The sequence below is a fragment of the Pseudomonas sp. 9.1(2019) genome, from assembly GCF_009910445.1.
In the GTDB taxonomy this organism is placed as follows: Bacteria; Pseudomonadota; Gammaproteobacteria; order Pseudomonadales; family Pseudomonadaceae; genus Aquipseudomonas; species Aquipseudomonas paraversuta.
Window position 1 is genome coordinate 56,636 of record NZ_VBWF01000002.1, and the last position, 114,959, is coordinate 171,594.

Annotated in this window: 103 protein-coding genes, 2 tRNA genes and 2 pseudogenes (2 of these 107 running past the window's edge); 60 read left to right on the forward strand and 47 right to left on the reverse strand. The window is 60.2% G+C overall.

Annotated elements, in window-relative coordinates; all coding sequences use genetic code 11:
* A protein-coding gene (locus FEZ21_RS01005) for a DUF2333 family protein (RefSeq protein ID WP_003439227.1) crosses the window boundary here: on the reverse strand, positions 1-986 show its 5' portion. Its footprint begins 85 nt before the window's first position; the window shows 986 of its 1,071 coding nt (coding positions 1-986); the start codon lies at positions 984-986; its stop codon lies off the left edge, out of view.
* 367 nt (positions 987-1,353) lie between these two features.
* On the opposite strand from FEZ21_RS01005, the gene FEZ21_RS01010 reads away from it, so the two are divergent.
* The 13 genes from FEZ21_RS01010 (at position 1,354) to FEZ21_RS01070 (ending at position 18,277) form a co-directional block, all read left to right on the forward strand.
* Complete coding sequence (locus tag FEZ21_RS01010) at positions 1,354-3,315, forward strand: methyl-accepting chemotaxis protein (protein WP_160626268.1); 1,962 nt, start codon at positions 1,354-1,356, stop codon at positions 3,313-3,315.
* A 73-nt stretch (positions 3,316-3,388) separates the two neighbouring features.
* Complete coding sequence (locus FEZ21_RS01015; protein ID WP_160626269.1) at positions 3,389-5,167, forward strand: protein-disulfide reductase DsbD; 1,779 nt, start codon at positions 3,389-3,391, stop codon at positions 5,165-5,167.
* A gap of 130 nt (positions 5,168-5,297) precedes the next feature.
* The gene (gene aroQ, locus FEZ21_RS01020; protein ID WP_003439222.1) at positions 5,298-5,753 is read left to right on the forward strand and encodes a type II 3-dehydroquinate dehydratase; all 456 of its coding nucleotides are present in this window, start codon (positions 5,298-5,300) and stop codon (positions 5,751-5,753) included.
* Positions 5,754-5,778: 25 nt separating this feature from the next.
* Positions 5,779-6,237, forward strand: a complete 459-nt coding sequence (gene accB, locus FEZ21_RS01025; protein WP_003439221.1) for an acetyl-CoA carboxylase biotin carboxyl carrier protein — start codon at positions 5,779-5,781, stop codon at positions 6,235-6,237.
* Between the two features lie 17 nt (positions 6,238-6,254).
* Positions 6,255-7,613, forward strand: a complete 1,359-nt coding sequence (accC, locus tag FEZ21_RS01030; RefSeq protein WP_003439219.1) for an acetyl-CoA carboxylase biotin carboxylase subunit — start codon at positions 6,255-6,257, stop codon at positions 7,611-7,613.
* Between the two features lie 251 nt (positions 7,614-7,864).
* Positions 7,865-8,743 carry a 50S ribosomal protein L11 methyltransferase gene (gene prmA / locus FEZ21_RS01035; RefSeq protein WP_003439217.1) on the forward strand — a complete coding sequence of 293 codons (879 nt, stop codon included), beginning with the start codon at positions 7,865-7,867 and terminating at the stop codon, positions 8,741-8,743.
* 92 nt (positions 8,744-8,835) lie between these two features.
* Positions 8,836-10,080 (forward strand): DUF3426 domain-containing protein, encoded by a 1,245-nt coding sequence (locus FEZ21_RS01040; RefSeq protein WP_003439214.1) that lies wholly within the window; start codon positions 8,836-8,838, stop codon positions 10,078-10,080.
* Positions 10,081-10,290: 210 nt separating this feature from the next.
* A complete protein-coding gene (gene dusB, locus FEZ21_RS01045; protein WP_003439212.1) occupies positions 10,291-11,304 on the forward strand; it encodes a tRNA dihydrouridine synthase DusB in 1,014 nt (337 codons plus the stop codon).
* A complete protein-coding gene (gene fis, locus FEZ21_RS01050; protein ID WP_003439210.1) occupies positions 11,301-11,621 on the forward strand; it encodes a DNA-binding transcriptional regulator Fis in 321 nt (106 codons plus the stop codon). Before dusB ends, fis begins: the two co-directional genes overlap by 4 nt.
* A gap of 81 nt (positions 11,622-11,702) precedes the next feature.
* A complete protein-coding gene (purH, locus tag FEZ21_RS01055) occupies positions 11,703-13,310 on the forward strand; it encodes a bifunctional phosphoribosylaminoimidazolecarboxamide formyltransferase/IMP cyclohydrolase (protein ID WP_003439208.1) in 1,608 nt (535 codons plus the stop codon).
* A gap of 121 nt (positions 13,311-13,431) precedes the next feature.
* Positions 13,432-14,730 (forward strand): phosphoribosylamine--glycine ligase, encoded by a 1,299-nt coding sequence (gene purD, locus FEZ21_RS01060; RefSeq protein WP_003439206.1) that lies wholly within the window; start codon positions 13,432-13,434, stop codon positions 14,728-14,730.
* A gap of 98 nt (positions 14,731-14,828) precedes the next feature.
* Positions 14,829-17,606: a hybrid sensor histidine kinase/response regulator gene (locus tag FEZ21_RS01065; protein WP_160626270.1), complete on the forward strand. Its 2,778-nt coding sequence runs from the start codon at positions 14,829-14,831 to the stop codon at positions 17,604-17,606.
* Between the two features lie 74 nt (positions 17,607-17,680).
* Positions 17,681-18,277 (forward strand): MarC family protein, encoded by a 597-nt coding sequence (locus FEZ21_RS01070; RefSeq protein ID WP_003439201.1) that lies wholly within the window; start codon positions 17,681-17,683, stop codon positions 18,275-18,277.
* A gap of 59 nt (positions 18,278-18,336) precedes the next feature.
* On the opposite strand, the gene cobJ is transcribed toward FEZ21_RS01070, so the two are convergent.
* Genes cobJ through cobG form a run of 4 tightly spaced genes read right to left on the reverse strand, consistent with a single transcriptional unit; the run spans position 18,337 to position 22,655 of the window.
* Complete coding sequence (cobJ, locus tag FEZ21_RS01075) at positions 18,337-20,004, reverse strand: precorrin-3B C(17)-methyltransferase (RefSeq protein WP_160626271.1); 1,668 nt, start codon at positions 20,002-20,004, stop codon at positions 18,337-18,339.
* Positions 20,001-20,735, reverse strand: coding sequence for a precorrin-2 C(20)-methyltransferase (locus FEZ21_RS01080; RefSeq protein WP_177412922.1), 735 nt, complete (start codon positions 20,733-20,735; stop codon positions 20,001-20,003). The genes cobJ and FEZ21_RS01080 overlap by 4 nt, the downstream gene beginning before the upstream one ends.
* On the reverse strand, positions 20,732-21,358 hold the full coding sequence (locus tag FEZ21_RS01085; RefSeq protein WP_160626272.1) for a precorrin-8X methylmutase: 627 nt from the start codon (positions 21,356-21,358) through the stop codon (positions 20,732-20,734). The genes FEZ21_RS01080 and FEZ21_RS01085 overlap by 4 nt, the downstream gene beginning before the upstream one ends.
* Positions 21,351-22,655, reverse strand: a complete 1,305-nt coding sequence (gene cobG / locus FEZ21_RS01090) for a precorrin-3B synthase (protein ID WP_306768556.1) — start codon at positions 22,653-22,655, stop codon at positions 21,351-21,353. Before cobG ends, FEZ21_RS01085 begins: the two co-directional genes overlap by 8 nt.
* Before the next feature lie 280 nt (positions 22,656-22,935).
* Between cobG and cbiE the strand changes: the two genes are divergently transcribed.
* From cbiE to FEZ21_RS01210, 24 genes are all read left to right on the forward strand, one after another.
* A complete protein-coding gene (gene cbiE, locus FEZ21_RS01095) occupies positions 22,936-24,147 on the forward strand; it encodes a precorrin-6y C5,15-methyltransferase (decarboxylating) subunit CbiE (protein ID WP_160626274.1) in 1,212 nt (403 codons plus the stop codon).
* Positions 24,140-25,237: a cobalt-precorrin-5B (C(1))-methyltransferase gene (locus FEZ21_RS01100; RefSeq protein WP_127195745.1), complete on the forward strand. Its 1,098-nt coding sequence runs from the start codon at positions 24,140-24,142 to the stop codon at positions 25,235-25,237. The genes cbiE and FEZ21_RS01100 overlap by 8 nt, the downstream gene beginning before the upstream one ends.
* Positions 25,234-25,962 carry a cobalt-precorrin-6A reductase gene (locus tag FEZ21_RS01105; protein ID WP_160626275.1) on the forward strand — a complete coding sequence of 243 codons (729 nt, stop codon included), beginning with the start codon at positions 25,234-25,236 and terminating at the stop codon, positions 25,960-25,962. The genes FEZ21_RS01100 and FEZ21_RS01105 overlap by 4 nt, the downstream gene beginning before the upstream one ends.
* 293 nt (positions 25,963-26,255) lie before the next feature.
* Positions 26,256-26,654: a DUF2946 domain-containing protein gene (locus FEZ21_RS01110; RefSeq protein ID WP_003439179.1), complete on the forward strand. Its 399-nt coding sequence runs from the start codon at positions 26,256-26,258 to the stop codon at positions 26,652-26,654.
* Positions 26,655-26,701: 47 nt separating this feature from the next.
* Positions 26,702-27,196, forward strand: coding sequence for a copper chaperone PCu(A)C (locus FEZ21_RS01115; RefSeq protein ID WP_003439177.1), 495 nt, complete (start codon positions 26,702-26,704; stop codon positions 27,194-27,196).
* A gap of 42 nt (positions 27,197-27,238) precedes the next feature.
* On the forward strand, positions 27,239-27,610 hold the full coding sequence (locus FEZ21_RS01120; protein WP_127195744.1) for a DUF2946 domain-containing protein: 372 nt from the start codon (positions 27,239-27,241) through the stop codon (positions 27,608-27,610).
* Between the two features lie 98 nt (positions 27,611-27,708).
* Entirely contained in the window at positions 27,709-29,787 is a 2,079-nt protein-coding gene (locus FEZ21_RS01125; RefSeq protein ID WP_178092355.1) for a TonB-dependent copper receptor, read from the forward strand.
* A 161-nt stretch (positions 29,788-29,948) separates the two neighbouring features.
* Positions 29,949-31,247 (forward strand): PepSY domain-containing protein, encoded by a 1,299-nt coding sequence (locus FEZ21_RS01130; protein WP_238839863.1) that lies wholly within the window; start codon positions 29,949-29,951, stop codon positions 31,245-31,247.
* 165 nt (positions 31,248-31,412) lie between these two features.
* Positions 31,413-33,530, forward strand: coding sequence for a TonB-dependent siderophore receptor (locus tag FEZ21_RS01135; RefSeq protein ID WP_003439166.1), 2,118 nt, complete (start codon positions 31,413-31,415; stop codon positions 33,528-33,530).
* Between the two features lie 94 nt (positions 33,531-33,624).
* On the forward strand, positions 33,625-34,413 hold the full coding sequence (locus tag FEZ21_RS01140) for an ABC transporter ATP-binding protein (protein ID WP_003439163.1): 789 nt from the start codon (positions 33,625-33,627) through the stop codon (positions 34,411-34,413).
* Positions 34,410-35,360 carry an ABC transporter substrate-binding protein gene (locus FEZ21_RS01145; RefSeq protein ID WP_003439161.1) on the forward strand — a complete coding sequence of 317 codons (951 nt, stop codon included), beginning with the start codon at positions 34,410-34,412 and terminating at the stop codon, positions 35,358-35,360. Before FEZ21_RS01140 ends, FEZ21_RS01145 begins: the two co-directional genes overlap by 4 nt.
* Positions 35,357-36,367, forward strand: coding sequence for an iron ABC transporter permease (locus tag FEZ21_RS01150; protein WP_003439158.1), 1,011 nt, complete (start codon positions 35,357-35,359; stop codon positions 36,365-36,367). The genes FEZ21_RS01145 and FEZ21_RS01150 overlap by 4 nt, the downstream gene beginning before the upstream one ends.
* Before the next feature lie 200 nt (positions 36,368-36,567).
* Positions 36,568-37,833 carry an urea ABC transporter substrate-binding protein gene (gene urtA / locus FEZ21_RS01155; protein WP_003439155.1) on the forward strand — a complete coding sequence of 422 codons (1,266 nt, stop codon included), beginning with the start codon at positions 36,568-36,570 and terminating at the stop codon, positions 37,831-37,833.
* A 75-nt stretch (positions 37,834-37,908) separates the two neighbouring features.
* A complete protein-coding gene (gene urtB / locus FEZ21_RS01160) occupies positions 37,909-39,411 on the forward strand; it encodes an urea ABC transporter permease subunit UrtB (RefSeq protein ID WP_160626278.1) in 1,503 nt (500 codons plus the stop codon).
* Positions 39,411-40,490 carry an urea ABC transporter permease subunit UrtC gene (gene urtC, locus FEZ21_RS01165; RefSeq protein WP_003439149.1) on the forward strand — a complete coding sequence of 360 codons (1,080 nt, stop codon included), beginning with the start codon at positions 39,411-39,413 and terminating at the stop codon, positions 40,488-40,490. The genes urtB and urtC overlap by 1 nt, the downstream gene beginning before the upstream one ends.
* Complete coding sequence (urtD, locus tag FEZ21_RS01170; RefSeq protein ID WP_010656242.1) at positions 40,487-41,347, forward strand: urea ABC transporter ATP-binding protein UrtD; 861 nt, start codon at positions 40,487-40,489, stop codon at positions 41,345-41,347. Before urtC ends, urtD begins: the two co-directional genes overlap by 4 nt.
* Positions 41,348-41,402: 55 nt before the next feature.
* On the forward strand, positions 41,403-42,101 hold the full coding sequence (gene urtE / locus FEZ21_RS01175; RefSeq protein ID WP_010656243.1) for an urea ABC transporter ATP-binding subunit UrtE: 699 nt from the start codon (positions 41,403-41,405) through the stop codon (positions 42,099-42,101).
* A 32-nt stretch (positions 42,102-42,133) separates the two neighbouring features.
* Positions 42,134-42,973: an urease accessory protein UreD gene (locus FEZ21_RS01180; protein WP_003439139.1), complete on the forward strand. Its 840-nt coding sequence runs from the start codon at positions 42,134-42,136 to the stop codon at positions 42,971-42,973.
* A 99-nt stretch (positions 42,974-43,072) separates the two neighbouring features.
* Positions 43,073-43,375 (forward strand): urease subunit gamma, encoded by a 303-nt coding sequence (ureA, locus tag FEZ21_RS01185; protein WP_003439136.1) that lies wholly within the window; start codon positions 43,073-43,075, stop codon positions 43,373-43,375.
* 9 nt (positions 43,376-43,384) lie between these two features.
* Complete coding sequence (locus FEZ21_RS01190) at positions 43,385-43,918, forward strand: GNAT family N-acetyltransferase (RefSeq protein ID WP_003439134.1); 534 nt, start codon at positions 43,385-43,387, stop codon at positions 43,916-43,918.
* Positions 43,915-44,448, forward strand: coding sequence for a GNAT family N-acetyltransferase (locus FEZ21_RS01195; RefSeq protein ID WP_003439132.1), 534 nt, complete (start codon positions 43,915-43,917; stop codon positions 44,446-44,448). Before FEZ21_RS01190 ends, FEZ21_RS01195 begins: the two co-directional genes overlap by 4 nt.
* Positions 44,445-44,753, forward strand: coding sequence for an urease subunit beta (locus FEZ21_RS01200; protein ID WP_003439131.1), 309 nt, complete (start codon positions 44,445-44,447; stop codon positions 44,751-44,753). Before FEZ21_RS01195 ends, FEZ21_RS01200 begins: the two co-directional genes overlap by 4 nt.
* Before the next feature lie 128 nt (positions 44,754-44,881).
* Entirely contained in the window at positions 44,882-46,582 is a 1,701-nt protein-coding gene (gene ureC / locus FEZ21_RS01205) for an urease subunit alpha (RefSeq protein ID WP_003439130.1), read from the forward strand.
* A gap of 123 nt (positions 46,583-46,705) precedes the next feature.
* Complete coding sequence (locus tag FEZ21_RS01210) at positions 46,706-47,839, forward strand: sensor histidine kinase KdpD (protein WP_003439128.1); 1,134 nt, start codon at positions 46,706-46,708, stop codon at positions 47,837-47,839.
* A gap of 121 nt (positions 47,840-47,960) precedes the next feature.
* Here the strand turns inward: FEZ21_RS01210 and FEZ21_RS01215 are convergent, their stop codons facing one another.
* The gene (locus FEZ21_RS01215) at positions 47,961-48,269 is read right to left on the reverse strand and encodes a chaperone modulator CbpM (protein ID WP_003439125.1); all 309 of its coding nucleotides are present in this window, start codon (positions 48,267-48,269) and stop codon (positions 47,961-47,963) included.
* Positions 48,270-48,271: 2 nt separating this feature from the next.
* Positions 48,272-49,183, reverse strand: coding sequence for a curved DNA-binding protein (cbpA, locus tag FEZ21_RS01220; protein ID WP_003439123.1), 912 nt, complete (start codon positions 49,181-49,183; stop codon positions 48,272-48,274).
* Between the two features lie 281 nt (positions 49,184-49,464).
* On the opposite strand from cbpA, the gene FEZ21_RS01225 reads away from it, so the two are divergent.
* Positions 49,465-50,730, forward strand: coding sequence for an Hsp70 family protein (locus tag FEZ21_RS01225; protein WP_003439118.1), 1,266 nt, complete (start codon positions 49,465-49,467; stop codon positions 50,728-50,730).
* Positions 50,731-50,782: 52 nt separating this feature from the next.
* Here the strand turns inward: FEZ21_RS01225 and FEZ21_RS01230 are convergent, their stop codons facing one another.
* The 3 genes from FEZ21_RS01230 to FEZ21_RS01240 form a co-directional block, all read right to left on the reverse strand.
* Positions 50,783-51,793 carry an AI-2E family transporter gene (locus FEZ21_RS01230; protein ID WP_003439115.1) on the reverse strand — a complete coding sequence of 337 codons (1,011 nt, stop codon included), beginning with the start codon at positions 51,791-51,793 and terminating at the stop codon, positions 50,783-50,785.
* 160 nt (positions 51,794-51,953) lie between these two features.
* Positions 51,954-52,244, reverse strand: coding sequence for a PsiF family protein (locus FEZ21_RS01235; RefSeq protein ID WP_003439112.1), 291 nt, complete (start codon positions 52,242-52,244; stop codon positions 51,954-51,956).
* A 64-nt stretch (positions 52,245-52,308) separates the two neighbouring features.
* Positions 52,309-53,097: a helix-turn-helix transcriptional regulator gene (locus tag FEZ21_RS01240; protein WP_003439109.1), complete on the reverse strand. Its 789-nt coding sequence runs from the start codon at positions 53,095-53,097 to the stop codon at positions 52,309-52,311.
* Positions 53,098-53,194: 97 nt separating this feature from the next.
* Between FEZ21_RS01240 and FEZ21_RS01245 the strand changes: the two genes are divergently transcribed.
* Together FEZ21_RS01245 and FEZ21_RS01250 are read left to right on the forward strand one after the other, a co-directional pair.
* Positions 53,195-54,082 carry a DMT family transporter gene (locus FEZ21_RS01245; RefSeq protein WP_003439107.1) on the forward strand — a complete coding sequence of 296 codons (888 nt, stop codon included), beginning with the start codon at positions 53,195-53,197 and terminating at the stop codon, positions 54,080-54,082.
* A gap of 86 nt (positions 54,083-54,168) precedes the next feature.
* Positions 54,169-54,699 (forward strand): bacterioferritin, encoded by a 531-nt coding sequence (locus FEZ21_RS01250; protein ID WP_003439105.1) that lies wholly within the window; start codon positions 54,169-54,171, stop codon positions 54,697-54,699.
* Positions 54,700-54,846: 147 nt separating this feature from the next.
* Here FEZ21_RS01250 and FEZ21_RS01255 read toward each other — a convergent pair whose 3' ends face one another.
* On the reverse strand, positions 54,847-56,913 hold the full coding sequence (locus FEZ21_RS01255; protein WP_160626280.1) for an AsmA family protein: 2,067 nt from the start codon (positions 56,911-56,913) through the stop codon (positions 54,847-54,849).
* Between the two features lie 275 nt (positions 56,914-57,188).
* Between FEZ21_RS01255 and FEZ21_RS01260 the strand changes: the two genes are divergently transcribed.
* The 6 genes from FEZ21_RS01260 to FEZ21_RS01285 all read left to right on the forward strand — a co-directional run bounded on the left by FEZ21_RS01260 (position 57,189) and on the right by FEZ21_RS01285 (position 61,543).
* On the forward strand, positions 57,189-57,554 hold the full coding sequence (locus FEZ21_RS01260; RefSeq protein WP_003439095.1) for a hypothetical protein: 366 nt from the start codon (positions 57,189-57,191) through the stop codon (positions 57,552-57,554).
* A 166-nt stretch (positions 57,555-57,720) separates the two neighbouring features.
* The gene (locus tag FEZ21_RS01265) at positions 57,721-58,353 is read left to right on the forward strand and encodes a TetR family transcriptional regulator (protein WP_003439093.1); all 633 of its coding nucleotides are present in this window, start codon (positions 57,721-57,723) and stop codon (positions 58,351-58,353) included.
* A 160-nt stretch (positions 58,354-58,513) separates the two neighbouring features.
* Entirely contained in the window at positions 58,514-59,014 is a 501-nt protein-coding gene (gene ureE, locus FEZ21_RS01270) for an urease accessory protein UreE (RefSeq protein ID WP_003439091.1), read from the forward strand.
* Positions 59,011-59,685 (forward strand): urease accessory protein UreF, encoded by a 675-nt coding sequence (locus tag FEZ21_RS01275; protein ID WP_003439089.1) that lies wholly within the window; start codon positions 59,011-59,013, stop codon positions 59,683-59,685. The genes ureE and FEZ21_RS01275 overlap by 4 nt, the downstream gene beginning before the upstream one ends.
* 9 nt (positions 59,686-59,694) lie before the next feature.
* Complete coding sequence (ureG, locus tag FEZ21_RS01280; RefSeq protein WP_003439087.1) at positions 59,695-60,306, forward strand: urease accessory protein UreG; 612 nt, start codon at positions 59,695-59,697, stop codon at positions 60,304-60,306.
* Positions 60,307-60,412: 106 nt separating this feature from the next.
* Positions 60,413-61,543 carry an AGE family epimerase/isomerase gene (locus FEZ21_RS01285; RefSeq protein WP_160626282.1) on the forward strand — a complete coding sequence of 377 codons (1,131 nt, stop codon included), beginning with the start codon at positions 60,413-60,415 and terminating at the stop codon, positions 61,541-61,543.
* A 65-nt stretch (positions 61,544-61,608) separates the two neighbouring features.
* On the opposite strand, the gene FEZ21_RS01290 is transcribed toward FEZ21_RS01285, so the two are convergent.
* From FEZ21_RS01290 to FEZ21_RS01330, 9 genes are all read right to left on the reverse strand, one after another.
* Positions 61,609-62,514, reverse strand: a complete 906-nt coding sequence (locus tag FEZ21_RS01290; protein ID WP_003439083.1) for a cation diffusion facilitator family transporter — start codon at positions 62,512-62,514, stop codon at positions 61,609-61,611.
* Positions 62,515-62,584: 70 nt separating this feature from the next.
* On the reverse strand, positions 62,585-63,352 hold the full coding sequence (locus tag FEZ21_RS01295) for an SDR family oxidoreductase (protein ID WP_003439076.1): 768 nt from the start codon (positions 63,350-63,352) through the stop codon (positions 62,585-62,587).
* Between the two features lie 774 nt (positions 63,353-64,126).
* Positions 64,127-64,843: an ABC transporter ATP-binding protein gene (locus tag FEZ21_RS01300; RefSeq protein ID WP_003439073.1), complete on the reverse strand. Its 717-nt coding sequence runs from the start codon at positions 64,841-64,843 to the stop codon at positions 64,127-64,129.
* The gene (locus tag FEZ21_RS01305) at positions 64,840-65,730 is read right to left on the reverse strand and encodes an ABC transporter ATP-binding protein (protein ID WP_003439071.1); all 891 of its coding nucleotides are present in this window, start codon (positions 65,728-65,730) and stop codon (positions 64,840-64,842) included. Before FEZ21_RS01305 ends, FEZ21_RS01300 begins: the two co-directional genes overlap by 4 nt.
* Positions 65,727-67,010 (reverse strand): high-affinity branched-chain amino acid ABC transporter permease LivM, encoded by a 1,284-nt coding sequence (gene livM / locus FEZ21_RS01310; protein ID WP_010656249.1) that lies wholly within the window; start codon positions 67,008-67,010, stop codon positions 65,727-65,729. Before livM ends, FEZ21_RS01305 begins: the two co-directional genes overlap by 4 nt.
* 2 nt (positions 67,011-67,012) lie before the next feature.
* Positions 67,013-67,927 carry a branched-chain amino acid ABC transporter permease gene (locus tag FEZ21_RS01315; RefSeq protein ID WP_003439067.1) on the reverse strand — a complete coding sequence of 305 codons (915 nt, stop codon included), beginning with the start codon at positions 67,925-67,927 and terminating at the stop codon, positions 67,013-67,015.
* Between the two features lie 189 nt (positions 67,928-68,116).
* Complete coding sequence (locus tag FEZ21_RS01320; RefSeq protein WP_003439065.1) at positions 68,117-69,253, reverse strand: branched-chain amino acid ABC transporter substrate-binding protein; 1,137 nt, start codon at positions 69,251-69,253, stop codon at positions 68,117-68,119.
* A 363-nt stretch (positions 69,254-69,616) separates the two neighbouring features.
* Positions 69,617-70,900, reverse strand: a complete 1,284-nt coding sequence (locus tag FEZ21_RS01325; protein ID WP_160626284.1) for an FAD-binding oxidoreductase — start codon at positions 70,898-70,900, stop codon at positions 69,617-69,619.
* 113 nt (positions 70,901-71,013) lie between these two features.
* A complete protein-coding gene (locus tag FEZ21_RS01330; protein WP_010656251.1) occupies positions 71,014-72,504 on the reverse strand; it encodes an aldehyde dehydrogenase family protein in 1,491 nt (496 codons plus the stop codon).
* Positions 72,505-72,669: 165 nt separating this feature from the next.
* Between FEZ21_RS01330 and FEZ21_RS01335 the strand changes: the two genes are divergently transcribed.
* From FEZ21_RS01335 to FEZ21_RS01350, 4 genes are all read left to right on the forward strand, one after another.
* Positions 72,670-73,566: a LysR family transcriptional regulator gene (locus FEZ21_RS01335; RefSeq protein ID WP_003439059.1), complete on the forward strand. Its 897-nt coding sequence runs from the start codon at positions 72,670-72,672 to the stop codon at positions 73,564-73,566.
* A gap of 175 nt (positions 73,567-73,741) precedes the next feature.
* Positions 73,742-74,956 (forward strand): nicotinate phosphoribosyltransferase, encoded by a 1,215-nt coding sequence (pncB, locus tag FEZ21_RS01340; RefSeq protein WP_003439057.1) that lies wholly within the window; start codon positions 73,742-73,744, stop codon positions 74,954-74,956.
* A 3-nt stretch (positions 74,957-74,959) separates the two neighbouring features.
* The gene (gene nadE, locus FEZ21_RS01345; RefSeq protein WP_010656252.1) at positions 74,960-75,787 is read left to right on the forward strand and encodes an ammonia-dependent NAD(+) synthetase; all 828 of its coding nucleotides are present in this window, start codon (positions 74,960-74,962) and stop codon (positions 75,785-75,787) included.
* Positions 75,788-75,949: 162 nt separating this feature from the next.
* Positions 75,950-76,972, forward strand: a complete 1,023-nt coding sequence (locus tag FEZ21_RS01350) for a DUF1338 domain-containing protein (RefSeq protein WP_003439053.1) — start codon at positions 75,950-75,952, stop codon at positions 76,970-76,972.
* A gap of 58 nt (positions 76,973-77,030) precedes the next feature.
* Here FEZ21_RS01350 and azu read toward each other — a convergent pair whose 3' ends face one another.
* A complete protein-coding gene (azu, locus tag FEZ21_RS01355) occupies positions 77,031-77,477 on the reverse strand; it encodes an azurin (protein ID WP_003439051.1) in 447 nt (148 codons plus the stop codon).
* Between the two features lie 367 nt (positions 77,478-77,844).
* Here azu and FEZ21_RS01360 point away from each other — a divergent pair, with 367 nt between their 5' ends.
* The gene (locus FEZ21_RS01360; protein ID WP_003439050.1) at positions 77,845-78,051 is read left to right on the forward strand and encodes a hypothetical protein; all 207 of its coding nucleotides are present in this window, start codon (positions 77,845-77,847) and stop codon (positions 78,049-78,051) included.
* Between the two features lie 268 nt (positions 78,052-78,319).
* Here FEZ21_RS01360 and FEZ21_RS01365 read toward each other — a convergent pair whose 3' ends face one another.
* From FEZ21_RS01365 to rnr, 8 genes are all read right to left on the reverse strand, one after another.
* A complete protein-coding gene (locus FEZ21_RS01365) occupies positions 78,320-80,626 on the reverse strand; it encodes a YgiQ family radical SAM protein (protein WP_003439049.1) in 2,307 nt (768 codons plus the stop codon).
* Between the two features lie 200 nt (positions 80,627-80,826).
* The gene (gene dnaB, locus FEZ21_RS01370) at positions 80,827-82,221 is read right to left on the reverse strand and encodes a replicative DNA helicase (RefSeq protein ID WP_003439048.1); all 1,395 of its coding nucleotides are present in this window, start codon (positions 82,219-82,221) and stop codon (positions 80,827-80,829) included.
* 135 nt (positions 82,222-82,356) lie between these two features.
* The gene (gene rplI / locus FEZ21_RS01375; protein ID WP_003439047.1) at positions 82,357-82,803 is read right to left on the reverse strand and encodes a 50S ribosomal protein L9; all 447 of its coding nucleotides are present in this window, start codon (positions 82,801-82,803) and stop codon (positions 82,357-82,359) included.
* Between the two features lie 19 nt (positions 82,804-82,822).
* On the reverse strand, positions 82,823-83,719 hold the full coding sequence (locus FEZ21_RS01380) for a hypothetical protein (RefSeq protein WP_003439046.1): 897 nt from the start codon (positions 83,717-83,719) through the stop codon (positions 82,823-82,825).
* A gap of 36 nt (positions 83,720-83,755) precedes the next feature.
* Positions 83,756-83,986, reverse strand: a complete 231-nt coding sequence (rpsR, locus tag FEZ21_RS01385) for a 30S ribosomal protein S18 (protein ID WP_003171373.1) — start codon at positions 83,984-83,986, stop codon at positions 83,756-83,758.
* 28 nt (positions 83,987-84,014) lie between these two features.
* The gene (rpsF, locus tag FEZ21_RS01390; protein ID WP_003439045.1) at positions 84,015-84,440 is read right to left on the reverse strand and encodes a 30S ribosomal protein S6; all 426 of its coding nucleotides are present in this window, start codon (positions 84,438-84,440) and stop codon (positions 84,015-84,017) included.
* Between the two features lie 306 nt (positions 84,441-84,746).
* On the reverse strand, positions 84,747-85,514 hold the full coding sequence (rlmB, locus tag FEZ21_RS01395) for a 23S rRNA (guanosine(2251)-2'-O)-methyltransferase RlmB (protein ID WP_003439044.1): 768 nt from the start codon (positions 85,512-85,514) through the stop codon (positions 84,747-84,749).
* Positions 85,511-88,168, reverse strand: a complete 2,658-nt coding sequence (rnr, locus tag FEZ21_RS01400; protein ID WP_003439043.1) for a ribonuclease R — start codon at positions 88,166-88,168, stop codon at positions 85,511-85,513. Before rnr ends, rlmB begins: the two co-directional genes overlap by 4 nt.
* A gap of 227 nt (positions 88,169-88,395) precedes the next feature.
* Here rnr and FEZ21_RS01405 point away from each other — a divergent pair.
* The 4 genes from FEZ21_RS01405 (at position 88,396) to FEZ21_RS01420 (ending at position 91,529) form a co-directional block, all read left to right on the forward strand.
* Positions 88,396-88,482 (forward strand) — tRNA-Leu (locus FEZ21_RS01405).
* 169 nt (positions 88,483-88,651) lie between these two features.
* A tRNA-Leu gene (locus FEZ21_RS01410) sits at positions 88,652-88,738 on the forward strand.
* A gap of 212 nt (positions 88,739-88,950) precedes the next feature.
* Positions 88,951-89,976 (forward strand): iron ABC transporter substrate-binding protein, encoded by a 1,026-nt coding sequence (locus FEZ21_RS01415; protein ID WP_003439042.1) that lies wholly within the window; start codon positions 88,951-88,953, stop codon positions 89,974-89,976.
* Entirely contained in the window at positions 89,976-91,529 is a 1,554-nt protein-coding gene (locus FEZ21_RS01420; protein WP_160626286.1) for an iron ABC transporter permease, read from the forward strand. Before FEZ21_RS01415 ends, FEZ21_RS01420 begins: the two co-directional genes overlap by 1 nt.
* A gap of 40 nt (positions 91,530-91,569) precedes the next feature.
* Here the strand turns inward: FEZ21_RS01420 and FEZ21_RS22830 are convergent.
* The 13 genes and pseudogenes from FEZ21_RS22830 to FEZ21_RS01480 form a co-directional block, all read right to left on the reverse strand.
* A pseudogene (locus tag FEZ21_RS22830) lies at positions 91,570-92,064 on the reverse strand (methyl-accepting chemotaxis protein); the annotation flags it as partial.
* Between the two features lie 411 nt (positions 92,065-92,475).
* Positions 92,476-93,219: pseudogene (locus tag FEZ21_RS22835) on the reverse strand (methyl-accepting chemotaxis protein); the annotation flags it as partial.
* 418 nt (positions 93,220-93,637) lie between these two features.
* The gene (locus FEZ21_RS01430; RefSeq protein WP_003439037.1) at positions 93,638-94,933 is read right to left on the reverse strand and encodes an adenylosuccinate synthase; all 1,296 of its coding nucleotides are present in this window, start codon (positions 94,931-94,933) and stop codon (positions 93,638-93,640) included.
* Between the two features lie 53 nt (positions 94,934-94,986).
* Positions 94,987-96,174 carry an ATP phosphoribosyltransferase regulatory subunit gene (locus FEZ21_RS01435; protein ID WP_003439034.1) on the reverse strand — a complete coding sequence of 396 codons (1,188 nt, stop codon included), beginning with the start codon at positions 96,172-96,174 and terminating at the stop codon, positions 94,987-94,989.
* A gap of 331 nt (positions 96,175-96,505) precedes the next feature.
* Entirely contained in the window at positions 96,506-97,384 is an 879-nt protein-coding gene (hflC, locus tag FEZ21_RS01440) for a protease modulator HflC (protein WP_003439032.1), read from the reverse strand.
* Positions 97,384-98,559, reverse strand: coding sequence for an FtsH protease activity modulator HflK (gene hflK, locus FEZ21_RS01445; RefSeq protein ID WP_003439030.1), 1,176 nt, complete (start codon positions 98,557-98,559; stop codon positions 97,384-97,386). The genes hflC and hflK overlap by 1 nt, the downstream gene beginning before the upstream one ends.
* A gap of 96 nt (positions 98,560-98,655) precedes the next feature.
* Positions 98,656-99,957: a ribosome rescue GTPase HflX gene (gene hflX / locus FEZ21_RS01450; protein ID WP_003439028.1), complete on the reverse strand. Its 1,302-nt coding sequence runs from the start codon at positions 99,955-99,957 to the stop codon at positions 98,656-98,658.
* 12 nt (positions 99,958-99,969) lie between these two features.
* Entirely contained in the window at positions 99,970-100,230 is a 261-nt protein-coding gene (hfq, locus tag FEZ21_RS01455) for an RNA chaperone Hfq (protein WP_003439025.1), read from the reverse strand.
* A gap of 90 nt (positions 100,231-100,320) precedes the next feature.
* Complete coding sequence (gene miaA, locus FEZ21_RS01460; RefSeq protein WP_003439024.1) at positions 100,321-101,301, reverse strand: tRNA (adenosine(37)-N6)-dimethylallyltransferase MiaA; 981 nt, start codon at positions 101,299-101,301, stop codon at positions 100,321-100,323.
* On the reverse strand, positions 101,301-103,214 hold the full coding sequence (gene mutL, locus FEZ21_RS01465) for a DNA mismatch repair endonuclease MutL (RefSeq protein WP_029612523.1): 1,914 nt from the start codon (positions 103,212-103,214) through the stop codon (positions 101,301-101,303). Before mutL ends, miaA begins: the two co-directional genes overlap by 1 nt.
* On the reverse strand, positions 103,211-104,635 hold the full coding sequence (locus FEZ21_RS01470; RefSeq protein ID WP_198285235.1) for an N-acetylmuramoyl-L-alanine amidase: 1,425 nt from the start codon (positions 104,633-104,635) through the stop codon (positions 103,211-103,213). The genes mutL and FEZ21_RS01470 overlap by 4 nt, the downstream gene beginning before the upstream one ends.
* Positions 104,636-104,637: 2 nt before the next feature.
* Positions 104,638-105,108 (reverse strand): tRNA (adenosine(37)-N6)-threonylcarbamoyltransferase complex ATPase subunit type 1 TsaE, encoded by a 471-nt coding sequence (tsaE, locus tag FEZ21_RS01475; RefSeq protein ID WP_003439021.1) that lies wholly within the window; start codon positions 105,106-105,108, stop codon positions 104,638-104,640.
* A complete protein-coding gene (locus FEZ21_RS01480) occupies positions 105,096-105,956 on the reverse strand; it encodes an NAD(P)H-hydrate dehydratase (RefSeq protein ID WP_003439020.1) in 861 nt (286 codons plus the stop codon). The genes tsaE and FEZ21_RS01480 overlap by 13 nt, the downstream gene beginning before the upstream one ends.
* Before the next feature lie 62 nt (positions 105,957-106,018).
* On the opposite strand from FEZ21_RS01480, the gene queG reads away from it, so the two are divergent.
* Positions 106,019-107,086: a tRNA epoxyqueuosine(34) reductase QueG gene (gene queG / locus FEZ21_RS01485; RefSeq protein WP_003439019.1), complete on the forward strand. Its 1,068-nt coding sequence runs from the start codon at positions 106,019-106,021 to the stop codon at positions 107,084-107,086.
* A 23-nt stretch (positions 107,087-107,109) separates the two neighbouring features.
* Here queG and FEZ21_RS01490 read toward each other — a convergent pair whose 3' ends face one another.
* Together FEZ21_RS01490 and orn are read right to left on the reverse strand one after the other, a co-directional pair.
* The gene (locus tag FEZ21_RS01490; RefSeq protein WP_003439018.1) at positions 107,110-107,721 is read right to left on the reverse strand and encodes a trimeric intracellular cation channel family protein; all 612 of its coding nucleotides are present in this window, start codon (positions 107,719-107,721) and stop codon (positions 107,110-107,112) included.
* Between the two features lie 88 nt (positions 107,722-107,809).
* Positions 107,810-108,352 carry an oligoribonuclease gene (orn, locus tag FEZ21_RS01495; protein WP_003439017.1) on the reverse strand — a complete coding sequence of 181 codons (543 nt, stop codon included), beginning with the start codon at positions 108,350-108,352 and terminating at the stop codon, positions 107,810-107,812.
* A gap of 106 nt (positions 108,353-108,458) precedes the next feature.
* Here orn and rsgA point away from each other — a divergent pair, with 106 nt between their 5' ends.
* Positions 108,459-109,490: a small ribosomal subunit biogenesis GTPase RsgA gene (gene rsgA, locus FEZ21_RS01500; protein ID WP_127195735.1), complete on the forward strand. Its 1,032-nt coding sequence runs from the start codon at positions 108,459-108,461 to the stop codon at positions 109,488-109,490.
* Between the two features lie 45 nt (positions 109,491-109,535).
* On the opposite strand, the gene motB is transcribed toward rsgA, so the two are convergent.
* Together motB and motA are read right to left on the reverse strand one after the other, a co-directional pair.
* On the reverse strand, positions 109,536-110,531 hold the full coding sequence (gene motB, locus FEZ21_RS01505; RefSeq protein ID WP_003439010.1) for a flagellar motor protein MotB: 996 nt from the start codon (positions 110,529-110,531) through the stop codon (positions 109,536-109,538).
* Positions 110,532-110,534: 3 nt separating this feature from the next.
* On the reverse strand, positions 110,535-111,386 hold the full coding sequence (gene motA / locus FEZ21_RS01510; protein WP_003438996.1) for a flagellar motor stator protein MotA: 852 nt from the start codon (positions 111,384-111,386) through the stop codon (positions 110,535-110,537).
* A 164-nt stretch (positions 111,387-111,550) separates the two neighbouring features.
* On the opposite strand from motA, the gene FEZ21_RS01515 reads away from it, so the two are divergent.
* The 3 genes from FEZ21_RS01515 to asd are packed head-to-tail and all read left to right on the forward strand — an operon-like array spanning position 111,551 to position 114,834.
* Positions 111,551-113,086 carry an HDOD domain-containing protein gene (locus tag FEZ21_RS01515; RefSeq protein WP_160626289.1) on the forward strand — a complete coding sequence of 512 codons (1,536 nt, stop codon included), beginning with the start codon at positions 111,551-111,553 and terminating at the stop codon, positions 113,084-113,086.
* Positions 113,087-113,130: 44 nt separating this feature from the next.
* Entirely contained in the window at positions 113,131-113,958 is an 828-nt protein-coding gene (locus FEZ21_RS01520; protein ID WP_010656256.1) for a rhodanese-like domain-containing protein, read from the forward strand.
* A gap of 9 nt (positions 113,959-113,967) precedes the next feature.
* Positions 113,968-114,834, forward strand: a complete 867-nt coding sequence (gene asd, locus FEZ21_RS01525) for an archaetidylserine decarboxylase (protein WP_003438984.1) — start codon at positions 113,968-113,970, stop codon at positions 114,832-114,834.
* A gap of 66 nt (positions 114,835-114,900) precedes the next feature.
* On the opposite strand, the gene serB is transcribed toward asd, so the two are convergent.
* Positions 114,901-114,959: the final stretch of a phosphoserine phosphatase SerB gene (gene serB, locus FEZ21_RS01530; protein WP_003438982.1), read on the reverse strand. It continues 1,156 nt past the right edge of the window; 59 of the gene's 1,215 nt are visible here — the last part of the coding sequence; the start codon falls outside the window, past its right edge — the gene reads right to left on this strand; its stop codon occupies positions 114,901-114,903.

Sequence of the window (114,959 nt, forward strand, 5' to 3'; positions counted from 1 at the left end):
GCCAGAACGCCGTAGCCGCTGCCATTGAGGATCATCGGGCTCCAGACCGGCTCCTGGGCCGCCTCCAGTTCACGAATGATCTGACGCACACTGACCGTGGCATTCTTTTTCGCCAGCACGTCAGCGAAGTCGACTTCAATGGCCCGCAGCAGGTGCGACAGGGCCCATGCCTGGCCACGCGCCTCGTAGAACACGTTGTCGATTTGCATCCATGGGGTTTCTTCTATTTCTTCATCAACCACGGGTACCTGGCCGGGTTTCAGGCTTTCGGTCTTCAGTGCGCCATTGAGCTTGACCCGGCCGACGCTGGCCGACAAACGCTGCGACAACGATCCCAGACGAGTACCCACATCGCCCAGCCAGTTGTTCAGGTTATCGGCGCGCGCATAGAACAGGGCGTTCTTCTGGTTGGGATCAGACAAGCGCGCCTGGTAGCGGCTCAGGGAATTGATCCCTTCCTGGTACTCCGACTCGCTGGACGGCAGCATCCAGCTCTTGTTGTCGAAGTTGAAACGCGGTTCGGCCTTGGCCAGATCGGCGTCTTCGGCCGACTGCGATTGCGAACGGGCAAAGTCTTTACGCAAGCCGCGGGTCAGGTCACGCACCTGTACCAGCACGCCATATTCCCAGCTCGGGATATTGTCCAGAAACACGCCCGGCGGAAAACGGTCATTGGACAGATAGCCGCCCGGTTTATTGAGCAGGGTGCCGGCCACGGTTTTAAGGGTTTCAACAGTGGTGAAACCCGGAACCATTTGCTTGCCATCCCTCTCGGCAGCGAGCTGGGCGTTTTGCTGCACCGGGAACAAGTCCGGTTCCTGGCTCCAGTACCAGCCCAGACCCAGGCACACCACGACGAAGATCCCCACCAGCACGGCGATTGAGCGGCTAAACAGAATGCTTGTGAAATAGCCACGCGACGGGGCACGGGTCTCCCTGACCGACTCACGGGCACTGCTGCCCTCACGTTTTTTCCAGTCCAGCATGGCTATATCCTTTCAAATTCCAGGTTCAATCGTTCGACCACAACCCTACCTCATAGTGCCTAGGGTCTGTTGGCGTTTCATTGGCTACAGGCTTTTTAATCACGTGCGGGCCGTGCAGCTCGCAGGCGGGCCGCTCCGCCCGGCACTATAGAACAAGCACGGACGAGCCATGGTAAATATGGCTGCGCGGCTGTCAATTTCAAGCGGGACAGCCTGATTGGAAACCGGGAGACCGCCTCGGGCCGTGAATCCAGCAATCAAGGCAAATAGCCACTATTTATGCGGAATAGCCCCGCCCCGTCACATCGATGTCATACAAACGCCATAACTTCAGGCGCTTATTACTGCGTAGTAGGCAAAACCCCGCATGCGCCTGAAGCTGCTAACCAACTTGAACACCCTGTTACTGGTCGCCGTATGCCTGGCGCTGGGCGCCACCTTATGGTGGTCGCAGCGGGCGCTGGAGCGTCCGTTCCTGTTGATGGAGCGCTACCTGAGCCTGTCGCAGCTGTTTCAGAATCAAGTTTCGCGCAACATTGAAGACTACCTGGCCAGTGGTGATGCCGTGCGCCTGAGCGAGGCCAACAGCGCGCTGGACAGGCTCCAGACAGCGCTCGACTCACTGCCCCCTGCTCTGGCCCAGGCCTGGCGCCCCAGCCTTGAAGAGCTGAGCCACTTCAGCAACAACCAATTGCTGGCTGCCGGCAAACTGGCCGCAGACCCACAAGCCCTGCTGCTACAGGCTGAGCGCGAGCTGGCCGGCAACCTGGAACAGCTCAGCCAGTATGCCCTGCAGGCCAGCCCCCCCGAAGCCCGCCTTTATTCTGCGCCGTTGCTGACTGGCGCCCTGCATCTGGCCAGACTGTCCCTGAGCCGGGACAAACTGGTGAGCAGCGCCCGCAGCGAGCTGGCAGGCGAGGTGGAACGCGAACTCGCCAGCATCCGGGCCCAGGCACAGCAGATCGACGCTATGCCCTTACTGGGAGTAAGCGCGCAAAATACTTCCGGCAACGACGATTTCGCCGCGCTGATGGGGCTGCAAACCGAACGCACGACACAGGCCGAAGATGCGGGGATCGGCCTCAAGCGAGAGCTGAACAACCTGCTGAACCGCTACCCCGCCGAACTCAAACGCACCCAGACCCAAATAGAACAACGGGCCCTGCTCGGCAACAGCACCCACCTGAAACTCAACGCCGTGCAACAGGCAATTGCCGCGCTGGAACCGCAAGTGCGCGCCGAGCACGGGCAGATCCAGAGCGAGGTGAGGCTGATCCAGGGTCTGATGATTGGCCTGATTCTGCTGATCGCACTGCTGATCGACACTCTGCAACGCAGACTGGCCAAGGTCCTGACCCATTTGACCGGGTCGCTGTCGACCTGGGCCGACGGCGACTTCAGCCGCGACATCCAGCTGGGCAAGACCAATCGCGAGCTGCATGACATTGAGGCGTCGCTCAATCGCCTGCGCCAGTACCTGGTGAATCTGGTGGGCACCCTGCGCCTGAATGCCCAACAGGTCGCCGGCAGCAGCCAGACCCTGGCCGAACTCAGCAACGGCCTGCACGGCGGCGCCGAACGCCAGGCTGTTGATACGGCCCAGATCCGTGACGCACTGGGCGAACTGGAGGCCACCATCACCCAGGTCGCAGGGGATGCCAGCCATGCTGCCGATGCCAGTCGCAGCGCCGGCCTGGCCGTTGCCCAGGGGCAGCGCGTAATAGACCAGAGCCTGACCGGGTTGCGCGCGCTGGTCGGGGAAGTACAAGGCAATGCACAGAGCATCGAACGCCTGGCAGAAGAGTCGGCGACCATTGGCGGGGTCTTGACCGTGATCCGCTCCATCGCCGACCAGACCAACCTGCTGGCACTCAATGCGGCCATTGAGGCCGCCCGTGCTGGAGAAATGGGCCGCGGCTTTGCCGTGGTTGCCGAAGAAGTCCGCTCCCTTGCGCAACGGACCGCAGGCGCCACCAGCGAGATCCAGACCCTGATTGGCGGGCTGCAACTGGCCGCCCGGCAATCGGTTGAGGGCATGCGCGCACAAGTGGAACATGCCCGGGCCACCGCCGAAAAAGCCCAGGACGCTGAAGGCGCGCTGGATGAGATTGTCGATGCGATTACCACTATCTCCGGCACCGCAAGGCGCATCGCCGACGTCACCGCACAACAAGGCACGGCTGTGGGGGAGATTCGCAACCACAGTGAGCGCATTCACCAATTGGGCGACGACAACCTGCAACGCATCGCTGTTGCTCGGGACCAGAGCCAGCAATTGCTGGAGCTGGGCGGCAAATTGAACTCAGCCGTGTACAGCTTTAGCCTGTAGAAGCGAGCTTGCTGCAGGGCATCTCAGCATTCACTCCGCTATCATGCGCCCACGTTTGATTTGCGAGATTCCTATGCGCCGCCTGTTCCTTGTTCTGTGTTTGCTGCTCGCCGTACCGGCCATGGCCGCCGGCCTGCTGGATAACCGGCCCAGCTCTACCCTGGGTGCAATCAATAACAGCAACGACTTTTTACCGGTGCGTGACGCGTTCAGGCTCAACCTGATCGACAGCACGCCCGAGACCATCAAGCTGCGTTTTGTCCCCACCGAAGGCTATTACCTGTATCGCCACAAGTTCGCCTTTAGCACCGAACCCGCCGATATCGCCCTGGCCACGCCACAGTTACCGCCCGGCGAGCAAAAGCACGATGAGTATTTCGGCGACGTCGAGGTCTATCACGGCATTCTTGATGTCGACATCCCGCGCCCGACCGATGATCAGCGTCCGTTCACCCTGGTGGTCACTTACCAGGGCTGCGCCGACAAGGGTTTGTGTTATCCACCGGAAACCGAACGCCTGAGCATCGGCGGCACCCCGGTGTCGACCGCGACCGGCGACAGTGCCGCACCAGCCATCAATAGCTGGACCTGGCGCGAGCTGGCACTGTTCTTCCTCGCCGGCCTGGGCCTGACCTTTACCCCCTGCGTGCTGCCGATGCTGCCGATTTTGTCGGGCGTGGTATTGCGTGGCCAGGTGGGCGGGCTGCGCGGCTTTAGCCTGTCACTGGCCTACGTGCTGCCAATGGCCGCCTGCTTTGCACTGCTGGGCGCGCTGATGGGGATGTTCGGCGCACAGCTCAACCTTCAGGCACGCCTGCAATCGGTGTGGGTACTGGCGCCCTTTGCCCTGTTCTTCGCGATTTTTGCCCTGGCCATGTTCGGGGTGTTCGAACTGAAGTTGCCGCAAGCTATCAGCAACCGCCTGGATCGCGTTGCCAACCGCACCCAGGGTGGCTCGCTGTGGGGCGCTGCCGTGCTGGGCGTGGTGTCCAGCCTGCTGGTATCGCCCTGCGTCTCGGCCCCGCTGGCGGGAGCATTGCTCTACATCAGTGCCAGTGGTGATGCCCTGGGCGGCGGTTTGAAACTCTTTGCCCTGGGGCTGGGCATGGGCGCGCCCCTGCTGCTGGTCGCAACCGGCGGTGCGGCCTGGTTACCAAAAAGCGGGCCATGGCTGGTCAGCGTCAAAAACGCCATTGGCGTGCTGTTGCTCGGTTTGGCCATCGCCCTGCTCAGCCGCGTGCTGCCGGGCCCCGTTACCCTGCTGTTGATTGGTCTGCTGGCGGCCGGGGTGAGTCTGTTTCTCGGCACTCTGGAGTTCGGCTACAAAGCCCCGCGCCAACGTCTGGCGCAGTTGCTTGGGCTATTTCTGCTGGTTTACGCCCTGGCCTGCTGGTACGGCGCCCTCAGCGGTCAAAGCGACCCGTTCAGGCCGCTTGGACACTGGCAGCCTGCGGCATCCACCGCCGGCCCGGCCCAAAGCAGCAGTGAATGGCAAACCGTCAGCACCGCAGAGGAGCTGGACAAGGTGTTGGCACAAGCCAGTGCCGCCGGCCAGCCGCTGTTGCTGGACTGGTACGCCGACTGGTGTATCAGCTGCAAGGTGATCGAGCACGAGGTCCTGAACAACCCGCAGGTGCTGGACCGGCTCAAAGGCTACCGGCTGGTACGGTTTGACATGACTGCCAGCAATGCCGGGCAGCGCGCCCTGCTCGACCGCTACCAATTGTTCGGCCCTCCGGCACTGATGTTCTTTGGCAAAAACGGCAGTGAAAAAAGTGACTTGCGGGTCATCGGCGAGATCAATGCAGCAGACTTCGCCGAACGTGTCGACAACGCAAATGACCGGATCTAAAGAGCTGGTCACAAACTTTTCGCGAACATCGGTCATCGTGCTGGCTATTGCAGTTAACTGGACAGCGAATCCGCTTTTCGGCATAGTCGCCCGGCATTGATAACTGCACACACATAACAAGGAACAGCAGATGGCGACTTTTCTGGTTCTGCACGGCCCCAACCTGAATTTGCTCGGCACCCGCGAGCCGGGCGTCTACGGCGCTACTACCCTGGCGCAAATCAATCAGGACCTGGAGCAGCGGGCCCGCGATGCCGGTCACCATTTGCTCTATCTGCAAAGTAATGCCGAGTATGAGTTGATCGACCGGATCCACGCTGCCCGCGATGAAGGCGTGGACTTTATCCTGATCAACCCGGCTGCTTTTACCCACACCAGCGTGGCATTACGTGACGCGCTGCTGGCGGTGAGCATCCCATTCATCGAAGTGCATTTATCAAACGTGCACAAACGCGAACCTTTCCGCCATCACTCCTACTTCTCCGACGTTGCGGTAGGTGTGATCTGCGGCCTTGGCGCCAGCGGTTATCGACTGGCCTTGGAGGCCGCCCTGGAACAGCTTGAACTACAAGCTAAACGCCCCTGACCGACCCATTGGGAGTTGACGATTCATGGATATCCGTAAAGTTAAGAAACTGATCGAACTGCTGGAAGAGTCCGGCATCGACGAGCTGGAAATCAAAGAAGGCGAAGAGTCCGTACGCATCAGCCGTCACAGCAAGACTCCTGCTCAACAGTTCTACGCACCAGCGCCAATGCAAGCTCCGGCTGCTGCTCCGGTTGCTGTTGCTCCGGTTGCCACCGTGACCGAAGCACCTGCTGCACCAAAACTGAACGGTTTTGTGGTCAAGTCGCCAATGGTCGGTACTTTCTACCGTACCCCGGCACCTACCTCGCCAGCCTTCGTTGAAGTCGGCCAGACCGTTAAGGTCGGCGACACCATTTGCATCGTTGAAGCGATGAAAATGATGAACCACATCACGGCCGAAAAAGCCGGTGTTATCGAATCCATCCTGGTAGAAAACGGTCAACCGGTTGAGTTCGATCAACCGCTGTTCACCATCGTTTGAACCACGGGGAGCCAACGATGTTGAAGCCTCAGAAGCTGGAAAAAGTCCTGATCGCCAACCGCGGTGAGATCGCCTTGCGCATCCTGCGGGCCTGTAAGGAACTGGGCATCAAGACCGTTGCGGTGTACTCCACCGCCGACAAGGAGCTGATGCACCTGGGCCTGGCAGACGAAACCGTCTGCATCGGTCCGGCACCCGCCAACCTGTCCTACCTGCACATCCCGGCCATCATCGCGGCAGCCGAAGTCACTGGCGCCACGGCGATCCACCCGGGCTACGGCTTTCTGGCTGAAAACGCCGATTTCGCCGAGCAAGTCGAGAAATCCGGCTTCGCCTTTATCGGCCCGAAAGCCGACACCATTCGCCTCATGGGCGACAAGGTATCGGCCAAGCACGCCATGATCGCTGCCGGCGTTCCGACTGTTCCGGGTTCTGACGGCCCGTTGCCGGAAGACGAAGCAACAGCCCTGCGCATCGGCCGCGAAGTCGGCTACCCGGTGATCATCAAAGCCGCTGGCGGCGGTGGTGGTCGCGGCATGCGTGTGGTGCACCGCGAAGAAGACCTGATCGAAGCAGCCAAGCAGACCCGCGAAGAAGCAGGCGCCTGGTTCAGCAACCCGATGGTCTACCTCGAAAAATACCTGACCAACCCGCGTCACGTGGAAGTTCAGGTCCTTTCCGATGGCCAGGGTCACGCGATCCATCTGGGCGACCGCGATTGCTCGCTGCAACGCCGTCACCAGAAAGTTCTGGAAGAAGCACCGGCACCGGGTATCGATGAAACTGCTCGTGCAGAGGTTCTGGCGCGCTGCGTCAAGGCCTGCATCGATATCAACTACCGTGGCGCAGGCACCTTCGAGTTCCTGTACGAGAATGGTCGCTTCTACTTCATCGAGATGAACACTCGTGTGCAAGTGGAACACCCGGTTTCCGAAATGGTTACCGGCATCGACATCCTGAAAGAGATGTTGAGCATCGCGGCAGGCAACAAGCTGTCCTTCACCCAGGATGACGTGAAAATTCACGGTCACTCCCTGGAGTGCCGGATCAACGCTGAGGACCCGGCGACATTCATGCCGAGCCCTGGTCTGGTCAAGCATTTCCACGCACCGGGCGGCAATGGCGTTCGCGTCGATTCGCACCTGTACAGCGGCTACAAGGTTCCGTCCAACTACGACTCCCTGATCGGCAAGCTGATCACCTGGGGCTCGACTCGTGACGAAGCCATGGCCCGCATGCGCAATGCGCTGGACGAAATCGTGGTCGACGGGATTAAAACCAACATCCCGCTGCACCGCGACCTGGTGAATGACGAAGGCTTCTGCAAAGGCGGCGTCAACATTCACTACCTGGAACACAAACTGGCCAAGCAGTAAGTTTGATTCCAGATCAACCAGGCCGCCTTCGGGCGGCCTGGTCGTTTCTGCAACCTACCCACGCTTTGCGGGAGCTGGCTTGCCAGCGATTGTCCCGTCGCCAGCATCGCCGGCAAGCCAGCTCCCTGTGGCGATGTACGACGAGGGCTTTTCATCGTTTTTTGATTACCCGCACCGCCCTCGCTCGCGTAAACTGGCGCGCTTCTCGCAGCCCACCGGTTGCACACTCCTATTTTTCAAAGGTGCCCGCCATGCCTTGGCTGCAAGTACGCCTCGCCATCAGCCCGGAACAAGCCGAAACCTACGAAGACGCGTTCCTCGAAGTCGGCGCCGTATCGGTAACGTTCATGGATGCCGAAGATCAGCCGATCTTCGAACCTGAACTCAACACCACCCCGTTGTGGTCCCACACCCATTTGCTGGCACTGTTCGAAGGCGGCACCGAAGCCGACCTCGTTCTGTCCCATCTGGAACTGCTGACCGGCTCGCCCCTGCCCGAGCACCATGCCGAAGTCATCGAAGACCAGGACTGGGAACGCAGCTGGATGGACAACTTCCATCCGATGCGCTTCGGTCAGCGCCTGTGGATCGTCCCGAGCTGGCACGCCGCGCCGGAACCGGACGCCGTGAACCTGCTGCTGGATCCGGGCCTGGCCTTTGGTACCGGCACCCACCCGACTACCGCACTGTGCCTGGAATGGCTCGACGGTCAGGACCTGAAGGACTGCAGCGTGCTGGACTTCGGTTGCGGCTCGGGGATTCTGGCAATCGCCGCCCTGTTGCTGGGGGCCAGACAGGCCATCGGCACCGACATCGACGTACAGGCGCTGGAAGCCTCGCGCGATAACGCCGGGCGCAACAATGTCGCCGCAGAGCTGTTCCCGCTGTACCTGCCCGAAGACCTGCCACAGGTTCAGGCCGACGTGGTGGTTGCCAACATCCTGGCCGGCCCCCTGGTCTCCCTGGCCCCGCAACTGTCGAGCCTGGTCAAACCGGGCGGTCGCCTGGCGCTGTCGGGCATCCTCGCCGAACAGGGCGAAGAAGTCGCCGCAGCCTACGCCGCAGACTTTGATCTTGACCCGATCGCCAATCGCGATGGCTGGGTGCGCATCAGTGGCCGTCGCCGCTAGAGCCTGTTGACCTTTGGTTGCGGCCGCGACGCGGCTCGCAATCAAACGGGTACAGCCCCTACAATGCACGCCTGCCCAATCCGGATGGCCACATGAGCGATAGCTTCGTTACCCAGTGTCCACACTGCCAGACCAATTTTCGCGTCAACCACGCCCAACTGAGCGCGGCTCGCGGCGTTGTGCGCTGTGGCGCCTGCCTGCAAGTGTTCAATGCTGCACAGCAACTGCTGAACAAACGCACTGAAAATGAACAACTGCCGACAGTAACGACCCCTGATGTTGCAGAACCCGAGGTCATCGAGCCGCCTGCCGGCCCCAAGCCCGTCAGCCCGGAACACTGGCAAGCAGCCGAACTCGATCTCGACCATCTGGATCTGGATGAAGAACTGGCCCGGCTCGAAGAGCGTGAGATCCAGCCCAGCAAAAGCTTTGGCCAGCCCCACAAGGTAAAAGACAGCTCACTGAGTGCCCGGCGCGACAGCCCGGACGCCGAAGAAAGCCAATGGGCAGACAGCCTGTTCAGCGATTCGGCGGCCGAACGCGCCGAAACCTCAGCGCTCGCCAGCAAAGCCGCAGAGAAGCTCAGCGAACCCGCCTCAACGGGGCGCACCGAGCCGTCATTATCACTGGACCTCGACGAGCCGGATGAAACGCCGCCGCTCAAGCTTTCGCTGGACGATGAGCTGGAGCCGGGACTGACCGGCGAACACCTGAGCGCGAGCGATGATGACGACGACGAGCCCCCTGAGCCGTTGCCCCTGAGCAAGCGCAGACGCAACGAACCAAGAGTGCGTGAAGACGCACTGCTGGATCTGGTCGACGACCCGCTGCAGCTGGACTGGCAAAAACGCCGTACACCATGGGGCAAACGCCTGCTTTGGGTCTTGCTGATACTGCTGGCCGGCGCGGCACTGGCCGGACAATATATTGCCAATCATTTCGATGAACTGGCCCGACAGGATCAATACCGCCCGATCTTCCAGCAACTGTGCCCGCATCTCGGCTGCACAGTGCCGTCCAGGGTCGATATAGACCGAATCAAAAGCAGCAATCTGGTGGTACGCAGCCATCCCGAGTTCGCCGGAGCGCTGGTGGTAGACGCAATCCTCTACAACCGCGCGCCGTTCTCCCAGCCTTTCCCGCTGCTGGAGCTGCGGTTCGCCGACCTGCACGGCAAAATGATCGCCAGTCGCCGTTTCAAGCCCGGCGAATACCTGATCGGTGATCTGGCCAAGGCCGAAATGCCGCCACAGACACCTATCCACATTGCCCTGGACATTCTCGATCCAGGCCCGAAAGCCGTGAACTACAGCCTGAGCTTTCATTCCCCGGAATGAGCGCGCGGCGCTTTTAGCTGCAAGAGGCAAGTTAGAAGTGAAATGCTGATTTGCTGTGTATTGCAGCTTGTCGCTTGAGGCTTGTGGGCAGCCTTCGGCTCCAATTGTTCAAAATTCATCCAATTGCGTCTTTATCCGGTCATCGAGAGCGGGTATCATGCCAACCCTTTTTCGAACTCCCAAGATCCGGCCCCACAACAGGGAAGTCCTATGTCGGCGGTACGCATCGGCCCATATACATTGCACAACGGTTTGATCCTCGCCCCTATGGCGGGCGTCACCGATCAACCTTTTCGTCAGCTTTGCCGACGGATGGGCGCGGGACTGGTTGTCTCGGAAATGGTCACCAGCGACATGAGTCTCTGGAATAGCCGCAAGTCACGCTTGCGCATGATTCACGACGGTGATCCCGAGCCCCGCTCGGTACAGATTGCCGGCGGTGACGCGCAAATGCTGGCAGATGCCGCCAGGGCCAATGTGGAACTGGGCGCGCAGATTATTGATATCAACATGGGATGCCCGGCAAAAAAGGTCTGCAACAAGGCCGCGGGCTCCGCGCTACTGAAAGACGAAGCATTGGTGACCGAGATCCTGCAGGCCGTCGTGGCTGCGGTTGATGTGCCGGTCACCCTGAAGATCCGCACCGGCTGGGACCGGGACAACAAAAACGGCCTGACCGTGGCGAAAATTGCCGAACAGGCCGGAATTGCTGCTCTGGCGGTGCACGGCAGAACCCGCGCCGACCTGTACACCGGTGAAGCCGAATACGACACCATCGCCGCGATCAAGCAGGCGGTGTCGATACCGGTATTTGCCAACGGCGACATAGATTCACCCCACAAGGCCCGGCACGTGCTGCAAGCGACCGGCGCTGACGGACTATTGATTGGCAGGGCGGCCCAAGGGCGGCCCTGGATTTTCCGCGAAGTTGATCACTTTCTGCGTACCGGGCAACTCCTGCCGGCACCACAGATGAGCGAAGTGGAACGTATTCTGCTAGAGCATTTGGCTGCACTGCACACCTTCTATGGGGAGGTATTGGGGGTACGTATTGCCCGCAAGCATGTCGGCTGGTATCTCGCAACCTTGCCGGGCGCCAAGGAGTTTCGCGCCCACTTCAATCGTTTAGAAGATACGGAAGCACAATGCGCCAACGTTCAGGCGTTTTTCGCCGAACGACACAAGAGCCTGGGGACAGGGGACGAAGGATGGGTGGCCGCATGACGATGATGACCGAGACATTAGTGAGTGGAACAACGCCCGTGAGCGACAACGTCAACCTGAAACAGCACCTCAATACACCGAGCGAAGAAGGTCAGACCCTTCGTGGCAGTGTCGAAAAGGCGCTGCACAATTACTTCGCCCACCTGGAGGGCGCTGAAGTCACGGACGTGTACAACCTGGTACTTTCCGAAGTCGAGGCCCCGCTGCTCGAGTGCGTCATGAACTACGTCAAGGGCAACCAGACCAAGGCCTCAGAGCTGCTGGGACTTAATCGCGGCACCTTGCGCAAAAAACTCAAGCAGTACGATCTGCTGTAAGCATTCAATCAAACCTGAAAGGCGTCCCGGTAAAACGGGTCGCCTTTTTTGCTGACTCCTTTGCTTTTGATGGAAATCGAGATGACCGATCAGACTACCCGCCTGCCGATCCGCCGCGCTTTAATCAGCGTTTCCGATAAAACCGGAATCCTTGATTTCGCCCGTGAACTGGAAGCCCTCGGCGTCGAGATCCTCTCCACCGGCGGTACGTTCAAGCTGCTCCAAGACAACGGCGTAGCCGCTGTCGAAGTTGCGGACTACACCGGCTTTGCGGAAATGATGGACGGGCGGGTGAAAACCCTGCACCCGAAAATCCACGGCGGCATCCTGGGCCGTCGCGGCATCGATGACGACATCATGAACGAGCACGGCATCAAGCCGATCGATCTGGTAGCCGTAAACCTCTACCCCTTCGAAGCAACCATCAACAAGCCAGGCTGCGACCTGCCGACCGCCATCGAGAACATCGATATCGGCGGCCCGACCATGGTCCGTTCGGCAGCAAAAAACCACAAAGACGTAGCGATCGTGGTCAATGCCAGCGATTACGCCAACGTGCTGGAAAACCTCAAGGCCGGTGGCCTGACCTACGCCCAGCGTTTCGACCTGATGCTCAAGGCGTTCGAACACACCGCCGCCTACGACGGCATGATCGCCAACTACCTGGGCACCGTTAACCAGACAGCCGAAACCCTGAGCACCGAAGGCCGCAGCCTGTTCCCGCGCACCTTCAACAGCCAGTTCATCAAGGCCCAGGAAATGCGCTACGGCGAGAACCCGCATCAAAGCGCGGCGTTCTACGTAGAAGCCAAGCCGGCCGAAGTCAGCATCGCAACCGCCACCCAGCTGCAAGGCAAAGAGCTGTCGTTCAACAACGTGGCCGACACCGATGCCGCGCTGGAATGCGTAAAAAGCTTTGTCAAACCGGCCTGCGTGATCGTCAAGCACGCCAACCCGTGCGGCGTCGCAGTCAGCCCGGACGCCGAAGGCGGCATCCGTCAGGCCTACGAACTGGCTTACGCCACTGATACCGAGTCGGCATTCGGCGGCATCATCGCCTTCAACCGCGAGCTGGACGCCGAAACGGCCAAAGCCATCGTCGAGCGTCAGTTCGTTGAAGTGATCATCGCCCCGTCCGTGAGCGAAGAAGCGCGCGCCATCGTGGCCGCCAAAGCCAACGTACGCCTGCTGGCCTGCGGCGAGTGGAGCGCAGACCGCGCACCGGCCTGGGACTTCAAGCGGGTGAATGGCGGTTTGCTGGTGCAAAGCCGCGACATCCAGATGATCGGCAGCGAAGACCTGAAAGTCGTCACCAAGCGCGCACCGACCGAACAAGAGATCCACGACCTGATCTTTGCCTGGAAAGTCGCCAAGTACGTCAAATCCAACGCCATCGTCTACGCCAAGAACCGTCAGACCATCGGTGTCGGCGCTGGCCAGATGAGCCGCGTAAACTCGGCCCGCATTGCCGCGATCAAGGCCGAGCACGCCGGTTTGCAAGTGCAGGGTTCGGTCATGGCATCCGACGCGTTCTTCCCGTTCCGTGACGGTCTGGACAATGCAGCCAAGGCCGGTATCACTGCGGTGATCCAGCCGGGCGGCTCGATGCGTGACAACGAAGTGATTGCTGCAGCCGACGAAGCCGGGATTGCCATGGTGTTCACCGGTATGCGCCACTTCCGTCACTAACTAGACGTCCCTTTCTGTAGGAGCGAGCTTGCTCGCGATCTTTTGACTGCTCGCGAGCAAGCTCGCCCCTACAGAGAAACAAAGCGTTTCCCAGAATTCAGCGTCATCCGAGGTTTTTGAAATGAATGTTTTGATCATTGGCAGCGGTGGCCGCGAACACGCACTGGCCTGGAAAGTAGCTCAGGACCCGCGTGTCGCCAAAGTATTCGTTGCCCCGGGCAACGCCGGCACCGCCATTGAAGCCAAGTGCGAGAACGTCGCTATCGACGTGCTGGCCCTTGAGCAACTTGCAGATTTCGCCGAGAAAAATGTCTCGCTGACCATCGTTGGCCCTGAAGTTCCACTGGTAGCCGGTGTGGTCGATCTGTTCCGCGCCCGCGGCCTGGATTGCTTCGGCCCGACTGCCGGCGCTGCCCAGCTCGAAGGCTCCAAGGCTTTCACCAAGGATTTCCTGGCACGCCACAAGATCCCGACCGCCGACTATCAGAACTTCACTGAAATCGAGCCGGCGCTGGCGTACCTGCAAAAAGTCGGCGCCCCTATCGTGATCAAGGCTGACGGCCTGGCAGCAGGCAAAGGCGTAATCGTCGCCATGACCCTGACTGAAGCCGAAGATGCCGTGCGCGACATGCTCGCGGGCAACGCATTCGGCGAAGCCGGTTCGCGCGTCGTTATCGAGGAGTTCCTCGATGGCGAAGAAGCCAGCTTCATCGTGATGGTCGACGGCAAGAACGTGTTGCCGATGGCCACCAGCCAGGACCACAAACGCGTCGGCGATGCCGATACCGGCCCCAACACCGGCGGTATGGGCGCTTACTCCCCGGCGCCAGTGGTCACTGCGCAAGTGCACCAGCGCGTGATGGATCTGGTTATCTGGCCAACCGTGCGCGGCATGGCCGAAGAAGGCAACGTCTACACCGGGTTCCTGTACGCAGGCCTGATGATCGACAAAGCCGGCAACCCGAAAGTCATCGAGTTCAACTGCCGTTTCGGCGATCCGGAAACCCAACCGGTGATGCTGCGCCTGCAGTCGAGCCTGGTGCTGCTGGTAGAGGCTGCTCTGGCCCAGGCGCTGGACAAGGTAGAAGCACAATGGGACCCGCGCCCGAGCCTGGGCATCGTCCTGGCTGCAGGCGGCTACCCTGGCGACTACGCCAAGGGTGCAGTGATCCATGGTCTGGATGCTGCAGCCAAACTGGAAGGCAAGGTGTTCCACGCCGGCACCGCCCTCAATGCCGCTGGCGAAGTGGTGACGGCCGGTGGCCGTGTGCTGTGCGCGACCGCCATGGGTGACACCGTTGCAGCAGCTCAAGAACAGGCTTATGCACTGGCCAAAACCATCGAATGGGATGGTTGCTTCTACCGCAACGACATTGGCTACCGGGCCATTGCACGCGAGCGCGGCGAAACCCAGGAATAAGTAACCCATATGGACAGGCAAGGGATCAAACCCTTGCCTAACTATTCCAGCGCCGCGCATAGTTACCATCAGGCTTCAATATACGAAGGGATTTCAGCGTGCGCTGGCTTAGGATCGCCATAGGTATTACCGTCAGTCTACTGACTGCTTTGCTCTATTTAACGCCGGTGCAGGCGGCCCAAGGCAACCTTTGGTCTGTTCTTCTGGACCATAGTGGCGACCTGCAACTGAGCGATGTCAGTTCCCCCCGCTTAAGCAATCAATTCAGCCCAATCGAGCTCGAAGAGCTGACCGCGGCCAACCCCGATGAGGCGTTATGGTTGCGATTCCGGCTGCAGCCCAACAAGCATGAACAGATTTTGCGAGTCTTCGCCCCGGATCTTGCACGTCTTGACCTGTACGTTCTCGACGGCAAAAAACTGATCAGCGAAACCAGCGCCGGCAGTACATTGCCGACGTCCGACAAACCGCTGTCCAGCAGCGACTACCTGCTGCCCTTGCCCCAAAGTTCTCAAGAGCTGGATGTGTATCTGCGCCTGGTTTCGGAGCATCAGCTGCGCCCGCACATTACCCTCGATTCCGCCGTCATACTCGCCGCCAACCAGGGCATGACCCTGCTCTACGGGCTGTTGCTCGGCTGCCTGGCAATGCTGGTGCTGCACAACCTGATCCGCTTTGCATTCACCCGCTCAGTCAGCAGCCTGTGGCTCGCTGCCTGCGAAGCCTTGCTCCTGATCAGCTCGGCGCTGTTCTTGAATCTGCTGGGTCCCTGGTTTCCCGAGTGGCACAGCGCCCACCCACCCGGGGCCTATCTGGCACTGATACTGACGGCGCCTTGCGGGTTGATGTTCACCTACAGTTTCTTTGGCGCCCGCAGCGCCCACAGGTTGCAGAAACTGTTGCTGCTCAACACCCTGATTATCTGTATCGGCGGCCTGCTGGTGCTGTTCTTCGACACCCTGCCGTTAAACGTGATGACCTATGGCCTGGTCGGGCTTGCAAGCCTGAGCATCCTGCTGGTCTCGGCTCACCACTTGCAGCAAGGCTACCGCCCTGCCCGCCTGTTCGTGGTGGCCATGATTGTGTTCAACATCGGCACCCTGGTCATTCTCCCGACGCTCCTGGGCCTGACCCTGATCGCACCCCAGGAGCTGATCCTGGCCTTGATGGCGGTGGTCTGTATCTGCGGCCTGCTGATGAGCATCGCCCTGAGCGAACGCGCTCGCAGCATCGCCGAGGACCAATTCAGCATCAGCCGTGACCTGGCCGCCAGTAACGCCGAAGTGAATGCCAAAGCCGAATTCCTGGCCAAGATCAGCCATGAAATTCGCACCCCGATGAACGGGGTACTGGGCATGACTGAACTGCTGCTGGGGACACCACTGTCGGTCAAACAACGTGACTACGTACAGACCATCCACAGCGCCGGCAATGAACTGCTGACGCTCATTAATGAAATTCTCGATATTTCCAGGCTCGAGTCGGGCCAGATCGAACTGGACGATGTGCAGTTCGACCTCAATGCCCTGATCGAAGACTGCCTGAATATCTTCCGCACCAAAGCCGAACAGCAAAACGTCGAACTCATCAGTTTCATTCAGCCACAGGTCCCGAGGGTCATCAGCGGTGACCCCACGCGCCTGCGCCAGACCCTGCTGAGCCTGCTCGAAAGCGCGCTGAAGAAAACCGTCGAAGGCGAGATATTGATTGTCGTAGCACTGGAAGAGCGCACTCAGCCGCCACGGTTGCGCATCGCCATCCAGGACTCCGGCCAGCCAATGGATGAACAGGAGCGCGAAGCCCTGCTCAGTGCCGAACTGCACAGCAAGAACTTCCTCGCCGCTACCCGCCTGGGCGGTCACCTGGGGCTGGTCATCGCCCGCCAGCTGATCAGCTTGATGGGCGGTGAGTTCGGCATAAAGCCGGGGCAAACCAGGGGCAGCAACCTATGGCTGACCCTGCCCCTGGACCCGCAACACCTCGAGCACCCGACCTCCGACCTGGACAGCCCGCTCAAGGGTGCACGGGTACTGGTGGTCGATGACAACGACACCTGCCGCAAAGTGCTGGTACAGCAATGCTCGGCCTGGGGTTTGAGTGTCAGCGCGGCGGCCTCGGGCAAAGAAGCCCTGGCCCTGTTACGCACCAAGGCGCATCTGCGCGACTACTTCGACATTGTGCTGCTGGACCAGAACATGCCGGGCATGACGGGCATGCAACTGGCGGCCAAGATCAAAGAAGACCCGAGCCTGAACCACGACATCCTGCTGGTGATGCTGACTGGCATCAGCAACGCCCCGAGCAAGATCATTGCGCGCAACTGCGGGATCAAGCGCATTCTGGCCAAACCGGTGGCGGGCTATACCCTGAAAACCACCCTGGCCGATGAACTGACCCAGCGCAACAAAGGCCAGGTCTCTGCGCAGCTCCCGGCCAATGGCCCGCCAACAGCGGTGACGGTGCCTGGCGACTTCCGCATCCTGGTTGCCGAAGACAACAGTATTTCCACCAAGGTCATTCGCGGCATGCTGGGCAAGCTCAATTTGCAGCCCGACACGGCCTGTAACGGCGAAGAGGCCTTGAAGGCCATGAAAGCGCAGCGTTATGACCTGGTATTGATGGATTGCGAAATGCCGGTAATGGACGGCTTCTCGGCCACTGAGCAATTACGCGCCTGGGAAGTCAGCCATCAACGTATTCGCACCCCGGTGGTGGCGTTGACCGCACACATCCTGGAGGAGCACAAAGAACGGGCGCGCCAGGCCGGTATGGACGGACACATGGCCAAGCCGGTCGAGTTGTCGCAACTGCGCGAGCTGGTGGAATATTGGGTGGCGCAACGGGAGTTGCGTGAATCCCAGGCGCAGCATTCCTAGGGCTCAACGCTGGCCGACAGACTGCCGGCGGCCTGATAGACTTTCGTCGCCTTTCTTCGGTGTGAGCTCAGACCATGCTCCATGTATTGTTCAGTGTGTATTTGAAGATGCTGGTGCTCTACAGCCCGTTCTTCGTGCTCTCATGCTTTATTAGCCTGACCCGTGGCTACTCCAACAAAGAGCGCCGTCGTCTCGCCTGGAAAGTGGCGCTGGCCACCTTGATATCCAGCGTCTTGCTCTACCTGTTCGGGCGGGCGATCTTCAGTGTTTTCGGGATTACCGTCGACGCCTTCCGCATCGGCGCCGGCAGCGTGCTGTTCATCTCGGCACTGGGCATGGCCCAGGGCAAATCGGCCGTGCAAACCGACAACGTGCAGCAGGATGTCACCATAGTGCCGCTGACCATTCCGTTGACGGTCGGACCGGGCACCATCGGTGCCCTGCTGGTCATGGGGGTCAGCCAGCCGCACTGGGATGACAAGCTGATGGCGATAGTCAGCATTACCCTGGCCAGCCTGACCGTCGGCGTGGTGTTGTACCTGTCCAACAGGATCGAGCGGATTCTGGGTGACCAGGGCTTGCAGATCGTCAGCCGCCTGATGGGCCTGTTCGTTTGTGCGCTGGCGGCGCAGATCATCTTCACCGGAATCCGCGGGTATCTGGTGCCCTGACCTCCCGCACCCCGTCAGCGATTACAGAGCATGGCCCCATTGCGGGGCCATGCTGCCTGTCAGGGCTTTTCGCCGTACCAGCGTGGCGTGTACACCCACTCTGTGCCGTCGGCACGCGGGAAGGTGCAGGTGGTAGACGAGCCAATCAGTACCATGGTGCGCATATCCACCTGATCCGCAGTCAACGCGCCCAAAGTGATAGTCCGCAATGTCTGGCCCGGGCGGCCAATGTCGCGCCCCAGCACCACCGGCGTCTGTGGGCTGCGGTGCCGAGCCACGATTTCCAGCGCAACCCCCAGCTGCCAAGGCCGTGAGCGGGAAATCGGGTTGTAGAACGCCAGCGCCAGATCCGCCTCGCAGGCAAGGTCCAGACGCTTTTCGATGATGCTCCACGGCTTGAGGTTGTCCGACAGCGACATCACGCAGAAGTCATGCCCCAATGGCGCACCGGCCTGTGCGGCGGTAGCCAGCGATGCCGAAACCCCGGGCAGGATTTCCAGGTCGACGTTGTGCCACTGCGCATCACCAGACTCATGCAAGGCTTCAAGCACGGCGGCGGCCATGGCAAAAACCCCCGGATCACCCGAAGACACCACCACCACCGAGCGACCACTGGCCGCCAGTTCAAAGGCATGCCGCGCGCGCTGCATTTCTTCACGATTATCGGTGCAGTGCAGCACTTGATCGTCGCGAAACGGTCCGGCCATCCGCACATAGGTTTCGTAACCCAGCACGTCATTGGCCCGCGCCAGTTCGGCCTTGACCGCAGGCACCATCAACTCCGCAGCGCCGGGGCCAAGGCCGATGACTGCCAACCGCCCCCGGGCCCTGCCGATCTGTTGCGGGTCCAGAGGAACCGAAGCGACACCCAGGGCCAAACCACTGCCCGACTCGTGCCAGGCCACAGGTAGCGCCTGCTCCTCGGCACTCACGAAGCGTAGCGGCACAGCCAGCTCAGCCGCCGCCTCACGCAGTTGCGGGCTCGCCATCAAGGTGTCGTCGGCAACGATGCAGGCCAGCGACTGCCAGGCCAGCTTCACTGCATGTAACGCCTCACGGATCCCCTGCGCTGCAACAACGGAGCTGACCCGGGCTACAACATTGCGCGGGTAGATCAGCAGTTCATTGGCCGCGGGTTCTCGCTCGGCACTGCTGACGCAGATCGCCAGCCGCGCCTGCGGGTTTTCAGGCAGTTGTGCACCGGCCAGCCAGGGCGCATCGCCTTCGATACGTACCGACTCGCCCGCGAGCAAATCCGAGACAAAGCGTTTGCCCACCTCCAGGTCGCCCAGGGCATAGCCCCTCGGCGGGTTCAGCAGGCAGGTGCCAAAACGCAATTCGCCGCTGGTGGTGATGGCCGGGGCAACCTGCAGACCGGCAGCGATTTCCCGCGCCATGTCATTCACCCCCCCCAGACCTCCCAGCAGCGGAACCACCGCGCTGGCGTCTTCGGCCACGGCCAGCACCGGCGGCTCGGCGCCTTTCTCCAGCAGCAGCGGAGCCAGGGTGCGAATCACAATCCCGGCGGCGCACAGCGCAATAATCGGCGTGTCTTGCTGATACAGCTGGCGCAGGGTCGCGCCAAAATCGCTGTAGCTGCGGTCTGGCGCGTCAACCCGCCCGGCCAGGCCGTAAATCAACGCCTGAGGGTAAAGCTGCTGGATGCGCCGGGCCGTTGCCAGGCTGCCATTGCCCAGAATCACAATGGCCGGGGCCGGGCGACTCAACCTTGCCACCGTTCGCCGGGCACGATGATCAACGAGAAATAAGGCGACGACATCGGCTCCACTTCATTGAGCGGGACGATTTTCTGGTTGCTCATGGTCGCGCGCTCGACGTACAGCGCACGCTCGGCCAGCCCCAGCTCCCCCAGAACCTCGCGCACTTTATGAAAGTTGCGTCCCAGCTTCATGATCACGGCAGCGTCGGCATCGGCCAGACGCCGCTTGAGCTCATCGTGGGGCAGCACCCCCGACAGCACCGACAGGCTCTGATTGCGATACACCAGCGGCACGCCGAGCACCGAAGCGCCGCCCAGCATCGAGCACACCCCCGGCACCACTTGCGCTTCAAAGCGCTCGGCCAGACGGTCATGCAAGTACATGTAGGAGCCATAGAAGAACGGATCGCCTTCGCAGATCACCGCCACATCACGGCCGGCCTGCAAATGCACGGCAACCTCTACGGCCGCCTGATCGTAGAAGTCGCTGATGATTTGTTCATACGACAGCGGTTCGGGCAACACCTCGGTGGTCACCGGGTACACCAGTGGCATCAAGGTTTGCGCGTCTTGCAGGTGCGCTTCGATGATGCCGAACGCGTTGCCTTTTTTGCCTTTGGCCACGAAGTACGCTACCACCGGCGATTCGCGCAGCAGGCGCAAGGCTTTAACGGTAATCAGCTCCGGATCGCCGGGACCGACGCCCAGACCGAGCAAACGTCCAGGTTGAGTCATCATTCGATCTCCGTGGCCAGTGCGTTGACCGCTGCCGCAGCCATCGCGCTACCGCCGCGGCGGCCCTGCATGATCACAAACGGCACGCCACGGCTGTCTGCCGCCAGCATCGCCTTGGATTCTGCTGCCCCGACAAAACCTACCGGGAAGCCCAGAATCAGGGCCGGTTTCGGTGCCCCGGCGTCAATCATCTCCAGCAGGTAAAACAGCGCGGTCGGTGCATTGCCAATCACCACCACGCTGCCTTCCAGATACGGGCGCCACAGTTCAAGGGCCACCGCCGAGCGGGTGTTGCCCTGCTCCAGCGCCATCTCGGCCACGCCTTCTTCCTTGAGCGTGCAAATCACCTGGTTATTGGCAGGTAAACGCGTACGCGTCACACCTTCAAGCACCATGCGTGCATCGCACAGAATCGGCGCGCCGGCGGCCAGCGCATCGCGCCCGGCCTTGCCCGCACCGGGGGAAAAACGCAGGTCTTCGATGGCGTCGACCATGCCGCAGGCGTGAATTACCCGCACTGCAAGTTTTTCCAGGTCTGCCGGGATGCTCTGGAGGTTGGCTTCGGCCCGGATAATGGCGAAGGAGTTGCGATAGATCTCTTGACCATCGCGGATGTAATCAATCATCGGTGTTGCTCCGTTGGCGGGCCTCAAGCCAGGCGCCTGCCGCTTCAATAGTAAGATTGCGCCCATGCAGAACACCGAAACCCGGCTGTTCTGGAGCACGTAAATAGAGGTCGTAATGACCGGGCGCCACGGCCAGCAGAGTGACCGGCGCAATATGGGCTGCCGCACATGAACGCCGGCAACCGGTCAGATGCACATTCAGCGGTTGGCGCAGACCCGCAGCGAGCTGGCGGGCATCCTGTTTGGTGTCCGCCTGGCCTTTCGCGCACGCCTCGGAGCCAGTGCAGGCCACCAGATGTGCCAGCGGCTGCGCCGCCTCACACAACAAACCCAGCGCCTCTAACTGGAGGGTCACAGCTGGCGCATCGCTGGTCTTGATCCCAGGCAGCAACACACTTTGCCAGGGGCTGAACCGCAGGGTGCCGTCACCAGATTCGTCAGCCAGTTGCGCCAGCCCCCGGAGCATGGCGGCATCCAGACGCCCCAGGCCGGGAACCGCGCCGATATACACCCGGCCCTGCTGGCGCTGGGCAAAAGTACCGATATGCCTCACCCCGGGCGCGACACCCCGTGGCCCCATGGCCAGCGGGATCAACCCCACGCTGAGCCGTTGCAGCAACTGCTCGATGAAGTGCTCGACGGCAACTTCCTCAAGCAGATGCCGCATTCTGGTTTGCTCAGGCCGGGCCAGATCGAGAAACAGCAACAGTACCGCCATCACCAGTTCATGGGCCTGTGCCAGCGGCACCGCAGCCAATGCCGGGTTGTGCGCCGGGCAGCCGGCCAGACCGAAGGCCATCACCAACTGACCGTCCAGCTCAATCACCGATAGCCACAGATCGTGCGGGTGCTCCAGCATCACCAGGGCTTCGCCAGCGTCCAGTTGCAGCGCGAACTTGGCTGACAACTCGGCCAGCCGCGGGGTGTTTTGCAGACTGGCAAGCAGCTCTGCGGCCAGCGGCCGGGTATCGATGCGCATCTGCGGGTCGATACCCGCAGCCGGGCTCAGCATCAGGTTGCGCACATCATCACCCGCTGCCGTCGCAGGCCCCAGACCTGCCGCCAGCAAGGGTTCAACCAGAGCCCGATGTTGCGCCCCGACCCCGCGAATCTGCAGGTTGCCACGGTTGGTCGCTTCAATGACGCCACTGGCATAGCGCTGCGCCACATCCGCCACGGCACGGGCCTGCATCGAGGTGATGCAGCCACCATCGAGCTTGACCCGGCAAATCCCGCCGTCCAGCGCCTGCACGATACGCAGCAACCCCGGGCAAGCCGTAGGGCGCACGGGCGTCATGACAGGGAGTTGAGGTGGCAAGGTCAAAGGTCGATCCAGGCAGGCAATGGGCTGTTGCAGGTGGCGCATTATGCCTGCTTTGGGCGACCGCATGAAAAGCTTGCCGGACGGAATACCCGCTGCGGGCAACCTTAAGCAGCATTACCTGCAACAGAGCCCGCCCGCCCGCTTTATGGGCGAGGCGCCGAGAGCCCAAGGCGCGCTATCATGGGCGCCCTGCCGGCGCGTCTTGCAACAGTGCTGGCGGATGGAAAAATCAGCGTTTACCAAGAGGATCGGCATGTCGCCCTGGCTAACAATTGTGGGAATCGGTGAAGACGGCTTCAGCGGCCTGGGCAAAAACGCCCGGCGCGCCCTGCTCAGTGCCAGCAACGTGTTTGGCGGTCCGCGCCAGCTGGACTTGCTGCCCGCCTGCATCCGCGCCGAACGCCAGGCGTGGCCGAGCCCGTTCTCACTGGCACCGGTCCTGGCCTTGCGCGGTACACCGGTGTGCGTGCTGGCCAGCGGCGACCCCATGTGGTTCGGTGTGGGGGCCAGTCTTGCCCGGGTGGTAGCCAGCGATGAAATGCAGGTGCTGTCTGCCCCGTCATCTTTCTCGCTGGCCGCCGCCCGACTGGGCTGGGCCTTGCAGGATGTACTGACGCTGTCGGTGGTGGCGCGGCCTGTCGCCGCGCTCAATGCTCATCTGCACAGCGGCGTGCGCCTGCTGGTGCTGAGCAACGACGCCAGCAGCCCGGCGGCCGTTGCTGCCCTGCTGCGTGAACGCGGCTTTGGCCCGAGCCGCCTGAGGGTACTTGAGCACCTGGGCGGCCCGGCCGAGCGGCGAGTCGAGGCCAGTGCCGATGACTGGAGCGACCCGCCCGTGGCGGCGCTCAACCTGATCGCCATCGACTGCCTGGCCGATACCGACACCCGGCCGCTGTCACGAAGCGGCGGGCTGCCCGACAGCGCGTTCCGCCATGACGGCCAACTGACCAAACGCGATGTACGGGCCATTACCCTGGCCCGTCTGGCGCCGTTGCCGGGGCAGTTGTTGTGGGACGTGGGCGCCGGCAGCGGCTCGATCGGAATCGAATGGATGCGCACTTACCCCAGTTGCCGCACCCTGGCCATCGAAGCCGATGCCGGGCGCCAGCAATTGATCGAACACAACCGCGATGCTCTGGGCGTCCCCGGCCTGCAACTGATCCGCGGCAAGGCTCCGCAAGCCCTTGAAGGGCTGGAGCGCCCGGACGCGGTCTTTATCGGCGGCGGCGTGACCCGCGAAGGGGTGCTCGACACCTGCTGGCAACAGCTCAAACCCGGCGGGCGCCTGGTGGCCAATGCCGTCACCCTGCAAAGCGAAATGCTGCTGATGAGCTGGCGCGAGCGTCACGGTGGCGAACTGACCCGAATCCATATCGCCCAGGCGCAACCGCTGGGGGAATTCGATACCTGGCGTCAGGCCTTGCCGATAACCCTCTTAGACGTGACCAAACCTCTCGATGCGTGACGAAACCGCCGAACAACCCGCGCCGCTGCGCAGCGGCCTGACCACCGGCAGCTGCGCCACAGCCACCAGCCTGGCCGCCGCGCGCCTGCTGCTCAGCGGGGTCAGCCATGACGCCGTCGCCATCACCTTGCCCAAAGGCAAGATCGTCACCATGCGCCTGGAGTTCTGCCGCCTGTGCGATCAGGGTGCCGAAGCCGGCACCATCAAGGATGCCGGGGATGACCCGGATGTAACCCACGGCGCGCTGCTTTACTCCCAAGTGAGTCTCAGGCCGGAACCGGGTATCGGCTTTGTCGCCGGTCTCGGAGTAGGCACCGTGACCCGCCCGGGTCTGGTACTGGCCGTGGGGGAACCGGCGATCAACCCGGTGCCGCGCAAAATGATCACCGAACACCTGCTGCTGCTGGCAGCCGAGCTGGGCTACAGCGGCGGCTTTACCGTCACCGTCAACGTCCAGGACGGCGCGGCCCTGGCGTTGAAAACCATGAATCCGCGACTGGGGATCCTGGGTGGTCTGTCGATATTGGGCACCAGCGGCATCGTCCGTCCGTTCTCCTGCGCGGCTTACATCGCCTCGATCCATCAAGGCATCGATGTGGCCAAGACCAACGGCTACCTGCACATCGCCGCCTGCACCGGCAATGCCAGCGAAGACACCATGCGCCGGGTCTACAACCTGCCGGAAATTGCCCTGATCGAAATGGGCGACTTTGTCGGTGCCGTACTCAAGCATCTGCGCAAAGTACCTGTGGATAAGTTGAGCCTCTGCGGCGGCTTCGGAAAAATCAGCAAGCTGGCGGCCGGGCATATGGATTTGCACAGCCGCCACTCCAGTATCGACCTGCCGCAGCTGGCCGAATGGGCCGCCGCCAGCGGTGCCGACAGCGAGTTGCAAGAGGCGATCCGCCAGGCCAATACCAGCCAGCAAGCCCTGGCAATGGCCAGTGCTGCGGGCATCGCCCTGGGTGATGCGGTGTGCCAGCACGCCCTCGACTTCGCCCGTAGCGTGGTGCCGGCACAGGTGCAGGTCGAAGTGTTTGCCATCGACCGCCAGGGCGGGATAGTCGGTCACGCCGGAGCCTTTGCATGAAACGAATCCTGTTGCTGGGCGGCGTCACTGAAGCGCTGGCCATGGCCCGCCGCCTGGGGCCGCAACACATTTACAGCCTGGCCGGCGTCGGCCGCGTGCCCGCGGACTTGCCCTGTGAAGTGCGGGTTGGCGGTTATGGCGGCGCCGAAGGGCTGGCACAGTACATACGCCAGCAGCGCATTGATTTGCTGCTCGACGCCACTCACCCCTACGCCGCACAAATCAGCCACAACGCAGTCAGCGCTGCCGCCCTCGCCGGTATCCCGTGCTGGGCCTTGCGCCGCCCGGCCTGGCAGCCCCAGGCCGGAGATAACTGGCGCGAAGTGGCGAACTGGGCCGAACTGGTCGAGGCGCTAAAACCGTTTCAGCGCCCGCTGTTCACCCTGGGCCGCGAGCCGCTTGAGCATTTGCATGAAATCCCCGAAGGACAGTTCTGGACTTTGCGCGCCCTGGACACTTACCCCGGCAATGCCCGTTGCGAAGTGATCGGCGCCCGGGGGCCATTTGTGATCGAAGATGAGCGCACCCTGTTCGCTCAACGCCGCATCGACGTACTGATCAGCAAAAACAGCGGCAGCAGCGCCACTGAGCCCAAGCTCGAAGTCGCCCGCGAACGCGGAACTCCGGTGTTGATTCTCAAACGCCCGCAGTTGCCAGAGGTTGACCGTGCATTTTTGACCGGCGATGAAGTGCTGCAGGCGCTGAAGCGGGAGAGTTATTTGTGAATATGGACCAATGCTGTGCTGTAAAAGCCCCATGCTTGCAGCGCTGAAAAAGCTCGCGAGCAAGCTCGCTCCTACAGGGTTTACTGCGCCATTGTGGGAGCCGGCTTGCCGGCGCGCGGCACCTGCATCGCTGGCAAGCCAGCTCCCACAGCGAACGGGTAAGTTTTCAACCCCAGAACCAAGACAGCGTGAACTACACTGACGCGACATTTCGCCACACAGCCTGTGTTTTTACTTACGTCGGTCATTCAGGCTAAATAGCCGCCTTGATGCCATCACTCATGGAATTGTTCATGTCCCGACAACGCTTTGCATTTGCCTGGATCGCCTGCTTCGCAGTGCTGTTCAACATGCTCGCCATGTCGACGGCCGGAGCCATGGGCGGGGCAAGGCAAGAAGCGGGCGAACAGTTCATGTGGAGCAGCTTTTGCACCTCCACCGGCACCAAGATGGTTGCCGTGTCACTGGGCAAGCTTGACGCCGGCGACAGCCGCAAAGACGATCACTCGAACATGCAGCATTGCTGGTGCTGCTCGGGCGCGGCACCGCTGGTGGCTTTGCCGGCGCATATCCCGACTCTGTATTTCGCCGCCATCGAACATGGCCACAGCCAAGTCCCCGACCACCTCAAACGCCCCACCCCGCGCCAGCAATGGCCGAGCCTCAACCCCCGCGCTTCCCCTCTGGCCTGATTCATCCTCGCAACCATTTTGCGTTTGAATCGTTCCGGAGAATTGCCATGTTGAACCTGTCACTGGTCAAGAATGCCCTGATCGCGGCGGCTTTGCTGCTGCCTGCCTGTTTCGCCAACGCCCATGAATACCAAAGCGGCACGCTGCAAATCGCTCATCCGTGGTCCCAGCAGTTACCGCCCAATGCGCCGACCGTGGCCGCGTATTTCGTGATTCACAACACCGGCACCAGCGCCGACCGCCTGGTCAGTGTCGACACCCCCATTGCCGATAAAGCCGAGCTGCATCAGCACGTGATGCAGGGCGACTTGATGAAGATGCAACCGGTGCCCAGCGTCGAGGTTGCCCCCGGCGGCACCGTCACGTTCGCGCCCATGGCGTACCACGTGATGCTGCTCGGCCTCAAAGACCGCAGTCTGCTGCAGGACGGCAAACACTTCCCCATGACCCTGCACTTTGAAAAGGCCGGTGCCATCACGGTTGATGTGAACGTGCAGAAACAGGCGCCGCCCGCCAGCACGGAAGCCATGCACACCCACTAACGGTCACTGATCCCCGTGGGCGCCCCTCGCGCCAGGCACGCCATGTCGCAGATTCGCGGCAGCTGGCTGAGCCTGTTTGCCATGCTGATGATTTTTATCGGCCCGCTGATTTCCCAAGCGGTGCCGATGGATCATCACGCCTCCATGAACATGACGATGCCGATGTCGGCCGGCATGTCGATGCAAGACCACGGCGAGCACGGCAAACCGTCCGCCGATCACCACGCGATTTGGGAAAAGTGCGGCTATTGCACCCTGCTGTTCAGTTGCCCGGCACTGCCCAACGCCCCGACCCTGACCCTCCATACAGCCCCCCCTCCGGGCAACTATCTGGCGGCGACCACCCTGCTGGGCCATGCCCGGCAACCGGTCTTCCCCGGCGCCCGCTCCCGCGCCCCGCCAGCATTCCTTTAAGCACCGACCCCACAAACTCACAGGCCCGCCTGCCAGTGCTGCTTTAGACAGCCGCAGGCCGCTGGCCGTGTTGTATTCGCTTGAATATTGGAATGTTTATGTCCCGCTTTACTGTTGCCGCCCGTTTGCCCCACGCCCAAACGGTATTCCCTTTCGCCCTGAGCGCACTGTGCTGCGCATTGTTCGCGCCTGCGGTCATGGCCGACGAACACGCAGAGCACGCCAACGAAATCAGCCCGCTGGTGATCACGGCCATCGCCCCCAGCTCGCCACTGACCATAGTCACCAACCCCAAGGACCCGCGCCAGCCGGTGCCGGCCAGTGACGGTGGCGACTACCTCAAGACCATTCCCGGCTTCGCCCTGGTCCGCAACGGTGGCACCAACGGCGACCCGGTATTGCGCGGCATGTTCGGTTCACGCCTGAACATTCTCACCAACGGCGGCATGATGCTCGGCGCCTGCCCCGGCCGCATGGACGCCCCCACTTCCTACATCTCGCCGGAAACCTACGACCAGCTGACCGTGATCAAGGGCCCGCAAACCGTACTCTGGGGCCCGGGGGCATCGGCCGGCACCATCCTGTTCGAGCGCGAACCGGAGCACTTCGGCGAACTGGGCACCCGGGTCAATGCCAGTGTCCTGGCCGGTTCCAACGGCCGCTTCGACAAGACCGTCGACGCCGCCGCCGGCGGCCCGCTGGGCTACGTGCGGGTGATCGGCAACACCGCGCACGCTGATGACTACAAGGACGGCAACGGCGACACCGTGCCGTCGCGCTATGACAAGTGGAACGGCGATGTAGCACTGGGCTGGACCCCGGACCCGGACACCCTGCTGGAGCTCACTGCCGGCAAGGGCGATGGTCAAGCCCGCTCTGCCGGGCGCGGCATGGACGGCAGCCAGTACCAGCGCGAAAGCCTGGGCCTGCGCTTCGAAAAATCAAATATCGGCGATGTTCTCGACAAGATCGAAGCACAGGTCTACTACAACTATGCCGACCACGTCATGGACAACTACAGCCTGCGCACCCCGTCGGGCACCGGCATGATGAGCGGCCCCATGGCCTCCAACGTCGACCGCCGCACCCTCGGCGCACGGATCAAGGCCACCTGGCACTGGGCCGACTACCAGTTGATCAGCGGTATCGATGCGCAGACCAACGAACACCGCAAACGCTCCGGCATGGGCATCGATACCTATAAGGATCAGAACTGGAGCAAGGACGCCGACTTCCATAACTACGGTGCTTTTGGCGAACTGACCTGGTACGCCGCCGAGCGTGACCGGGTCATTACCGGAGCCCGCCTGGACCGCGCCGCGGCCAAGGATTACCGCGCCCGGATCGGCTCCGGGATGATGAGCAAAGCCAACCCGACCCTGAATAAAACCCGCGCCGATACACTGCCCAGCGGCTTTGTGCGTTACGAACATGATCTGGCCGACAGCCCGGCCACGGTCTATGCCGGCCTGGGTCACGCCGAACGTTTCCCGGATTACTGGGAGCTGTTCTCCCCGACCTCAGGCCCGGCCGGCTCGGTTAACGCTTTCGATGCAATCAAGCCGGAAAAAACCACTCAGCTCGATGTGGGCCTGCAATACAAAACCCGCGATCTCGAAGCCTGGGTCTCGGCCTATGCCGGGGTCGTTCACGATTACATCCTGTTCGACTACGACTCGGGTTCGTCCCGGGCGCAAAACATCAACGCCCGGATCATGGGCGGCGAACTGGGTGCTGCGTATCAGCTGACTGCACACTGGAAAGCCGACGCCACCCTGGCCTACGCCTGGGGCAAGAACACCACGGACGGCAAGGCACTGCCGCAAATGCCACCGCTGGACAGCCGCCTGGGCCTCACTTACAGCCAGGACAACTGGAGTGCCGGGGCCTTGTGGCGACTGGTGGCACCGCAAGACCGCATCGACCGTAATGCCGGCAATGTGGTCGGCAAGGACTACGACAAGAGTGCCGGTTTTGGCGTGTTCTCGTTGAACGGCGCGTACCGCATCAACAAAAACCTCAAGGTCAGTGCCGGCGTCGACAACCTGCTGGATAAAAACTACAGCGAGCACCTGAACATGGCGGGCAACGCCGGCTACGGCTACCCGGCAAACGACCCGACCCCGATCAACGAGCCGGGGCGCACCTTGTGGACCAAGGTTGATGTGAGCTTCTGACAACAACGGACTGCCCTGTGGGAGCTGGCTTGCCAGCTCCCACAGGGCTCAAGAGAATAATGACCTTGCGGAGCCGCTCCCGATGAGCCGACCAACCCCCCTCTTTCTACAACCTGGCCTGGCGCTGGCATTTCTATGCCGGGCTGTTTGTCGCCCCCTTCATGATTCTGCTGGCGCTGACCGGGATCATTTACCTGTTCAAGCCCCAGCTCGATCCCTTGATGTATGACCACCTGCTCAATGTCACCCCCGGCCACCACCGCCTCAGTGCCGACGAGCAACTGCAGCGGGTGCGCCTCGATTATCCACAGGGCCGGATCAGCCAGTACCTGCCTGCGGTCAACCCCGAGCGCAGCGCCCAGTTCGTGGTCAGCAATGACGGGCGCCAGCTCAACGTGTTCATCAACCCGTACAGCGGTGAAGTGCTGGGCGAGCAGGATGCCAGGTTCAACCTGCAAGCCGTGGCCCGGGCGCTACACGGGGAGTTGATGATCGGCACTGTGGGTGACCGGCTGGTGGAACTCGCCGCCGGCTGGGGCGTGGTGCTGGTGGTTTCCGGCCTGTACCTGTGGTGGCCGCGCGGGCAATCGGCCGCCGGAATCTTATGGCCGCGCCTGAGCCGCCGCGGCCGCGTGTTGTGGCGCGACCTGCATGCTGTCACCGGTTTCTGGGGCGCAGCCCTGTTGTTGTTCATGCTGCTCAGCGGCATGACCTGGACCGGCTTGTGGGGCAAGCAATACGCCGACCTGTGGAACCGCTTCCCGGTGGCGATGTGGAATAACGTGCCGCAGTCAGATATCGAGGCCCGCAGCCTCAACACCCCTGCCCGCCAGACCGTACCCTGGGCGATGGAAAACACCCCGCTGCCGGTCTCCGGGGCCCACGCTGAACACATGGCCCATGCCGCCCACGCAAGCGGCCCGGCGGCCCCCGGCATCAGCCTGCAACAGGTGGTTGAAACGGCCACTGCACGCAAGGTCGAACCCGGCTACAGCATCACCTTGCCCACCACCGCCACCGGCGTATTCACCATCGCCGTGTTCGCTGACGACCCGCGCAACGACGCCACCCTGCATATCGATCAATACACCGGCCAGGTGCTGGCCGATGTGCGCTGGGAGCAATACGGCAACGTCGCCCGCGCCACCGAAATGAGCGTGATGCTGCATGAAGGCAAGCTGTTCGGCACCTTCAACCAGATCGTGATTTTGCTGGTGTGCCTGATGATCCTGCTGAGTTCGGTCAGCGCTCTGGTGATCTGGTGGAAACGCCGTCCCCAGGGCCGTCTGGGGGTCCCGCCGCTGCGCCACGATTTGCCGACCTGGAAAACCGGGGTGCTGATTATCCTGGCACTGGCCATTGCCTTTCCGTTGGTGGGCGCTTCGCTGATCGCGGTGTGGTTGCTGGATCGCCTGCTGATGATTTTTCGCAAAACGCCACCACTTGAGCTGCGCTCATAAACAACATGAAGCATCCGAGATGCGCGATCTAGAGGCCTGGCTATACTGGCAAGCCAGTATCAAGCAGAAAGCTATTGTTACTGTATAACAAAAGCCTTTAAGCTCCATCACCCGCCGCCAGGAGGCAGCGGGGACACCTCTTGAAATAAGCGACTCACTGCCCCGATGAACAAGTACCTTTTTTCCAGCCTCTGTCTGCTGGCGATCAACAGCGCCCACGCGGATGACTCCGCCCCGTCCCTGATGCTGCCGGCCGCGAACATTACCGCGCCGCAAGTCGATGCCGAACACATCGACCTCAAGACTGCCACCAGCGCCGGCTCACGCCTGAACCTCAACAGCCTTGAAACCCCGGCCAGCGTCGAAAGCCTGAGCGGCGAACGGATTCGTGCCCGCGGCGACCGCAGTGTCCAGGACGCGGTGACTCGTACCACCGGTATCACCAACACGGCTACCCCGGGCAACGGCGGCTCGTCGTACTCGGCCCGGGGTTTTGTCGGCCAGGGCTCGGTGATGCAGTTGTATGACGGGATTCGCATGTACAGCGGCGCCGGCACCGTGACCTTCCCGGTGGACGACTGGTCGGTGGAGCGCATCGATGTGCTGCGCGGCCCGGCATCAGTGCTGTACGGCGAAGGCGCGACCGGCGCGGTGATCAACGTGATCCCGAAAAAACCGTTCAGCGGCGAAATCGAAAATCATCTGCGGGTTGGCTACGGCTCCTACGACAGCCAGCAGCAAGCCCTGGACAGCGGCGGCTCGCTGACCGATACCCTGAGCTACCGGTTGAACCTCAACCACATCCAAAGCAATGGCTGGATCGACCACGGTGACTCCGAAAGCACCTTTATCAGTGCCGCCCTGCGCTGGCAGGCCCGGGATGATCTGGCATTTACCCTGAGCCACGACTACGGCGACCAGGAGCCGCAGAACGACTTCGGCGTCCCCCTGATCAATGGCCGTTATCACAAGAGCCTGCGGGACAAGAACTACAACGTGCGCGACGCCAAGCTGCATTACAACGATCAGTGGACGCGCCTGAACAGCGAGTGGCAGATCAACGACGATCTGGTTGCCAGCAACGAACTGTATTACCTCAAGGCCCAGCGTCGCTGGCAAAACGCTGAAAACCATGCCTGGGACCAGGACCGACAAACCTTGATGCGCAGTGGCTACTACAGCATCAAGCACCAGCAGGAACAGGTCGGTGACCGTCAGACGTTCACCCTCGACCACGATCTGTTCGGCCTTGAAAGCAAAACCCTGGTGGGCGCGGACTACAACCGTATCCACTTTGACCTGCACAGCAATGCGCCTTACAAGGATGTAGTGACTGGCGGTACACCGATTGACATGAACCACCCGGATCGCGGCGAGTTCACAAGCAATTCGCCCTACCGCGACCAGTTCAAGACCACCACCCAGCAAGTGTCGCTGTTTGCCGAAAACCGCACGCAACTGAGCGAGCAGCTGTCGCTGGTCACTGGCGTGCGGCGCGACATCGTGCACCTGGACCGCGACGACTTGATCGAAGACACCCGCAGTGATCGCAGCCTCTCGGCCAACAGCTGGAAAGTCGGCCTGGTGTATGAACTGACGCCGGACATGTCGGTTTATGCGCAACAGGCCACCAGCGTCGATGGCGTAGCCGGGCTGATCAGCCTGTACCCCTCCGAGCAAGGCTTTGACATGGCCCGCGCCCGCCAGACCGAAGTCGGTTTCAAGCAAATGTTCTGGGACCAGCGCGGTGAGTGGACCCTGGCCGCGTATCACATCGTCAAAAAGGACTTGCTGACGCCTGATCCGAACAACCCGGGCAACTCGCTGCAAGTCGGTCAGCAATCATCCAACGGCCTTGAAGCCAGCCTCGATCTGCAACTGCCGGACCGCTGGCAGCTGCAGGCCAATGCCGCGTTCGTGCGGGCCGAATACGACAAGTTCGATGACGAAGGCGTGTCCCGCAAAGGCAACCGCCCCACCGACGTACCGCGGCGCACCGCCAACCTGTGGTTGAGCAAAACCATTAGCGATGACCTTAATGCCGGGGCCGGGGTGCGTTATGTGGACTCGCGTTACGCCGACCTTGCCAACACCGTCGTACTGCCGAGTTATACCGTGGTGGACGCCACTGTCAGCTGGAAAGCGCTGCCAAAAACCACCCTGGGCCTGCGCCTGAATAATTTGTTCAACCGCCAGTACGCTGTAAGCCAATACAATGGCGGCCAGCAATGGATCATGGGCGAACCGCGCTCGTTCTTCGTCACGGCGGATTACACCTTTTAAAGCCCCAACCCCTGCAGGAGCGCGCTTGCTCGCGAGCCGTGAAAAGCTCGCGAGCAACTCGCTCCTGCAGAGATCAGATCAACACCGGAATTTTATGACCCGCCTCACCCTCACTCAACTTGCCTGGACCCCGCTGGGCCACGGCCACTGTCATCACCAGTTCCAGCTGCGTGATGCCAATCTGCACGTGGCCGCAGGCGAGTTCGTGGGGCTGATCGGGCCCAACGGCAGCGGTAAAACCAGCCTGCTGCGTTGCGCTTATCGCTTCAGCAAACCCGAGTCGGGCCAGGTTCACCTCGGTGCGCACAACCTCTGGCAGCAATCGCCACGCTGGTGCGCCCAACGCGTCGCCGTGGTGTTGCAGGAATTTCCGGACGCCTTTGGCCTGACCGTCGATGAAGTGGTCGCCATGGGCCGTACCCCCCATAAAGGCCTGTTCGACGGCGATACCGAGGCCGACCGCGAGCTGGCGAAAAAAGCCCTCGAATCCGTTGGCCTGCAGGGCTTCGAAGACCACGCATTCGCCACCCTGTCCGGCGGTGAAAAACAGCGGGTGATTCTGGCCCGGGCCCTGGCCCAGCAACCCGAACTGCTGATCCTCGACGAGCCGACCAATCATCTCGATCCACGCTACCAGCTGGAGCTGCTGCAACTGGTCAAACGCCTGAACATCGGAACCCTGGCCAGCATCCACGACCTCAATCTGGCCGCGGCCTTTTGCGACCGGCTATACGTGATCGACCACGGCAGGATCATCGCCAGCGGCACCCCGCGCGAGGTGCTGACCGTCGACCTGTTGCGCGACGTGTTTGGCGTCGACGCGCTGATCGACGACCATCCGCTGTCCGGCTACCCGCGCATTACCTGGATAACCCAAGCATGAAACTGATCCGCCTCGCCCTCTGCCTGTGCGCATTGTCCGCTGCCCCATGGGCCCGGGCCGAAGCCAGCAAATACCCGCTGACCATTACCAGCTGCAACCGTGAGGTGACCTTCAACCAGGCACCCGAACACGCAGTCAGCCATGACATCAACATGACGCAAATGATGCTCGCCCTCGGCCTCAAGCCGCGCATGGTCGGCTACAGCGGCATCAGTGGCTGGAAAGCGGTGACGCCCGGGATGAAGGTGATTCTCGATGGCCTGCCGGAGCTGGCGAGCAAGTACCCCTCGGTGGAAACCCTGCTCAACGCCAACGTCGACTTCTTCTTTGCCGGCTGGGATTACGGCATGCGCGTCGGCGGCGACCTCACGCCGCAAACCCTGACCCCGCTGGGCATTAACGTGTACGAGCTGACCGAGTCCTGCGCCTTCGTGATGAAGCGCCCGCCCGCCAGCATGGAGGACACTTACAACGACCTGCGCAACCTGGGCAAAATTTTTGACGTGCAAGACCGCGCCAACACGCTGATCGCTCAGATGCAGGAAAAAGTCGCCACCGTGCAAAAGAACCTGCCCGGGGCAAAGCCACGGGTGTTCCTGTACGACAGCGGTGAAGACCGTGCCATGACCTCGGGCAAGCTGGGCATTCCCCACGCACTGATCGAAGCCGCAGGCGGCAACGACATCCTCAGTGATATCGACGCCAGCTGGACCCGTATCAACTGGGAGACCGTGGTCGAGCGCAACCCTGAAGTGATCGTCATCGTCGATTACAGCGAAGTCAGCGCCGAACAAAAACAGCGCTTCCTCGAAACCAGCCCGGCCCTGCAATCGGTCGACGCGATTCGCAACAAACGCTTCATCGTCATCCCTTACGTGCAAGCCACCCCGGGCATCGACAACGTGCTGGCCATCGAAACCCTGGCCAAAGGTTTCCACCCCCAATGATGACTCGCCGCTACGCCCTGCTGCTGGCCTGTCTCGGCGCCCTGCTGCTGGTGTCGTGCGTGATTTCCCTGGGCTTCGGCCCGGCGCGGGTGCCGGTGGACGTGGTGTGGCACATATTGCTCAACAAACTGTTCGGTATCGGTGAGGTCAGCTGGAGCGCCGGGCAGGAACATATCGTATGGCTGATCCGCGTGCCGCGCATGCTGCTTGGGGCGCTGGTGGGTGCCGGGCTGGCATTGATCGGCGCGGTGCTGCAAGCCGTGACCCGTAACCCGCTGGCTGACCCGCACCTGCTGGGCGTGACCAGCGGTGCCACACTGGGGGCGGTGATTGTGGTGCTGCACGTGGGCCAGATCGTCGGCCTGCTGACCTTGCCCATCGCGGCCTTTATCGGTGCGTTGCTGAGCATGGTTCTGGTGCTGGCCATCGCCAGCCGCCAGGGCCGCCTGGACAGTGACCGGTTGCTGCTGTGCGGGGTGGCCGTGTCGTTCGTGATGATGGCCATCGCCAATACCCTGCTGTTTCTGGGCGACCATCGCGCCAGCTCCGCCGTACTGTTCTGGATGCTCGGCGGGCTGGGGCTGGCGCGCTGGGAACTGCTACTGGTGCCCAGCACTGTGGTGCTGCTGGGGCTGGTACTGCTGCTGGGCATGGCCCGCCCGCTCAACGCCTTGATGGCGGGCGAGCAAACCGCCGTCACCCTGGGCCTGAACGCACGCAATGTGCGGCTCAAGGTGTTTTTGATCGCCTCCCTGATGACCGGAGTGCTGGTGGCTATCAGCGGCTCGATCGGCTTTGTCGGGCTGATGATTCCGCACATTGCCCGGCGTCTGGTGGGGGCCGAGCACCGGCGTTTGCTGCCGGTGTCAGCACTGCTGGGCAGCGTGTTCCTGGTTTGGGTGGACGTTGCCGCGCGCACCCTGATCGCCCCTGAAGACCTGCCCATCGGCGTGGCCACTGCGGCGATTGGCGGCCTGTTCTTTATAGGGCTGATGCGCAAGCGCTAACCCCCCTCCCGTAGCACCAACACGGCGCAGGCCGCGCACCAAAACCGTCTTCAGGCGCCGCACTGGTGCGCCGACACCTCAAAATTCGCCCTTGAGCCCCGTTCCAGAGCCTGCGCACCACTTCGGCACAGCCCTTGCTATAGACCTTCCCAGTGTCCCCGTCGACCCATTAGAAAAATCAGACATCTGGAGATCGCCCCATGAAGCGTCGCAGCTTGCTCAAAGCTTTCACCCTCACGGCATCCATTGCCGCCATGGGCATGACCTGGACGGTGCAAGCCGCCGAGACCATCAAGGTGGGGATTTTGCATTCGTTGTCCGGAACCATGGCGATTTCCGAAACGTCGCTCAAGGACATGGCGCTGATGACCATCGACGAGATCAACGCCAAAGGCGGCGTGAACGGCAAGCTGCTCGAAGCGGTGGTGGTCGACCCGGCGTCCAACTGGCCGCTGTTTGCAGAAAAGGGTCGCCAGTTGCTGACCCAGGACAAGGTCGCCGTGGTCTTCGGCTGCTGGACCTCGGTGTCGCGCAAATCGGTGTTGCCGGTATTTGAAGAGCTCAACGGCCTGCTGTTTTACCCGGTGCAATACGAAGGCGAAGAGATGTCGCCCAACGTCTTCTACACCGGCGCCGCACCTAACCAGCAAGCCATTCCGGCGGTCGAGTATTTGATGAGCGAGGACGGCGGCAGCGCCAGGCGCTTCGTGTTGCTGGGCACCGACTACGTGTACCCGCGCACCACCAACAAGATCCTGCGGGCCTTCCTGCATTCCAAAGGTGTGGCCGACAAGGACATCGAAGAGGTCTACACCCCGTTTGGCCACAGCGATTACCAGACCATAGTGTCCAACATCAAAAAATTCTCCGCCGGGGGCAAGACGGCGGTGATCTCCACGGTCAACGGCGACTCCAACGTGCCGTTCTATAAAGAGCTGGCCAACCAGGGCCTGAAGGCCACCGACGTGCCGGTGATTGCATTCTCGGTGGGCGAAGAAGAGCTGCGCGGCATCGACACCAAACCGCTGGTGGGCAACCTGGCGGCCTGGAACTACTTTGAGTCGGTGCACAACCCGGTGAACCAGAAGTTCGTCGCCGACTGGAAAGCCTACGCCAAAGCCCACAACCTGCCGGGTGCGGACAAGGCCGTGACCAACGACCCGATGGAAGCCACCTACGTCGGTATCCACATGTGGGCGCAGGCGGCAGAGCAAGCCAAGTCCACCGATGTCGATAAAGTCCGGGAAGCCATGGCCGGCCAGACATTCGCCGCGCCGTCGGGCTACACCCTGACCATGGACAAGACCAACCACCACCTGCACAAGCCGGTGATGATCGGCGAGATCGAAGATAACGGTCAGTTCAACGTGGTGTGGCAGACCAAGGAGCCGATCCGCGCCCAGCCCTGGAGCCCGTATATCCCGGGCAATGACAAAAAGCCGGATTACGCAGTGAAGAGCAACTAAAGCCAATAACACAACCTCTGCAGGAGCGAGCTTGCTCGCGAGCAAGCTCGCTCCTGCAGGAAAAAGGCCCTGTCTATGCCAACTGCCCTTTACCGTTTTATCTTCGCTTGCCTGCTGTTACTGCCCCCGGGGGCGTACGCCGACGATGCCGGCGACTTCGCAGCGGCCGACAATTCCCGCCAGGCCCAACTGCTGGAAAGCTGGGCGGCACAACCGACAGCTGAACGCGCAGCGCTGATCAACGACCTGCAACAAGGTCAGATCAGCGTCGACGGGCAAAGCAAAACCCTGCGCCTGAATAACCGTTTGCGCGGTTTGATTGAGACCGCCCAGGCCAGTCAGCAATTGCTCGCTCCAGACCCGAAACTGCGTCTGGCGGCCGCTCTGCAACTGCAAAAATCCGCCAAACCGGCACAACTGGCCTTCCTCGGCCGGCAACTGGCCGGCGAAACCGACAGCACTGCACATAGCGCCCTGAGCCTGGCACTGGCCAACCTGCAACTGGTGGACCCCGACCCGGCAGTGCGTCTGGCAGCCGTGCGCCTGCTGGGTGAAACCGGCGAACCCCTGGCCCGCACCCGCCTCGAAACCCTGCTGCAGGACGGGGTCGAAACCGACGCCAAGGTACGCATCGCTGCCGAAACCGGCCTGGCCCAGGTTAAACGCAAACTGCTGATCGGTGACTTGCTGGGCCAGGCCTTCAGCGGCTTGTCCCTGGGCTCGATTCTGTTGCTGGCAGCCCTGGGGCTGGCCATCACCTTCGGCCTGCTCGGGGTGATCAACATGGCCCATGGCGAGATGCTGATGCTCGGCGCCTACTCGACCTACTGCGTGCAGTTGCTGTTTCAGCGCTTCGCCCCCGGCGCCATCGAGTTCTACCCGCTGCTGGCGCTGCCCGTGGCGTTCTTTGTCACGGCCTGCGTGGGCATGCTTGTGGAGCGCACCATCATTCGCCACCTCTATGGCCGGCCGCTGGAAACCCTGCTCGCCACCTGGGGCATCAGCCTGATCCTGATTCAATTGGTACGGGTGCTGTTCGGCGCGCAAAACGTCGAAGTGGCCAACCCGGCCTGGCTCTCGGGCGGGCTGCAAGTGCTGCCCAACCTGGTGCTGCCGTACAACCGCCTGGTGATTATCGTCTTCGCCCTGGCCGTGGTGTTGCTGACCTGGTTGCTGCTGAACAAAACCCGGCTGGGCCTGAACGTGCGTGCGGTCACCCAGAACCGCAACATGGCGGCTTGCTGCGGCGTACCCACCGGCAGGGTCGACATGCTCGCCTTTGGCCTCGGCTCGGGGATTGCCGGGCTCGGCGGGGTGGCCTTGAGTCAGGTTGGCAACGTCGGCCCTGACCTGGGCCAGGGCTACATCATCGACTCGTTCCTGGTGGTGGTGCTGGGCGGTGTCGGCCAACTGGCGGGCACGGTGTACGCGGCCTTCGGCCTGGGCATCGCAAACAAGATTCTTGAACCGCAGATCGGCGCCGTGCTGGGCAAAATCCTGATCCTGGGGCTGATCATTCTGTTTATCCAGAAGCGTCCGCAAGGTCTCTTCGCGCTCAAAGGACGGGTGATCGACTGATGAATCAGCCTCTGCTGCTTACTGCCACGCAAAAGGCCGGGCCGGCCGTGACCGCCACTGTCGGCGGCCTGGTATTACTGGTGCTGCTGGCCCTGCCGCTGCTGTCGCTGCTGCCTGCCGACAGCCCGTTCCAGGTCTCGGCCTATACCCTGACGCTGACGGGCAAGATCCTCTGTTACGCCATCGTTGCCCTGGCGCTGGATCTGGTCTGGGGCTACGCCGGCCTGCTGTCGCTGGGCCACGGCCTGTTCTTCGCCCTGGGCGGTTACGCCATGGGCATGTACCTGATGCGCCAGGCTTCGGGCGATGAGTTACCGGCCTTTATGACCTTTCTGTCCTGGACCGAATTGCCCTGGTACTGGACCGGCACCGAGCATTTCTGGTGGGCCATGTGCCTGGTGGTGCTGGCCCCCGGTTTGCTGGCGCTGGTGTTCGGCTTTTTTGCCTTCCGTTCGCGGATCAAGGGCGTGTATTTCTCGATCATGACCCAGGCCCTGACCTTCGCCGGGATGCTGCTGTTTTTCCGCAACGAGACCGGTTTTGGCGGCAACAACGGCTTCACCAACTTCCGCAGCATTCTGGGGTTTGGCATCACCGAGCCCGGCACCCGCGCGGCACTGTTCTTCGCCACCGTGATGTTGCTGGTGGCCAGCCTGTTTCTCGGCTGGCGCCTGGCGCGCAGTAAATTCGGGCGGGTGCTGACCGCATTGCGCGATGCCGAAAACCGCCTGATGTTTTGCGGCTACGACCCCCGCGGTTTCAAGCTGTTCGTCTGGGTACTCAGTGCTGTTTTATGCGGCCTGGCCGGGGCGTTGTATGTACCGCAAGTGGGCATTATCAACCCCGGGGAAATGTCGCCCACCAACTCCATAGAAGCTGCCGTGTGGGTAGCCCTCGGCGGGCGTGGCACCCTGATCGGCCCGTTGCTGGGCGCGGGCGTGGTCAACGGCATGAAGAGCTGGTTCACCGTAGCCTTCCCCGAGTACTGGCTGTTCTTCCTCGGCGCGCTGTTTATCGTCGTGACCCTGTACCTGCCCAAAGGCGTGATCGGCCTGCTGAAGAAAAGGGGCGAACAATGAGAATCACTGCAACGGCGGAATTTATGCTCGAACCCGCATTCGATCCAAACAAGGATGCCGGCAGCAGCCGCGACGCCATAGGTCTGGGCCAGGCTGCGGGAACCGGCCTCAATACCCGCCACGGCACCATCCTGACGCTGGAAGACATCAGCGTCAGCTTTGACGGTTTCAAGGCCCTGAACAACCTCAACCTGTACATAGGCGTCGGCGAGTTGCGCTGCATCATCGGCCCCAATGGCGCAGGCAAGACCACCATGATGGACGTGATCACCGGCAAGACCCGCCCCAGCGAAGGTCAGGCCTGGTTCGGTGAAACCCTGGACCTGCAGCAGATGAGCGAAGTACAGATCGCCCAGTCCGGGATCGGCCGCAAGTTCCAGAAACCCACGGTGTTTGAAGCCCTGAGCGTGTTCGAAAACCTGGAGCTGGCGCAAAAAACCGACAAGTCGGTGTGGGCCAGCCTGCGCGCCAGACTTACGGGTGAGCAAAGGGACCGCATCGCCGAAGTACTGGAGACCATTCGCCTGAGCACCTCGGCCCGGCGCCCGGCGGGGTTGCTGTCCCATGGCCAGAAACAGTTTCTGGAGATCGGCATGCTGCTGGTGCAAGACCCGCAACTGTTACTGCTGGATGAACCAGTGGCGGGCATGACCGATGCCGAAACCGAATTCACCGCCGAGCTGTTCAAAAGCCTGGCCGGCAAACACTCGCTGATGGTGGTGGAACACGACATGGGGTTTGTCGGTTCGATTGCCGACCACGTCACCGTATTGCACCAGGGTAGCGTTCTGGCGCAAGGCTCGCTGGCACAGGTGCAGGCGGATGAACGGGTGATCGAGGTTTATCTGGGCCGCTAACGCCCCGCTGCAATCGCTGGCAAGCCAGCTCCCACAGGGTATTAGGGGATTCACGATGCTACGAATACAAAATCTGCATCAGTTCTACGGCGGCAGCCACATTCTTCGCGGCCTGTCGTTTGAGGTCAAAGTCGGCGAAGTCACTTGCCTGCTGGGCCGTAACGGCGTGGGCAAGACCACATTGCTCAAGTGCCTGATGGGTTTGCTGGCCGTCAGGGAAGGCAGCGTGACCTGGGAGGACAAGCCCATTACCACGCTCAAGCCCCACCAGCGGGTTCACGCCGGGATCGCTTATGTGCCCCAGGGCCGGGAGATCTTCGGGCGCCTGACGGTGGAGGAAAACCTGTTGATGGGCCTGTCGCGTTTCCCCGGTTCCCAGGCCCGGGAAGTGCCCGGATTTATCTATGAACTGTTCCCGGTGTTGCTGCAAATGAAGCATCGGCGCGGCGGCGATTTGTCCGGCGGCCAGCAGCAACAACTGGCGATCGGCCGCGCGCTTGCCAGCCGCCCGCGCCTGCTGATCCTCGATGAGCCGACCGAAGGGATTCAACCATCGGTGATCAAGGAGATCGGCGCGGTGATCAAGATGCTCGCTGCCCGGGGCGATATGGCCATCCTGCTGGTGGAGCAGTTCTACGACTTTGCCGAAGAACTGGCGGACCAGTATCTGGTGATGTCCAGAGGCGAAATCGTGCAACAGGGCCGTGGTGAAAATATGCAAACAGAGGGTGTGCGTGGACTGGTGACGATTTAGTCTGTAACTCTTTTTGATGAAAAAGCCGACCTATGAACCTGCCTGCCAACCCCGCATTGTTCACCCCCAGCTGGCACGCCGAGCTGGAGCTGGGCTATGGCCGTTTTGGCGACAGTACGCGCCCTACCCAGCGCCGCCATGTGGGTCCGTTGCGGGTGCAGAAGCACCTGTATGCCGAAGGCCCCGAGGTGTGCCAGCACATCATTGTTCACCCACCCGGCGGCATTGCCGGCGGCGACCGGTTGAACATCTGCGCCAGTGTCGGCCCGGATGCCTGGGCGCAACTCACCAGCCCCGGTGCCGCCAAGTGGTATCGCGCGGCCGGCCCGGCGTACCAGAGCCTGACCCTGAACGTGGCCGCCGGTGCGACCCTGGAATGGCTGCCGCAAGAAACCATAGTGTTCAGCGACGCCCGGGCCGAACTGACGACGCGCATTGAGCTTGAAGGCGACGGGCGCCTGTTTTACTGGGACATGGTGGCGCTGGGACGACTGGCCAGTGGTGAGCGTTTTGAGCACGGGCATTTTCAATCACAGCTGGATATTCGCCGTGACGGCCAGTTGCTCTGGCATGAGCGCCAGCGGGTTATCGGCGGCGACGGCTTGCTGGATTCGCCAATCGGACTGGACGGCAACCCGGTGTTCGCGACATTGCTGGTGACCGGGGAAATCAGTGCCGAGCTGCTGCAAACCTGTCGCGACCTGCCCAACCCGGTACGCGGTGACCTGACCCAGCTGCCGGGGTTAGTGGTCGCACGCTGCCTGGCGGTAGAAGCCTTGCAGGCCCGCGCCTGGCTGATCGAGCTGTGGCGCCTGCTGCGCCCGGCATTGTTGGGCCGTGAGGCACTGGCCCCGAGGATCTGGAGTACCTGAGAGCCGTCGCGATTTTTTTGAGGACCTCTGTGGGAGCTGGCTTGCCAGCTCCCACAGAGGTCCTCGACCCATAATCCTTAATTTAACAACGGACCCACCATGGACCTGACCTCACGCGAAAAAGACAAGATGCTTATCTTTACCGCCGGACTGCTGGCCGAGCGACGGCTGGCACGCGGGGTGATGCTTAACTACCCGGAAACCATCGCCTATATATCCGCCGCCCTGCTCGAAGGCGCCCGCGACGGCCGTACCGTCGCCGAGCTGATGCACTACGGCACCACCCTGCTGACCCGCGAACAAGTGATGCAAGGCATTCCGGAAATGATCCCCGACATCCAGATCGAAGCCACTTTCCCGGATGGCACCAAGCTGGTCACCGTCCACCAACCCATCGCCTGAGGCTGCTGCATGTCTTACCTAATTCGTGATGCCGTCGCGGCTGACCTGCCAGCGATTCTCGATATCTACAACGATGCGGTGCTCAACACCCTCGCAATCTGGAACGAGCAAACCGTCGACCTGGCCAATCGTCAGCAATGGCTCGCTGCCCGCCAGGCCCAGGGCTATCCGGTGCTGGTGATAGTCGATGAGCGCAATCTGACTCTGGGTTACGCCTCGTTTGGCGACTGGCGCCCCTTTGAAGGGTTCCGCCATACCGTCGAACATTCGGTGTACGTGCATCCCGAACAACGGGGCAAACGCCTCGGACCGCAATTGCTGGCAGCGCTGATTGAACGTGCCAGAGCGTGCGGCAAGCACGTGATGGTGGCGGCCATCGAGAGCGGCAATGCGGCCTCGATCCATGTGCATAAACAGCTGGGTTTTGTCACCGGCGGGCGCATGCCCCAAGTCGGGATCAAGTTTGGCCGCTGGCTGGACCTGACCTTTATGCAACTGATGCTCAACCCCGGCGCGCTGCCGCCACAGGAGTGCGGCAAATGAATAATGAACAAGTGCTGCAGCTAACCGCCCGCAGCTTTGCCGAATATCGCGACGGGCTGATTACCTTGCTGCTGGATGCTGTGCGCTACGGCGCGTCCGTGGGATTCATGGACGATCTGGACCTGCCCCAGGCCAGCCACTATTTCAATGAAGTACAGGCCCAGCTGGAGCAAGGCACTCTGCTCCTGTGGGTGTTGATTGAAGACGGCCGGGTGCTGGCCAGCGTGCAACTTGCCCTGTGCCAGAAGCGCAACGGGCTCAACCGTGCCGAGGTCCAGAAACTGCTGGTGCTCAACGAAGCCCGGCGCCGTGGTCTGGGCCAGATAATGATCCACGCCCTGGAGCAAGGGGCACGGGCACAAAAGCGCGGCTTGCTGCACCTGGACACCGAGGCCGGCTCGCCCGCAGAAAACTTCTACAGTGCCCTGGGTTACACCCGGGTCGGCGAGCTACCCAACTATTGCCGCAGCCCCGACGGTCACTACAGCCCTACGGCCATCTACTACAAAACCTTGAGTGAGCCGCAATGATTCCCGGCCAATACCGCATTGCAGCCGGTGACATCGAGCTGAATGTCGGCCGTCGGACCCTGAGCCTCAGCGTGTCCAATCGTGGCGACCGCCCGATCCAGGTGGGTTCGCACTATCACTTTTTCGAAACCAACGATGCCCTGATGTTTAACCGTGCTGACAGCCGTGGCATGCGCCTGAATATCCCGGCGGGCACCGCCGTGCGTTTCGAGCCGGGGCAGACCCGCGAAGTGGAACTGGTGGAACTGGCCGGGCTGCGCCGGGTGTTCGGCTTTGCCGGCCGGGTCATGGGCAATCTGGATTAACCCCAATCCCCTAATCCCCTGTAGGAGCGAGCTTGCTCGCGAGCCCTTAAGCGCTCTTGAGAAAAAGCTCGCGAGCAAGCTCGCTCCTACAGGGATTGGGGGATGGTTTATATATTTAGGAACTCACTATGAAAATTTCCCGCCAGGCCTACGCCGACATGTTCGGCCCTACCGTTGGCGACAAGATCCGCTTGGCCGACACCGAGCTGTGGATCGAGGTCGAGCAGGACTTCACCATCTACGGCGAAGAAGTGAAGTTCGGCGGCGGCAAGGTGATCCGCGACGGCATGGGCCAAAGCCAGTTGCTCGCCAGCGAGGTGGTGGACACGCTGATTACCAACGCCCTGATCATCGATCACTGGGGCATCGTCAAAGCCGACGTGGGCCTGAAAAACGGCCGGATCCACGCCATCGGCAAAGCCGGCAACCCGGATATCCAGCCCGGCGTGACCATCGCCATCGGCGCCAGTACTGAAGTGATCGCCGGCGAAGGCATGATCCTCACGGCCGGCGGTATCGACACCCATATCCACTTCATCTGCCCACAACAGATCGAAGAGGCATTGAACAGCGGGGTCACCACCATGATCGGCGGTGGCACCGGCCCGGCCACCGGGACCAATGCCACCACCTGCACCTCGGGGCCGTGGCACATGGCGCGCATGCTGCAGGCCGCCGATGCATTCCCGATGAACATGGGCTTTACCGGCAAGGGCAACGCCAGCCTGCCGCAACCGCTGATCGAGCAGGTCGAAGCCGGGGCCATCGGTCTCAAGCTGCACGAGGACTGGGGCACTACGCCCGCGGCCATCGACAACTGCCTGAACGTGGCCGATCTGTATGACGTGCAAGTGGCAATTCACAGCGACACGCTGAACGAGTCGGGCTTTGTCGAAACCACCCTGGCCGCATTCAAGGGCCGCACCATCCACACCTATCACACCGAAGGCGCGGGTGGCGGCCATGCCCCGGATATCATCAAGGCCTGCGGCCTGAGCAATGTATTGCCCAGCTCGACCAATCCGACCCGGCCGTTTACCCGCAATACCATCGACGAGCACCTCGACATGCTGATGGTCTGCCATCACCTCGACCCGAGCATCGCCGAGGATGTGGCCTTCGCTGAAAGCCGTATCCGTCGTGAAACCATCGCCGCCGAGGACATCCTGCACGACCTCGGCGCGTTTTCGATGATCAGCTCCGACAGCCAGGCCATGGGCCGGGTCGGCGAGGTCATCACCCGTACCTGGCAAACCGCCGACAAGATGAAGAAACAGCGCGGCCCGCTGCCCGAAGACGCACCGGGCAATGACAATTTTCGCGCCAAACGCTACATCGCCAAATACACCATCAACCCGGCGATCACCCACGGTGTCAGCCATGAAGTGGGCTCGATCGAGGTGGGCAAGTGGGCCGACCTGGTGCTCTGGCGACCGGCGTTCTTCGGGGTCAAGCCGACCCTGATTCTCAAGGGCGGGGCGATTGCCTCGAGCCTGATGGGTGATCCGAATGCGTCGATCCCTACCCCGCAGCCGGTGCACTACCGCCCGATGTTTGCCAGCTACGGCGGCTCGCGGCATGCCACCTGCCTGACCTTTATCAGCCAGGCGGCGGCGGATGCCGGGGTACCCGCGGCACTGGGGCTGAAGAAGCAAATCGCGGTGGTCAAAGGCTGTCGCGAAGTGCAGAAAACCGACCTGATTCACAACGGTTACCTGCCCGAAATCGAAGTCGATCCGCAGACCTATCAAGTCAAGGCCGACGGGGTGCTGCTGTGGTGCGAACCCGCTGATGTATTGCCGATGGCACAGCGCTATTTTCTGTTTTGAGGACTGCGGGCAGTTCCCCTGGCTGGCAGGGGACTGTACCGGCAAGCGGTTGTATAGAAAGCTGTCGTTAGGGGCTAAGATGCGACACCTTAATTACTATCGCTCTTGCAGCAGGGTCTGGCTATGCGCCTATCTGAATTCATCGTGCACAACGCTGATCGTATCGTCGATGAATGGGAGCAGTTCGCCGAAACCATCACCCCGGCTGCCGAATCAATGGACAGCGTGGCCCTGCGCGATCATGCCAAGGCCATTCTGCTGGCCGCTGCGCGGGACATGAACACCGCGCAAACCGCCAGCGAACAACAGGCCAAGGCCGAGGGCGAAGGGCCGGAAAAAACCCCGAGCCTGGACGTTGCCGCCGCCAGCCATGGCGAACTGCGCCATACCGTGGGCTTTGATCTGGTGCAGATGACCTCCGAGTTCCGGCACTTGCGCGCCTGCGTGATCCGCTTGTGGGTCGCCAGCCTCGAAACTCTGGAGCTGAGCTACTTGCAGGACATGATCCGGTTCAATGAGGCCATTGATGAGGCGCTGGCCGAATCCACCGAGGCCTACGCCGAGCAGGTCAACCGCTCGCGGGATATCTTCTTGGCGATTCTGGGCCATGACCTGCGCGCGCCGTTGCAAGCGGTGAGCATGTCCACCGAAATGCTGGAACGCAAAATTACCCTGGATGCCAACGCCCTGAATTACGTCAAGGCGATCAAGACCGGGGCGCGCCACATGCAGGCGATGGTCAGTGATCTGCTGGAGTTTGTGCGCAGCCGCCTGGGTACGCAGTTGCCTGTGGAACCCTGCGCCATGAACCTGGCCCAGGCTTGTCAGACCGCACTGGACCAGGCCGGCGCCGGACACCCCAAGTGTGAGCAGAGCTTGCAAGTTAACGGCAATGTTGAAGGCCACTGGGACCCTCGACGCCTCGACCAGTTGCTGCAGAACCTGATCGGCAATGCGTTGCAGCATGGCGCCAGCGAAGGCGCGGTGACCCTGATCCTGAACGGAACTGACGACCACGTGACCCTGCGGGTGCACAACAACGGCACCCCGATTGCAGAGGAGGCGCTGGCCACCCTGTTCGACCCGTTGGTACGCAGCCCGAGCGAAGACATTGGCCACCCGGGCGCATCCACCAGCCTTGGCCTGGGCTTGTTCATCGTCAAGGAAGTGGTAGACGCGCACCATGGCAGCATCGAAGTGTCCTCGACCGAAGCCGAGGGCACGACGTTTACCGTGGTGTTGCCCAAACAGATCTGACAAATAAAAAACCCGTAGGAGCGAGCTTGCCTCGCGAGCTGTATCTGGCGTGCTGCACGCTACTGTGAACAGCTATCTGAAAAGATCGCGAGGCTAGCTCGCTCCTACAGTACGCTCGCGGCTACAGGTCGCCGACAAAGCGGCCCAGTTGCTGCTTGAGCCGCTGGTTCTCGGCCCGCAATTGCTGCACTTCCTCGATCAGGTCCAGCGCCAGGGCGACGCCTTCCCACTCCATCTCCAGGTCGTGGTGCAGCTTGGTCGCACGCTGTGCGATGGCCAGCTCGTAGTCTTCAAAACGCCACACGTCCGGCGTGCGGCCCTGAGGTTCGATAATTCCGTGTTCGACAATCTCTATCACGTAAGTGGCCGGGATGCCGGCCTCTTCGCAGAACCTTTCCATGTCCAGCTGAACGATCAGGGTGCTGCTCATGATCAGTTACTCCATTGGGCTCTCGGATCGAATGCCGATTTGTCGGCCAGGTCTTGCCACAGGGCTTTTGTGGCCTCGTCGCTCTGTTTCGGCATGACCACTTTCAATTGGGCATACAAATCACCACGCTCGCCTTGCTTGTTCGCCAGGCCATGGCCTTTGATGCGCAAGCGTTGACCGCTCTGGCTGTCCGGACGGATGGTCAGGTTGATTTTGCTGGTCAGGGTCGGCACGGCCACTTTGGCCCCCAGAGCAGCTTCCCACGGCGCCACCGGCACCGTGATCACCAGATCATGACCTTCAACATCGAACTTCGGATGCGGAGCAAAGCGGATGATCAGGTACAGATCGCCATTGGCACCGCCACCCACGCCCGGACCGCCCTGCCCTTTAAGGCGGATGCGCTCACCGTCGGTGACACCGGCCGGGATTTTCACGTTAAGGGTCTTGTTGGCGCCGCCAATCTGGAAGCTGATCTGCTTCGATTCGCCGGACAGGGTTTCTTCAAGGAAAATCGGCAGTTCCATTTCTACATCCTGTCCACGACGTCCCGCACTGCGGCCGCTCTGGCCGCCGAAGCCATTACCGCGCGAACCGAAGATCGAGCTGAAAAAGTCTGAAAAATCGCCCTGATCCTCGAAACCACCGCTCGAGTGCCCTTGCCAGCCCGGCGGCCCCTGGAATGGCTGCCCATGTTGACCGTACTTGCGCATTTCATCGTATTCGGCGCGCTTGTCGGCACTTTTCAGGGCTTCATACGCTTCGTTGACGTCCTTGAATTTCTCCTCGGCGTCCTTTTCCTTGCTCACATCCGGGTGATACTTGCGCGCGAGCTTGCGATAAGCGGTCTTGATCGCCTTATCGTCAGCCGTGGGCTCGACACCCAGGATTTTGTAATAGTCTTTGAAGTCCATGTAAGGATCACCATCCGTTATCAATATCGCGCAGCTCGAAGCCACCCAGAATGCTCTGGTTGACCGGCCCGGGGGTTGACCGATCTCAATCCTGTGACTGACCAGCGCTGCAAAAGTTTATCGGCAGCCTTAAGACCGCCAAACCAATGTCTGGAAGTTTGGGGGTGAAGGATAGTCTTTCAAGGGGATTAAAACCTGCGATTTAAAGAATCGTCGCGCTTCGATTCTGCGAGCGTCTGGCATACACTGCGCGGCCGTTTTTTAACCGGAACTCGAAAGACATGAAAAGCGCCACTCCAGCACGTGCCTGCGGCATCGACTTTGGCACGTCCAACTCCACCGTCGGCTGGCTGCGCCCAGGCGTGGAAACCCTCATCGCGCTGGAGGACGACAAGATCACCCTGCCCTCCGTAGTGTTCTTCAACATTGAAGAGCGCCGCCCGGTGTATGGCCGTCTGGCGCTGCATGAGTATCTGGAAGGCTACGAAGGCCGCCTGATGCGCTCGCTCAAGAGCCTGCTGGGTTCCAAGCTGATCAAGCACGACACCAGCGTTTTGGGCACGGCCATGCCGTTCAAGGACCTGTTGGGGCTGTTTATCGCCCAGCTTAAAAAGCGCGCCGAAGCGACCGCGGGCCGTGAATTTGAAGAAGTGGTGCTGGGCCGCCCGGTGTATTTCGTCGATGACGATCCGCTGGCCGACCAGGAAGCCGAGAACACCCTGACCGACGTGGCCCGCGCCATCGGCTTCAAGGAAGTCTCGTTCCAGTACGAGCCCATTGCCGCAGCGTTCGACTATGAGTCGACCATCCAGCGCGAAGAGCTGGTGCTGATTGTCGATATCGGCGGTGGTACCTCCGACTTCTCGCTGGTGCGCCTGTCCCCTGAGCGCCGTGGCATGGACCACCGCCAGGACGACATCCTGGCCACGGGCGGCGTGCACGTGGGCGGTACCGACTTCGACAAGCAACTGAGCCTGCAAGGGGTCATGCCGCTGTTCGGCTACGGTAGCCGGATGAAAAGCGGGGCCTACATGCCCACCAGTCATCACATGAACCTGGCGACCTGGCACACCATCAACTCGGTGTATGCACAGAAAACCCAGATCGCGCTGAACAGCATGCGCTACGACATCGTCGATACCGGCGGGATTGACCGCTTGTTCAAGTTGATCGAACAGCGCGCCGGTCACTGGCTGGCGATGGAAATCGAAGAAACCAAAATCGAACTGACCCACGCCCAGAGCCGTCATGTGCCGCTGGACCGGGTAGAACCGGGGCTAAGTGTCGAACTGAGCCGGGCGCTGTTTGAAGCCTCCATCGACAACCAGCTGGAGCGCATCCGCAACAGCGTGACTGACTTGCTCAGCAGTGCGGGCGTGGGTGTCGAGCAGGTGGATACGGTGTTCTTCACCGGCGGCTCGAGCGGTATTCCGGCGCTGCGCCAGAGCGTCGCGGCCATGCTGCCCAACGCCCATCACGTCGAAGGCAACATCTTCGGCAGCATCGGCAGCGGTTTGGCGATTGAAGCCAAAAAGCGTTACGGCTAAAACCACACCCTTGTCGCTGCCGCAGCCTGCGGCAGCGACTAGGGATTGCGGGTTAGACCAGTTCCATCTGCTTGAGCTCACTCTTCAGATACGCATAGTAAATCGGCCCGGCCACCACCCCCGGCAGGCCGAAGGCTGCCTCGAATACCAGCATCGCCAGCAGTAGCTCCCAGGATTTGGCACTGATCTGGCCGCCAACGATCTTGGCATTGAGGAAGTATTCCAGCTTGTGGATAACGATCAGATAGCCCAGAGCCCCTACCGCGACCCAGATCGACAGGGACAAGCCGACGATGGTGATCAGGGTGTTGGAGATCAGGTTACCTATCACTGGCAGCAGCCCCAGCAGGAAGGTCAGCACAATCAGGGTTTTGGTCAGCGGCAAATGTACGCCGAACAGCGGCAGGATCACCGCCAGAAACACCCCGGTGAACACGGTATTGAGCAGCGCGATTTTGATCTGCGCAAACACGATGTTGCGAAACGCCTGCACCAGCAGGTGCAAACGGTCGAACAGCGCGGCTGACAGGGGCTTGCGACGGCTGACATCCGGGATGCGCTGCAACGCGATGATGGCGCCCAGCACCATGCCAATCAGCAACGTCACGAACATGTGCGCGGCGTCTTTGCCCACCAGTTGCAGATCGCTGAGGTGTTTGTTGCCCCATTCGCCGATCGCCACCCGGAACTCGGCCGCGCTGGCCGGCAGATAGCTGTCCAGAAACGGCGGCAATTGACCCCGCGCCCGGTCGACCACGACCATGAATTTATTCAGCGATGCCCCGGGGTTTTCTGCTTCGTGCAGCAAGAAGCTGATGGCGCCGGCAAAAATCAACGCCAGCACGCTGACCACCAGAGTGCCCAGCAATGCCACCGCCAGCCAGCGCGCCCGGCGCCCGGCGATCAGCCGCTGCAGTTGTGGCGTGAGCATGTTGACCAGTTCGTAAACCAGCAACCCGGCCAGCAGGCTGGGCAACAGGCGCAACGGAAAAACCAGCAACAAGCCGCCAGCGATGATGAGGTAACTGGCGAACAAAATGTGACGCTGAGAAAACGATGGCATACAGCCTCAAAACAAGCAGCGCGAAAGGACAGGCAGTCTGCCAGCCTTCAGCGGGCAGCACTAGAAGTTGTGACGTTGCCCTGCTACCTGCAGGCGCGGCTTGCCCGCGATTGCAGCGGATCTGCAGGCGTCGCGAGCAAGCCCGTTGCTGCCGGGGGCTTTATTTCTTCTTCAGGCAGTCGCTCATAAAAGCTTTGCGTGCATCGCCTTTGAGGGCCTGGGTGCCGGCAGTGGCGTTACAGGTTTTCATTTTTTCCTGCTGAGTCGCAGGGGCCGCCGGGGCGGCTTTAAGGCAAGTGCTCATAAACGCTTTGCGCTCATCGCCCTTGAGGGCCTTGGCACTCGCATCGGCATTGCAGGTGGTCATTTTGTTTTGCTGGGCCGTGGCCGCAAAACCCTGGGAGCACAGCAACAAGCCCATCATCAGCAGAGGAATACGCAGCTTCGTCATGGAGTTTTCTCCTTATGGCCGCACCGAGTGGCAGCGGACTGCTCTGGAGTGTAGACAAACTCTGTTACATCACGCCCCGGGCCTGACGCCGATATTGCTCCGGCGTGCAGCCGGCCTGACGGGCGAACATGGCGATAAACGCCGATGAGGTGCTGTAGCCCAGATCAAAACCCACGTCCTGCACGCTGCGCGCAGACTCCAGCGCTTCAATCGCCGCCAGAAACCGCAGGCGTTGCCGCCACTCGCCGAAGCTCATGCCCAGTTCCCGGACAAACAGTCGCGCCAGGGTCCGCTCGCTGACATGCACCTGAGCGGCCCACTGCCCAAGCGGCCGATTGTCGCCGGGCTGGCTCTGCAGGGCCTCAAGGACCACCTGCAGGCCTGGATGACGGGCGTAAGGCAAATAGCACTGATGCACAGGTGCCTGGCGCAACTGATCGACCAGAACCTGGGCCAGTCTCTTGTCGGACTCGCTTTGGGGAATGTTGATGTCGCGCCGGGCAAAGTCGCTGAGGATGGCTTTGAGAATGTCGCTGATGGCCAGCGTTACCGGAGTCTTGGGCAGGTGCCGGCAATGGACGACATCCAGGTAGACCGAACGATAGACAATCGCCTGCGGGTTATAGGCGCTGTGCTCGGTATGGGGCGGGACCCAGACCGCGTACTGCGGCGGTGACATGAAGCGCTGGCCGTTGACCTCGTAGCGCATCACCCCGTGGGCCACATAGTCCAGCGAGCCCCAGGCATGGACATGGGGCGCAGCATGGCTGTCGGCATCAAATTCGGCATAACGGAAGTACACCGGGGCCGGCAAGCCGTCGAATTCGGGAACGTTGATCAGATTCTTGCGCATGCTGTCTGGATTCAGGGGGAGATTGGCCGGATCGAAGTATAGGCTTGCAGACAGACAGGCGGATAATCGCTGCTCATTAACCCTGTGGTTGTTCCTGATGCAATACGCTTACCCGCTACTGGCCATTTTTATCTGGGCCGGCAATACCGTAATCAACAAACTCGCGGTCGGCGCCATCTTCCCGTCCGAGATCGGCTTCTATCGCTGGCTGCTGGCCGGCCTGCTGTTCACCCCGTTCATGCTCAAACCGGTGATCGCCAACTGGTCGGTGATCCGCCCCAATCTGGGCAAGATCTTTGTCCTCGGCGTGCTGGGCATGGCGATTTATCAAAGCCTGGCCTACTACGCCGCAGCCCGGACTTCGGCCACCAACATGGGGATCATCCTGTCGTTGATGCCGTTGATGGTGCTGGCCATGTCGATCATCAGCCTGGGGCAGCGTCTTACCGCCGGAGCCCTGGTCGGCGCGATCCTATCCTTTGTCGGCGTGCTGGTGGTGGTATCGAGCGGCAGCTTCAGTGCCCTGCTTGACCACGGCCTCAACCTGGGCGACGCGATGATGCTGATTGCCACCCTGGCCTATGCGATCTACAGCACCTTGCTGAAAAAATGGCAGTTGCGCCTGCCGCCCCTGCAGATGCTGTACATGCAGATCCTGGTGGCGATCGTGGTGTTGCTGCCGTTGTACCTGATGTCACCCAAGACCGGCCTTACGGTGCACAACATCGGGCTGGTGCTGTATGCCTGTATTCTGGCCTCCATGCTGGCACCTTTGGCCTGGATGAAAGCCGTCACCGTGCTGGGCCCGAGCCGCACCACGCTGTTCTTCAACCTGTTGCCGCTGATCACGGCGCTGATTGCCGCGGTGGTGCTCAAAGAGCAACTGCATGCTTACCACCTGATTGGTGGCGCACTGACCCTGGCCGGGGTAATCCTCTCGGAACGCTGGACCACGCCCCTGAGAAAGACACCAAAAATCGGATAAAACTTTCTCCTCGCGCTGAACTCACAACTTGTGAACCGATCTTGCCAGCAGAGCAAGGCGGCAACCTGATGAGTAAGGAGATTGAAATGAGCGACATGCAATTAACCGATAAAAAGACCCTGCGTGAACGTGCCCGCAAGAACGTCGAAGAAGGTGCTGTCACTGAAGGCTACAGCGCCAACCGCGAAGAGATCCTTCGCCTGCTCAACGAATCCCTGGCCACCGAGTGGGTGTGCGTGCTGCGCTACAAGCGCCACTACTTCATGGCTACCGGGATCAAGGCCCACGTTGCCGCGCAAGAGTTCCTGGAGCACGCCACCCAGGAGATGGAGCACGCCGACAAACTGGCCGAGCGCATTGTGCAACTGGGTGGCGAACCTGAATTCAACCCCGACCTGCTGTCGAAAAATTCCCACGCCCAGTACGTCGCGGGCAAAAACCTGAAGGAAATGGTTTACGAAGATTTGGTGGCCGAGCGCATTGCGGTCGACAGCTATCGCGAAATCATTCAGTACATCGGCGACAAGGATCCGACCACACGCCGGATTTTCGAAGAAATCCTCGCCCAAGAGGAAGAGCATGCCGATGACATGGCGGATCTGCTCAAAGGGCTGTAAACAGACCCGCAAATGCAAATGCCCGCCCCCATGTGATGAGGGGCGGGCATTTTTTTGTCTGGATCAACCCGCCAGCACTGGCCTGCAGGAGCGAGCTTGCTGGCGATCTTTTGATCTTAAAAGCTCGCTCCTGCAGGGTTTGTGGGGCTACTTCACCGTTTTCGGTACCTTGCCCTGCTGCATCTGTTGCAGCAGCGGTGCGCACTGGTTGGGTTCGCCGCCGCTGGGGGCGATCAACGCCAGCAGACCGGCCGCCGGGCCGGCAATCACGCCCAGCGCCACCATGCCTGCACCGCGCAGTAGCAGCGGTACCGCTTCCACACCCGCCGAAGGGTTGCCAAAGGTGCCTTTTACGTACAGCGGTGAGCGCAGCGAAAACAAACGCAAGCCCTTGGACTCGGGGGTGATTTTCAGGTCGAGCTGTTCGGTGGCAAAGTTGGCGGTGCCGTCGATGTAGATGATCGCGTTCTCGGTATCAAACACAAACAACTGCGAAGTGGCCAGACCATCCTTGATCCCGAAGTCCGCCGCCGCACAGTTGATCTTCACGTCTTCGTCGCCGAATATTTTGCCCACCACATAGTTACCGACGTTCAGGCCGGCAATTTCCATAAGGCTGCGGCTGATGGCGCCATCATTGATGATCATCTTCAAGCCGCCATTGGCCGTGCCCAGTAACTTGGCCACCGAGTTGCCGGTGCCCGACAGCGTGGCATCGCCATTGAGCTCACCAAAGCTGGTTTTCATCGGTTCAAAGGTCGGGAACAGCTGCTTGAGCTTGAAGTTGCGCGCGGTCAATTTGGCCCGCCCCAGCATCGGCGTACTGCGCCCGTTGAGGTTGATTTGCGCATCCAGCTTGCCGCCCGCCACGCCAAAACGCAGTGGTTCGAGTTTCAGCTCGCCATTGTCCAGCACCACATGGGTGTACAGGTCAGTGAACGGCAGCTCGGCACTCTGGACGATGCGCTTGCCGGTGAACTCCACATCGGCATCCATATCGCGCCAGCGTTCAGTGCGGAACTCTTCAACCGGCAACACTTTGCCCGCCGGTTGTTTGCTGTCGCCGCCACGGGCTTTTTGCTTGGCGTTGGAGTCCGCGCCAATCAACGGGGCCAGGTCAGCCATCAGCAATTGATTGGACACCAGTGCGCCGCTCAGCTTGGGCCGTGGCTGGCTGGCGACGTATTTCAGGTTGCCATGAATATCGCTGCTACCGATTTTGCCGTTGAAGTTTTCGTAAGTGAAAACTGCGCCGTCCGGCTCATGCAGTTTGGCAATCAGGTGACCATCGGTTGAGTACGGCGGCGAGTCAGGCAGGGTTACGCCGGTCAGTGGATAAAGGTTGGCCAGGCTGCTGCCTGCCAATTTCAGGCGCAGGTCCAGCGCCCCCAGGTTGAGCGGGTCGGTCAGGGTCCCGGCCAGCGCGACTTTGGTGTCGGCAATGCTGACTTGCGCCTGCAACGGGAAGGGTTTGGCCGCGTCCTGCAAGGCCAGCAGGCCGCCAATTTTGCCGGTGCCGTCGAGGTTCTGGCCGTGGTACTGACCTTTGACCTTCAGCGCGAATGCGTAGTCTTGTGGCGCAGAACCTTTCTCCAGCGCTTTTTTCGCCGCGCTCTGGCCGACGATGTCGCTGAACGGGATGGGTTTGCCCAGCGGATCGATCACTACATCCAGACGGGTTTTGAGGGTCTGGTCATTGAGCGTCACATGGCCCTTGTCGAAACCTATGGCGCCAATGTCCACCTTCCAGTCCGAGGGTTTTTCGTTCGGGTCTTTGGGGTCGAACTTGAATGTCCAGTTCGCCCGGCCATCGGCCAGACGCTCCAGGCTGGCCGATGGCTCGGTCAGGTCGATACGCGGGATATCCACGGTCTGCGTCAGCAGCGCCAGCGGTGAAAGACGCAACTCCACCTTCTTCAGGCCGACCATTTGCGGTTCTTTTGACCACTCGGGATTGCCCAGGCTCAGGTCTTCGGCAATCACATGGGGCCAAGGCACCCAGGCACGCCAGCCACCCTCGTCCGCTTCGCGCTGCCAGCGCACGGCCAGGTTGCCGTTAATGGCAAATGGGCGATGGAGGATGTCAGACACTTTGGTATTGATTGTGGGCTTGATCCGGTTCCAGTCGAAGGTAGCGAGGATCACCACCAGGACCACCACCAGCAGAAGCAAAATACCGCCAATCCAGGCAAGGACTTTACGGGTGCGTGTCATTTAACGGCTCCTTATTACGGCTGAACGTCCCAACTGCGGCGTTTTACAATGGCTGCGACGCTAATAAAAGTACGACTGTCAAAGACTGCCCAAGGTTTAACCGGAGGCCGACTTTCATGAAAAAAACACCCGAAAGCCGCAAGCCAGAGCACTCGCGCCTGAACAATCAATTGTGTTGATTATCACCATTGGCCGTATGAACTTTGATATCGAAGATCCAAGCGTAGCATTGCTTACCTGACTAACTAATTGCCCTGCTACGGAGCACCGATATCATGAAACGCCCATTACTGCTTGGTCTTGGCCTCTCACTGTTGGCCATCAACGCCTTTGCGATGCCCGCCGACGACGAGCAAACCCCCATGGTGCAGCCTGCTTCCAGCAGCTTGAGCCAACCGCTGAATCCTGTGGCTGAAGACGGTGCCCAACGCACCCTGAACCAGCAGAACCGCGTGGCTGAGGACGGTGCACAACGCACTCTGAACCAGCAGAACCCCGTGGCTGAGGACGGCGCACAACGCACTCTGAACCAGCAGAACCCCGTGGCTGAAGATGGCTACGACCGCACTCAACGCCAGAGCAACCTGGTGGCGGAAGGCGGTGCGGATCGTCTTGCCGAAAGGAATCAACGTGCCAGCTAATCAAGTGATTGCAGGAGCCCGACGGCAACTGATTGCTCGCGATCTGTTTACGCAGTAATAGAGCTCGCGAGCAAGCTCGCTCCTGCAGAGTCTCCATTGCAGTTCGACGTCATCAAAGCCGATTTGCTAGAGTGCGCCGCTGTACTTGTCTGGAATACCAGCTCCGATGCTGCCTCGCGCCGAACAGAAGCAACAAACCCGCCTTGCGCTGATGGATGCCGCCCGCCACTTGATGGAATCGGGTCGCGGCTTTGGCAGCCTGAGCCTGCGCGAAGTCGCAAAAACCGCAGGCATAGTGCCCACCGGCTTTTATCGGCACTTCAGCGACATGGACCAACTGGGCCTGGCGCTGGTCAGTGAAGTCGGTCAGACCTTTCGCGAAACCATTCGTCTGGTGCGACACAACGAACTGTTTATGGGCGGTGTGATCAACGCTTCGGTACGGATCTTTCTCGATGTGGTGCAGGCCAACCGCTCGCAGTTTCTGTTTCTGGCCCGCGAGCAATACGGCGGCTCACAGCCAGTGCGCCAGGCTATCGGGGCGCTGCGCGAAGACATCACCTCGGATCTGGCCGCCGACCTCGGGTCCAAGCCCAAGCTGCAGCACTTGAACCACGCAGGCCTTACGGTAATTGCCGATCTGGTGGTTAAAAGTGTGTTCGCGGCCTTGCCCGATGTCATCGATCCGCCCGCCGAGGCGCTCCCCGACTACCTGCAACCCCAGGCAAAAATCAGCCAGCAGCTGCGCTTTATCTTTATCGGGCTCAAGCACTGGCAAGGCCTGGGCAGTACCGAGTAAAGACGCGCACCTTGTTGGTGCGAAATAAAACTCATAGCGCACCATTATCGCTCGCCGCTGCCCCTTTCCCTTCCCAGGATCACTCGCCTTTGTTGTGCAACCCAAGGTTGGCAAGCCCCTTGCTCTGATCAAGGCATTGTCAATTGCAGGAAGCCTACCGATGTTGGTGATTCATCGCAGAGTTCAGCCCCACCCCGTGTGGAGCGCTGAGTTACACCTCAACTTCGAAGCCCGGAGCAAAAGCCGTTTGCGTTGCTTTAGCAGTGACGCCGAGGACGTCGGCCTGTTCCTTGAACGCGGACAACCGCCCCTGCATGACGGCGAATTTCTGCAAGCCCAGGACGGGCGCATCGTGCGGGTGTGTGCCAGCCCCGAAAAGTTGCTGCACGTGACCTGTCTCAATGCCTTTGAGTTGACCCGCGCGGCCTATCATCTGGGCAACCGCCATGTCGCCCTGCAAGTCGGCGATGGCTGGCTGCGCCTGCTCGATGACTACGTGCTCAAAGCCATGCTGGAACAATTGGGCGCGCAGACCGAAGCCATTGAGGCGCCGTTCCAACCGGAGCACGGCGCCTACGGCGGCGGTCATCATCATTCCCGCGCAGGCGAAGAAGACTTCAACTACGCCCCGCGCCTGCATCAGTTTGGTGTGCGTTTGTGAGTCCGGCATGGGCGCTGTTGCGCCTGGCCAGCCCACAGCTGCCGATTGGCGGCTACAGCTATTCCCAGGGCCTGGAAATGGCCGTCGAGAATGGCCGGGTATCCAGCCCGGCAACTGCCAGCCGCTGGATCAGCGATCAATTGCTGCTCAATCTGGCGCGCTTCGAGGCTCCGTTGCTGCTCGCCCATTGCCGGGCGGCGGCCGACGAAGACTGGAGTGCCTTGCAGCAGTTTTGCGACGAACACCGCGCCAGTCGTGAAACCCGCGAATTGCATCAGGAAAGCCGGCAAATGGGCTACTCCCTGCAGCAACTTCTGATGGGGTTACCCGAGCTGGATGAGCCTGCACGGCTATTTCTCACCCAACAAGCCGAGCCGCACCTGGCACTCGGCTGGGCACTGGCTGCCCGGGCCTGGGGCATCAGTGCGTCAGACGCGCTGGCAGCCTGGCTGTGGAGCTGGCTGGAAAACCAATTGGCGGTGCTGATGAAAACCCTGCCGCTGGGCCAGCAGGCCGCTCAACGCATGACCAGCGAGTTATCCCCGGCGCTGCAGCAGGCGCAACAACACGCCAGCAACCTCGACTTATCCCGTTTGGGCAGTGCCGCTTTCGGCCTGTCATTGGCGAGCATGGCCCACGAGCGCCAGTACAGCCGTCTGTTTCGTTCCTAGGAGAATGCAATGAACACACAACCTTTGCGGGTCGGCATCGGGGGCCCGGTGGGCTCCGGCAAAACTGCCCTGACCCTGGCCCTGTGCCTGGCACTGCGGGACAAATACAACCTGGCGGTGGTCACCAACGATATTTATACCCGCGAAGATGCCGATTTTCTGGTGCGTAACCAGGCGCTGGCACCGGAGCGGATCATCGGTGTAGAAACCGGCGGCTGCCCGCACACCGCCATTCGTGAAGATGCATCGATCAACCTCGAAGCCGTGGATCAGCTGAACCGGCGCTTCCCCGGGCTGGACCTGATTCTGGTGGAATCGGGTGGGGATAACTTGTCGGCCACCTTCAGCCCGGAACTGTCCGACCTGACGATCTACGTGATCGATGTATCCGCAGGGGACAAGTTGCCGCGCAAGGGTGGACCGGGGATTTGCAAATCCGACTTGCTGGTGATCAATAAAATCGACCTCGCACCGCTGGTGGGCGCATCGCTGGAGCTGATGGACAGTGACACCCGTCGCATGCGCGGCGCCAAGCCCTTTGTGTTCAGCAATCAAAAAACCGGCCACGGCCTGGATACCATCGTGAGGTTTATTGAACGGCAGGGGCTGTTGATCTCATAACCCGCGATCTTTTGTGGGCCTGAAGCTTTAAAAGCTCGCGCCTACAGAGTTGGACGTCACGGTGTATCATGTCGCGCAAACGCCCCAGCCGTGACGACGCCTGCCAATGCCCCATGTAGCCAGCTCCGCCTTCCCGCTCGAACTGACCGCCCTGTTTGCGGCGGTACAGCAGCATTTTCGCCAGGTCATTGTGCCGCTCTGGCAAGGCCCCGGCTGGAATGCCGAACTGGAACTGCCCTATGAGGCACTCAGCCCCGAGCACCGGCCACTGACGCCCCAGCGCTATCGCGCCATGGCCTGCGCCCGTCAGCTATATCTATTCGCCAGCTTGATCGATGACCCCGCCTTCCCCGGCGCTGCCGAGCGCGCAGGCAGGTTGTTCCGCTCGCTGCAAAAGCACTTTTACGACGCCGTACACGGCGGCTGGTTTTACAGCATCGACCCCGACGGCGCGCCGCTGGATCAGCGTAAAGACCTGTATACCCATGCCTTTATCATCTTTGCCTGCGCCCATTACTGGGGCAAGGTGCGCGAGCCGGCGGTGGAATCAGTGCTCAATGCCGCGCTGAAAGTCGTCGCCGAGCGCTTCAGCGATGGTAATGGCCTGTACGAAGCCAGCCTCGAGCGGGACTGGTCAACGCTGGACACCGGCCCGCTGCAAAACCCGTTGATGCATCTGGCCGAGGCGTTTCTGGCGACTTTGTCGGTGCGCGACGATGCGCCGGTACACAGCGCATTGCTGGCGCTGGCCGATGGCATGCAACAGCGCTTTATCGAGCCTGTGCATAACGCCTTGCTCGAAAAACCGCTGAGGGCTGTGGATAACTGGTTTGAACCCGGGCATCAGTTTGAGTGGTTCTACTTGCTGGAGTCCTCGCCACTGCTGCGTCAAACAGCCCTGCACAACTCGCTTGCGCTCGCCTTCGACTTTGCCGAACAGGTTGGGGTCGACCCGCAGACCGGGGCGGTCTGCGGCATGCTGGCCCCGGATGGCACCTTGCGCGATGGCACCCAGCGCATCTGGGCCCAGGCCGAGTACCTGCGCGCCCTGACCTTGCGTCCGGCGCCCCTGCCCCGCCTGCAACGCCAGTTGCTGGCGTTGCAGCAGAACTTTTTACATGCCGGTGGCTGGTATGAATGCCGGGATGCGGCAGGCAACGTCAGCCGCCTGGACATGCCGTCGACCACGCCGTATCACCTGGCCACCTGCTACAGCGGCCTGGCGCAACTCCTGTAGGAGCGAGCTTGCCTCGCGAATATGTAAAGAGCTCGCGAGGCGAGCTCGCTCCTACAGGGGTAAGGTCAGGCAATCCACTTGCGATCGCCGGTAAAGCTGATGGTCAGCCAGCGCGCACTGTCGGCCGCGCCCAACATGCCTGATATCTCTTCACGAAACCCGTCCAGGGTCTTGATGCTGGTCAGCGGATATCCCGCCGGCAACACGATATGGATCTCGATAAAACGCGCCCTTCCGTGCTTTTGCACATAGGTTTTGTAGCCCTCAAAGCCATGGCGCGCCGACATTTCCTCGAGTACATCCCGCACCTTGTCATCGAGCTTGTCCGGGGCAATACCCAGGACGTCGCGCAAAGCCGGGCGCAGGATTTTGAACGCCGGAGCCAGCATGCTGAAAGCCAGCAAAATCAGGATCGCCGGGTCTACATAGGCGGCCCAATGGGCATAACCCTGTTGTTTCAGAATCAGCGCCGTGACAAAACTTATCAACAGCCCCACCGACAGCATCGCGTCCACCAGCCAGCTGATGTTGTCGAACTGGATCAGGCTGGACTTGAGCTTGCGGTTTTTACGCCGGACCCAGAAGTAGTAGGCAAACTCGATTACGGTAAACACCGCCGCGTAGATGATCACCAGGCCCAGCTCAATTTCGCGCCCGCCATTGATAATGCCGAACACGCCATTGAGAAAGGCATAGATCGCAATCAAAAACAGGAAACTGCCTTCGATCAGCAGCACCATGGGCTCAAGGTGCCAGAAGCCGAACTGGAAACGTTCGTTGCTTTCCTTGGCGATCAACTGTGCCGTGATCAGCATCAGTACTTTGATAAAGGTCGCGATCAAAGAGAAGAACCCATCGAACAAGATGGATTGCGAACCCGAAATAACACCCGTCACGATGCCGGCGATGGCCACCGCGAACATCAGAACGGTCGATTGTTTGAGCAGTTTCTGCTCACCACTGTTACTCACAAAAACTCCTTTTCAGCCCTGTTGAATACGACCCCCTCAGGAGGTCGCGGGCAGGCTGCCAGGCGTGAGTTTACTCTGTGGCGTGGCGTTCGATGGCAAAACCGCTCCAGGACTGCGTGACGGGCATCAGTTCAAGGCGATTGATGTTGATGTGGGCCGGCGTATTGAGCACCCAGAAAATCGTCTCGGCGATGTCTTGCGGCTGAATCGGCTCAGCACCCTGGTAGGTGGCGTCATAGCGGGCCTTGTCGCCGCCGAAGCGCACCATCGAGAATTCGCTTTCACACAGACCCGGTTCAACGTTGCTGACCCGCACGCCCGTGCCCTGCAAGTCGCAGCGCAGGTTCAGGGAGAACTGCTTGACGAAGGCTTTGGTGCCGCCATAGACATGGCTGCCGGGGTACGGGTAGCTGCCGGCGATAGAGCCCAGGTTAACGATACCGGCACCGCGGCCGTAGGCAATCAGCCGGGGCAGCAGCAGGCGCGTGGTGTAGAGCAGCCCCTTGATGTTGGTATCGACCATGGTTTCCCAATCGTCGAGGTCGCACTTGGGCGCCGGATCGGTGCCCAGCGCCAGCCCGGCATTGTTGATAAGTCCGCGCAGCTTGCTGAACGACGGTGGCAGATTGGCAATTGCCTCTTCCATCGCCTTGCGATCACGTACATCTACTACCAGGCCATGGACTTCGGTCTGGCTGGACAGTTCTTCGCACAGGGCATCCAGGCGCTCTTTACGGCGGCCGGTCAGTACCAGTTTCCAGCCTGCTTGCGCAAACTTGCGAGCGCAGGCCTCACCAAATCCGGAAGTGGCGCCCGTAATAAACAGGGTGGAAGTCATAGCGTTCTCCTTGGCTGGCGGGCATCGGCCGCCGTTGAATAAGACGGGAAGCAGCATGCCCCGGCTGCGATTTGGCGGCAACCCGGCACATGATCCCGGACAAAACCTGTACGAAAAACAACCAACTCCCTGCAGGCCATGCCAGACAAGGGCTGGAGCCATATGCACTCACGTTATCCACAGGCCCGTCCACAGTCTTTGGGGGCAACTCCAAAATGGCCAAAGCCTCTGGCCACAAGGGGTTGAGCGCTGATTGAAGAGTTTTTAGCTTGACCTGGACGCAGGCAACATGCAGCTGCCCCAAAAAGGTGCAACCCGGTAAAACCTCTGAGATAGCCAGAGGCCAGTAATTCCGCCGCTCAGGGCATTCCTTCCAGAGTTTAACCACAGACTTATCCACAGGTTGGTTATCGACTAATGACTATGTTTATAACTGAACAAATCTGTTGACAAATCCTGCAGGAAGCCAGGTAAAAACCGCTGATCAAAAAACAACCACACCCATGCAAGCCACGTAAACAAAGGCCTGCAGCCAACTACTCCCACGTTACCCACAGCCACCTCCACAGCAAACGGGGACAAGTCAAAATGATGTTAAAACAGGTATTTAGAGCGGCTTTATGTCGCGCTTTCGCGGGTCTGGAATATTGTTTTCCACAATTTCAAAAGTGCGCTGTTGAAAAACAAAAAGCCCCTGGAAAGGGGCTGCGAAAATTGCAGGAGCGAGCTGGCTCGCGAGATTTGCAAAGCGCTCGCTCCTGCAGGGTGAACCCTTTAGTGCCCGCCTAAATACGCGTTGCGTACTTCTTCGTTGCTCAACAGTTCCTTGCCGGTTCCGGTCAGGCGGATTTCACCGTTGACCATCACGTAGGCCCGGTCCGACAGGCGCAGGGCGTGGTTGGCGTTTTGCTCGACCAGAAAGATGGTCATGCCGGTGGTAGCCAGTTCACGCAAGGTCGCAAAAATCTGCTTCACCACGATCGGCGCCAGCCCCAGGCTGGGTTCGTCCAGCAACAGCAACTTGGGACGGCTCATCAGGGCGCGGGCGATGGCGAGCATTTGCTGCTCACCGCCCGACATGGTCATTGCCCGCTGATTACGCCGCTCCTTGAGCCTGGGGAAGAGTTCGAACATGCGCTGCATGTCTTCGTCGACATGCTTGTCGCCGATGGGGATGGTGCCCATCAACAGGTTTTCTTCCACCGTCATGTCCGGAAATACGCGACGGCCTTCCGGCGACTGGGCGATGCCATGGGAGGCAATGTAGTGCGAGGACTTCTGAGTGATGTCCACGCCCTGGTAGAAGATCTGCCCGCCACTGGCTCTGGGCTGGCCGAAGATCGACATCAGCAACGTGGACTTGCCCGCACCGTTGGAGCCGATCAGGCTCACGGTTTCGCCTTCCTCGATGTGCATCGAGACTTTTTTCAGGGCCTGGATCGGCCCGTAGTGAACGTCCAGTTCCTTGAGTTCGAGGATAGTGCCCGTCATATCAGCTCCTCTTCGTCGGCGCCAAGGTAGGCCGCGATCACTTTCGGGTCGTTGCGAATGGCTTCCGGCCCGCCCTGTGCGATCACGTTGCCGTGGTCGAGCACCACTATGTGATCGGAAATACTCATGACCATCCCCATGTCGTGTTCGATCAATACCACGGTCAAGTCGTGGTCGTCCCGCAGCAGACGAATCATCGCACTGAGCGCTTCGGTTTCCTGCGGGTTAAGCCCGGCCGCCGGTTCGTCCAGACAGATGATTTGCGGCCGCGTGCACATGGCCCGGGCAATTTCCAGGCGCCGCTGCTGGCCGTAAGACAACTCCCCGGCCAGGCGGTTGGCACAGTTCACCAGGTCGACGACTTCCAGCCAGTAAAACGCATGGTCCAGCGCATCGCTTTCGGCCTTGCGGTAGCCCTTGGTGTTGAGGATGCCCGCCAGCATGTTGCGGTTGACCCACATGTGCTGCGCCACCAGCAGGTTTTCCAGCACCGACATTTCCTTGAACAGACGAATGTTCTGAAACGTGCGCGCCAGCCCTGCACGGTTAACCAGATGGGTGCCGCCGAACATTTTGTAGTACAGGCGGCTGGCAAAGGCTTTGGGCGAGACAAAGTCCGTCAGCCTGAATGGCTCCCCCAGCAGCTTGATGACATTGGTCCGCGCCCCACGGGCATTGAGTTCGATTCTGCCGCCACTGGCTTTGTAAAACCCGGTCAGGCAGTTGAACACGGTGGTTTTCCCCGCCCCGTTAGGCCCGATCAGGGCAAAGATTGAATTGCGTTTGACCTTGAGACTGACATCGCTCAGAGCCTTGATCCCGCCAAAGTGCATCATCAGCTTGTCGACCGAGAGCACTACTTCGTCGTTGCTGGAGAGGTCTTTCATGGCGCGACTCCCTTACGTGGCGTGACCCCGACACGGCTGACCCGGATCAGGCCCCGTGGGCGCCAGATCATCATCAGCACCATCAATACGCCAAACAGCAGCACCCGGTACTCGGCAAAACTGCGCAACAGTTCCGGCGCCACGGTCAGGACAAATGCAGCAATCACCACCCCCACGGTCGAGCCCATACCACCGAGCACCACAATAGCGAGGATCAGCGCCGACTCGAAGAAGGTGAACGATGACGGGTTGACGAACCCTTGGTAGCTGGCAAAAAACACCCCGGCCAGACCTGCCGTAGAAGCGCCGAGGGTGAAGGCTGAAAGTTTGACCAGAACGTGATTCAGACCCATGGCGCGGCAGGCGATTTCGTCTTCACGCAACGCTTCCCAGGCCCGGCCAATCGGCATGCGAGTCAGGCGGTGCTTGATATACAGCACCAGCAGCACCACCAGAAACAGCACGATGTAGATAAACAGGAATTTGATATTGGGGTTGTAGTCCAGACCGAAGAACTGATGGAACGGTACCCCGCCGTCCTTGGCCACGCGACCGAACTCCAGGCCGAAAAACGTCGGCGATGGTACCGGCATGCCGTTGGGGCCGCCGGTAAATGACAGCCAGTTGTTGAGCACCAGGCGAATGATTTCACCAAAGCCCAGGGTCACGATGGCCAGATAGTCACCGTGCATTCGCAACACCGGGAACCCGAGAATGCATCCGGCCATCGCTGCCGCAATCGCCGCCAGCGGCAGCACCGACCAGAAACCCAGCCCCAGATACTGATAACCCAGTGCCAGCCCATAAGCGCCGATGGCATAGAAGGCCACGTAGCCCAGGTCGAGCAGCCCCGCCAGGCCCACCACTATGTTCAGCCCCAGACCGAGCAACACGTAGATCAGGCCGAGAATGACCACCGTCAGAATGTATTTGTTGGCGAAAAACGGAAACACGATGGCGATCACGATCAGCAACGGCACGATCCAGCGCAGCCGCGATTTGTAATCCGGGGGCAGTACGTGCACGCCGGAGCCGGTGGACTCGAACCCCTGAAGGATTTTCAGGCCCCTGGCCGTTTGCAGGAACAGGCTCAGAACAAAGCGCCCCACCATCACAATCGCAACCAGCCAGCCGACGCGCGCCGGCTGCAGGTTAAAGCTGTAGCCGTCGAGCACCACCCCCACGATAGGTCCGAACACAATCAATGAAATCAACCCGGCAAGGATCGAATCAACGACGCTTTTTTTGATATCAATCGGTTTGTTAATGGCTGCAGACATACTTACACCTTCGCCACGAGAGGACGACCCAGCAGGCCCTGGGGACGGAAAATCAGGATCAGCACCAGCAATGAGAAACTGAACACGTCCTTGTAATCCGAGTTAACCAGGCCGGCAAATAGTGATTCGGAAATGCCCAGGATGATTCCGCCGAGCATGGCCCCGGGCAGGGATCCGATCCCGCCGAGTACCGCAGCCGTGAACGCCTTGATCCCGATAATGAAGCCGGCGTAAAAGTCGAACGTGCCGTAGTTCATGGTAATCAGCACCCCGGCCAACGCGGCCATGGCGGCACCTATTACAAACACGTAGGAGATCACCCGGTCGGTGTTGATGCCCAGGATCGACGCCATCTTGCGGTCTTGCTGGGTAGCACGGCACATGCGCCCCAGCTTGGTGTACTTGATGATGTAGGTCAGCAGGCCCATGCCTGCAAAGGCCGCGATCAGAATGAAGACTTTGGTGTAGGTCAGTTGTACAAAACCGGTGCCGATATCGACGCGCCAGGAACCACTGAGCAGTGTCGGGACGCCTTGTTGCCGCGAGCCCTGGGCAATTTGCACATAGTTTTGCAGGATCAGGGAAATACCAATGGCGCTGATCAGTGGCGCCAGCCGTGTGGAATTTCGCAGAGGTTTGTAAGCCACACGTTCAATCACCCAGCCATACACGCCAGTGACGATGACGGTGAAGACCAGGGTGCCCAACATCAGCAGCGGGAAGGATTCAACGCCGAAGTATGCCAACAGAGCCAGACTGATAGCCGCGAGGTAAGCGGAGATCATGTACACCTCGCCGTGTGCGAAGTTGATCATGCCGATGATGCCGTAGACCATTGTGTAGCCGATGGCAATCAGGCCGTAAACAGACCCGAGGGTCAGGCCGTTCAGCAGTTGCTGTAGGAATATACCGTCCATAACGCAATCTCACGCACTTGAGCCATTGCGCAAACCCGCCCACAGGGCAAGGTTTGCGCCGCTCATGGAAAAGAAGACAGGTGATGCAGACATGCCTGATGCCCTTTCTCCGTAGGAGCGAGCTTGCTCGCGATCTTTAACAGCTCGCGAGCAAGCTCGCTCCTACAGGAGAAGGCAGAGCGGCTTATCTCACTTCTGTTTTTCCAGCTGGTGATATTTGCCGTCCTTGTCCCACTGGTAAACCACGTAGTCAGAGACTTTGAGATCGCCTTTGGCGTCCCATTCCTTCTTGCCCATTACGGTTTCAACCGGGTTGGCCTTGAGCCACTTGGCAGCGTCTTCGCCCTTGTTGGACTTGGCGCCATTGAAAGCGTCAGCCAGGGCCTGAACCGAGGCGTAGGCATACAGGGTGTAGCCTTCCGGTTCGGTGCCGGCTTTACGGAACTGCTCAACCACCGCTTTGCTGTCCGGCAGCAGGCGCGGGTCGGCGCCGAAAGTCATGTACACGCCATCGACGTATTGCGGGCCGCCAGCAGTGGCGACCAGTTCGTCGGTTACAACACCATCATCGGACATGAACTTCACATCCTTGAGGCCAGCCTCACGCAGTTGACGCACCAGCGGGCCCGCCTCTGGGTGCAAGCCGCCGAAGTACACCACATCGGCGCCCAGCGAGCGGATTTTGGTGACCAGGGCACTGAAGTCCTTTTCACCACGGGTAAGGCCTTCTTCCAGGACCGGTTTGACTCCGCGCTTGGTCAGTTGCGCACTGGTGGCATCGGCAAGACCTTTACCGTAGGTGTCCTTGTCGTTGATAACCGCGACTTTCTTGCCTTTGAGCACGTCGACAATGTAGTCGCCCGCCACGATGCCCTGCTGGTCATCACGCCCGCACATACGGAACACCGCGTCCAGCTTGCGCTCGGTAACCTGCGGATTGGTCGAGCCCGGCGTAATCATGATCACACCCGCATCGGCATACACATCCGACGCCGGAATGGTGTTCGAAGAGCAGAAGTGACCTACAACCCCGATTACTTTGTCCTGATCCACCAGGCGGTTGGCAACGGCTACAGCCTGCTTCGGCTCACAGGCATCGTCGCCCGCCACCAGCTTGATCTGCTCACCGTTAATTCCGCCCGCCTTGTTGATTGCATCCGCAGCCGCCTGCGCGCCCTTCATGTACTGCTCGCCAAATGCCGCGTTGGCACCGGTCATCGGGCCCGCCACACCGATTTTCACATCAGCCTGAACAAACGAAGAAACACCCAACGCTGTTGCTACCGCGAGGGCCAGAAAACCTTTCTTGTAGAACGTCTGCGACATGAGGTGGTGCTCCTGAGGTTTTGTTAGATGGCACTTCGACTTCAGGTGAAGCTCAGAGCAAGCCGCGTGCCATTGGTTTTTTATTCTTAAAAAAGCCGCTGTCTTGTTGTTATATCGGCTGTTTCGAGTCCATTTTCATTGGACGTGCAACCGTCTAGACCAAGGAAGGTAAAACTGTTTTTGATGGGTTGGTGTTACCTGAAACGACAAGGGTTGCAACCAGGTTGCCCGGCTCCGGGCAACCACTCTGTAACCACTTACGTCACCTAACTGCACACTCCCGGTGCGCGACTGCTACAGGCCGCACCATTTGAGGCTAGTCGATACCGGGGCAGATGCGTCCGGGAGCCTGCAAAAGCTTTGTCAGATGACAATCCGCAAGCATTGACCGGCGTGATACAGCGAAAAACCGGCTTCGTACAGACAGCTGCGCAGCCCCGTGCCAGACAGTGGCCGCATCGGCGCAAAGGGTATCGGCAGGGCTTGGGCATCGCCGTTACACAGGTAATCGGCGAATGCTTTGCCCACCACAGTGCCCGTGGTCACGCCCCGGCCGTTGTAACCGGTGACTGCCACCAAACCGGGCGCGGGCTCGAACAGACGCATCAAATGATCGGGGGTGAAGGCGATGCAGCCGGTCCAGGTGCATTCCCATTCCACCCCTTTGAGGTACGGGAAGTAGTGCTGCTGCACGCGATCGGCCCAGGCTTTGAGAAACCAGGCCGGTTTTTGATTGCCGTTGCCCAGGCTGCCCAACAGCAAACGGCCTTCGGCATCACGGCGAATACTGCTCAACACCTGGCGGGTGTCCCATGAGCCCTGCCCGCCGGGCAAGATGCGGCTGGCGCTGTCATCGGTCAGCGGCTTTGAGGCAACCTGGTAGTAATAACCGGGGAAAAAGTTACGTCGCAAGTCAGTCCATTCGCCTTCGGTGTAGGCATTGGACGCCAGCACCACTTGCTCTGCACTCACCGCGCCCTGAGCGGTTTGCACCGACCAGCGCTGGCCTTGACGCTCCAGGCCGGTCACTGCGCTGTGATCAAACAAACGCCCGCCCAAGTCACTGGCGGCTTTGGCCAGGCCCGAGGTATAGGCCATTGGATTGAGGGTTCCGGCACGCCTGTCGAGCAGGGCGGCGGCAATTTTCGGGGTTCCGGTCGCTTCGGTGCAGGCAGCGCCGGTGAGCAGTTCCACAGGGGCGCCCCGACGCTTCCATTGTTGCTCGCGACTGCGCAGGTCAGCTTCGCCCCGGGCATTGTGAGCCATGTGCAAGGTGCCTTCGCGGCGCAGCTGGCAGTCGATGCGGTACTTGTCGACAAGGCTGAACACCAGTGCCGGGGCAGCACCCAGCATGCGATTGAGCTGGCTGCCCACTGCTTCGCCGAAACCGGCTTCGATCTCGTCCGGGGCAATCCACATCCCGGCATTGACCAGCCCCACATTGCGCCCCGAACCGCCGTGCCCGGTGCGATGGGCTTCGAGCACACAGACGCTTTTACCCTGTTCCAGCAAGTGAATGGCGGCAGACAAACCGGTGATGCCAGCACCAATCACACACACATCAACGCTCAGTTCGCCCTGTAAGGCAGACGATTGCGGACGTTGAGGCGTCAGGTTTTCCCACAAACATTGTTCGAGTAAAGGCATTGCCAAGCTCCAGAGATGAAACCCAACGGTGATGCGTTTTTATCCACAAACAGTGGGAGCCGGGTTGACCCGGCTTCCACAGTGGCCCTTCACATGAGCTCCGGGGGGGTGCCTCAATCGAACGTAATACCCTGCGCCAGCGGCAGTTCCAGCGAGTAGTTGACGGTATTGGTCTGGCGCCGCATATAGCCGCGCCAGGCATCGGAGCCGGACTCACGGCCGCCACCGGTTTCTTTTTCACCGCCAAAGGCGCCGCCAATTTCTGCACCGCTGGGCCCGATGTTGACGTTGGCGATACCGCAGTCACTGCCGGTGGCCGACATGAACTGCTCGGCCTCACGTACATCAGTGGTGAAGATGCACGACGACAGGCCCTGGGGTACGGCATTGTTCAGGCGCAGGGCCTCGCTGAAGTCGCTGTAACCCACCACGTACAGGATCGGGGCGAAGGTTTCGCTGCACACCACATCGCTCTGCTCGGGCATTTCAACGATGGCCGGGGCCACGTAATACGCATTCGGGTACTGCCCGGCCAGCTGGCGTTCACCGCCAAACACCCGGCCGCCTTCGCTCAGGGCTTGCTCAAGGGCGTCCTGCATGTTTTCAAAACTGTGTTTGTCGATCAGCGGGCCAACCAGATTGCCTTCCAGCGGGTGACCGATACGCACCCGGGAATAGGCCGCCTTGAGTCGGGTGACGATTTCTTCCTTGACCGAGTCATGGGCGATCAGGCGACGCAGGCTGGTACAGCGCTGGCCTGCGGTACCGACGGCGCTGAACAGGATGGCGCGCACGGCCATATCCAGATCGGCGCTCGGAGCAAGGATCATCGCGTTGTTGCCACCCAGCTCCAGAATGCTGCGGGCAAAGCGCGCGGCAATCTTTGGTGCCACTTCACGCCCCATGCGGGTGCTGCCGGTGGCGCTGATCAGGGCGACGCGCGGGTCATCGACCAGGGCTTCGCCGGCGTCCCGGCCACCGATAATCACTTGGGCCAGGTACTTGGGGGCATCGCTGAACGTGCTCAGCACCCGATCGAACAGTGCCTGACAGGCCAGTGCCGTGAGCGGGGTTTTCTCCGAGGGCTTCCAGATCACCGCGTTGCCGCAGACCAGTGCCAGGGTGGTGTTCCAGGCCCAGACGGCCACCGGAAAGTTGAACGCGCTGATCACCCCCACCACGCCCAGCGGGTGCCAGGTTTCACGCATGTGGTGGCCCGGGCGCTCGGAAGCAATGGTCAGGCCGTAAAGCTGACGCGACAGGCCGACGGCGAAGTCGCAGATGTCGATCATTTCCTGGACTTCGCCCAGGCCTTCCTGGGTGATCTTGCCCGCTTCCCAGGACACCAGTTCGCCCAGATCCGCCTTGTACTCACGCAGCAGGTCGCCAAACTGACGCACCAGTTCTCCGCGGCGCGGCGCCGGAACCTTGCGCCAGGCTTCGAATGCATGTTCGGCGCGGGTCACGTGCTGCTCGACCTCGGCAGCCCCTTCCCAATGCACGGCACCGATCCGGCTGCCATCAATGGGCGTATGTACCGGTTGCCGGCCCTGCTGGTACAGCGCGGGGTCAACACCAAGACGATCCAGTAATGCAGCAAGCATGGGACACTCCTTCAGCTCAAAAAACGGGTTTTCAGGCCATTAGTTGTAGCTGGCCCGCATCGCGGCAACAAACGACCTTTAAGCGAGATATCATTCCGAAAATTCATGCTGCGCTGGTAACGTTGCCTGACAACAAGAATGAGGGGCTTTTTATGCTCAGCGCTGATGCTAAATAAACGCCATCTGCCATCGATCACTGCACTCCAGTGTTTTGAGGCTGTGACCCGCCACCTGAGCTTCACCCGCGCCGCCGAAGAGCTGAATCTGACCCAAAGCGCGGTCAGCAAGCAGGTCGCGCAGTTGGAGGAACTGTTACAGCACTTGCTGTTTCGCCGCGTGCGTCGGCGCCTGCAATTGACCCCGGCGGGTGATTTGTACCTGGTAGAAGTCCGAAAAATCCTGACCCAGGTCGAGATGTCGACCCACACCCTGCGCTCCTACGGCGGCGAAACAGAAGTGTTACGCGTATCTACGCCGTCGACCTTCGGTGCCCGCTGGCTGGTGCCGCGCCTCAAGGGCTGGCGCCTGCAGCACCCGCATATCCATCTGGACCTGTGCAATGAACAGCAGGCCGATGACTTGCTGCAAGGCCGCAGCGATCTGGCGTTCTATTTCGGCCAGGGCTCACGCCCCGGTACCGAATGCCTGAAGCTGTTTGGCGAAGAGTTGGTGGCGGTGTGTGCGCCAGCGAGCTTGCCTGACACGCCCTATACCGATCCTACGCAACTGACCGATTTGGTCCTGCTGCAAAACGCCTCCCGTCCACAAGCCTGGCATGACTGGTTTGAAAGCCAGGGGCATCGCACCGATCACAGTTATCACGGCCCGCGCTTCGATACGTTTTATATGTGCATCCGGGCGGCACAAGTGGGCTGTGGTGTGGCACTGCTGCCCAGGTTTCTGGTGGCAGAAGAATTGGCTGACGGCAAACTGGTCGTTGCCTGGCCGCACTCCATGCCCAGTCCCGACGCCTATTACCTGGCCTACCCTGAACATTCGGCGGGGGTGCCCAAGGTGCAGGCATTTGTGACGTGGATAATGGAACACATTGAGGACCTGTAGGCGCGAGCTTGCTCGCGATCTTTTGATCTTTAAAAAGGTCCCCAGGCTTGCTCGCCCCTGCAGACAAGAGAAAAACCGCTGGCAAAACCGCCCGCGGATATGCGCCACTAGCGCCATTCATTGAAAGAGCTGAACGTCGTGATTATCTGGCACGGCCAGCATGGAGATTGCCGCTATGAGCGAGAGTGTGTTTGCCGATCGCATCGTGCAGAACTTGCTCGACACCGACTTCTACAAATTGACCATGATGCAGGCGGTGCTGCACAACTATCCCAACGTTGAAGTCGAGTGGGAGTTCCGCTGCCGTAACAGCGAGGACTTGCGCCCGTACCTGAATGAAATTCGCCACCAGATCGAGCGTCTGGGCGAGCTGAGCATGACTCAGGATCAACTGGGGTTTCTGGAACGAATCACCTTTATGAAGCCTGATTTCATACGCTTCCTGGGGCTGTTTCGCTTCAACTTGCGCTATGTGCACACCGGCATCGAAAACGGCGAGCTGTTTATCCGCCTGCGCGGGCCGTGGCTGCACGTCATTCTGTTTGAAGTACCGTTACTGGCGATCGTCAGTGAAGTACGCAACCGCTCGCGCTATGCCGACACGGTGCTGTCCCAGGCCCGCGAGCAGCTATACCGCAAGTTTGACTGGCTGCAGGCCAACGCCAGCGCCGATGAACTGGCCGACTTGCAGGTGGCCGATTTCGGTACACGCCGACGCTTTTCGTACCGGGTACAGGAAGAAGTGGTCAGTGTGCTCAAGCACGACTTCCCGGGGCGCTTCGTCGGTACCAGTAACGTCAACCTGTCCCGCGAACTGGACATGAAACCTCTGGGCACCATGGCCCATGAATGGATCATGGCCCATCAGCAACTGGGCCCGCGATTGATCGACAGCCAGAGTGCCGCGCTCGATTGCTGGGTGCGCGAATACCGCGGGCTGCTGGGGATTGCCCTGACTGACTGCATCACCACCGATGCGTTTCTGGCCGATTTCGATCTGTACTTTGCCAAGCTGTTCGACGGTTTGCGCCACGATTCGGGGGATCCGGTGGTATGGGCCGAAAAATGCATCGCGCACTACCACAAGCTGGGCATTGACCCGATGAGCAAGACCCTGGTGTTCTCCGACAGCCTGACCCTGCCCCGCTCCCTGGAGATTTTCCGGGCACTGCGCGGGCGGATCAACGTCAGCTTCGGCATCGGCACCAACCTGACCTGCGACATTCCGGGTGTCGAGCCAATGAGCATCGTGCTTAAAATGACCGCCTGTAATGGCTCACCTGTGGCCAAGATTTCGGATGAGCCGGGCAAGACCCATTGCTCGGACCCGAACTTTGCCGCCTACTTGCGCCATGTTTTCCATGTTCCTGAACTACCTCCAAAGGAGTGAATCATGCAGGCCGTACAGCGTCAGATTGCTGAAGAGCTCAAGGTCCAACCGCCGTTTAGCGACACTGCAGCCCTTGAGGCCGAAGTGGCACGACGCATTACCTTTATCCAGTGCTGCCTGCACAACTCCGGGCTCAAGACCCTGGTGCTGGGCATCAGCGGCGGGGTCGATTCGCTGACTGCTGGCTTGATGGCCCAGCGCGCAGTCAAGCAACTGCGCGAGCAGAGCGGCGATCAGGACTACCGTTTTATTGCCGTGCGCCTGCCATACGGCGTGCAGCACGACGAAGTCGACGCCACTGCGGCCGTCGACTTTATTGACCCGGACCAACGTCAAACCGTGAATATCGGCCCGGCGGTCAAAGCGCTGGCCGCTGAAGTGTCGGCTTTTGAAGGCAAGCCCCACGCCACGGTGGATTTTGTCCTCGGCAATACCAAAGCGCGGATGCGCATGGTGGCGCAATACACTATCGCCGGGGCCACCGGTGGCCTGGTGATCGGCACTGACCACGCTGCCGAAGCGGTGATGGGCTTTTTCACCAAGTTCGGTGACGGTTCCTGCGACCTGGCCCCCCTCAGCGGCCTGGTGAAGAATCAGGTGCGGGCGATTGCACGACACTTTGGTGCGCCAGAATCCCTGGTGGAGAAAGTCCCGACTGCCGACCTTGAAGATCTGGAGCCCGGCAAACCTGATGAAGCCTCCCATGGCGTGACCTACGCCGAGATTGATGCATTTTTGCATGGCGAGCCGGTGAGTCAGGAAGCGTTCGGGATCATCTGCCGCACCTATGAAAAGACCCAGCACAAGCGTGAAATGCCGCTGGCGCCTTGAAGCAAGCCCGGCACCTGGGGGAGCTGGCTGCCAGCTCCCCCAGGCCTGGCAAAGACTGGGCATGTACGAAAAAACGGAATGAACCCCACGTTTTTTTTCGCTTGCCGCCTCTGCATTCAAAGGCTTTGATAGGCGTCTATTTGGTCGCCAGAGCCCTGCCCCATGTCTTCTTTCGATGGTTTGTTCTCTCTTGTCGAGTCTGTGCTCGGTCAATCTGCAGCCCATTGGCTGCGCGAGCATGTCGAGGTGCCCCGGGGGCTGCTGGCTTTCAGCTGGAATCAACAGGCCGTGCACCGGGCCTGGCTGGCCGAAGGGTTGAACCTGTGCCTGCTGCACAAGCTGGTAGACGCCGTGCCGGATGGCCGACGCTACGTTGAGGAGCAGGCGCAGCAAGGGCGCAAAGTGGTGTTTGACCACGGCGCGATCCGCACCGTCGACTGGCCCGCCAACGGCGAACTGCCCCGCGGCCGCCAGGCCTTTGCGCGGCTGCTGGAGCCACTGGGCTTTACCGATGTACGAACCTATCCGCTGACCAAGCTGAACATGACCGGCTGGGGCTATCGGCAGATGGACCTGCCTGAAGACATTGCGCAGTTTTTTGTCTCGGAATTACATCCGGGGCGTTTTAGCCAGACGTTTCAGCAGGCGGTTACCCGGGTTGTCAGCTCCAGTCTCGATCCGCTGCAAGCCGAACACACCAGCATTCTCGAGCGCCTGAGCCTCACCCGTCATTGCAGCCTCGGCGAGGCGCGCACCCTGCTGCCGGCGCTGTACCGGGCATTCGGCCGTCAACACGGCGTGGTGCTCGAGGCCGATTACCAATCTCTGCTCGATGAAAGTGCAGAGATGGCCTGGATTGCCACCGAGGGCAACAGCTTCAACCATCTGACCGATCGCGTGCAGGATCTCAACGCCTGCGTGGCCCAACAGCGAGACTTGCAGCGGCCGATGAAGGACAGCATCGAGGTCTCTGCCTCAGGCCGGGTGATGCAGACTGCCTATCGTGCCTGCACGGTGACCCGGGGGCTGATCGATGCCGCCGGTCATTATCGCGAGCATCAGGTGCCGGGCTCGTTTGTCGAATTTATTCAGCGCAAGGTCGACCCGGAAAACGGGCGGATCGATCTGAATTTCGACAGCAGCAATGCCCAGGGCATTTTCAAGATGACCGATTCAAAAGCCTGAATGCAAACAGCCCTGAGCGCACAAGGCGCATCAGGGCTGTTGATTGGCAGGCCGGGGCTTATTTGAGGACCACGGCGCCTTTCATCATCGAGTTGTGGCCCGGGAATGTGCAGAAGAACTCGTACGATTCAGCCGGATTCAATTTCGACACGTCGAAGGTCACCGAGTCTTTCTCACCGGCACCAATGATCTTGGTGTGGGCAATGATGCGGGTGTCACCGTCTTTCAGGTAGTTTTTATCCAGCCCGGCGGCCATGCCGTCAGTCGCTACACCTGCCATGTCTGCAGTTTTGCTCAACACCCAGTTATGACCCATGACGTTTTTCGGCAAGCTGCCGGAGTGCGTCAGGTTAACGGTGAAGGTCTTGCAGGACTTGTCGATGACGATCTCTTTGGTGTTGTAAGACATTTGGTCAGTCGAATCGACAGTCACAGCGCATTCAGCCGCCAGCAAATGGCCGCTGGCCAGGGTCAAAAGGGATACCGCAAGAACTTTGGCAAACATGGTGTATCTCCAAGGCAGGGTATGAAAAAAATCTGTATACAGATTGCCCGAAAATTGTCTCGATTCCAATGATCTGAATCATGGTCCTGGCATTGTTCGAAACAATTCGCCCACCAGAGGAACGCCGGGCTTATCACCTTAGGTCATCAACAGGGTATTCGGAGGAATAAGTGACGGGACTTTCCGCGCTGATCAGCCGCTGCTCTCAGCTTCGTTCAGAGATTTAATCCACAACCGGCTTTTTCGGCAGTGTAGAGTCGTGTTTTCAGCGCAAAATAGCGACTTGCTAAAACCCAGCTAACGGCTAAGCACTAATACAGGGCAGAATACGCGCCGCTCAACCCCTTCGACCCCCAGAGGATCGCCCATGGCCAAACCAAATTACAACTTCGCTAAGCGTCAAAGAGACTTGGCTAAAGAGCAGAAGAAAGAAGAAAAGCTTGCCCGCAAGAAAGCGGCTGCTGAGGAAGGTACTGTAGAGCTGGACCCGAATGCCGACGTTGACGTCGATGCAGAAGCTGAGGTTGTTGCTGAAAACACCGACGCCGTAGAACAAAAAGCACCCGACGCGTAATACCCTCGGCCCGGTTATCCACAACCCGGCCCACAGGATCTGTGATCAGGATCAGCAGCCCGGCTGTTGATCCTCGCAGTCCACCTGATTGCCTGTGCTGCATCCTCAGACGCTCCAGACCACCCTCCCTCGCATCCCTTGCACCAATCAGTCGATTCACGCCTGACGAGCTTGTGCGCGCGCAGAATGCACAACGCCAGCCCGAAGGCTGGCGTTGTGTTTGGCCAAAGCGCTTTTGCAGGAGCCGGCTAACCGGCCCCGGCAGACGTTAGCGCGGTACCACCGGCTTACGGGTCGGCTTCTGGCTCTTACCGCCCTTGGCCGCTTCATGGCGCTCTTTGGCAGCCTGCTTGTTACGGGCAAATGCAGCGGCCTTGGCCTGCTCGCGCTTGTCCCACGGGTTACCACCATCGCTGGCACGCGGCGGCAGGCCGGTGTGCTGGGTGAGGATCTTGGTGGTTTTTTCGCCGGCGACCTTGTGGCTGCCTGCAGGCGTCGAGTTTTTGCGACGGGCACTCTGGTAGCTGTCAGTGGCTGGCTGATGCAATGGAATCAGCTGGTCTTTACCCGAACCAATCAGGTCGGCACGGCCCATGCGGGTCAGGGCCTCACGCAGCATTGGCCAGCCCTTGGGGTCGTGGTAGCGCAAGAACGCCTTGTGCAGCCGACGCTGTTCTTCGCTCTTGACGATAACCACCGAGTCGCTTTTGTACGTGACCTTGCGCAGCGGGTTCTTGCCCGAGTGGTACATCGCGGTGGCAGTGGCCATCGGCGACGGGTAGAACGCCTGCACCTGGTCAGCACGGAAGCCATTGCCCTTGAGCCACAGCGCAAGGTTCATCATGTCTTCATCTTTGGTGCCGGGGTGAGCGGCGATGAAGTACGGGATCAGGTACTGCTCTTTGCCTGCTTCCTTGGTGTACTTCTCGAACATGCGCTTGAACTTGTCATAGCTGCCAATGCCCGGCTTCATCATCTGGTTGAGCGGACCTTCCTCGGTGTGTTCCGGGGCGATCTTCAGGTAACCACCTACGTGGTGCGTCACCAGCTCTTTAACGTATTCCGGCGATTCGACCGCGAGGTCGTAGCGCAGACCGGAAGCAATCAGGATTTTCTTCACCCCCGGCAAGGCACGGGCGCTGCGATACAGCTGAATCAACGACGAGTGGTCGGTGTTCAGGTTCGGGCAAATACCCGGGAACACGCAGGATGGCTTGCGGCACGCGGATTCGATTTCCGGCGTTTTGCAGGCGATGCGGTACATGTTCGCGGTCGGGCCACCGAGGTCGGAAATGACGCCGGTAAAGCCTGGCACCTTGTCACGGATCTCTTCGATTTCGCGAATGATCGACTCTTCGGAACGGTTCTGGATGATCCGGCCTTCGTGCTCGGTAATGGAGCAGAAGGTGCAGCCGCCAAAGCAGCCACGCATGATGTTCACCGAGAAGCGGATCATGTCGTAGGCCGGGATTTTTTCCTTGCCGTACGCAGGATGCGGAACACGTGCGTAAGGCATGCCAAACACGTAGTCCATTTCTTCGGTGGTCATAGGGATCGGCGGCGGGTTGAACCACACATCCACTTCGCCATGCTTCTGCACCAGCGCACGGGCGTTACCCGGGTTGGTTTCAAGGTGCAGCACGCGGTTGGCGTGGGCGTACAGAATCGAGTCGCCACGCACTTTCTCTACCGATGGCAGACGGATTACCGTCTTGTCACGGGTCATGCGCGGGCTGGCCAGAAGTTGCACGACCTTGGCTTCGTTCGGGTCTTCAACCGGACCTTTTTCCTGCTCGATGGCGCAGGCCTGGGTGTCCTGGGTGTTCACGTACGGGTTGATGATCTTGTCGATCTTGCCCGGACGGTCGATACGCGTGGAGTCGACTTCGTACCAGTCTTTGGGCGTATCGCGACGAATGAACGCGGTGCCGCGAACATCGGTAATGTCTTCGATCTTGTGGCCATACGACAAACGCTGGGCAACTTCGACAATGGCACGTTCGGCGTTGCCGTACAGCAGGATGTCGGCGCAGGCGTCGATCAGGATCGAGTTGCGCACGCGGTCCTGCCAGTAGTCGTAATGGGCGATACGGCGCAGAGATGCCTCGATGCCACCGAGTACGATCGGTACATTTTTATAGGCTTCCTTGCAGCGCTGGCTATACACCAGGCTCGCGCGATCCGGACGTTTGCCAGCCATGCCACCGGGGGTGTAGGCGTCATCGGAACGGATTTTTTTGTCGGCGGTGTAGCGGTTGATCATCGAGTCCATGTTGCCGGCCGCGACGCCAAAGAACAGGTTCGGCTCGCCCAGCTTCATGAAGTCGTCTTTGGACTGCCAGTTCGGCTGCGCAATGATGCCCACACGGAAGCCCTGGGACTCCAGCAAGCGACCGATGATGGCCATGCCGAACGACGGGTGGTCGACATAGGCATCACCGGTGACGATGATGATGTCGCATGAATCCCAGCCAAGCTGATCCATCTCCTCCCTGCTCATTGGCAGGAATGGCGCTGGACCGAAACATTCGGCCCAGTACTTGGGATAGTCAAATAGAGGCTTGGCTGATTGCATGTCGATGACCGGTGTTGAGTACAGAAAATTGGGCGCGTCATTTACGAAGAAATTCGCGGGCGCGGAATATAGCACAAAAAATGATCAATTCCGACGGTAATGGTCGGAATTGATTGGAGCCTGTGATTGCGATCCCTCACATGCCCGCCTTGCCGGCAATAACCTAAGCGTGACCGCCAGGGCAACCACGCAGCGGGCGGTTAATCGTCGTCGAAGTTGTAGCTGCCCGGCGCCAGGTTTTCGAAGCGCGTGTATTTGCCGATAAACGCCAGGCGCGTGGTACCGATAGGGCCGTTACGCTGCTTGCCGATGATGATTTCGGCAATGCCCTTGTGCTCGGTTTCGGGGTGATAAACCTCGTCCCGGTACACGAACATGATGACGTCGGCATCCTGCTCGATGGCTCCGGATTCACGCAAGTCAGAGTTGATCGGGCGCTTGTTGGGCCGCTGCTCAAGAGAACGGTTGAGCTGTGACAGCGCCACCACCGGGCAATTGAATTCTTTGGCCAGGGCTTTCAGGGAGCGGGAAATCTCGGAGATTTCGTTGGTGCGGTTGTCACCGCCCGAACCGGGGATCTGCATCAGTTGCAGGTAGTCGATCATGATCAGACCGATCTCACCGTGTTCACGTACCAGGCGCCGGGTACGGGCGCGCATTTCCGACGGGCTGATACCGGCCGTGTCATCGATGAACAGCTTGCGGTCGTTGAGCAGGTTGACCGCCGAGGTCAGGCGCGGCCAGTCATCGTCTTCCAGTCGACCGGCACGGACCTTGGTCTGGTCGATGCGCCCCAGAGACGACAGCATACGCATGATCAGCGATTCGCCTGGCATCTCGAGGGAGTACACCAGTACCGCTTTTTCGCTGCGCAATACCGCGTTTTCCACCAGGTTCATCGCAAAGGTGGTTTTACCCATCGATGGACGACCGGCCACGATGATCAGGTCAGACGGCTGCAAGCCACTGGTCATGCCATCGAGGTCGGTGTAGCCGGTGGACAGGCCGGTAATGGCGTTGTCGGTGTTGAACAGTGTATCGATCCGGTCGATGGCTTTGGTCAACAGATCATTGACGCTGACCGGGCCGCCGGTTTTTGGCCGGGCCTCGGCAATTGCAAAGATCTGCCGCTCGGCTTCGTCAAGAATCTCGGCGGCATTGCGCCCTTCAGGATTGAACGCGCTATCGGCGATTTCGGTGCTGATACCGATCAGCTGGCGCAGCGTGGCGCGCTCGCGAACGATCTGCGCATAGGCCTTGATGTTGGCGACCGACGGCGTGTTTTTTGCCAGTTCGCCCAGGTAGCCCAGGCCACCGACTTGCGACGTCTGACCTTCCTTGTCCAGTTGCTCGGCAAGGGTCACGACGTCAATCGGGGAGTTCTGGTCCGCCAGCTTGGCAATTGCGCGGAAGATCAGGCGATGGTCATGTCGATAGAAGTCGCCGTCCGAGACTTGATCCAGCACGCGTTCCCAGGCGTTGTTGTCCAGCATCAAACCACCGAGCACGGCCTGTTCGGCCTCGATGGAATGCGGCGGCACCTTCAGGGATGCGGTTTGCAGGTCGTATTGCTCAGGAGCGGAGATATCGTTCATGGCCACTTGGTTAATTTGTAAAAGCTGGGGGTTTTAAAATCAGGAACAGCAGAAAGACAAAGGGCACGACCTGTAAACAGGATCGTGCCCGATGTTAACCGCCTGACACACAAGGTGCCAGTCAGTTAAGACTGCTTAAGCAGCTACCACAACAACGCGTACGGTTGCTTCAACTTCGGCGTGCAAGTGCACAGCCACGTCGAATTCGCCAACGTTGCGGATAGTGCCGTTCGGCAGACGAACTTCGCTTTTAGCAACTTCAACGCCAGAGGCGGTCAGTGCATCAGCGATGTCGTGGGTGCCGATCGAACCGAACAGCTTGCCTTCGTCGCCAGCGGTGGCAGTGATAGTCACTTCCAGCTCAGCCAGTTGGGCAGCGCGTGTTTCAGCCGAAGCTTTCTTGTCTGCTGCTGCTTGTTCCAGCTCAGCACGACGCTCTTCAAACGCAGCCAGGTTGGCAGCGGTTGCAGCGGTAGCTTTGCCGTACGGCAGCAGGTAGTTACGACCGTAACCGGCCTTAACATTTACTTTGTCGCCCAGGTTGCCCAGGTTCGCGACTTTTTCCAGAAGGATCAGTTGCATGTGAAAATCCTCTTAACTTTTAACCTTCACCGTCCGCAGAGTCTTTATCAGCGTCTTTCGGCGCCAGACGTCCACGGAAATCAATCAGGCTGTCGACAATGGCCAAGACCACGAGCAACGGATAGATCAGCTGCATAAACAGCAACAGCGTGACGTACAACCCCACCAGCCAAAACTTGGCCAGTCGCTTTTGCGCCACCAGCCCATGGATCAGGGCCAGCCCGGCGAAGAACAACGCTACGCTGCACAACGGCGTAAGCATGGCCATTTGAGGACCGAAGTTCGGTCCTACAAGCATGCACGCCAGCAACAGTAACGCTGGGCCCAGCGGTAGGCGGATGCTGCGAAATTCGCTGGCAAAACCGCCCGGGTTGTACAACAACGCCTGCCAGTAACGCCCGATAATCAGGCTAAGCAAGCTGACGACCTGCATCAAAGCTGCAATCAAACCGGTAAGAACAGGGGCAATCAATGCTCCTAGGCGCGCTCGCTCTACGTCAGATAACTTGTCGTAGAGACCATTGAGGACCTGCGGCAGAAGTTTTTCCAACTCCTGCGCCATCGCACCAATGGGTTCGCGGAAAACCGTACCCAGGATCACGCCATACACTACACCCAACGCCACGCTGACCAGCAGCACGCGATGCCAGGGCTGACCGGCGCGTAACATCATCGCCAATCCCAGAGATCCCAGCAGCACCATCAAGGTGCGAGGTTCTCCGATAAACCACCAGACCAAGGCCGGCAGTAGAGCCCATGAGAGAATGCTCAAGGCATCTCTCGGACCGCGCCGCAGGAGCACAAGGCAACCCGCAGCAGCACTCAACCAGAACAAAAACGGCAATGCCGCACATCCGGCCACGATTAACGCGGCCTGCACACGGCCTCGCATGATGAACTCAGCTAAGGCGCGCATGCTTTCAATCCTTTACTACTTGTCGACTGCCCGGTCTCAGCGGCCGTGGCTGTCGGTGTAGGCCAGCAGGGCCAGGAAGCGGGCGCGCTTGATAGCGGTGGCCAGCTGACGCTGATAACGAGCTTTAGTACCGGTGATACGGCTTGGAACAATTTTGCCGGTTTCGGATACGTAAGCTTTCAGAGTGTTGAGATCCTTGTAATCGATCTCTTTCACTTCTTCTGCGGTGAAGCGGCAGAATTTACGACGACGGAAGAAACGTGCCATGTAATTGGCTCCTCAAAAGGTCCGTGGATTACTCGTCAGCGTTATCGCTGGCGTCGCTGTTATCGCTGTCATCGCCATCGGCGCTGTCAGAATGCTCAGGACGGTCACGACGCTCACGGCGCTCACTGCGGTTCTCTTCAGCCTTGAGCATCTCGGACTGGCCAGTTACGGCTTCGTCGCGACGGATGACCAGGTTACGGATCACAGCATCGTTGTAACGGAAGTTGTCTTCCAGCTCAGCCAGGGCTTTGCCAGTGCATTCAACGTTCAGCATCACGTAGTGAGCCTTGTGAACATTGTTGATTGCGTAGGCCAGTTGACGACGGCCCCAATCTTCCAGACGGTGGATTTTGCCGCCGTCTTCTTCGATCAGCTTGGTGTAACGCTCTACCATGCCGCCGACTTGTTCGCTTTGATCCGGGTGGACCAAAAAGATGATTTCGTAATGACGCATGAATGCTCCTTACGGGTTGTAGCCTGCCGCTAACTAAAAAGCGGTCAGACAAGGAGTGAATGACACTTGTGTGTCTTGCCTAGAGAGGCACATATGCGCCCGCCATGACGGCAAGGGGCGCAATTGTAGAGAAGGGACAAGAGAGGTGCAAGGCAATTGGTGATTATTTGAACAATCTAGACCTTCACCCACCACAAGCGACTGTGGGAGCCTGCTTGCTGGCGATGATTACAACGCGATGGGTCTGACAGACCGCGCTGATGCCATCGCCGGCAAGCCGGCTCCCACAGTGATGTAGCGTGCTGCTTACTTCTTCTTCGAAGAAGTCTTGGCCTTGACGCTGCGCTGGCGCAGGGCTTCGAACAGGCAAACCCCCGTCGCTACCGATACGTTCAGGCTGCTGACGCTACCGGCCATCGGCAGGCGCACCAGGTAATCGCAGTGCTCGCGAGTCAGGCGGCGCATGCCTTTGCCTTCCGCACCCATAATAAGGATGGTCGGGCCAGTCATGTCCTGGTCGTACAGTTCCTGCTCGGCTTCGCCGGCAGTACCCACGATCCACAGTCCGCGCTGTTGAAGCTTTTTCAGCGTGGCCGCAAGGTTGGTAACCGCAACCAACGGAATCACTTCCGCCGCGCCGCAGGCTACTTTTCGTACAGTCGGGGTCAAGGTTGCAGACTTGTCTTTAGGTACGATGACGGCCAGAGCACCCGCCGCATCCGCCGTGCGCAAACAGGCACCCAGGTTGTGCGGGTCAGTCACGCCGTCCAGCACCAGAATCAGCGGAGCACCTTCGGTACGATCCAGCAATTCGTTGAGCATGGCCTCGCCCCACACCTGGCTCGGGCTTACATCAGCCACAACACCCTGGTGCACGCCTTCAACCCAAACGTCCATCTCGCGACGTTCAGCGTTACCGACATCGATCCGGTTTTCAGCGGCCAGCGCGATCAGGGTCTGAACCCGCGGATCGTTGCGGCTTTCAGCCAGCCACACTTGCTTGACGCGTTTCGGGTGGTGACGAAGCAACGCTTCTACAGCGTGAATACCGTAGATTTTTTCCAACTGGCTCATGACTTGACCTTAGGTTTACGCGCTCCACCACTTTTGGCGGCAGGAGCGGTGCCCGATTTTGGCGGGCCTTTACGATGTTTGCTCGGCTTGGAAGGCTTGCCTGCGTCTTTAGCAGGTGCCCCCCTACCCGACTTTCCCGACTCAGCTGCACGACCGCCGTTTTTCGCGTCGGCCAGCAGCGCCTGTTTCAATTCACGACTTTTGCGCAGCTCGGCATTTTTGGCCGCAGCATCGCCAGGACGATAGGTCTCGTCGGATTTCTTGGCAGTTTTGGGCGCGCTACGACGAGCGGCCGGAGCCGGTTCGACGGGCTTCTCTGTGGCTTTGGTGCCGGATTTCCCAGCATTTTTGCCAGCAGGTGCGTCAGTACCACGATTTTTACGACCAATCGGCGCGCTGAGGGTTTTCTCAGCCATTTCGAAGTCGATTTTGCGTTCGTCGAGATCGACGCGCATTACTCGCACTTCAACGGTATCGCCCAGACGGAAGCTGCGACCGGTGCGCTCGCCCGCCAGGCGGTGATGCACAGGATCGAAGTGGTAGTAGTCGCCCGGCAAGGCGGTCACGTGGACCAGACCTTCTACATAAATGTCGGTCAGTTCGACAAACAGGCCAAAGCCCGTTACTGCCGTCACTACACCCGGGAACGACTCGCCAACACGATCCTTCATGAACTCGCACTTGAGCCAGTTGGTCACGTCACGCGTGGCTTCGTCGGCACGGCGCTCGCTCATCGAACATTGTTCGCCGAGCTGTTCGAGGATCGCTTCGTCGTACGGATAGATACGCGCTTTCGGAATCGTCATCGCGCCGGCACGACGAACGTGCGGGGTATCCATTTTGGAATGGATAACGCTGCGAATCGCCCGGTGCGTGAGCAAGTCCGGGTAGCGACGAATCGGCGAAGTGAAGTGGGTATAGGCTTCATAATTCAGGCCGAAGTGGCCCTGGTTATCAGCGCTGTACACCGCCTGGCTCAACGAACGCAGCATCACGGTCTGGATCAGGTGGAAATCCGGACGATCCTTGATGCTGGCCAGCAACGCCTGGTAATCCTTCGGCGACGGGCCGTCCTTGCCTTTGTGCAGGCTCAGACCCAGCTCACCGAGGAATGCACGGAGTTTTTCCAGACGCTCAGGTGGCGGACCATCGTGAACGCGATACAGAGCTGGAATTTCGTGCTTTTTGAGGAACTCGGCGGTGGCCACGTTGGCCGCCAGCATGCATTCTTCGATCAGCTTGTGCGCGTCATTACGGGTGGTCGGGCGAATCTCGGCAATTTTGCGCTCGGAGCCGAAGATAATCCGGGTTTCCTGGGTTTCAAAATCAATCGCACCACGCACATGACGAGCGGCCAGCAGCACTTTATACAGCGAGTAAAGCTGCTTGAGGTGCGGCACTACATCAGCGTATTCGCTGCGCAGTTGCTTGGCTTCGCTGGTTTTCGGCTGTTCCAGAATGGTGCTGACCTTGTTGTAGGTCAGGCGCGCCTGGGAGTGAATCACCGCCTCGTAGAACTTGTAGTCGGTCATTTCGCCGGATTTGGAGATGGTCATCTCGCAAACCATCGCCAAACGGTCAACTTTCGGGTTCAGGGAGCACAGACCGTTGGACAGCTGCTCAGGCAGCATCGGAATCACGCGCTCAGGGAAGTACACCGAGTTGCCACGAACCTGAGACTCGGCATCCAGTGCCGAACCGATTTTCACGTAGCTGGATACGTCGGCAATGGCCACGTACAAGGTCCAGCCACCCGAGAACAGGCGCAGCTTGCCAGGCCTGGCTTCGCAGTAAACAGCGTCATCGAAGTCGCGGGCATCTTCGCCGTCAATGGTGACGAACGGCAGATGGCGCAGATCGATGCGCTTCTCTTTGTCTTTCTCTTCGACTTCAGGCTTGAGCTTGGCGGCTTCTTTAAGCACCGCTTCCGGCCAGACGTGAGGAATGTCGTAGGTGCGCAGGGCAATGTCGATTTCCATGCCGGGCGCCATGTAGTTGCCCACCACTTCAAGCACATCACCTTGCGGCTGGAAGCGCGGCGTCGGCCAGTGGGTAATCTTCACTTCGACAAACTGACCCACCTTGGCGCCTGCATTGCGACCCGGGGTAACCAGCACTTCTTGCTGGATCTTCGGATTGTCGGCAACTACAAAGCCAATGCCGCCTTCTTCGAAGTAACGACCCACGATGGTTTCGTGAGCACGCGAAACCACTTCGACGATTACGCCTTCACGACGACCACGGCGATCCAGCCCCGAAACGCGGGCCAGCGCACGGTCACCATCGAACACCAGGCGCATTTGCGACGGGCTCATGAACAGGTCGTCACTGCCATCATCAGGGATCAGAAAGCCGAAGCCATCGCGATGGCCACTGATGCGGCCGAGAATCAGGTCGAGCTTGTCCACCGGCGCATAAGTGCCACGGCGGGTATAAATGAGCTGGGCATCACGCTCCATCGCACGCAGGCGACGACGCAAGGCCTCGATTTGGTCTTCTGTAGTCAGACCGAACTCTTCTACCAACTGCTCGCGAGCAGCCGGCGAACCACGCTCGGCCAGATGCTGAAGGATCAGCTCGCGGCTAGGGATAGGGTTTTCGTATTTTTCCGCTTCACGTGCGGCCTCGGGATCGAGGGTCTGCCAATCGGCCATTAGATAGTTTTCACCTTGTCTATATGCGGGTTAGTTTGGCATACGCGTATTGAAACGGGAAATTTCGGACTCATACAGAGCCGTAATAGCCCGTTCTGGCACACATTCATGTCGCGGACTAACCGTTCGCGAATTTTTTTCACTATTTTTATGCACAACGCTTTACAGGTCAAAGGGTCGTCCGTATAGTGCGCGCCATCGACAACGGCAACAGCGTTGAAGATGATGCCCAGATGGTGAAATTGGTAGACACGCCAGCTTCAGGTGCTGGTGACCGCAAGGTCGTGGAAGTTCGAGTCTTCTTCTGGGCACCAATTCAGAGATGCAGATTAGTACAATCTGCAGACTCACACAAAAACCCGCGAAAGCGGGTTTTTGCATTCTAAGCCGCTGATTTATTAAAACTAAATAAAACAGGGCTTTACAGAATTAAAAGTGCTCCGTATAGTGCGCCACATCAACAGCGGCAACGTTGCTGATAATGCCCAGATGGTGAAATTGGTAGACACGCCAGCTTCAGGTGCTGGTGACCGCAAGGTCGTGGAAGTTCGAGTCTTCTTCTGGGCACCAATTCAAGCTTCAAGTGTTTTCACTGAAAACATTCGAAGCCTCACAAAAACCCGCGAAAGCGGGTTTTTGCGTTTCTGTGGCCGGCAATCGCCTCCCACCCTGCACTTGCCCCCTCTCCTACGACCATCGCCCTATCCTTGTGGCGCACTTGAGAAGCAATATCGTTTATTATTGTTACAAGTTTTGTAGTACCCAAGCGAGGAACCCAGCGAATGATGCTCCGAAATACCCAGCTTGCAACATTTCTACTGCGTAGTTTGTCCATCGCAACTCTTGGTCTGACTCTGATCACTCCCGCCGCTCACGCTGCCGATCCTGTAACCCTGACCCTGTATAACGGCCAGCACAAAGAAGTCGGCGACAACCTCGCCGCTGCCTTTGAAGCCAAGACCGGCATTCACGTCAATGTGCGCAAAGGTAGCAGCAACCAGTTGGCCAGCCAGATCGTCGAAGAAGGCGATCGCTCGCCTGCCGACGTGTTCTACGCCGAGGAGTCGCCGCCACTGAACAGTCTTGGCGAACAGGGCTTCCTGGCCAAGGTCGACGACAGCACCTTGCAAGTACTGCCCAAGGAATACGTGGCCGCCAACGATACCTGGATCGGCGTGACTGCACGCACCCGCGTCGTGGCGTTCAACCCGGACAAGGTCAAGGAAGAAGAACTGCCCAAGTCAGTTCTGGATTTCGCCGGCCCCGAATGGCAGGGCAAGATCGGTTTTGTACCCACCAGCGGCGCATTCCAGGAACAGGCTGTGGCCATCATCAAACTGCATGGCCGCGAAGCTGCAGAAGAATGGCTGACCGGTCTGCGCGCCTTCGGCAAGACCTACACCAACAACATGGTTGCCCTCAAAGCGGTCGAGAATGGTGAAGTGGCCGCCGTACTGGTCAACAATTACTACTGGTTCGCCTTGCAGCGCGAGAAAGGCAAGCTGAACTCCAAACTGCACTACTTCACCGATGGCGATGCGGGCGGCCTGATCACCGTATCCAGCGCCGGCGTTTTGAAGGCCAGCAAACACCCCAAAGAAGCCCAGCAACTCCTGGCTTACATGGCCAGCGAAGAAGGTCAGCGGGTGATCACCAACACCACCGCTGAATACCCGATGCGCAAAGGCATGGTGTCGGAACGCGGCCTCAAGCCGTTCGATGAACTGCAACCGCCAAAAATCACCCCGGCCGACCTTGGCAACGCTGATGAAGCGCTGGAGCTTGAACAAGATGTAGGCCTGCTCTGATGCTGTCTGCCGCCCAACCTGCACGCTTTAACGTGAAACGCAAAAAGCCCTCTGTCTGGCTGTTATTACCGGTGCTGTTACTGGTGGGCCTGAGCCTGTTGCCGCTGCTGTATGTCGGCACCAAGGCCTGGCAGGCCGGATGGGCACAAGCGGTGCACTTGTTGTGGCGGCCCTTCGTATTTGACCTGATGCGCAACACGCTGCTGTTGATGGTTGGTGTAACGGTAACCTGCGCCCTGATCGGTTTGTCGCTGGCCTGGTTACTGGAGCGCAGCAGCTTGCCGGGGCGACGCCTCTGGGGCGTGATCCTGTGCCTGCCGTTTGCCGTACCTGCATTCGTCAGCAGCTTCACCTGGGTATCGCTCAGCTCCAGCTTCGAGGGCCTGGGCGGCGCCATCCTGGTGATGAGCCTGTCCAAATATCCGCTGATCTTCCTGCCGGTCGCGGCTACGCTGCGCAATCTCGATCCGGCACTTGAAGAGTCGGCCCGCACCCTGGGCCAGAATCGCTGGGGGGTATTTTTCAAAATCACCCTGCCGCTGCTCTGGCCTTCGTTGCTGGCGGGCTCGCTGCTGATTGCCCTGCACATGCTGGTGGAATTCGGCGCGCTGTCGATCATCGGGCTGCAGACCTTCACCACCGCCATCTACCAACAATTCGAGCTGTCGTTCAGCAACGCCAATGCGGCCATGCTTTCGGCGGTACTGCTGGTGATGTGCTTGAGCCTGCTGTGGCTGGAACTGAAAGTGCGCGGCAAAGGCCGGCACATTCGGATCGGCCAGGGTGCGGCACGGCGCGCCGAGCAGGTGCAACTGGGCAAGTGGTCATTTTTTGGCCAGCTGTATTGCCTGGCACTGGCCATCATTGGCAGCGGGATTCCGCTGGGCATGCTGGTGTACTGGCTGGTCAAAGGCAGCTCGGCGGCATTCCCGATGGCAGCCATTGGCGAGGCGCTGTTCGCCTCCCTGTCACTGGCGCTGGGCGGTGCTGCACTGTGCCTGGTACTGGCAGTACCTGTCGGCCTGCTGGTGGTGCGCTACAAAGGCCAACTGGCGATCTGGGCCGAGCGCCTGCCGTATCTGCTGCATGCACTGCCCGGCCTGGTGATCGCCCTGGCGCTGGTGTACTTCTCGCTGCATTACGTGCCTGCGCTGTACCAGACCTCGGCCCTGCTGCTGATCGCCTATGCCTTGCTGTTTTTGCCTCTGGCGCAGGCGCCGATTCGCACGGCGCTGAACAAGGCAGCTCCGCAGCTCGAAGAAGCAGCACGCACCTTGGGCGCATCGTCGTTTTCGGCATTTTGCCGGGTGACATTGCCAATCATTTTCCCGGCACTGGGGGCGGCATTTGCCCTGGTGTTCCTGGACGCCATGAAAGAACTGACCGCCACGCTGCTGCTGAGCCCCACCGGACTCAATACATTGGCAACACAGGTCTGGGCTCACACCTCGAACATCGAGTTCGCGGCGGCGGCACCCTATGCGGCGCTGTTGATAGTGGTCTCGGGACTGCCGGTGTACCTGCTGACCACCAAGATGTACCTGAGCCACTAACAACCCGCCGGGTAACTCGCTCCTGCAGGTTGCTCGCGGCCTATGCCCTGAACTGCCCCAGGCTCGCTTTCAGCTGCGCCGCCAGACCATCCAGCACCTGCCCGCTGGCGGTCGTTTCGTTGACCGCCTGCGCCGCACGCTCGGCCTGGGCATGGATCACCTCAACCCGCCCACGTACCGCATGCGCGCCCCGGGCCTGATGCTCAGCAGCTTTGGTAGCGTCACCAATCGCGGCGTGCACCTGCTCAACAGAAGCCTGCACGGTTTTTTGCAACTGCACGCTGCCACGCAGTACTGCCAACCCCTCATTGGCCTGACGCCCTGCCAGCCCGATCGCCGCCACCGCCTCCTTGGCACCCTGCTGCAAGGCCACGATATGGGCCTGGATATCACCGGTGGAGCTTTGCGTCTTGCTGGCCAGCGCCCGCACTTCATCCGCCACCACGGCAAAGCCGCGGCCCGTCTCCCCTGCCCGCGCAGCCTCAATAGCCGCATTGAGGGCCAGAAGATTGGTCTGCTCGGCAATGCCGTGAATGACAGTCAGCACCACTTCGATTTGCTCACTTTGCTGTGCCAGGCGCTCGATGACCCTGGCTCCAGCGCCGACCTGCCCGGCCAGCGCCTCGATCAGGCCGCCCACTTGCGCCGAGGTGCGGGTATTTTCATCGGTCGCCTGACGAATATCCTGCACCTGCTTGAGCGCCGCCTGCATCGCCTGACTTTCAGACTGCGCCGCATCGGCCATGGTCGACAGTGCCTCCAGGCTCTGCGCCACCTCATCGCGCTGCAACTGGGCCGCAGCATTGGCCCCGGCATTGCGCTCCGTCATGGCCCCGATCTCGACCCCGGTACGCTGCGCCACATCCCCCGCCTCCCGCACAATGGGCTGCAACTTGTCGATAAAGCGGTTCACCGCCGCCGCCATATCGCCAATCTCATCCTTGCTGTCCAGGCCCACGCGCTTGGTCAGATCACCCTCGCCTGCGGCCAGATCATTCAACGCGGCAATCATCAGCAGCAGCTTGTTGACCACCCGCCGCCCCAGCACCACCGCCAGCAACAGCAAGACACCCAGACCGACAATCGCCAATCCCATACCAATGCGCCAGCGCAAGGTGTCAGCCGCATCACGGACAGTCTGTGCGGTATTGGCCTGCATCTGTGCCGCCGCTGCCTGAGCCGACTCCAGACGCGCCCCCAGGGCTGCCGAGCTGTCGTTGGCGGCGCCCTGCAGGCTTTCATCCACCAGATGCTCACTGTTGACTATCAGTTGCGCAAAACGCTTATCGAGAGCCGCCAGGTCCTTCTCGACCGAGGCCGTGGAAACCCCCATCAACACCTTGCCAATCTCCACGCCATTGGGGCTGATGGGGGCTTCGAGGTAATACACCGCCGGATCGTGCCGCGCTGCGTCCAGCACTTTATCCAGCGCCCGCTCTCCCTTGCCCTTCTCCAAAAGGGCTTTGTTGATCGGGTTTTCACGATTGAGGTAGCGCGTCAGATGTTGCCCGGCAACGTCGTCATAGACCACAAACAGCACATTGGGATTGCGCTGGGCGCGCCGGGCGAACTCGGACAGCGTGGGCACGTCATTATCCCAGATGGCCCGCGGCGCCACAGCCGCTAACAGTTGCGCCATATCATTGGCCGAATCCATCAGATTCTTTTCCAGTGCATTGCGCAATTGCATCTGCTCTTCTTTCAAACGCGGCGCCAGCCCGGCCGTCAGACGCTCACGGGTGCTGGCAGACAGCCCTTCAAGGCTGCTCTTGACCTCTCGTCCGGCCTGCTCCAGCTCAGCCGAAAGCTTTTGACTGTCCGCCCCCAGCCCCGCATCCAGATCAGACTCCAGCGCCGTCACTGTGCTCCGGGTCAGTGCAACAGCCACCAGCACCTGCACCAAAAGTGCGATACCAAGGGTAACGAATACAGGTCGCAGCAGACGACTTCGTAACAGTGAGAGAACGGCAGACACAGGAAACCCCTCCACAGCGGTGCCATTATATTGATGGCACCTTAATGGCAACTCTCACAGCAAGGGTCGTGCCGCATGGCAGGCAGAAACAACAAAGGGCCCCGAAGGGCCCTTTGCTTTACATCAAAACGTCTTAAGCGAACGGGTGACGCAGAACGATAGTCTCGTTGCGATCCGGGCCAGTCGAAATGATGTCGATCGGAGCGCCGATCAGCTCTTCTACGCGCTTGATGTAAGCACGCGCAGCAGCAGGCAGCTCTTCCAGGGTTTTGGCACCCACGGTCGACTCGGTCCAGCCCGGTACAGCTTCGTAAACCGGCTGCAGACCTTCGTAGCTGTCAGCATCGGTCGGCGCATCAACCAGCACATTGCCGTTTGCATCTTTGTAGCCGACGCAAATGTTGATGGTTTCCAGACCGTCGAGTACGTCCAGCTTGGTCAGGCAGATGCCCGAGATGCTGTTCACATCGATAGCGCGACGCAGGATAACGGCGTCGAACCAGCCACAACGACGGGCACGGCCGGTGGTTGCACCGAACTCGTGACCCTGCTTGGCCAGGTGAGCGCCCACTTCGTCGAACAGCTCGGTCGGGAATGGACCCGAACCAACGCGAGTGGTGTAAGCCTTGGTGATGCCCAGGATGTAATCCAGGAACATCGGGCCAACGCCCGAACCGGTGGCAACACCGCCAGCGGTAGTGTTGGAGCTGGTCACGTACGGGTAGGTACCGTGGTCGATGTCCAGCAACGAGCCCTGAGCGCCTTCGAACATGATGTCTTTGCCAGCGCGGCGCAGGCCGTGCAGCTCGGCAGTCACGTCCAGCATCAGCGGCTTGAGCAGCTCGGCGTATTCCTTGCACTCGGCCAGGGTCTTGTCGAAGTCGATGGCGGCTTCTTTGTAGTAACCCACCAGCATGAAGTTGTGGTATTCCACCAATTCACGCAGCTTGGCTTCAAAGCGCGGCATGTTGAGCAGATCGCCCACACGCAGGCCACGACGAGCAACCTTGTCTTCGTATGCCGGGCCAATGCCGCGACCGGTAGTACCGATCTTCAGCTCGCCACGGGCCTTTTCACGAGCCTGGTCCAGCGCTACGTGGAACGACAGGATCAGCGGGCAGGACGGGCTGATACGCAGGCGCTCGCGCACCGGTACGCCTTTCTCTTCCAGCTTGATGATTTCACGCAACAGGGCGTCGGGAGCAACCACCACACCGTTGCCGATCAGGCACTGCACGCCTTCGCGCAATACGCCCGACGGGATCAGGTGCAGAACGGTTTTTTCACCGTCGATTACCAAGGTGTGGCCAGCATTGTGGCCACCCTGGTAGCGCACTACAGCGGCAGCATGTTCGGTCAGCAGATCAACGATCTTGCCTTTGCCCTCATCACCCCATTGGGTGCCCAGGACTACGACATTCTTACCCATAACACTTGTCCTCTTCGCGCAAACTTGGTGCCGGCAGCCGCCGGCAGGAAAACTCAAGAAGCCAGCGGCACTACTTGCCACAAGCCGTTCTGCTGAATCAATTGGCGGTCGCAGTCCGCCTCACTGGCGGCAGCCTGTGACTGCCCAGGCAACGCCTGAACCACACGCTGACCTTCACTGCGAAGCTGGCAAACCTGCTGCCAGAGTGCCGCATCCGTACTGTCAGGCATCCAGATACCGCCAGACGGTAGCTCGACTTCAGCACGCCCCAGGGTGACCAGGGTTTTCAAATCAGTCGAAAAACCGGTCGCCGGACGGGCACGCCCGAAAACAGCACCGATATCGTCATAACGACCGCCCTGGGCGATGGAATCCCCAACGCCCGGAACAAATACCGCAAAGACCACACCTGTGTGGTAGTGATACCCACGCAACTCACCCAGGTCAAAATACAGCGGCAGCTGCGGGAAACGCACAGACAACCGCTCGGCAATCGCCAGCAAATCGTCCAGAGCAGCCAGAACCGGGGCCGGAGCCCGGGCCAGACGCTCGCGCGCAGCAACCAGCACCTCACGGCCGCCGCACAAACCAACCAATGCCTGCAGCATGCCTGCCAAATCAGCCGGCAAACCTTCGGTCAAGGCCGTTACTTCGTCGATCGCCTTGCGTTGCAGAGCGTCGAACAATTGTTGTTCCACTTCAACCGACAGGTTGGCCGCACGGGCCAGACCGCGGTAAATGCCAACGTGACCCAGGTCCATATGGACATCCGGCACATCGGCCAATTGCAACATGGCCAGCATCAAGCTGATGACTTCCACGTCGCTGCTCGGGCTGGCATCGCCATACAACTCGGCACCCAGCTGGATCGGGCTGCGCGAGGATGACAACCCGCGCGGCTGAGCATGCAGCACGCTGCCGGCGTAGCACAGACGGCTCGGGCCTTCACGACGCAAGGTATGCGCATCGATGCGCGCCACTTGCGGAGTGATGTCGGCACGAAAACCCATCTGGCGACCCGTCTGCGGGTCAATAACCTTAAAGGTCCGCAAATCGAGATCCTGGCCAGCCCCTGTCAGCAAGGACTCCAGGTATTCGATATGCGGGGTGACGACGAACTCATAGCCCCAGCCCTGGAACAGATCCAACACCTGACGGCGCGCCACTTCAATGCGGGCTGCCTCAGGTGGAAGTACTTCTTCGATGCCATCTGGCAGAAGCCAGCGGTCTACCGTTGCCATTACGCCATTCCCCTATGATCCGGGCGGCCAGCCAGCAGGCAAGCCTTGAGTAAAGCAGAACGTGGCTGCGTCTTGAACGCGCACAGCAAAAAAGCCCAAAGTGACAGGCTTGCACATCCCTCGAAAAATCTGCCGACGTTGTAACAGTCGGTCAATCAAACATGCAGACGCAAAAAAGCCGGGAATTTCCCGGCTGCCGCATCATACACACGTTTTCTAAAAGGATCACCCCGCCAGGCAATTTGCCCGCCAGGCGGAGTGAATGCATGCGCCAGTTACTCATGTGCAGGAGCGCGTTTCCCCGCTCCTGCAGTGACCGGCGACGCTCCCTTTACTGCTGTGCCGGCTTGGATTTTTCCAGGTAGCGGAAGAAATCGCTGCTCGGGTCCAGAACCAGTACATCGCTCTTGTTCGCAAAGCTTTCGCGGTAAGCGCGCAGGCTGCGATAGAACTTGTAGAACTCCTGATCCTGGCCGTAAGCCTTGGAGTAGATTGCGGAAGCCTGGGCATCACCGTCACCACGAGCCTCTTCAGACTGGCGATACGCTTCAGCCAACAGCACGCGGGCTTGACGATCGGCGTCAGCACGAATGCCTTCTGCCAGCTCGTTACCCTTGGCGCGGTGCTCACGGGCTTCACGCTCACGCTCACTGCTCATACGTTCGAAAACGCTGCGGTTGACTTCTTTCGGCAGGTCGATGGCCTTGACCCGGACATCAACCACTTCGATGCCCAGCTCTTTTTCCGCCATTTTGTTCAGCGACGCCGTCAGGTCAGCCATCAGCGCATCGCGCTCACCGGACACAACCTCGTGCAGCGTGCGCTTGCCGAACTGGTCACGCAGACCCGATTCGAGACGACGCGACAAGCGCTCGTCAGCAACTTGCTTAAGACCCGAAGTCGCTGCGTAGAAGCGACCGGCATCTTTCACACGCCACTTGGCGAAGGCATCAACCATTACCGCTTTCTTTTCCAGCGTCAGAAAACGCTGAGTCGGAGCATCCAGCGTCATCAGGCGGCCGTCGAACTTGCGAACCTGGTTGACGTAAGGAATCTTCACATGCAGACCCGGCGGAACATCGTCCTGCACCACACGACCGAAGCGCAGCATCACGGCACGTTCGGTTTGCGAAACGATGTAGAAGCTGTTCCAGGCAACAATCGCCACGACAACGGCAACAATAAGGGCGATCAGCGATTTATTGCTCATCAGCGACTCTCCCTGGTACGCGGTGGTGTCGGCATATCCGATTTGGCATGGGATGCCGAATCGTTATTGCCCGCCGCAGCTGCCGAGCCCGTTGCCGGGTTGCTGCCATTACGGCCTTCGATCATTTTGTCCAATGGCAAGTACAGCAGGTTGCTCTGGCCGTTTTTGTTGCCGGTCACGAGTACTTTGCTGGTGTTGCTGAAGACTTCCTGCATGGTGTCCAGGTACAGACGGTCACGCGTAACATCCGGAGCCTTGCGATATTCGCTCACCAGTTTGGTAAAGCGGTCTGCCTCACCCTTGGCGCGGGAAATCACTTCATCACGATAGCCATTGGCGTTTTCGATGATGCGCTGGGCCTGACCGCGCGCTTCCGGCACCACGCCATTGGCGTAGCTTTCTGCCTGGTTGCGGGCACGCTGCTCGTCTTCACGGGCGCGGATCACGTCATCAAAGGCTTCCTGCACTTCACGCGGTGCCGCTGCGTTCTGTACGTTGACCTGGGTCACAGTGATACCGGTCTTGTAGGTATCGAGGAAACGCTGCAAGCGTTCCTTGATGTCTACAGCCATCTGTTCACGGCCTTCGGTCAGCACCTGATCCATCGCAGTGGAGCCCACTACGTGACGCAAGGCACTGTCAGTGGCCTGTTGCAGGCTGACTTCCGGCTGATCGACGTTCAACACGAAGTCGCGCAGGTTGCTGATCTTGTACTGCACGGTCAGCGGCACTTCGACGATGTTTTCGTCTTCAGTGAGCATCTGGCCCTGCTTGGTGTACGCACGCTCACGCGTCACGTTCTCCAGGTACTTTTTATCGAACGGCGGGAAGTAGATGTTCAGACCCGGCCCTACGGTGTCGTAGTACTTGCCCAGGCGCAGCACTACGGCTTGCTCCTGCTCGTCGACCACGTAAACCGCGCTATACAGCCAGGCTGCAGCCAGCACCACCAGACCGATACCCAGCAGGCCATAACCAGCACCTTTGCCGCCGTTCGATCCGCCGTCGCCGCTACCACGTTTTTTCCCACCACCGAACAACCCATTCAGGCTTTCCTGCAGCTTTCGGAAGGCCTCGTCGAGATCTGGTGGTCCCTTGCGGCCGCCGTTATTCGGGCGTTTGCCACCCCAAGGATCTTGATTATTCGAGTTGCCACCCGGCTCATTCCAAGCCATAGCGCTCTCCATCTGATAAAGCAAAGACGCGCCCACGGCGCGCCGACCAATGCTACAGAATGCCTACCATAGCGGCACAGCCGCTTTGCGAGGCTTTTATTGCAAAGTGTGTTGTTCGATAAATTCCAGCGGCTGCATCCCTTCGCGGCTGACCAAGCGGTTTAACTCGGATCGCGGTAGGCGCACATCCAGCAGACAGGCACCTTCTTCATCATGTTGTTCTTTTTGTACCACGCCCAATTCAAAGAACTGGGCACGCAGTCGAGCAAAACGCTGAGGCAAGCGCAAGGTGCCAACGAACAAATCATTACCCAGCAACTCGGCGATGGCCTGTTCAAGCAACTCCAGCCCGACCCCTTCACGCGCCGACAACCAGACCCGCTGCGGTTTGCCGTCGGCATCACGCTGGATCTGCGGCTCGACACCTTCAAGCAAATCGATTTTGTTGTAGACCTCGAGGATCGGCAAGTCCTGGGCACCAATTTCGCCCAGCACCACCATCACCTGCTCAATCTGCGCCATGCGCTCAGGTTCGTGCGCATCGATAACGTGCAGCAGCAAATCGGAATTGCTCGACTCTTCGAGCGTAGACCGGAAAGCCTCAACAAGCTTGTGCGGAAGGTGACGAATAAAGCCCACGGTGTCAGCCAGCACGATCGGCCCCAGATCGGCCAGATCAAGACGGCGCAAGGTAGGGTCAAGTGTGGCGAACAACTGGTCGGCGGCGAACACGTCAGAGCCGGTGACCGCATTGAACAGCGTGGATTTGCCGGCGTTGGTATAGCCCACCAGCGACACCGTAGGAATATCGGCGCGTTGGCGCCCTCTACGGGACTGCTCGCGTTGACTGCGGACTTTTTTCAGACGGGCCTTGATCTGGCTGATGCGTACGCGCAACAGACGACGGTCGGTTTCGAGCTGGGTTTCACCCGGCCCGCGCATACCAATGCCACCGCCCTGACGCTCAAGGTGAGTCCAGCCGCGCACAAGACGCGTACTCATGTGATCAAGCTGGGCCAGTTCGACCTGCAACTTGCCTTCATGGGTACGGGCACGCTGAGCGAAGATATCGAGAATCAGCCCGGTACGGTCAAGCACGCGACACTCGAATACACGCTCGAGGTTACGCTCCTGACTGGGGGTGAGGACGTGATTGAAAATCACGATGTCGACCTTCTCGGCCTTGACCAGGTCGCGTAACTCCTCGACCTTGCCACTGCCAATCAGGTACTTGGCCGATGGCCGATGACGCGGCACGTTAAAAAACGCGACCGTCTCGGCGCCGGCCGATACAGCTAACTCCTGGAACTCCTGCGGATCTTCGCGCGCCTCAGGGTCCTGTCCTTCCAAGTGAACGAGGATCGCTCGCTCACCACCACCGTGGCGCTCAAAGAACAAAGCAGACTCCTATCAGGCGTTACCTGGTTCAGCGTCTGCCAGTTCCGATTCAGCTGCGCTTGGCAGACGAATAGGACGTACTGGTACGACTGTCGAGATAGCGTGTTTGTAAACCATTTGGCTCACGGTGTTTTTCAGCAGAATCACGAACTGGTCGAAAGACTCGATAGTCCCCTGCAGCTTGATCCCGTTGACCAGGTAGATGGAAACGCCAACCTTCTCTTTACGCAAAGTATTCAAGTAAGGGTCTTGTAGCGAATGCCCTTTTGACATATGCCGCACTCCTGTAAGGATAAAAAATAGAAACAAAAATTAGATGGCTGATGACGCCATACCCATAGGATAGACGGCATTTCCTGAGACTCAGCTCAATATGGAGACCGATTCCAGGTATTTCAAGGCTCGTGGCAGATTGTCGCAGTCCAGGCTGTCCAGCCAATGCAGATCATTCCAGCTGCGTAACCAGGTGAACTGACGCTTGGCCAACTGGCGCGTGGCAATAATGCCGCGCTCCTGCATCTCGGCTGCTGTCAGCTTGCCGTCCAGGTAATCCCAGACTTGGCGATAGCCCACTGCACGTATAGACGGCAACCCTGCATGCAGGTCACTTCTATTACGCAGGGCTAGGACCTCATCAATGAATCCCTGTTCCAGCATTTGCCCGAATCTTTGTGCAATTCGTTCATGCAGCACCTGACGATTCGCCGGAGCAATGCCCAGGTTCGCGACAGTATAGGGCAATTGACTGCAGCCAGAAGCCGCTGCTTGACTAGATTGTTCAGATTGTTTTTGCCGGTGGGCGGTCATGCTCAGGCCGCTGACCCGATAAACCTCTAATGCACGGGTCAGACGCTGCGGATCGTTGGGGTGAATACGTGCCGCCGACTCCGGGTCGATGGCTGCCAACTGATCGTGCAACGCTTGCCAGCCAAGGCGCTGAGCTTCGTCTTCGAGCTGCGCACGCACTTGCGGATCTGCCGCCGGCATGTCGGCCAGGCCTTCGCTCAGCGCTTTGTAATAGAGCATGGTGCCGCCCACCAGCAGCGGAATATTGCCCCGTGCGGTGATCTCTGCCATGGCCTTGAGCGCATCACGACGGAAATCGGCAGCCGAGTAGCTTTCAGCCGGGTCGAGAATATCGATCAACTGGTGCGGGTGTGCGGCCAGAATCTCTTTCGAGGGTTTGGCCGTGCCGATATCCATGCCGCGATAGACCAGCGCCGAGTCGACACTGACCAGCTCGCACGGCAGTACCTTGCTCAGCTCGATGGCCAGATCGGTTTTGCCTGCAGCGGTCGGCCCCATCAAAAAGATGGCCGGTGGTAAAGCGTTGGAACCTGTCATCAGCGACCGCGCAAAAAGAGTTTGTCCAAGTCGTCCAGGCCCATTTGGGTCCAGGTCGGACGACCATGATTGCACTGACCACTGCGCTCGGTATTTTCCATGTCGCGCAGCAGGCCGTTCATTTCCGGCAGGGCCAGGCGCCGGTTGGCGCGGATCGCGCCGTGACAGGCCATGGTGCCGAGCAATTCATTGAGGTGTGCCTGAATCCGGTCACTGGTGCCGTACTCCATCAAGTCGGCCAGTACATCGTGCACCAGGCGTTGCGCCTCGGCCTGCTTGAGCAGGGCCGGGATCTGGCGGATGGCCAGAGTTTCCGGCCCCAGACGTTGCAGCTCGAAGCCCAGACGCTGAAACCACTCGCCATGTTCTTCGGCGCAATCGGCTTCACGCTGGCTGACGGCAATCGACTCCGGCACCAGCAGTGGCTGACCGCTCAGCCCTTCACTGGCCATGGCGATTTTCAGGCGCTCATACATGATCCGCTCGTGGGCCGCATGCATGTCCACCAGCACCAGGCCGTGAGCGTTTTCCGCGAGGATATAGATACCCTTGAGCTGAGCCAGCGCATAACCCAGAGGAGGAATATCGCCCTGCCCTTCAGGCATCGGCGCGGCCCCCGCTTCAGGCAATGGCGCGAAAAACTCCCGGTAGGCATTGCGGGCCTCGGCTGCCGGAACAGACGGCGTGGCAGAGGGTGGTCGATAGAACGACTGATAGCCCGCCCCGGCGCCGGAGCCCGGCACATGCGGTGCAGGCGCAGCCTGAGGTTGCTCAAGCAAATGCGCCGCCAGACGCATTTCGCCTTGCGGACCAAACTCACCGGCGTCGATCCCGGTAGGTCGCTCGGCGCCAGGCACCGGTGCAGGAGCCGCCAGTTGATCCTCGGGGCGCACATCGCCCAGGGCGCGGTGCAAGGTGCCATACAAGAAGTCATGCACCATGCGCCCGTCCCGGAAACGGACTTCGTGTTTGGTCGGGTGCACGTTAACGTCAACCACGGACGGGTCGACCTCAAAAAACAGCACGAAGGTCGGGTGCCGGCCGTTGAACAGTACGTCGCGATAAGCCTGACGCACCGCGTGCGCCACCAGTTTGTCGCGCACCGCACGGCCGTTGACATAGAAGTACTGCAAGTCGGCCTGGCTGCGCGAAAAGGTCGGCAAGCCAACCCAGCCCCACAAATGCAGGCCATTACGCTCGATCTCGATCGGCAGTGCCTGCTCCAGAAATGCAGCGCCGCACACTGCCGCCACACGGCGGGCGCGGGCGGTGTCGTCGTGGGCTTCATGCAAATTAAGGATGGTTTTACCGTTGTGCCGCAGATTGAACGCCACATCAAAACGCGCCAGCGCCAAACGCTTGATCACTTCTTGCAGGTGATCAAATTCGGTTTTTTCGGTCTTGAGAAACTTGCGCCGCGCAGGGGTGTTGAAAAACAGGTCCCGCACTTCAACCGAAGTACCGACCGGATGCGCGGCCGGCTGGACCCGGGGCGCCATGTCGCGGCCTTCGGTTTCAACCTGCCAGGCCTGATCGGCGCCACGGGTACGCGATGTCAGGGTCAGGCGGGCCACCGAACTGATGGATGCCAGCGCCTCACCGCGGAACCCCAGGCTCATCACTCGTTCAAGGTCTTCCAGGTCGCGGATTTTACTGGTGGCGTGCCGCGCCAGGGCCAGCGGCAAGTCGTCACTGGAGATCCCGCTGCCATCGTCACGCACCCGCAACAGCTTGATGCCGGCCTGCTCCACGTCCACATCGATACGCTTGGCGCCCGAGTCGAGACTGTTTTCCAGCAACTCCTTGATCACCGACGCCGGGCGCTCAACAACCTCGCCTGCGGCAATCTGGTTAGCCAGACGCGGGCTGAGCAGCTCGATACGCGCACTGCTGTTCAATACCCCGTCACTCATTGCTTGGATACCAGTTCGGTGGCGGGGATATTCAGGCTCTGGCCTATTTTCAACTCATCGGTTTTCAAGTTGTTGCTGGAGCGCAATGTCGCAACGCCCACTTGATAGCGCACGGCAATCATCGCCAGGGTTTCGCCAGGGCGAACCGTGTGTTCACGGGCTCCCTGGGCGATCTTCCCGGTATCCCGCAGCCAGGCAATGTAAGAACCCGGTGGCGGGTTTTGCTGGAAGAACTGACGCACACCGCTGCTGATAGAGCGCGCCAGCGCTTGCTGATGGCTGGCCGAAGACAGTTTATTGGCTTCATTGGCGTTGGAAATAAACCCGGTTTCTACGAGGATCGATGGAATATCCGGCGATTTGAGCACCATAAATCCGGCCTGCTCTACACGCTGCTTGTGCAGCGGCGTCACCCGGCCGATGTTGCTCAAGACTTTTTGCCCCACGTTCAGGCTGGAAGTCAGTGATGCCGTCATCGACAAATCAAGCAACACCCCCGCCAGCATCCGGTCCTTGTCATCGAGACTCACGCTGCCTGCACCGCCAATCAAGTCAGAACGGTTTTCACTGTCTGCCAGCCAACGCGCGGTTTCGGACGTTGCGCCGCGTTCAGACAACGCAAACACCGATGCACCAAAGGCCGCCCTGGAAGGTGCCGCGTCGGCGTGGATCGAGACAAACAGGTCGGCGCCCTTCTTGCGGGCAATTTCGGTGCGTCCCCGTAGCGGGATGAAATAGTCGCCACTGCGGGTGAGCTCGGCCCTGAAGCCCTTCATGCCGTTGATCTGGCGCTGCAACTCTTTGGCGATCGCCAGCACCACGTGTTTTTCGCGCTGTCCGCCGGCACCCGAAGCACCCGGATCCTCGCCACCGTGGCCGGGGTCGATCATCACGATCACGTCACGTTTGCCAGTGGGCACAGGCGCCAGCTTGATCTCGGGCTGGGTCGGCGTCACCGGTACCACTGGCAGCTTGGCCACATTGGTCGGCGGCAAGCTCGGGGCAATATCAGCGCCCTGATCATAAAGATCGACCACCAGACGGTTGCCGTATTGCGCATTCGGCGCCAGTACGAAGCTCTTCGGGGTGACGGCTTTTTTCAGATCGATCACCACCCGCAAATCGGTGGGCGTGCGTTGCGCCGAGCGCATGCTGGTGATCGGCGTATTGGCAGTGGCCACGTTCAAACTTCCGCCGAGGGTCGCGCCATTGATATCGATCACCAGGCGATCTGGCGCTGTCAGCGTAAACACGCTGTGTTGCACCGGGCCCGTGAGGTCAAACACCAGCCGTGTGTTGTCCGGAGCACGCCATAAACGAACGCTTTTTACCTGAGTCGCAGCCACGGCATTCACCGCCATGACACTGAGCAACAGACCAACGACACTCACTAACGCGCGAAAGCGCATACCAGACCCCATCATTATTTGTTTTCCGGTGCCAAGGCGGCACACCAAGACTCGCCACGTGAACCTTGGGGCGTCAGCTTCAGCAAACGCCCGGTGTTATGCGGACTAATGGTAATGGTCAGGTCAGGCTTTGGCAAAAAGCCTGCACCTTTATCGGGCCACTCGATCAAGCATAGGGCGTCTTCGTCGAAGTAATCGCGAATCCCCATATATTCCAGCTCTTCAGGGTCGACCAGGCGATACAGGTCAAAGTGAAAGGCGCGTATATCGCCAATCTCGTAAGGCTCCACCAGAGTAAAGGTCGGACTTTTAACCGAACCGGTGTGCCCAAGGCCACGAATCAGGCCGCGGGACAGAGTGGTTTTGCCCATCCCCAGGTCGCCGTCGAGAAAGATCAGGCCGTGGCCCCCGGTGACGCTCGCCAGGCGTGCGCCAAACGCGGTCATGGCCTCTTCATCGGCCAATTGCAGTGTTATTTCGTGCACGGTGCGTGTTCCTCCAACAACTGACGAATGGCTGGAATCAAATCACTGGCCGCCAGCCCACGGCCCAATATTCCTTGTTGTTCACCGGCGCGGGCATGCAGCCACACCGCCAGACACGCCGCCTCATATGCAGTCATGCCTTGAGCCAGCAAAGCACCGATCACGCCTGCCAGCACATCACCCAGGCCTGCTGTCGCCATGGCCGGGTGGCCGTGATCGCACACGGCCAGTTCATCATTCAGGCCTGCGATCAAGGTGCCTGCACCTTTGAGAACGCACACTACTGAGTATTTTTTAACCAGCGCCCGGACTGCAGCAGGCCGGTCGGCCTGCACCTGCGCAGTACTGAGCCCCAGCAAACGCGCTGCCTCGCCGGGGTGCGGAGTAATAACCGAGCCTGACGCCAGTTTAAAGTCTGCGTTGGACAACAGATTCAGCGCATCGGCATCCCACACTTGAGGCATTTTTGCCTGGGCCGCCGCCGATAACAGACTGCGCCCCCATGGTGCCAGCCCCAACCCCGGCCCCACCACCAAAACCGAGGCCCGGGCCAGCACCCCCATCAACTGATTGGCCGATGACACGCCCAGGGTCATGACCTCGGGCAGGCGCACCAGAGCGGCGGCCACATGCTCGGGCCGGGTAGCCAGCGACACCAGCCCCGCGCCGCAGCGCAACGCAGCCTGTGCGCCAAGCGTAATGGAGCCGCCAAAACCGCGGTCTCCGCCAATCAGCAGTACATGCCCGAACAGGCCTTTATGGGCGTCCATAGCCCGTGCAGGCAGGCGCGACAGGCTATCGGCAACAAGGGCTTGCGGTCTGGCAATCAGGCGTTTGGTCTGTGGCATGGGTATCGGACTCCGATGTCTGGCAGAATTATACGCATCTCAGCCCCGGTTTCTCTTGCCTCATGCCTGCTATTACTGTCGACCTCCCCGCTCTTGCTCAATCCATCAAGGAATGGGGCCGCGAGCTGGGCTTTCAACAAGTCGCCATTGCCGGCCTCGACCTGGGAGAACACGAGCAACATCTGGAACGCTGGCTGGCCGCCGGGTATCACGGCGACATGGAATACATGGGCGCCCACGGCAGCAAACGCTCTCATCCTGAAGAACTGGTGCCCGGCACCTTGCGCGTGGTGTCGCTGCGCATGGACTACCTGCCCGGCGATACCCACATGGCGCAATTGCTGGCCCAGCCCGAAAAAGCCTACATCTCGCGCTACGCACTGGGCCGCGACTACCACAAACTGATCCGCAAACGCGTGCAGCAACTGGCTGACCGGATCCAGGCGGACATTGGCCCGTTCGGCTTCCGCGCCTTTGTCGACAGCGCCCCGGTGCTGGAAAAAGCCATCGCGCAAAAGGCCGGCCTGGGCTGGATCGGCAAAAACACCTTGGTGCTCAACCGCAAGGCTGGCAGCTACTTCTTCTTGAGCGAGCTGTTTGTCGACCTGCCCCTGCCCGTGGATGCGCCCCACGAGACCGAGCACTGCGGACGCTGCACCGCATGCCTGGACATCTGCCCGACCAACGCCTTCATCGGACCTTATGTGCTGGATGCCCGGCGCTGTATTTCCTACCTGACCATCGAACTGAAAACCGCGATCCCCGAAGACTTGCGCCCGTTGATCGGTAACCGGGTGTTCGGATGTGACGACTGCCAGATCGTCTGCCCGTGGAACCGCTTTGCCCGCACCACGGCTGAAGGCGACTTCAAACCCCGGCACAACCTCGACAATGCCGAGCTGGCCGAACTGTTCATGTGGGACGAAGACAAGTTCCTCAGCAGCACCGAAGGCTCGCCGTTACGCCGGGCCGGCTACGAACGCTGGCTGCGCAACCTGGCGGTTGGACTGGGTAATGCACCATCGAGCATTCCGGTGCTGGAAGCGCTCAAGGCCAGGCTTGAGTACCCGTCCGAACTGGTGCAGGAGCATGTGACGTGGGCGCTGGCCCAGCACGCACAGCGCGCCTGACCAGAGCCTGCGGCAACACTGACTCAGTGCTCGTCGTTGTACACGAACTTGGGCATTTCCCAGTTGAAGCGAATCGCCAGCAAGCGCAGCAACAGCCCACCGAACAAGGTGACGAAAATCGCCTGATCGTTGGGCATCTGCAGATAGGTACAGAGCAAGAAACACCATGCCGCCGCAAACGACACGCTGGCATACAGCTCACGGCGGAAGATCAACGGAATATCGTTACAGAAGATATCCCGCAGGATCCCGCCGAACACCCCGGTAATCACACCGCTCACCGAAGCGACCAGCATGCCCTGGCCCATTTCCAGCGCAGTCATGCAGCCGATCAGGGTGAACGCCACCAGCCCCAGCGCGTCGAGCACCAAAAACAATGAGCGCAAATGGCGCATCAACGGCGCGATAAAAATCGTCACCAGCGCGGCAAAGGTGGTGAGCACCAGGTATTCCGGATGCTTGACCCAGGTTAACGGGTAATGTCCCAGTAGCACGTCGCGTACCGACCCGCCGCCCAGGGCGGTGACGCAGGCAATCAGCACCACCCCGAACCAGTCCATGCCGCGGCGGCCGGCAGACAGCGCGCCGGTCATGGCCTCGGCAGTAATGGCAACTAAATAGAGCATCAGCAACATGGCAGCGATCCTTGCAATAAGGCGCGCAGTCTACTCATTTGCTTCAAGCACCAATAGAGGGCAGCAAACACCCCCTGCTGTAGCGGGCTTAGAACTTGATGAAGTGCTTGCGGTAGTGCTGCAGCTCGGCAATCGACTCGCGAATGTCGTCCAGTGCCAGGTGCGTGCCTTTTTTCACCAGGCTGTCGCGCACTTCCGGAGCCCAGCGGGCAACCAGCTCTTTAAGGGTCGAGACGTCGAGATTGCGGTAGTGGAAGTAGCTTTCGAGGGTTTTCATATGGGTGTACAAAAAGCGCCGGTCCTGACAGATGCTGTTGCCACAGATCGGTGATTTGCCTTTAGGCACCCACTGTTCCAGAAAGGCGATGGTCTGCGCTTCGGCCTGGGCCATGGTGGTGGTACTGTCCTTGACCCGCTGGGTCAGGCCGCTGCCACCGTGGGTGCGAGTGTTCCATTCGTCCATGCGCGCCAGCACTGCATCGCTGTGATGGATCGCGATAACCGGACCTTCAGCCAGGGTGTTGAGATTGCTGTCGGTAACAATGGTGGCCATTTCAATAATGACGTCGTTATCAGGATCCAGACCGGTCATTTCCAGGTCGATCCAGATCAGGTTCTGCGCGTTGTTCATAAATGGCTCCTGGGCTTAGTCGCGCAGTTTAGCTTAGGCATGCAGCCCACGTGCTAAACTCGCCAGCGTTTTACCCTCCTTATCGTTTTATCAACACGGAACACCCATGGCCAAACGCCAGCTCAATCGTCGCCAAAACTGGCGCATCGAAAAGATCCAGGGCGAGCGCGCTGCACGCGCCGCCAAACGTGAATCCAGTGCCGTCGAAGCGCTTGAAGGCGGCGACCTTGGCGCCGAACAACTCGGCCTGGTGATCGCGCACTTTGGTGTGCAGGTCGAAGTCGAAGCCCAGGAAGGCGAGCTGAAAGGCCAGATGTTCCGTTGCCACTTGCGCGCCAACCTGCCCGCACTGGTCACCGGTGACACAGTCGTATGGCGTGCAGGCAACCAGGGCATCGGCGTTATCGTCGCCCAACTGCCGCGCAAAACCGAACTGTGCCGCCCTGACAGCCGTGGCCAGCTCAAGCCGGTGGCTGCCAACGTCGACATGATCGTCATCGTGTTCGCCCCGATGCCCGAGCCACACGCCAACCTGATCGACCGCTACCTGGTAGCCGCCGAGCACGCCGGCATTCGTCCGCTGTTGCTGCTCAACAAAGCCGACCTGATCGACGATCAAAATGCTCCGGCACTGAATGCCTTGCTGGCGGTGTATCGCCAGCTGGGCTACCCGGTACTGGAAGTATCGGCCCATCACGGCGACGGCATGGAGCAGTTGCAAGCGCAACTGGACGGCCATATCAGCGTGTTTGTGGGTCAGTCGGGCGTGGGCAAGTCGTCCTTGGTCAACAGCCTGCTGCCTGAGGTCAACCTGCGGGTCGGGCCATTGTCCGAAGTGTCGGGCCAGGGTACGCACACCACCACCACCGCGCGCCTGTTCCACTTTCCCGGCGGCGGCGATCTGATCGACTCCCCGGGCATTCGCGAATTCGGTCTGGGCCACGTGAGCCGGGCTGATGTTGAAGCGGGCTTTATCGAGTTCAACGACCTGATCGGCCGCTGCCGCTTCCGCGACTGCAAGCACGACCGCGAGCCGGGCTGTGCATTGCTGATGGCACTGGAAGATGGCCGCGTACAGCAGCAACGCATGAACAGCTATCGCTCGATCATTGCCAGCCTGCCCGAGTCAAGCTACTAACCCCGCCAACCCTGCAGGCGCGAGCTGCAAGCACGCTCCTGCAGGTCAGGGTCTGGCTGGATCCGGCACTTTATCGTCGAAGAGGTTGAGCTTCTGACGCGGTTCATGGGCCGGCATCGGCTGCTGATCCGCTGGCAAGGCCGTCGGATCTATCGGCGCCTTGGGCAGCTCTTGTGCCTTGACCGGCTCAATGCCCTGCTCACCCTCAATCGCTTGTTGCGCCTTCCTGGTCAGGACCACGATGTCGATACGGCGGTTGACCGGATTGGTCGGGTTGGCCTTGTCAAACAGCACCGATGAGGCATAACCCACTACCCGCGCCACCTGGTTCTGCGGGTAGCTACCGACCACAAGTGCGCGCCGGGCCGCATTGGCACGGTTGGACGACAACTCCCAATTGCCGAAATCACCACTGCCGGCATAAGGCGTGGCATCCGTATGACCGCTGATACTGATCTTGTTGGGCACTGCTTTGATGGTGTCAGCCAGGGCCAGCAAGATATCTTCGAAGTACGGCTTGAGCCGCGCACTGCCGACGTCGAACATCGGCCTGTTTTCGGCATCCATGATCTGGATCCGCAGACCGTCCGGGGTGATTTCAAACAGCAGCTGGTCCTTGAACTTGCGCAATTGCGGGTTTTCTTCGACCTTGTTCTGCAACTCCTGAAGCAGCAGCTCAAGACGCTCTTTCTCTATTTGCTCCGCCACGCTTTCAGCCTGATCGGAATCGACCTCAACCTTGTCGGGCTGGGGCTGCATCTGTTCTTCGGGGTTGAGTGTTTTGTCCGGCGCCAGCGCTGGGGTGCCGCCCAGGTCGATGGTGTAGGGCGTGCCGCTGTCACTGAACCCGATCGGGTCCTTGAAGTAGCCGCCGATGGCGATTTTTTGTTCCGGCGTGGCGGCTGTCATCAGCCACATCACCAGAAAGAACGCCATCATTGCCGTAGCGAAGTCCGCGAAGGCAATTTTCCAGGCGCCGCCGTGATGACCCGAAGCGTAGCGCTTGACGCGCTTGATGATGATCGGCTGATTGTTTTCCATAAATCAGCGACCGCGAACCACTTGTTCCAGCTCGGCAAAGCTCGGCCGGTGTTTGGGATACAACACTTTGCGCCCGAACTCGACCGCCAGCGACGGCGGCATACCGGAGGCCGATGCCACCAGTGAGGCCTTGATCGACTCGTAAATGTTGAGCTCCTCTTTGGCATCGTGCGCCAGCGCTGTGGCCAGCGGGCCAAAGAAACCATAGGCCGCCAGAATACCGAAGAATGTGCCCACCAACGCCGCACCTACGTGCTGGCCAATGGCAGCCTGATCACCCTCCCCCAAGGAAGCCATGGTCACCACGATCCCCAGAACCGCCGCCACGATACCGAAACCCGGCATGCCGTCGGCAATCCCGTTGACGGCGTGGGAGGGATGCTCCAGCTCTTCCTTGAGGTTGAACAACTCCATGTCGAACAGCCCTTCAAGCTCGTGGGGCGCCATGTTGCCCGACGACATGATGCGCAGGTAATCACAGACAAAGGCTGTCATGCGCTCGTCTTTGAGCACAGTGGGGTACTTGGCGAAGATAGGACTGGCCGCCGCATCCTCAATATCGGCCTCAATGGCCATCATGCCTTCGCGACGGCTTTTATTGAGAATCTCGTAAATCAGGCCCAGCACTTCCAGATAAAAAGTGTGGGTAAAACGCGAGCCGAACATACCCAGTGATTTTTTGATCACGTGCATGGTCATGTAACCGGGATTGGCCTGCAGGAATGCACCGAACGCCGCCCCGCCAATAATCAGGACCTCGAACGGCTGAATCAGCGCCCCGATCTTGCCGTGGGAAAGCACGTACCCGCCGAGTACGCTCGCGAATACAACGATGATGCCGATAATTTTAGCCATAGATATAAAAGTACTTATTGAGTCGGGTTCAAGGTCATATTCAAGCGCGGTGAAACTCTACTTCTCCTTATCGGCAAATCTGCGCCAGACTATAGCCGGTAAAGGCGAAAAGCCGTTCAGCCCTTTTGGCGCGAGTAACAAATTGATGATGACCAGCTCCCATCATGACCAGTGAAACCACCAGCCCGACCTCAACACCTGCAACCCTGGATGCCTGGGTCGAGCGGCTCAACGCCGCCCGCTTGCCAATCCCGCAGCATAGCCATGGGCTGGTGTGCAAAGCCCTCAACGACAATCGCCGCTCATTGCGCGAGATTGCCGAGCTGATACAAGACAGCCCGGCACTGGCCCTGACCCTGATTCGCGAAGCCAACCAGCACCTGCAAAGCAGCCTGAGCGAACCGGCCGAGAGCCTGGAAGTGGCCATCAACCGACTGGGCCTGCAACGTACCCAGAGATTGCTTGAGCACATGAACACCCTGAGCCAGGAAGAAATCCCCCCGGGGTTCCGGCAAATCCAGCTCATCAGCCAGCACGCGGCGCAACAGGCCGTCGGCCTGTTCGGCAATCGTCTGGCGCGGCTGTGGCAAGAAATCTACTGGGGCAGCCTGCTGTTTCTCTCACCCTTGTGGGCTTTGGCGCTGACCCATCCAGAACTGCTCGAAGAATGGGAACAGCGGGTCATCCACAAAGGCGAGCGCGCCAGTGACGTCGAGCAAGAGCTGTTCGGTGTACGGCTGTTCGATATCTGCCGGGCGCTGGCGCAATTGTGGCGCCTGCCGGCATGGGTGCTACAGGGTTATACGGTCATCATTGAAGAGCAGCGCACCCTGGTCAGCGTGCTGCACATCGCCCGCAACAACCATGACGGGTTACGCCAGCAACAACGACTGGACGCCGATCCGGCACTGCGGCGCTGGCTCAATCACCCCGCCAATAGCGTGCTGCTGGCCAATGCTCTGGCGCTGTCGGCGCAATCGGGCTGGGATACCCCGCACAATGTGCGCTGGCAGTTGCTCACCGCGCTGTACCTGCAGACAACCCTGGATGAAGTGCAGCAGCTGGTTCACCAAAACGCCGCAAGCAGCGCCCGCTATCACTCGGTGCCCGACCTGTGGCACCCGGCCCAAGCGCTGCTATGGCCGTGGGACAGCCGCCGCAGCAGTCCCGGCCAGCCTGCCGCGCCACCCTCTGCCGAGGCGCTGGCCACATGGCGCAAGCTGTGCGGACAATTGCTGGCAGAGCCGAGCACCTTCGCCAACGCAATGCACCTGACCACCTGCGCTCGCGACGCCCTGCTGGCGTGCGGCATGCGCCGGGTGATGCTGCTGATGGCCGACAAGAGCGCAACCACACTGCGAGTTTTCCAGATATCCGGACTGCCGAAAGCAGCCTTCGACATGAGCTTTACCGTCAGTGAAAGCACCGCCTTGCAACGCTTGATGACGCAACCGGCGCAAGTTCGCCTGACGCCGGAAAACAACGCGACGATTTCTGCGGTCATGCCCGCCAACCTGCGCCAGCTGTTCCCCGGCGAGCATCTGCTGCTACGCTCGCTGGGCAACAGTGGCCGCGTCGTGATGCTGATACTGGCGGACCAGGGTGGCGGCCCGTTTTCCGAGACCAGCGTGCAAGCATTTGGCAAAACCGCGCAATGCATCGAGAAAGCCCTGAATAGCTTTAGCACGCGCGGGCGCTAGCCCTTGCGCTACAATCCCTCCTTTTTTCGCTCTGGAGACCTCACATGCCTGACTTCTCTGGTTTGCCGTTGGTCATTGAGCCCGGCGACCTGCTCGCACGGCTCGATAACCCCGAACTGATTGTGGTCGACCTGACCAGCGTCGCACGCTACGAGTCCGGGCATATTCCGGGCGCCCGTTTCGTCGACCCCAAACGCACCCAGCTGGGCCAGCCCCCGGCACCCGGCCTGCTGCCGGGCCAGGCTTCTCTGGAGGCGCTGTTCGGCGAACTGGGGCACAACCCCGACGCGGTCTACGTGGTGTATGACGACGAAGGCGGCGGTTGGGCCGGCCGTTTTATCTGGTTGCTCGACGTGATCGGACACAAGGCTTACCACTATCTGGATGGCGGCATTCACGCCTGGGTCGCGGAAGGTTGCCCGGTGTCGAGCGCTGTGCCGCCTGCAGTCGGTGGCCCGTTGCCGCTGACGTTGCACGACGCCCCCACTGCCACCCGCGAGTACCTGCAAAGTCGCCTGGGCGCGGCTGACCTGGCAATTTGGGATGCGCGCAGCCCCGCCGAATACGCCGGTGAAAAAGTGCTGGCGGCCAAAGGCGGGCACATCCCGGGCGCGAAAAACTTCGAATGGACCGCCGGCATGGATAAAAGCCGCAGCCTGCGCATTCGTACCGACATGGCGCAGATCCTCAAGGACCTGGGCATCACCCCGGACAAAGAAGTGATTACCCACTGCCAGACCCACCACCGCTCTGGCTTTACCTATCTCGTCGCCAAATCGCTCGGTTATCCGCGCGTCAAAGGCTACGCCGGCTCCTGGGGCGAATGGGGCAACCACCCCGACACCCCCGTCGAGCTGCCTGTCAAAAACTAAGGACCTGCAATGAAAAAGCGTCTGTTTCTCCTGAGCCAGTACCTGTTGCCGCATCACCTGCTGTCGCGTCTGGCCGGCTGCATTGCCGAGTGCCGCGTGCGCTGGTTCAAGAATGCGTTCACCACCTGGTTCGCCAAGCGTTATCAAGTGGACATGTCCCAGGCCCTGGTTGAAGACGTTACTGCTTACGAGCACTTCAACGCCTTCTTCACCCGCGCCCTGAAAGACGGTGCCCGCCCGCTGGATCAAACGCCGGGCGCAGTGCTGAGCCCGGCCGATGGTGCAGTCAGCCAGCTCGGCCCGATCGAGCACGGCCGGGTGTTCCAGGCCAAAGGTCATAGCTACAGCGTGCTGGAACTGGTCGGCGGTGATGCTGCGGTTGCGGCTCAATTCATGGGCGGCGAGTTTGCCACCATTTACCTGTCGCCCAAGGACTACCACCGTGTGCACATGCCACTGGCCGGTACTCTGCGCGAAATGATCTACGTTCCGGGCCGCCTGTTTTCGGTTAACCAGACCACGGCCGAAAACGTGCCGGAGCTGTTTGCCCGCAACGAGCGCGCGGTGTGTATTTTTGATACCGAGCGCGGCCCGATGGCCGTGGTATTGGTGGGTGCCATGATCGTGGCATCGATTGAAACCGTGTTTGCCGGTCTGGTGACGCCACCTAAACGCGAGCTGAAAACTTTCCGCTACGACGAAGCTGCCCGTGCGCCGATCCATCTGGAAAAAGGTGCCGAACTGGGGCGCTTCAAGCTGGGTTCTACTGCGATCGTGCTGTTCGGGCCAGAACAGATCAAATGGGCTGAAAGCCTGACGGCGGGTTCGCCGGTGATGATGGGGCAGGCCATTGGTGGCCCGGCCAACGCCGAATAACACTGAGCCCCGCCCTTGCTCGCGATCTTGAAAGCTCGCGAGCAAGGGCGCTGCTGCAGGGTCTGGCTAGCCCTGGCTGTTACGGTCGCGCTGACCCAGCAGGTACAGCACGGCATCCAGACCCA

Excerpts from the sequence above, each read along its gene's own strand:
- FEZ21_RS01130 (WP_238839863.1), top strand. The coding sequence starts at position 29,949 with ATGATTCTGCTGGCGCTGACCGGGATCATTTACCTGTTCAAGCCCCAG.
- FEZ21_RS01430 (WP_003439037.1), bottom strand. The coding sequence starts at position 94,933 with ATGGGTAAGAATGTCGTAGTCCTGGGCACCCAATGGGGTGATGAGGGC.
- FEZ21_RS01490 (WP_003439018.1), bottom strand. The coding sequence starts at position 107,721 with ATGTTGCTGATGCTCTATTTAGTTGCCATTACTGCCGAGGCCATGACC.
- FEZ21_RS01315 (WP_003439067.1), bottom strand. The coding sequence starts at position 67,927 with ATGGACGGTATATTCCTACAGCAACTGCTGAACGGCCTGACCCTCGGG.
- FEZ21_RS01480 (WP_003439020.1), bottom strand. The coding sequence starts at position 105,956 with ATGCCACAGACCAAACGCCTGATTGCCAGACCGCAAGCCCTTGTTGCC.
- rplI (WP_003439047.1), bottom strand. The coding sequence starts at position 82,803 with ATGCAACTGATCCTTCTGGAAAAAGTCGCGAACCTGGGCAACCTGGGC.
- FEZ21_RS01420 (WP_160626286.1), top strand. The coding sequence starts at position 89,976 with ATGCTGTCTGCCGCCCAACCTGCACGCTTTAACGTGAAACGCAAAAAG.
- dusB (WP_003439212.1), top strand. The coding sequence starts at position 10,291 with ATGTCGGCGGTACGCATCGGCCCATATACATTGCACAACGGTTTGATC.
- cbpA (WP_003439123.1), bottom strand. The coding sequence starts at position 49,183 with ATGGACTTCAAAGACTATTACAAAATCCTGGGTGTCGAGCCCACGGCT.
- FEZ21_RS01110 (WP_003439179.1), top strand. The coding sequence starts at position 26,256 with ATGTCCCGACAACGCTTTGCATTTGCCTGGATCGCCTGCTTCGCAGTG.
- urtC (WP_003439149.1), top strand. The coding sequence starts at position 39,411 with ATGAATCAGCCTCTGCTGCTTACTGCCACGCAAAAGGCCGGGCCGGCC.
- FEZ21_RS01515 (WP_160626289.1), top strand. The coding sequence starts at position 111,551 with ATGACCAGTGAAACCACCAGCCCGACCTCAACACCTGCAACCCTGGAT.
- FEZ21_RS01135 (WP_003439166.1), top strand. The coding sequence starts at position 31,413 with ATGAACAAGTACCTTTTTTCCAGCCTCTGTCTGCTGGCGATCAACAGC.
- FEZ21_RS01225 (WP_003439118.1), top strand. The coding sequence starts at position 49,465 with ATGAAAAGCGCCACTCCAGCACGTGCCTGCGGCATCGACTTTGGCACG.
- FEZ21_RS01015 (WP_160626269.1), top strand. The coding sequence starts at position 3,389 with ATGCGCCGCCTGTTCCTTGTTCTGTGTTTGCTGCTCGCCGTACCGGCC.
- FEZ21_RS01115 (WP_003439177.1), top strand. The coding sequence starts at position 26,702 with ATGTTGAACCTGTCACTGGTCAAGAATGCCCTGATCGCGGCGGCTTTG.
- accC (WP_003439219.1), top strand. The coding sequence starts at position 6,255 with ATGTTGAAGCCTCAGAAGCTGGAAAAAGTCCTGATCGCCAACCGCGGT.
- FEZ21_RS01255 (WP_160626280.1), bottom strand. The coding sequence starts at position 56,913 with ATGACACGCACCCGTAAAGTCCTTGCCTGGATTGGCGGTATTTTGCTT.
- azu (WP_003439051.1), bottom strand. The coding sequence starts at position 77,477 with ATGTTTGCCAAAGTTCTTGCGGTATCCCTTTTGACCCTGGCCAGCGGC.
- FEZ21_RS01305 (WP_003439071.1), bottom strand. The coding sequence starts at position 65,730 with ATGAAAGACCTCTCCAGCAACGACGAAGTAGTGCTCTCGGTCGACAAG.
- prmA (WP_003439217.1), top strand. The coding sequence starts at position 7,865 with ATGCCTTGGCTGCAAGTACGCCTCGCCATCAGCCCGGAACAAGCCGAA.
- aroQ (WP_003439222.1), top strand. The coding sequence starts at position 5,298 with ATGGCGACTTTTCTGGTTCTGCACGGCCCCAACCTGAATTTGCTCGGC.
- FEZ21_RS01100 (WP_127195745.1), top strand. The coding sequence starts at position 24,140 with ATGCGTGACGAAACCGCCGAACAACCCGCGCCGCTGCGCAGCGGCCTG.
- FEZ21_RS01380 (WP_003439046.1), bottom strand. The coding sequence starts at position 83,719 with ATGCGCGCCTTAGCTGAGTTCATCATGCGAGGCCGTGTGCAGGCCGCG.
- FEZ21_RS01415 (WP_003439042.1), top strand. The coding sequence starts at position 88,951 with ATGATGCTCCGAAATACCCAGCTTGCAACATTTCTACTGCGTAGTTTG.
- FEZ21_RS01195 (WP_003439132.1), top strand. The coding sequence starts at position 43,915 with ATGAATAATGAACAAGTGCTGCAGCTAACCGCCCGCAGCTTTGCCGAA.
- FEZ21_RS01125 (WP_178092355.1), top strand. The coding sequence starts at position 27,709 with ATGTCCCGCTTTACTGTTGCCGCCCGTTTGCCCCACGCCCAAACGGTA.
- FEZ21_RS01470 (WP_198285235.1), bottom strand. The coding sequence starts at position 104,635 with ATGGGGTCTGGTATGCGCTTTCGCGCGTTAGTGAGTGTCGTTGGTCTG.
- hfq (WP_003439025.1), bottom strand. The coding sequence starts at position 100,230 with ATGTCAAAAGGGCATTCGCTACAAGACCCTTACTTGAATACTTTGCGT.
- FEZ21_RS01190 (WP_003439134.1), top strand. The coding sequence starts at position 43,385 with ATGTCTTACCTAATTCGTGATGCCGTCGCGGCTGACCTGCCAGCGATT.
- FEZ21_RS01010 (WP_160626268.1), top strand. The coding sequence starts at position 1,354 with ATGCGCCTGAAGCTGCTAACCAACTTGAACACCCTGTTACTGGTCGCC.
- FEZ21_RS01330 (WP_010656251.1), bottom strand. The coding sequence starts at position 72,504 with ATGCTTGCTGCATTACTGGATCGTCTTGGTGTTGACCCCGCGCTGTAC.
- FEZ21_RS01080 (WP_177412922.1), bottom strand. The coding sequence starts at position 20,735 with ATGATGACTCAACCTGGACGTTTGCTCGGTCTGGGCGTCGGTCCCGGC.
- urtE (WP_010656243.1), top strand. The coding sequence starts at position 41,403 with ATGCTACGAATACAAAATCTGCATCAGTTCTACGGCGGCAGCCACATT.
- FEZ21_RS01210 (WP_003439128.1), top strand. The coding sequence starts at position 46,706 with ATGCGCCTATCTGAATTCATCGTGCACAACGCTGATCGTATCGTCGAT.
- rlmB (WP_003439044.1), bottom strand. The coding sequence starts at position 85,514 with ATGAGCCAGTTGGAAAAAATCTACGGTATTCACGCTGTAGAAGCGTTG.
- motA (WP_003438996.1), bottom strand. The coding sequence starts at position 111,386 with ATGGCTAAAATTATCGGCATCATCGTTGTATTCGCGAGCGTACTCGGC.
- FEZ21_RS01320 (WP_003439065.1), bottom strand. The coding sequence starts at position 69,253 with ATGTCGCAGACGTTCTACAAGAAAGGTTTTCTGGCCCTCGCGGTAGCA.
- ureE (WP_003439091.1), top strand. The coding sequence starts at position 58,514 with ATGTTGGTGATTCATCGCAGAGTTCAGCCCCACCCCGTGTGGAGCGCT.
- FEZ21_RS01145 (WP_003439161.1), top strand. The coding sequence starts at position 34,410 with ATGAAACTGATCCGCCTCGCCCTCTGCCTGTGCGCATTGTCCGCTGCC.
- FEZ21_RS01245 (WP_003439107.1), top strand. The coding sequence starts at position 53,195 with ATGCAATACGCTTACCCGCTACTGGCCATTTTTATCTGGGCCGGCAAT.
- FEZ21_RS01325 (WP_160626284.1), bottom strand. The coding sequence starts at position 70,900 with ATGCCTTTACTCGAACAATGTTTGTGGGAAAACCTGACGCCTCAACGT.
- asd (WP_003438984.1), top strand. The coding sequence starts at position 113,968 with ATGAAAAAGCGTCTGTTTCTCCTGAGCCAGTACCTGTTGCCGCATCAC.
- nadE (WP_010656252.1), top strand. The coding sequence starts at position 74,960 with ATGCAGGCCGTACAGCGTCAGATTGCTGAAGAGCTCAAGGTCCAACCG.
- urtA (WP_003439155.1), top strand. The coding sequence starts at position 36,568 with ATGAAGCGTCGCAGCTTGCTCAAAGCTTTCACCCTCACGGCATCCATT.
- FEZ21_RS01040 (WP_003439214.1), top strand. The coding sequence starts at position 8,836 with ATGAGCGATAGCTTCGTTACCCAGTGTCCACACTGCCAGACCAATTTT.
- FEZ21_RS01140 (WP_003439163.1), top strand. The coding sequence starts at position 33,625 with ATGACCCGCCTCACCCTCACTCAACTTGCCTGGACCCCGCTGGGCCAC.
- urtD (WP_010656242.1), top strand. The coding sequence starts at position 40,487 with ATGAGAATCACTGCAACGGCGGAATTTATGCTCGAACCCGCATTCGAT.
- queG (WP_003439019.1), top strand. The coding sequence starts at position 106,019 with ATGCCTGCTATTACTGTCGACCTCCCCGCTCTTGCTCAATCCATCAAG.
- FEZ21_RS01285 (WP_160626282.1), top strand. The coding sequence starts at position 60,413 with ATGCCCCATGTAGCCAGCTCCGCCTTCCCGCTCGAACTGACCGCCCTG.
- motB (WP_003439010.1), bottom strand. The coding sequence starts at position 110,531 with ATGGAAAACAATCAGCCGATCATCATCAAGCGCGTCAAGCGCTACGCT.
- FEZ21_RS01365 (WP_003439049.1), bottom strand. The coding sequence starts at position 80,626 with ATGCAATCAGCCAAGCCTCTATTTGACTATCCCAAGTACTGGGCCGAA.
- hflC (WP_003439032.1), bottom strand. The coding sequence starts at position 97,384 with ATGAGCAATAAATCGCTGATCGCCCTTATTGTTGCCGTTGTCGTGGCG.
- FEZ21_RS01435 (WP_003439034.1), bottom strand. The coding sequence starts at position 96,174 with ATGGCAACGGTAGACCGCTGGCTTCTGCCAGATGGCATCGAAGAAGTA.
- FEZ21_RS01260 (WP_003439095.1), top strand. The coding sequence starts at position 57,189 with ATGAAACGCCCATTACTGCTTGGTCTTGGCCTCTCACTGTTGGCCATC.
- FEZ21_RS01180 (WP_003439139.1), top strand. The coding sequence starts at position 42,134 with ATGAACCTGCCTGCCAACCCCGCATTGTTCACCCCCAGCTGGCACGCC.
- ureA (WP_003439136.1), top strand. The coding sequence starts at position 43,073 with ATGGACCTGACCTCACGCGAAAAAGACAAGATGCTTATCTTTACCGCC.
- FEZ21_RS01215 (WP_003439125.1), bottom strand. The coding sequence starts at position 48,269 with ATGAGCAGCACCCTGATCGTTCAGCTGGACATGGAAAGGTTCTGCGAA.
- fis (WP_003439210.1), top strand. The coding sequence starts at position 11,301 with ATGACGATGATGACCGAGACATTAGTGAGTGGAACAACGCCCGTGAGC.
- cobG (WP_306768556.1), bottom strand. The coding sequence starts at position 22,655 with ATGACGCCCGTGCGCCCTACGGCTTGCCCGGGGTTGCTGCGTATCGTG.
- FEZ21_RS01295 (WP_003439076.1), bottom strand. The coding sequence starts at position 63,352 with ATGACTTCCACCCTGTTTATTACGGGCGCCACTTCCGGATTTGGTGAG.
- mutL (WP_029612523.1), bottom strand. The coding sequence starts at position 103,214 with ATGAGTGACGGGGTATTGAACAGCAGTGCGCGTATCGAGCTGCTCAGC.
- FEZ21_RS01200 (WP_003439131.1), top strand. The coding sequence starts at position 44,445 with ATGATTCCCGGCCAATACCGCATTGCAGCCGGTGACATCGAGCTGAAT.
- FEZ21_RS01070 (WP_003439201.1), top strand. The coding sequence starts at position 17,681 with ATGCTCCATGTATTGTTCAGTGTGTATTTGAAGATGCTGGTGCTCTAC.
- orn (WP_003439017.1), bottom strand. The coding sequence starts at position 108,352 with ATGAACAACGCGCAGAACCTGATCTGGATCGACCTGGAAATGACCGGT.
- purD (WP_003439206.1), top strand. The coding sequence starts at position 13,432 with ATGAATGTTTTGATCATTGGCAGCGGTGGCCGCGAACACGCACTGGCC.
- FEZ21_RS01240 (WP_003439109.1), bottom strand. The coding sequence starts at position 53,097 with ATGCGCAAGAATCTGATCAACGTTCCCGAATTCGACGGCTTGCCGGCC.
- FEZ21_RS01335 (WP_003439059.1), top strand. The coding sequence starts at position 72,670 with ATGCTAAATAAACGCCATCTGCCATCGATCACTGCACTCCAGTGTTTT.
- FEZ21_RS01350 (WP_003439053.1), top strand. The coding sequence starts at position 75,950 with ATGTCTTCTTTCGATGGTTTGTTCTCTCTTGTCGAGTCTGTGCTCGGT.
- FEZ21_RS01120 (WP_127195744.1), top strand. The coding sequence starts at position 27,239 with ATGTCGCAGATTCGCGGCAGCTGGCTGAGCCTGTTTGCCATGCTGATG.
- urtB (WP_160626278.1), top strand. The coding sequence starts at position 37,909 with ATGCCAACTGCCCTTTACCGTTTTATCTTCGCTTGCCTGCTGTTACTG.
- dnaB (WP_003439048.1), bottom strand. The coding sequence starts at position 82,221 with ATGAACGATATCTCCGCTCCTGAGCAATACGACCTGCAAACCGCATCC.
- purH (WP_003439208.1), top strand. The coding sequence starts at position 11,703 with ATGACCGATCAGACTACCCGCCTGCCGATCCGCCGCGCTTTAATCAGC.
- rpsF (WP_003439045.1), bottom strand. The coding sequence starts at position 84,440 with ATGCGTCATTACGAAATCATCTTTTTGGTCCACCCGGATCAAAGCGAA.
- FEZ21_RS01230 (WP_003439115.1), bottom strand. The coding sequence starts at position 51,793 with ATGCCATCGTTTTCTCAGCGTCACATTTTGTTCGCCAGTTACCTCATC.
- FEZ21_RS01520 (WP_010656256.1), top strand. The coding sequence starts at position 113,131 with ATGCCTGACTTCTCTGGTTTGCCGTTGGTCATTGAGCCCGGCGACCTG.
- FEZ21_RS01105 (WP_160626275.1), top strand. The coding sequence starts at position 25,234 with ATGAAACGAATCCTGTTGCTGGGCGGCGTCACTGAAGCGCTGGCCATG.
- ureC (WP_003439130.1), top strand. The coding sequence starts at position 44,882 with ATGAAAATTTCCCGCCAGGCCTACGCCGACATGTTCGGCCCTACCGTT.
- FEZ21_RS01360 (WP_003439050.1), top strand. The coding sequence starts at position 77,845 with ATGGCCAAACCAAATTACAACTTCGCTAAGCGTCAAAGAGACTTGGCT.
- cbiE (WP_160626274.1), top strand. The coding sequence starts at position 22,936 with ATGTCGCCCTGGCTAACAATTGTGGGAATCGGTGAAGACGGCTTCAGC.
- FEZ21_RS01235 (WP_003439112.1), bottom strand. The coding sequence starts at position 52,244 with ATGACGAAGCTGCGTATTCCTCTGCTGATGATGGGCTTGTTGCTGTGC.
- rpsR (WP_003171373.1), bottom strand. The coding sequence starts at position 83,986 with ATGGCACGTTTCTTCCGTCGTCGTAAATTCTGCCGCTTCACCGCAGAA.
- rnr (WP_003439043.1), bottom strand. The coding sequence starts at position 88,168 with ATGGCCGATTGGCAGACCCTCGATCCCGAGGCCGCACGTGAAGCGGAA.
- ureG (WP_003439087.1), top strand. The coding sequence starts at position 59,695 with ATGAACACACAACCTTTGCGGGTCGGCATCGGGGGCCCGGTGGGCTCC.
- FEZ21_RS01265 (WP_003439093.1), top strand. The coding sequence starts at position 57,721 with ATGCTGCCTCGCGCCGAACAGAAGCAACAAACCCGCCTTGCGCTGATG.
- FEZ21_RS01150 (WP_003439158.1), top strand. The coding sequence starts at position 35,357 with ATGATGACTCGCCGCTACGCCCTGCTGCTGGCCTGTCTCGGCGCCCTG.
- hflK (WP_003439030.1), bottom strand. The coding sequence starts at position 98,559 with ATGGCTTGGAATGAGCCGGGTGGCAACTCGAATAATCAAGATCCTTGG.
- FEZ21_RS01300 (WP_003439073.1), bottom strand. The coding sequence starts at position 64,843 with ATGACGGGCACTATCCTCGAACTCAAGGAACTGGACGTTCACTACGGG.
- FEZ21_RS01085 (WP_160626272.1), bottom strand. The coding sequence starts at position 21,358 with ATGATTGATTACATCCGCGATGGTCAAGAGATCTATCGCAACTCCTTC.
- pncB (WP_003439057.1), top strand. The coding sequence starts at position 73,742 with ATGAGCGAGAGTGTGTTTGCCGATCGCATCGTGCAGAACTTGCTCGAC.
- FEZ21_RS01250 (WP_003439105.1), top strand. The coding sequence starts at position 54,169 with ATGAGCGACATGCAATTAACCGATAAAAAGACCCTGCGTGAACGTGCC.
- miaA (WP_003439024.1), bottom strand. The coding sequence starts at position 101,301 with ATGACAGGTTCCAACGCTTTACCACCGGCCATCTTTTTGATGGGGCCG.
- livM (WP_010656249.1), bottom strand. The coding sequence starts at position 67,010 with ATGTCTGCAGCCATTAACAAACCGATTGATATCAAAAAAAGCGTCGTT.
- accB (WP_003439221.1), top strand. The coding sequence starts at position 5,779 with ATGGATATCCGTAAAGTTAAGAAACTGATCGAACTGCTGGAAGAGTCC.
- rsgA (WP_127195735.1), top strand. The coding sequence starts at position 108,459 with ATGGCCAAACGCCAGCTCAATCGTCGCCAAAACTGGCGCATCGAAAAG.